98 protein-coding genes and 1 riboswitch (1 of these 99 cut by a window edge) are annotated in these 115343 nt (G+C 53.6%); of the genes, 69 read left to right on the top strand and 29 right to left on the bottom strand.

Features of this window, described 5'->3' with window-relative positions; translation table 11 throughout:
- The 14 genes from MKY59_RS02325 to sdaAA form a co-directional block, all read left to right on the top strand.
- Positions 1–663 carry the 3' portion of an EAL domain-containing protein gene (locus MKY59_RS02325; protein ID WP_236417619.1) on the top strand. It extends 381 nt beyond the left edge of the window, so only the last 663 of its 1044 coding nucleotides appear in the window; the start codon falls outside the window, past its left edge; the stop codon is at positions 661–663.
- A gap of 235 nt (positions 664–898) precedes the next feature.
- A complete protein-coding gene (locus tag MKY59_RS02330; protein ID WP_236417617.1) occupies positions 899–2992 on the top strand; it encodes a methyl-accepting chemotaxis protein in 2094 nt (697 codons plus the stop codon).
- A 90-nt stretch (positions 2993–3082) separates the two neighbouring features.
- Positions 3083–4375, top strand: a complete 1293-nt coding sequence (locus MKY59_RS02335; protein WP_339275774.1) for an arsenic transporter — start codon at positions 3083–3085, stop codon at positions 4373–4375.
- Between the two features lie 585 nt (positions 4376–4960).
- Entirely contained in the window at positions 4961–5899 is a 939-nt protein-coding gene (locus MKY59_RS02340) for a phosphate ABC transporter substrate-binding protein PstS family protein (protein WP_236417615.1), read from the top strand.
- Between the two features lie 117 nt (positions 5900–6016).
- Positions 6017–6949 carry a phosphate ABC transporter permease subunit PstC gene (gene pstC, locus MKY59_RS02345; RefSeq protein ID WP_236417614.1) on the top strand — a complete coding sequence of 311 codons (933 nt, stop codon included), beginning with the start codon at positions 6017–6019 and terminating at the stop codon, positions 6947–6949.
- 2 nt (positions 6950–6951) lie between these two features.
- Complete coding sequence (gene pstA, locus MKY59_RS02350) at positions 6952–7839, top strand: phosphate ABC transporter permease PstA (RefSeq protein WP_236417774.1); 888 nt, start codon at positions 6952–6954, stop codon at positions 7837–7839.
- A 12-nt stretch (positions 7840–7851) separates the two neighbouring features.
- On the top strand, positions 7852–8607 hold the full coding sequence (gene pstB / locus MKY59_RS02355) for a phosphate ABC transporter ATP-binding protein PstB (RefSeq protein ID WP_236417613.1): 756 nt from the start codon (positions 7852–7854) through the stop codon (positions 8605–8607).
- Between the two features lie 339 nt (positions 8608–8946).
- Positions 8947–9657, top strand: a complete 711-nt coding sequence (locus MKY59_RS02360) for a response regulator transcription factor (RefSeq protein ID WP_339275777.1) — start codon at positions 8947–8949, stop codon at positions 9655–9657.
- A complete protein-coding gene (locus tag MKY59_RS02365; RefSeq protein ID WP_339275778.1) occupies positions 9654–11117 on the top strand; it encodes a HAMP domain-containing sensor histidine kinase in 1464 nt (487 codons plus the stop codon). The genes MKY59_RS02360 and MKY59_RS02365 overlap by 4 nt, the downstream gene beginning before the upstream one ends.
- Positions 11118–11152: 35 nt before the next feature.
- The gene (locus MKY59_RS02370; protein ID WP_339275779.1) at positions 11153–12244 is read left to right on the top strand and encodes a hypothetical protein; all 1092 of its coding nucleotides are present in this window, start codon (positions 11153–11155) and stop codon (positions 12242–12244) included.
- A 17-nt stretch (positions 12245–12261) separates the two neighbouring features.
- Positions 12262–12768 carry a PH domain-containing protein gene (locus MKY59_RS02375; RefSeq protein ID WP_339275780.1) on the top strand — a complete coding sequence of 169 codons (507 nt, stop codon included), beginning with the start codon at positions 12262–12264 and terminating at the stop codon, positions 12766–12768.
- Positions 12758–14269: a PH domain-containing protein gene (locus MKY59_RS02380; RefSeq protein ID WP_339275782.1), complete on the top strand. Its 1512-nt coding sequence runs from the start codon at positions 12758–12760 to the stop codon at positions 14267–14269. The genes MKY59_RS02375 and MKY59_RS02380 overlap by 11 nt, the downstream gene beginning before the upstream one ends.
- Positions 14270–14561: 292 nt before the next feature.
- A riboswitch (glycine riboswitch) is annotated at positions 14562–14690 on the top strand.
- A 226-nt stretch (positions 14691–14916) separates the two neighbouring features.
- Positions 14917–15606: an L-serine ammonia-lyase, iron-sulfur-dependent subunit beta gene (sdaAB, locus tag MKY59_RS02385; RefSeq protein ID WP_236417606.1), complete on the top strand. Its 690-nt coding sequence runs from the start codon at positions 14917–14919 to the stop codon at positions 15604–15606.
- Positions 15596–16528: an L-serine ammonia-lyase, iron-sulfur-dependent, subunit alpha gene (gene sdaAA / locus MKY59_RS02390; RefSeq protein ID WP_339275785.1), complete on the top strand. Its 933-nt coding sequence runs from the start codon at positions 15596–15598 to the stop codon at positions 16526–16528. The genes sdaAB and sdaAA overlap by 11 nt, the downstream gene beginning before the upstream one ends.
- A gap of 99 nt (positions 16529–16627) precedes the next feature.
- On the opposite strand, the gene MKY59_RS02395 is transcribed toward sdaAA, so the two are convergent.
- Positions 16628–18391 carry an alpha-glycosidase gene (locus MKY59_RS02395; RefSeq protein ID WP_339275787.1) on the bottom strand — a complete coding sequence of 588 codons (1764 nt, stop codon included), beginning with the start codon at positions 18389–18391 and terminating at the stop codon, positions 16628–16630.
- A 108-nt stretch (positions 18392–18499) separates the two neighbouring features.
- Here MKY59_RS02395 and MKY59_RS02400 point away from each other — a divergent pair, with 108 nt between their 5' ends.
- From MKY59_RS02400 to MKY59_RS02425, 6 genes are all read left to right on the top strand, one after another.
- Positions 18500–19183: a response regulator transcription factor gene (locus MKY59_RS02400; RefSeq protein ID WP_236417603.1), complete on the top strand. Its 684-nt coding sequence runs from the start codon at positions 18500–18502 to the stop codon at positions 19181–19183.
- A complete protein-coding gene (locus tag MKY59_RS02405) occupies positions 19180–20712 on the top strand; it encodes a HAMP domain-containing sensor histidine kinase (RefSeq protein ID WP_339275788.1) in 1533 nt (510 codons plus the stop codon). The genes MKY59_RS02400 and MKY59_RS02405 overlap by 4 nt, the downstream gene beginning before the upstream one ends.
- Before the next feature lie 99 nt (positions 20713–20811).
- Positions 20812–21726: an ABC transporter ATP-binding protein gene (locus tag MKY59_RS02410; RefSeq protein WP_236417601.1), complete on the top strand. Its 915-nt coding sequence runs from the start codon at positions 20812–20814 to the stop codon at positions 21724–21726.
- Positions 21723–22439: an ABC transporter permease gene (locus MKY59_RS02415; RefSeq protein WP_339275790.1), complete on the top strand. Its 717-nt coding sequence runs from the start codon at positions 21723–21725 to the stop codon at positions 22437–22439. Before MKY59_RS02410 ends, MKY59_RS02415 begins: the two co-directional genes overlap by 4 nt.
- A 1-nt stretch (position 22440) precedes the next feature.
- Positions 22441–23175, top strand: a complete 735-nt coding sequence (locus MKY59_RS02420; RefSeq protein WP_339275792.1) for an ABC transporter permease — start codon at positions 22441–22443, stop codon at positions 23173–23175.
- Positions 23176–23326: 151 nt separating this feature from the next.
- On the top strand, positions 23327–24181 hold the full coding sequence (locus MKY59_RS02425; RefSeq protein WP_339275794.1) for an alpha/beta hydrolase: 855 nt from the start codon (positions 23327–23329) through the stop codon (positions 24179–24181).
- 90 nt (positions 24182–24271) lie between these two features.
- On the opposite strand, the gene MKY59_RS02430 is transcribed toward MKY59_RS02425, so the two are convergent.
- The gene (locus MKY59_RS02430) at positions 24272–25225 is read right to left on the bottom strand and encodes an L-lactate dehydrogenase (RefSeq protein ID WP_339275796.1); all 954 of its coding nucleotides are present in this window, start codon (positions 25223–25225) and stop codon (positions 24272–24274) included.
- A gap of 563 nt (positions 25226–25788) precedes the next feature.
- Here MKY59_RS02430 and MKY59_RS02435 point away from each other — a divergent pair.
- Together MKY59_RS02435 and MKY59_RS02440 are read left to right on the top strand one after the other, a co-directional pair.
- Positions 25789–26523 (top strand): hypothetical protein, encoded by a 735-nt coding sequence (locus MKY59_RS02435; protein WP_236417588.1) that lies wholly within the window; start codon positions 25789–25791, stop codon positions 26521–26523.
- Positions 26524–26667: 144 nt separating this feature from the next.
- Positions 26668–27489, top strand: coding sequence for a protein kinase (locus tag MKY59_RS02440; RefSeq protein WP_339275798.1), 822 nt, complete (start codon positions 26668–26670; stop codon positions 27487–27489).
- A 201-nt stretch (positions 27490–27690) separates the two neighbouring features.
- Here MKY59_RS02440 and MKY59_RS02445 read toward each other — a convergent pair whose 3' ends face one another.
- On the bottom strand, positions 27691–27903 hold the full coding sequence (locus MKY59_RS02445; RefSeq protein WP_236417585.1) for a hypothetical protein: 213 nt from the start codon (positions 27901–27903) through the stop codon (positions 27691–27693).
- Between the two features lie 255 nt (positions 27904–28158).
- Between MKY59_RS02445 and map the strand changes: the two genes are divergently transcribed.
- Both map and MKY59_RS02455 read left to right on the top strand, forming a co-directional pair.
- Positions 28159–28905, top strand: coding sequence for a type I methionyl aminopeptidase (map, locus tag MKY59_RS02450; RefSeq protein WP_236417584.1), 747 nt, complete (start codon positions 28159–28161; stop codon positions 28903–28905).
- A 170-nt stretch (positions 28906–29075) separates the two neighbouring features.
- Positions 29076–30089: an NADP-dependent oxidoreductase gene (locus MKY59_RS02455; protein WP_339275801.1), complete on the top strand. Its 1014-nt coding sequence runs from the start codon at positions 29076–29078 to the stop codon at positions 30087–30089.
- 89 nt (positions 30090–30178) lie between these two features.
- Here the strand turns inward: MKY59_RS02455 and MKY59_RS02460 are convergent, their stop codons facing one another.
- Complete coding sequence (locus MKY59_RS02460) at positions 30179–30673, bottom strand: cytochrome c biogenesis protein CcdC (protein WP_236417582.1); 495 nt, start codon at positions 30671–30673, stop codon at positions 30179–30181.
- Between the two features lie 311 nt (positions 30674–30984).
- Here MKY59_RS02460 and MKY59_RS02465 point away from each other — a divergent pair, with 311 nt between their 5' ends.
- Positions 30985–32106 (top strand): hypothetical protein, encoded by a 1122-nt coding sequence (locus MKY59_RS02465; protein WP_339275803.1) that lies wholly within the window; start codon positions 30985–30987, stop codon positions 32104–32106.
- A gap of 180 nt (positions 32107–32286) precedes the next feature.
- Here the strand turns inward: MKY59_RS02465 and MKY59_RS02470 are convergent, their stop codons facing one another.
- Positions 32287–32862 (bottom strand): WHG domain-containing protein, encoded by a 576-nt coding sequence (locus MKY59_RS02470; RefSeq protein WP_339275805.1) that lies wholly within the window; start codon positions 32860–32862, stop codon positions 32287–32289.
- A complete protein-coding gene (locus tag MKY59_RS02475) occupies positions 32859–33584 on the bottom strand; it encodes an MBL fold metallo-hydrolase (RefSeq protein ID WP_339275806.1) in 726 nt (241 codons plus the stop codon). Before MKY59_RS02475 ends, MKY59_RS02470 begins: the two co-directional genes overlap by 4 nt.
- Positions 33585–33925: 341 nt before the next feature.
- On the opposite strand from MKY59_RS02475, the gene MKY59_RS02480 reads away from it, so the two are divergent.
- Positions 33926–34360, top strand: coding sequence for an Rrf2 family transcriptional regulator (locus MKY59_RS02480; protein WP_236417578.1), 435 nt, complete (start codon positions 33926–33928; stop codon positions 34358–34360).
- A 188-nt stretch (positions 34361–34548) separates the two neighbouring features.
- Positions 34549–35175: a nitroreductase family protein gene (locus MKY59_RS02485; RefSeq protein ID WP_236417577.1), complete on the top strand. Its 627-nt coding sequence runs from the start codon at positions 34549–34551 to the stop codon at positions 35173–35175.
- Positions 35176–35329: 154 nt separating this feature from the next.
- Here the strand turns inward: MKY59_RS02485 and MKY59_RS02490 are convergent, their stop codons facing one another.
- Both MKY59_RS02490 and MKY59_RS02495 read right to left on the bottom strand, forming a co-directional pair.
- Complete coding sequence (locus tag MKY59_RS02490) at positions 35330–36013, bottom strand: S-layer homology domain-containing protein (RefSeq protein WP_339275810.1); 684 nt, start codon at positions 36011–36013, stop codon at positions 35330–35332.
- 92 nt (positions 36014–36105) lie between these two features.
- Positions 36106–37008: an AraC family transcriptional regulator gene (locus tag MKY59_RS02495; RefSeq protein ID WP_339275812.1), complete on the bottom strand. Its 903-nt coding sequence runs from the start codon at positions 37006–37008 to the stop codon at positions 36106–36108.
- Between the two features lie 237 nt (positions 37009–37245).
- Here MKY59_RS02495 and MKY59_RS02500 point away from each other — a divergent pair, with 237 nt between their 5' ends.
- The gene (locus tag MKY59_RS02500; protein WP_339275814.1) at positions 37246–38304 is read left to right on the top strand and encodes a lactonase family protein; all 1059 of its coding nucleotides are present in this window, start codon (positions 37246–37248) and stop codon (positions 38302–38304) included.
- 214 nt (positions 38305–38518) lie between these two features.
- On the opposite strand, the gene MKY59_RS02505 is transcribed toward MKY59_RS02500, so the two are convergent.
- The 6 genes from MKY59_RS02505 to MKY59_RS02530 all read right to left on the bottom strand — a co-directional run bounded on the left by MKY59_RS02505 (position 38519) and on the right by MKY59_RS02530 (position 45607).
- On the bottom strand, positions 38519–39484 hold the full coding sequence (locus MKY59_RS02505) for an ABC transporter ATP-binding protein (RefSeq protein WP_339275816.1): 966 nt from the start codon (positions 39482–39484) through the stop codon (positions 38519–38521).
- Positions 39477–40460 carry an ABC transporter ATP-binding protein gene (locus tag MKY59_RS02510; RefSeq protein WP_236417572.1) on the bottom strand — a complete coding sequence of 328 codons (984 nt, stop codon included), beginning with the start codon at positions 40458–40460 and terminating at the stop codon, positions 39477–39479. The genes MKY59_RS02505 and MKY59_RS02510 overlap by 8 nt, the downstream gene beginning before the upstream one ends.
- A gap of 12 nt (positions 40461–40472) precedes the next feature.
- On the bottom strand, positions 40473–41504 hold the full coding sequence (gene opp4C, locus MKY59_RS02515; protein ID WP_339275817.1) for an oligopeptide ABC transporter permease: 1032 nt from the start codon (positions 41502–41504) through the stop codon (positions 40473–40475).
- 12 nt (positions 41505–41516) lie between these two features.
- Positions 41517–42473 carry an ABC transporter permease gene (locus MKY59_RS02520; protein WP_236417570.1) on the bottom strand — a complete coding sequence of 319 codons (957 nt, stop codon included), beginning with the start codon at positions 42471–42473 and terminating at the stop codon, positions 41517–41519.
- A gap of 122 nt (positions 42474–42595) precedes the next feature.
- The gene (locus tag MKY59_RS02525) at positions 42596–44332 is read right to left on the bottom strand and encodes an ABC transporter substrate-binding protein (protein WP_339275820.1); all 1737 of its coding nucleotides are present in this window, start codon (positions 44330–44332) and stop codon (positions 42596–42598) included.
- Positions 44333–44659: 327 nt separating this feature from the next.
- A complete protein-coding gene (locus MKY59_RS02530; protein WP_339275822.1) occupies positions 44660–45607 on the bottom strand; it encodes a winged helix-turn-helix domain-containing protein in 948 nt (315 codons plus the stop codon).
- Positions 45608–45992: 385 nt separating this feature from the next.
- Here MKY59_RS02530 and MKY59_RS02535 point away from each other — a divergent pair, with 385 nt between their 5' ends.
- The 5 genes from MKY59_RS02535 (at position 45993) to MKY59_RS02555 (ending at position 51553) form a co-directional block, all read left to right on the top strand.
- On the top strand, positions 45993–47738 hold the full coding sequence (locus MKY59_RS02535; RefSeq protein WP_339278310.1) for a rhamnogalacturonan lyase: 1746 nt from the start codon (positions 45993–45995) through the stop codon (positions 47736–47738).
- Between the two features lie 383 nt (positions 47739–48121).
- Entirely contained in the window at positions 48122–49207 is a 1086-nt protein-coding gene (locus MKY59_RS02540; RefSeq protein WP_236417567.1) for a sulfate ABC transporter substrate-binding protein, read from the top strand.
- 106 nt (positions 49208–49313) lie between these two features.
- Positions 49314–50150 carry a sulfate ABC transporter permease subunit CysT gene (gene cysT / locus MKY59_RS02545; protein WP_339275824.1) on the top strand — a complete coding sequence of 279 codons (837 nt, stop codon included), beginning with the start codon at positions 49314–49316 and terminating at the stop codon, positions 50148–50150.
- Between the two features lie 58 nt (positions 50151–50208).
- Positions 50209–51084 (top strand): sulfate ABC transporter permease subunit CysW, encoded by an 876-nt coding sequence (gene cysW, locus MKY59_RS02550; RefSeq protein WP_236417565.1) that lies wholly within the window; start codon positions 50209–50211, stop codon positions 51082–51084.
- Positions 51085–51313: 229 nt separating this feature from the next.
- Positions 51314–51553, top strand: a complete 240-nt coding sequence (locus MKY59_RS02555; protein WP_236417564.1) for a YezD family protein — start codon at positions 51314–51316, stop codon at positions 51551–51553.
- 105 nt (positions 51554–51658) lie between these two features.
- Here the strand turns inward: MKY59_RS02555 and MKY59_RS02560 are convergent, their stop codons facing one another.
- Positions 51659–52531 (bottom strand): hypothetical protein, encoded by an 873-nt coding sequence (locus tag MKY59_RS02560; RefSeq protein WP_339275827.1) that lies wholly within the window; start codon positions 52529–52531, stop codon positions 51659–51661.
- A gap of 138 nt (positions 52532–52669) precedes the next feature.
- Here MKY59_RS02560 and MKY59_RS02565 point away from each other — a divergent pair, with 138 nt between their 5' ends.
- From MKY59_RS02565 to MKY59_RS02575, 3 genes are all read left to right on the top strand, one after another.
- A complete protein-coding gene (locus tag MKY59_RS02565) occupies positions 52670–53083 on the top strand; it encodes a GNAT family N-acetyltransferase (protein ID WP_339275828.1) in 414 nt (137 codons plus the stop codon).
- A 199-nt stretch (positions 53084–53282) separates the two neighbouring features.
- A complete protein-coding gene (locus MKY59_RS02570) occupies positions 53283–53915 on the top strand; it encodes an NAD(P)H-binding protein (RefSeq protein ID WP_236417561.1) in 633 nt (210 codons plus the stop codon).
- A gap of 220 nt (positions 53916–54135) precedes the next feature.
- Complete coding sequence (locus MKY59_RS02575; RefSeq protein ID WP_339275830.1) at positions 54136–55800, top strand: NAD(P)H-hydrate dehydratase; 1665 nt, start codon at positions 54136–54138, stop codon at positions 55798–55800.
- A gap of 305 nt (positions 55801–56105) precedes the next feature.
- Here MKY59_RS02575 and MKY59_RS02580 read toward each other — a convergent pair whose 3' ends face one another.
- The 4 genes from MKY59_RS02580 to MKY59_RS02595 all read right to left on the bottom strand — a co-directional run bounded on the left by MKY59_RS02580 (position 56106) and on the right by MKY59_RS02595 (position 61726).
- Entirely contained in the window at positions 56106–57758 is a 1653-nt protein-coding gene (locus MKY59_RS02580) for a methyl-accepting chemotaxis protein (protein WP_339275832.1), read from the bottom strand.
- A gap of 65 nt (positions 57759–57823) precedes the next feature.
- The gene (locus MKY59_RS02585) at positions 57824–58840 is read right to left on the bottom strand and encodes a BMP family ABC transporter substrate-binding protein (RefSeq protein WP_236417558.1); all 1017 of its coding nucleotides are present in this window, start codon (positions 58838–58840) and stop codon (positions 57824–57826) included.
- 257 nt (positions 58841–59097) lie between these two features.
- The gene (locus tag MKY59_RS02590) at positions 59098–60708 is read right to left on the bottom strand and encodes a gamma-glutamyltransferase family protein (RefSeq protein WP_339275834.1); all 1611 of its coding nucleotides are present in this window, start codon (positions 60706–60708) and stop codon (positions 59098–59100) included.
- A 118-nt stretch (positions 60709–60826) separates the two neighbouring features.
- The gene (locus MKY59_RS02595) at positions 60827–61726 is read right to left on the bottom strand and encodes a glucose 1-dehydrogenase (RefSeq protein WP_236417556.1); all 900 of its coding nucleotides are present in this window, start codon (positions 61724–61726) and stop codon (positions 60827–60829) included.
- Positions 61727–61875: 149 nt separating this feature from the next.
- Here MKY59_RS02595 and fosB point away from each other — a divergent pair, with 149 nt between their 5' ends.
- On the top strand, positions 61876–62301 hold the full coding sequence (fosB, locus tag MKY59_RS02600) for a metallothiol transferase FosB (RefSeq protein ID WP_236417555.1): 426 nt from the start codon (positions 61876–61878) through the stop codon (positions 62299–62301).
- Between the two features lie 196 nt (positions 62302–62497).
- A complete protein-coding gene (locus MKY59_RS02605; protein ID WP_339275838.1) occupies positions 62498–64312 on the top strand; it encodes a S9 family peptidase in 1815 nt (604 codons plus the stop codon).
- Between the two features lie 187 nt (positions 64313–64499).
- Here MKY59_RS02605 and MKY59_RS02610 read toward each other — a convergent pair whose 3' ends face one another.
- The 3 genes from MKY59_RS02610 to MKY59_RS02620 form a co-directional block, all read right to left on the bottom strand.
- Complete coding sequence (locus tag MKY59_RS02610) at positions 64500–65474, bottom strand: SMI1/KNR4 family protein (RefSeq protein WP_339275840.1); 975 nt, start codon at positions 65472–65474, stop codon at positions 64500–64502.
- A 232-nt stretch (positions 65475–65706) separates the two neighbouring features.
- The gene (locus MKY59_RS02615) at positions 65707–66738 is read right to left on the bottom strand and encodes a ribonucleotide-diphosphate reductase subunit beta (protein WP_236417551.1); all 1032 of its coding nucleotides are present in this window, start codon (positions 66736–66738) and stop codon (positions 65707–65709) included.
- Positions 66739–66886: 148 nt separating this feature from the next.
- On the bottom strand, positions 66887–69220 hold the full coding sequence (locus MKY59_RS02620) for a ribonucleoside-diphosphate reductase subunit alpha (protein ID WP_339275842.1): 2334 nt from the start codon (positions 69218–69220) through the stop codon (positions 66887–66889).
- Between the two features lie 765 nt (positions 69221–69985).
- Here MKY59_RS02620 and MKY59_RS02625 point away from each other — a divergent pair.
- Positions 69986–70321 (top strand): MTH1187 family thiamine-binding protein, encoded by a 336-nt coding sequence (locus MKY59_RS02625; RefSeq protein ID WP_236417549.1) that lies wholly within the window; start codon positions 69986–69988, stop codon positions 70319–70321.
- A 119-nt stretch (positions 70322–70440) separates the two neighbouring features.
- Here the strand turns inward: MKY59_RS02625 and MKY59_RS02630 are convergent, their stop codons facing one another.
- Positions 70441–70962 carry a stalk domain-containing protein gene (locus MKY59_RS02630; RefSeq protein WP_236417771.1) on the bottom strand — a complete coding sequence of 174 codons (522 nt, stop codon included), beginning with the start codon at positions 70960–70962 and terminating at the stop codon, positions 70441–70443.
- A 356-nt stretch (positions 70963–71318) separates the two neighbouring features.
- On the bottom strand, positions 71319–72455 hold the full coding sequence (locus tag MKY59_RS02635; RefSeq protein WP_339275844.1) for a PsbP-related protein: 1137 nt from the start codon (positions 72453–72455) through the stop codon (positions 71319–71321).
- Positions 72456–72812: 357 nt separating this feature from the next.
- On the opposite strand from MKY59_RS02635, the gene MKY59_RS02640 reads away from it, so the two are divergent.
- From MKY59_RS02640 to MKY59_RS02650, 3 genes are all read left to right on the top strand, one after another.
- Positions 72813–72917 carry a YjcZ family sporulation protein gene (locus MKY59_RS02640; RefSeq protein ID WP_236417547.1) on the top strand — a complete coding sequence of 35 codons (105 nt, stop codon included), beginning with the start codon at positions 72813–72815 and terminating at the stop codon, positions 72915–72917.
- A 411-nt stretch (positions 72918–73328) separates the two neighbouring features.
- Positions 73329–73451, top strand: coding sequence for a YjcZ family sporulation protein (locus MKY59_RS02645; protein ID WP_236417769.1), 123 nt, complete (start codon positions 73329–73331; stop codon positions 73449–73451).
- A gap of 484 nt (positions 73452–73935) precedes the next feature.
- Positions 73936–75459 carry an HD domain-containing phosphohydrolase gene (locus MKY59_RS02650; protein ID WP_339275846.1) on the top strand — a complete coding sequence of 508 codons (1524 nt, stop codon included), beginning with the start codon at positions 73936–73938 and terminating at the stop codon, positions 75457–75459.
- On the opposite strand, the gene MKY59_RS02655 is transcribed toward MKY59_RS02650, so the two are convergent.
- Entirely contained in the window at positions 75452–76105 is a 654-nt protein-coding gene (locus tag MKY59_RS02655; protein WP_236417545.1) for a phosphatase PAP2 family protein, read from the bottom strand. The two genes, MKY59_RS02650 and MKY59_RS02655, sit on opposite strands and share 8 nt — an antisense overlap.
- A 221-nt stretch (positions 76106–76326) precedes the next feature.
- On the opposite strand from MKY59_RS02655, the gene MKY59_RS02660 reads away from it, so the two are divergent.
- Both MKY59_RS02660 and MKY59_RS02665 read left to right on the top strand, forming a co-directional pair.
- On the top strand, positions 76327–77739 hold the full coding sequence (locus MKY59_RS02660) for an ATP-binding protein (RefSeq protein ID WP_339275848.1): 1413 nt from the start codon (positions 76327–76329) through the stop codon (positions 77737–77739).
- Positions 77740–77896: 157 nt separating this feature from the next.
- On the top strand, positions 77897–78271 hold the full coding sequence (locus MKY59_RS02665) for a RidA family protein (RefSeq protein ID WP_236417543.1): 375 nt from the start codon (positions 77897–77899) through the stop codon (positions 78269–78271).
- 115 nt (positions 78272–78386) lie between these two features.
- Here MKY59_RS02665 and MKY59_RS02670 read toward each other — a convergent pair whose 3' ends face one another.
- Positions 78387–79145, bottom strand: a complete 759-nt coding sequence (locus MKY59_RS02670) for a tryptophan-rich sensory protein (RefSeq protein WP_339275849.1) — start codon at positions 79143–79145, stop codon at positions 78387–78389.
- Positions 79146–79368: 223 nt separating this feature from the next.
- Here MKY59_RS02670 and MKY59_RS02675 point away from each other — a divergent pair, with 223 nt between their 5' ends.
- Positions 79369–80337, top strand: coding sequence for a bile acid:sodium symporter (locus MKY59_RS02675; protein WP_339275850.1), 969 nt, complete (start codon positions 79369–79371; stop codon positions 80335–80337).
- A 235-nt stretch (positions 80338–80572) separates the two neighbouring features.
- Here the strand turns inward: MKY59_RS02675 and MKY59_RS02680 are convergent, their stop codons facing one another.
- Complete coding sequence (locus tag MKY59_RS02680) at positions 80573–82201, bottom strand: response regulator (protein WP_339275852.1); 1629 nt, start codon at positions 82199–82201, stop codon at positions 80573–80575.
- The gene (locus MKY59_RS02685) at positions 82198–84036 is read right to left on the bottom strand and encodes a sensor histidine kinase (RefSeq protein ID WP_236417539.1); all 1839 of its coding nucleotides are present in this window, start codon (positions 84034–84036) and stop codon (positions 82198–82200) included. The genes MKY59_RS02680 and MKY59_RS02685 overlap by 4 nt, the downstream gene beginning before the upstream one ends.
- A gap of 143 nt (positions 84037–84179) precedes the next feature.
- Between MKY59_RS02685 and MKY59_RS02690 the strand changes: the two genes are divergently transcribed.
- The 23 genes from MKY59_RS02690 (at position 84180) to MKY59_RS02800 (ending at position 113169) form a co-directional block, all read left to right on the top strand.
- Complete coding sequence (locus MKY59_RS02690; protein WP_236417538.1) at positions 84180–85061, top strand: sugar ABC transporter permease; 882 nt, start codon at positions 84180–84182, stop codon at positions 85059–85061.
- Positions 85061–85897 carry a carbohydrate ABC transporter permease gene (locus MKY59_RS02695; protein ID WP_236417537.1) on the top strand — a complete coding sequence of 279 codons (837 nt, stop codon included), beginning with the start codon at positions 85061–85063 and terminating at the stop codon, positions 85895–85897. Before MKY59_RS02690 ends, MKY59_RS02695 begins: the two co-directional genes overlap by 1 nt.
- Before the next feature lie 873 nt (positions 85898–86770).
- On the top strand, positions 86771–88069 hold the full coding sequence (locus MKY59_RS02700) for an ABC transporter substrate-binding protein (RefSeq protein WP_339275853.1): 1299 nt from the start codon (positions 86771–86773) through the stop codon (positions 88067–88069).
- Positions 88070–88236: 167 nt separating this feature from the next.
- Positions 88237–88779 (top strand): TetR/AcrR family transcriptional regulator, encoded by a 543-nt coding sequence (locus MKY59_RS02705; protein ID WP_339275855.1) that lies wholly within the window; start codon positions 88237–88239, stop codon positions 88777–88779.
- 76 nt (positions 88780–88855) lie between these two features.
- A complete protein-coding gene (locus MKY59_RS02710; RefSeq protein ID WP_339275856.1) occupies positions 88856–90823 on the top strand; it encodes an alpha/beta fold hydrolase in 1968 nt (655 codons plus the stop codon).
- Between the two features lie 208 nt (positions 90824–91031).
- Positions 91032–91982: a DUF1177 domain-containing protein gene (locus MKY59_RS02715; RefSeq protein WP_339275857.1), complete on the top strand. Its 951-nt coding sequence runs from the start codon at positions 91032–91034 to the stop codon at positions 91980–91982.
- A gap of 65 nt (positions 91983–92047) precedes the next feature.
- Positions 92048–92716, top strand: coding sequence for an AroM family protein (locus MKY59_RS02720; RefSeq protein ID WP_236417532.1), 669 nt, complete (start codon positions 92048–92050; stop codon positions 92714–92716).
- Positions 92717–92748: 32 nt separating this feature from the next.
- A complete protein-coding gene (locus tag MKY59_RS02725) occupies positions 92749–93696 on the top strand; it encodes an aminopeptidase (RefSeq protein ID WP_339275859.1) in 948 nt (315 codons plus the stop codon).
- 232 nt (positions 93697–93928) lie between these two features.
- Positions 93929–94579 carry an aspartate/glutamate racemase family protein gene (locus MKY59_RS02730; protein ID WP_339275861.1) on the top strand — a complete coding sequence of 217 codons (651 nt, stop codon included), beginning with the start codon at positions 93929–93931 and terminating at the stop codon, positions 94577–94579.
- A 371-nt stretch (positions 94580–94950) separates the two neighbouring features.
- Entirely contained in the window at positions 94951–96492 is a 1542-nt protein-coding gene (locus MKY59_RS02735) for a PucR family transcriptional regulator (RefSeq protein ID WP_236417529.1), read from the top strand.
- A 309-nt stretch (positions 96493–96801) separates the two neighbouring features.
- Positions 96802–97812 (top strand): ABC transporter permease, encoded by a 1011-nt coding sequence (locus MKY59_RS02740; protein WP_236417527.1) that lies wholly within the window; start codon positions 96802–96804, stop codon positions 97810–97812.
- Positions 97813–97839: 27 nt separating this feature from the next.
- Positions 97840–98742 (top strand): ABC transporter permease, encoded by a 903-nt coding sequence (locus MKY59_RS02745; RefSeq protein ID WP_339275863.1) that lies wholly within the window; start codon positions 97840–97842, stop codon positions 98740–98742.
- 363 nt (positions 98743–99105) lie between these two features.
- Positions 99106–100689 (top strand): ABC transporter substrate-binding protein, encoded by a 1584-nt coding sequence (locus MKY59_RS02750; protein ID WP_236417523.1) that lies wholly within the window; start codon positions 99106–99108, stop codon positions 100687–100689.
- 108 nt (positions 100690–100797) lie between these two features.
- Positions 100798–102120, top strand: a complete 1323-nt coding sequence (locus MKY59_RS02755; protein WP_339275864.1) for an ArgE/DapE family deacylase — start codon at positions 100798–100800, stop codon at positions 102118–102120.
- 54 nt (positions 102121–102174) lie between these two features.
- Complete coding sequence (locus MKY59_RS02760; protein WP_236417519.1) at positions 102175–103155, top strand: ABC transporter ATP-binding protein; 981 nt, start codon at positions 102175–102177, stop codon at positions 103153–103155.
- Entirely contained in the window at positions 103152–104114 is a 963-nt protein-coding gene (locus MKY59_RS02765; RefSeq protein ID WP_339275865.1) for a dipeptide ABC transporter ATP-binding protein, read from the top strand. The genes MKY59_RS02760 and MKY59_RS02765 overlap by 4 nt, the downstream gene beginning before the upstream one ends.
- Positions 104115–104632: 518 nt before the next feature.
- Entirely contained in the window at positions 104633–105334 is a 702-nt protein-coding gene (locus MKY59_RS02770) for a dihydroorotate dehydrogenase electron transfer subunit (RefSeq protein WP_339275868.1), read from the top strand.
- Positions 105315–106247 carry a dihydroorotate dehydrogenase gene (locus MKY59_RS02775; RefSeq protein WP_339275869.1) on the top strand — a complete coding sequence of 311 codons (933 nt, stop codon included), beginning with the start codon at positions 105315–105317 and terminating at the stop codon, positions 106245–106247. The genes MKY59_RS02770 and MKY59_RS02775 overlap by 20 nt, the downstream gene beginning before the upstream one ends.
- Positions 106248–106534: 287 nt before the next feature.
- A complete protein-coding gene (locus MKY59_RS02780) occupies positions 106535–106966 on the top strand; it encodes a chemotaxis protein CheW (protein WP_236417511.1) in 432 nt (143 codons plus the stop codon).
- Positions 106967–107219: 253 nt separating this feature from the next.
- Positions 107220–110426 (top strand): DEAD/DEAH box helicase, encoded by a 3207-nt coding sequence (locus MKY59_RS02785; RefSeq protein WP_339275870.1) that lies wholly within the window; start codon positions 107220–107222, stop codon positions 110424–110426.
- 52 nt (positions 110427–110478) lie between these two features.
- Positions 110479–111264, top strand: coding sequence for a hypothetical protein (locus MKY59_RS02790; RefSeq protein WP_339275872.1), 786 nt, complete (start codon positions 110479–110481; stop codon positions 111262–111264).
- 349 nt (positions 111265–111613) lie between these two features.
- Positions 111614–112582 carry a M15 family metallopeptidase gene (locus MKY59_RS02795; protein WP_339275874.1) on the top strand — a complete coding sequence of 323 codons (969 nt, stop codon included), beginning with the start codon at positions 111614–111616 and terminating at the stop codon, positions 112580–112582.
- A 194-nt stretch (positions 112583–112776) separates the two neighbouring features.
- Positions 112777–113169 carry a RidA family protein gene (locus MKY59_RS02800; RefSeq protein WP_236417506.1) on the top strand — a complete coding sequence of 131 codons (393 nt, stop codon included), beginning with the start codon at positions 112777–112779 and terminating at the stop codon, positions 113167–113169.
- A 194-nt stretch (positions 113170–113363) separates the two neighbouring features.
- On the opposite strand, the gene MKY59_RS02805 is transcribed toward MKY59_RS02800, so the two are convergent.
- A complete protein-coding gene (locus MKY59_RS02805) occupies positions 113364–114509 on the bottom strand; it encodes a copper amine oxidase N-terminal domain-containing protein (RefSeq protein WP_339275876.1) in 1146 nt (381 codons plus the stop codon).
- 339 nt (positions 114510–114848) lie between these two features.
- On the opposite strand from MKY59_RS02805, the gene MKY59_RS02810 reads away from it, so the two are divergent.
- Positions 114849–115325, top strand: coding sequence for a GNAT family N-acetyltransferase (locus MKY59_RS02810; RefSeq protein WP_236417504.1), 477 nt, complete (start codon positions 114849–114851; stop codon positions 115323–115325).
- Positions 115326–115343 lie beyond the last annotated feature (18 nt).

A 115343-nucleotide genomic window follows, 5' to 3' on the forward strand; every position in this document is an offset into this window, starting at 1 on the left:
ATCGGATTTGAGTTTTTGCTTCGTCCCGCCGAGAATGGTAAGCCATTTAATCCTTACGAATTATTCGAGGTGGCCCGGTATACTGGTTTGCAATCGTATCTTGACCGCAAGGCACGTACTACGGCCATAGAGACAAGCGCTGCATGTTTGCCGCACGGCGTTAAACGCTTTGTCAACTTCCTGCCCTCGTCGATATACCACCCTGCTTCCTGCCTGACCCACACGTTCAATGCGATTGAACGTCTTGAACTTGATCCGAGGGACTTTGTGTTTGAAATGGTGGAGACGGAACAGGTTCAGCATGTTTCCATGCTTCAATACATTTTTGATACCTATCGTTCCCACGGAATTTCGGTAGCTCTGGATGATGTGGGGGCGGGATTTTCGACGCTCGAACTGATGAATCGACTGGAACCGGATTTTGTCAAGATTGACCGCAGCTTGATCGACCATTGCGACATGGACAAGACCAGACAGCGGAAAATCGTCGATATTGTCGAGATGTCGCGGCGGTTTGGCGGCCGGGTGCTGGCCGAAGGCATTGAACGAATCGAAGAATTCGAGTATTGCCGATCTGTCGGAATTGAGCTTGCTCAAGGATACTATTTCGGCAAACCTTCATCGTGTCCTCCGGAAGGGCCATACCGACGAACAACGGCTTGAAATGGCAACTTTTTGGCTAAAAATAACCGGTCACTTCATTATTGCGAAGTGGCTTTTTCGCGTTGATGTATATCATGAATGTGCCCAAAGAATTAAGGGGATTTAACCGATATAATAGGTAGACCTATACATATATCGATCTTAATGGCTTCTAGCCATGGTCTGATATCGCAGGTCGATGGAGAGGGACTTACATAAATAGAGAAAAGTCATATTTAAGAGGGGGAGAGGCTTCATGGGTAATTCTCTTGGAAATGGACAGCAGCAAACTGCTGCAGTCGGAGCATCCAAACAGAAAAAGAAAACAAACAAAAAGAAAAAAGGCTCGTTCTGGAACATACGTACCAAGGTATTGCTTTCGTTCCTGATCGTACTGATTCTTCCCAGTCAGGCCGTTGGATTCATGACCTTGACGATTGCAGACCGCACTGTGGAAACGCAATTGATGGATAGTGCCAGGCAAAACGTGATTACCACCAATTCGATGATCGACGACCAGGTGAGCGCTAAGAAAAACGACATCAACTATTTTGCCGACACCGTTGGGGTTGAAATGGTCAAGGGCCAAGACGAGAGTCCTGAACTGACGGCCAGGCTGGAGCAATATTTGAAATTGCATCCGGAAACGCTGAATATTTTCGTGGGCACGAAAGATGGCGTCATGGTTCGCGGGAAAGAGACGACAGGCAGCGCGCAAGGGTCGGCATACGACCCGCGTGAGAGAGAATGGTACAAGCTTGCCATGGAAAAACAGGGGACAACAGTGATTTCACCCGTATCCAAAAATACGGATGGGGTTGCGGTGGTTTTCGTTTCAAGAACGCTTAAGGATCAATCCGGCGTCGTCGGTCTGTCTCTGAACTTGACGAACCTGCAGGAATTGGCATCGATGAAGATTGGAAAAGAAGGTTATATCATCATTCTGGATGGCGAGAAAAACTACATCGTATCTCCGGATGTGGAGGCGGGTTCCAAAGTGGAAGGGACGGAGCTGGACCCGCTGTATGCATCGGCAGACGGCAGCTTTGACTACACGCACAATGGTGACGATAAACATCTGGTCTTTTCGACAAACCCGGAAACCGGCTGGAAAATTGGCGGGACGATGTATAAAAGCGAAATCAATGATGCTAGCAAGGATATTCGCCTGGCAACACTCATTGTAGTTCTTGCGGCCACAGTGCTTGCATTGATCTTCATTATTTTGTTCACGCGTGCGCTGCTGCGGCCAATTAAACGCCTGCAGGAAACCGCGAGAGCGGTTAGCAAGGGTGATTTGACGGTGAAAATGGACACCGCGCGCAAAGACGAAATCGGTGATCTCGCAAAGTACTTCGAACGAATGGTGGATAACTTGCGCATGATGATATTGGGCGTACAGGAGACGGCTGAACAGGTATCGGCTTCTTCCCAGGAATTGTCGGCAAGCGCAGAACAAACCACTAAAGCGATCGAGCATTCCACGCTTGCCATCCAGGAGCTTGCGGAGGGTGCTGAGCAGCAGGTCAGACGAGTGGCAGACGGAACAACACAGATGGGCAGCATGGCCGAAGAAGTGCGGATCATGTCCGAGCATGTTCAATCCATCACGGAAAACATGAAAAACACGTCCGGAGCGGCTGCGGAGGGCAATGCGGCCGCAAGCCAGGCGATGCAGCAGATGAACAGCATTCAGGAAACGGTGGAGCAGCTGGCAGAGGTCGTTCAATCCTTGAATACCCGCTCCATCGAAATCGGCAGCATGGTCGATGTCATTGCGACCATCTCCAAACAAACGAACCTGCTGGCGCTGAATGCTTCCATCGAAGCAGCCAGAGCAGGAGATGCCGGGCGTGGGTTCGCCGTTGTGGCGGGCGAAGTAAGGAAGCTGGCGGAGGAATCCGGAAGCTCTGCAGCCCAGATCGGTGAGCTCGTAAACAACATCCGTCTCGATATGGACGCAGCTCTCAAGGCGATGGAGGCAGCGCAGAATCGGGTCGGAGATGGCATTGAGGCAGTGAATGCTTCCGGTCAGTCCTTTGCGCAAATTCGCGAAGCCGTGGTGGAAGCAGCCCATACGCTGGATGGCTTATCCGGGCAAACGCAGCAGCTGGAGGCAGGAGCGGCTGACGTCGCCAAAGCTATGAAGGATATATCGGGCATTACGCAAGAAGCGGCTGCAAATACGGAATCCGTATCGGCTTCCTCCGAGGAACAGCTTGCTTCGGTGGAGGAGATTGCGTCATCCTCGGCTCATTTGAACAGTATGGCGGAACAACTGCAAGGTCTGCTCGGCATGTTCAAGATGGTAGAAGATGCACCGAAGAGCGAGAATCCTACGAAAAAATAATGGACATCTGCCCCTGTCGCCCTGTATAAATAGATCGTTGGGCAATGCTTACCTAACTAGGATACGGCTATTTGTGGCGTGGGGGACATTATGACGATGATTGCAATACTTATTTTTGTGCTTACCATCGCCTTGGTCATTTGGCAGCCGCGAGGGCTTGGCATCGGTTGGTCTGCCTCGGGAGGAGCGCTGCTCGCCCTTCTCTGCGGAGTGGTAAGTCTGAGTGATGCCGTGGATGTGGCATCCATTGTATGGAATGCAACGCTTGCCTTTATCGGCATTATTATCATTTCGCTCATTCTGGATGAGACCGGATTTTTCGAATGGGCTGCCCTTCATATGGCAAAGCTTGCGAGGGGAAACGGGAGAAAGTTATTCATTTATTCCATTATGCTGGGGGCCGTGGTATCGGCACTGTTCGCCAATGACGGGGCCGCTCTCATTCTAACGCCGATTGTGCTTGCGATGGTAAGGGCGCTGAAATTGGATGAACGGATGGTTTTGGCCTTTGTCATGGCCAGCGGCTTCATTGCGGATACGACTTCGCTGCCGTTAATCGTCAGCAATTTGGTCAATATCGTATCGGCCGATTATTTTGGCATTACGTTTGTCGATTATGCTGCGCGCATGATGGTGCCCAATTTCATTTCGCTTGGGGCCAGTACCGGCATGTTGTATTGGTTCTATCGCAAAAGCATACCGGCTCGCTATGATTATGCGTCAGCGCGTGATCCAAGGGAAGCGATCCGGGATCCGCGGATGTTCCGCATATCCTGGTACATGCTCGGATTGCTGCTCGCTGCGTATGCGTCCAGCGAAGTGCTGCCCATCCCGGTATCGGCCATCGTTGGGGCGGTTGCTCTGGTTTTCGCTTTGCTGGCTCGCCGAAGTGATGCGGTTAACCTGAAACGGGTCGTGCGGGAAGCGCCGTGGTCGATCGTCATTTTTTCCATCGGCATGTACATCGTCGTGTATGGATTGCGTAACGCCGGGCTGACGGACCATTTGAGCGAATGGCTTGATGCCATTGCCAAACACGGCGTGTTGGCCGCCTCGCTCGGCATGGGTATGATTGCAGCGGTGCTCTCTTCCGTAATGAACAATTTGCCGACGGTGTTGATCAATGCGTTGGCCATTCACGGGACGCAGGCCGAGGGTATCGTACGTGAGGCTATGATTTACGCCAATGTGATCGGTTCGGATCTCGGACCGAAAATGACGCCGATCGGATCGCTCGCCACGCTGTTGTGGCTGCATGTCTTATCTCGCAAGGGTGTCAAAATTACTTGGGGATATTATTTCAAAGCAGGCATCATTTTAACCGTTCCTACATTACTTGCTACGTTGGCAGGGTTGGCGTTATGGCTGTGGTTGATTGGTTAGCCGGCGGGGCTCGAATGGAACTGCCGTTTATGTAAACATGTTTACGAAAAGCCGTACTCATGCACGGGTCTTGAACTCGACATGAGACGGCTTTTTTCGATATGTTAAAGCAATGTGTCGCAATCTGCTGCATTTCCCATATAGCTTACTTCTATTAATAGAAGTATTCCATTCCATAGATCTGCATCATTCATGATTAGGCCAGTCCAAATACGACTGGCCTTTTTTTTGCATCCCCAGGCGTGGGGAGATTTTTAGTGAAAAACTAAGCAGCTAAGTAGTGTAGAGGATGAATGAATGCGGAGAGCGAGAGCGTTCGCCTTTGCGGCCGTATTTTAACCATTGATCATATAATCAAAAAATTCGGAAGCAACAGCGATTGGAGCAACGTTCGTTTCCGGAGCGACTGCTCCGAGAAGGGAATTCATTTACGATGTTTCGAAACCACCGCCCATATTTTTAACACTGCGTTTACAAAACATTGATTTAGAGATGACATAGCGAAACTACAATAAGAACAGAGTTGATGGTGAACAAAAAAAATCGCAAATCGCCATCACTACATTGGGGGAGGAAAACAAAACTATGTTTAAAAAGTTGCCGTTTATTCTGATGACCTTAACGTTCGTACTGGTGCTTGCTGCATGCGGATCGAACAAAAATGCTGCGACAGATGATACTGCAAGCAATGGTTCCGGATCGACAGGAGAACCCGCTACGGAGCAAGTGAGCGGAAACATCCTTGCTGTCGGATCGACTGCTTTGCAACCACTGGTAGAGCAAGCTGGACAGAAGTTTATGGCAGTTGACGAATATAAAAACGTAACGGTTCAAGTGCAAGGCGGCGGCAGCGGTACTGGTTTGACTCAAGTTTCCGAAGGCCAAGCCACAATCGGGAACTCCGACGTATTTGCCGAAGAGAAACTCGAAGACGAAGCAAAAGCCAAAGAATTGATCGACCATCAAGTGGCTGTTGTGGCCATCGCACCAGTAAGCAACAAAGACGCTGGCGTGACCGACCTGACAAAGCAGCAGCTGATCGACATTTTCTCCGGCAAAATCACGAACTGGAAAGATGTTGGCGGTGCGGATCAAGCGATCGTGATCGTTAACCGTCCAAGCAGCTCGGGTACACGCGCAACATTCGAAAACTTTGCGCTGGGTACCAAAGTGGAAGACATCCAAGGTTCGATCCAAGAAGATTCCTCCGGTACGGTTAAAAAGCTCGTAGCCGAAACACCAGGCGCAATTGGTTACTTGGCTCTGTCTTACCTGGATGACAGCCTGCAAGTCCTGAAATACGAAGGCGTTGAGCCGACGGTTGAAAACGTGGAAGCAGGAACTTATCCAGTGTGGGCTTACCAGCACATGTACACTAAAGGCGAGCCTGATGCAGCAACGAAAGCGTTCCTGGACTACATGTTGAGCGACGAAATTCAACAAAACGACGTTAAGGAGCTGGGTTACATTCCGGTATCCGGCATGAAAGTTAAACGCGATGCAGCAGGCAACGTCACTCAATAATCTTTGAACCTACGCATACAGCGAGAGAGGCGGACTATGGTCCTGCCTCTTTGCGCGGTTTGCTCCGATGTTTTCCCAATATTTGTACCCAAACCAATTATAGAAGGATGGTAGTTTATGGAACAGACCGAAAGGGGAACGGCAGTGAAAAGCATTAAACCGGGTCGGCCCTTGAGAGAGAAACATTACTGGGAAGAATGGACGGGACGCATATATACGTCGATCTGTGTCGTTTTTCTGATCGTTGTCATGTTTTCTATCGTATATTTTGTCGCATCCAAAGGTCTGATGACTTTCTTCAAGGATGGCGTAAGTCTGAGCGAGTTTTTATTCGGCAAAACATGGAGCCCGACCACTGAACCTGCATCCTACGGGGCACTGCCGTTCATTACCGGGTCGTTTACAACGACGCTGCTTGCGGCACTGATTGCAAGTCCGCTCAGCCTTTGTGCGGCTTTGTTCATGACGGAAATCGTGCCGGGCAAAGGGAAAAAGATATTGCAGCCGGCCATCGAGCTGTTGTCTGGCATTCCTTCCGTTGTATACGGCTTTATCGGTCTTACGGTCATCGTTCCTGCGTTGCGAAGCATCTTCGGCGGGGCCGGCATCGGAATCGCGGCAGGGTGTCTTGTGCTTTCCGTTATGATTCTGCCAACGGTAACCAGCATCATGGCGGATGCGTTATCCGCACTGCCAAAAGGATTACGCGAATCGTCCTATGCCCTTGGGGCAACGCGCTGGCAAACGATCTATCGCGTGATTATCCCAACGGTTCTGCCTGCGCTTCTGACGGGTGTCGTTTTGGGCATGGCCCGCGCTTTCGGTGAAGCTCTTGCGGTTCAGATGGTAATCGGTAATGCGCCGCACGTTCCGTCATCCTTGCTAGAGTCTGCTTCTACGCTGACCAGTGTAATTACCTTGAGCATGGGTAACACAACGATGGGTTCGGTTCACAACAATGCTCTGTGGAGCATGGCGCTCGTGCTGCTGGTGATGACGTTTGTCTTCGTCCTGCTGGTTCGTTTGCTTGAAAGGAGAAACCGCGTATGAAGATGAAAGCTAAAACGGTAGACAAAGTGGCCACAGCCGTTATTGTGGCATTGGCGCTATTTATCGTCGTTCTGCTGCTCGGACTGCTCGCCTTCATTCTGGTGCGCGGAATCGGCCAAATCGATTGGCATTTCCTGACGAGCGCGCCTCAGCTGCTGAAGGGCGGCGGCGGGATTGGCCCGCAATTGTTCAACTCGGTATTTTTGCTTGTTTTGACATTGATTATCACCATTCCGCTCGGTTGGGGCGGGGGTATTTATATGGCGGAATATGCCAAACCGGGTCGAATCACCAACTTCATTCGACTCGTTGTGGAAGTATTGTCTTCTTTTCCGTCGATCGTGATCGGTTTGTTCGGTCTCTTGCTGATCGTTAACACGTTCGGCCTGGGCTTTTCCCTGATTTCGGGAGCCATGGCACTGGCCATCTTTAACCTGCCGCTGATGGTGCGGACGACGGAACAAGCTTTCCGGGCCGTGCCGAAGGAACAAAAAGAAGCCGGGCTTGCGCTGGGTCTGTCCAAATGGAAGATCATCACGTCCATTTTGCTGCCTGTGGCATTGCCGAGTTTGATTACGGGTACAATTCTGGCTTCGGGCCGAATTTTCGGCGAAGCGGCAGCGCTGATGTTTACGGCAGGCATGAGCAGCCCGCCCCTGGACTTCACGGACTGGAATCCTGCGAGTCCAAGATCGCCGCTCAATCCATTCCGTCCGGCTGAAACGCTCGCCGTGCACATCTGGAAAGTTAACAGTGAAGGCATCGCGCCGGATTCCAAGGAAGTGGCGGCAGGAGCATCGGCCGTGCTTGTCCTTCTCGTACTGGCGTTCAATCTGAGTGCTCGTTGGATCGGCCGGGTCGTTTACCGCCGCATGACAGCTTCGAAATAAGGAGGAACCGACATGGCCATACCTTTTGGTACGGAACAGTTAAGCATATATTACGGGCATTTTCAGGCGGTCAAACAGATCAGCCTGGCATTTCCCGAATCGAGCGTAACGGCGCTCATCGGACCTTCCGGCTGCGGCAAATCGACGTTCTTGCGGTCTTTGAACCGAATGAACGACGAAATTGCCGGCTCCCGTACGGAAGGGCATATCTGGATGGATGGGAAAGACCTGAACGAACCGGGAACAGACGTGATCAAGCTCCGCCAGAAAATCGGCATGGTATGGCAGAAGCCCAATCCTTTCCATAAATCCATCTATAACAACATCGCGTTTGGGCCGCGTTACCGCGGCATGAAAAAGAAGAAGGATCTGGATGAGGTTGTAGAGAAAAGCCTTCGCCGCGCGGCGCTGTGGGATGAGGTCAAAGATCGCCTGAACGATTCGGCACTGGCTCTTTCCGGCGGACAGCAGCAGCGTCTGTGCATTGCACGCGCATTGTCCGTGGACCCGCAAATTTTGCTGCTCGACGAGCCGGCCTCCGCGCTGGATCCGGTGTCCACCGGCAAAGTGGAGGAGTTGATTTCGGAGCTGAAGAAAGATCTGCGCATCGTCATCGTTACCCACAACATGCAGCAGGCAGCCCGGATTTCGGATTTTACGGCATACTTCTACCTGGGCAGCCTGGTTGAGCACGGAGATACGGAGCATATTTTCACGAATCCGGACAACCGCTTGACGCAAGAATACATCATGGGTCGTTTCGGTTAATCGAAGCACACTCGCATGGAATGCAATTTAGTTCAATAAAAAGAAATGGAAGCATAACTCCCGAACGATGAGTTTCGGAGTTATGCTTTTTTTGTGGTAGCGTTTGCCACGACAAAAACAGTCATGCTACGATAATCAGGGCCAAGGCGCTGTCCTTGGAGAGCGAATTATAACGATAACATGCGTCAACCACAAAAGAGGGGGCGTCCTGACATCAGGGGGCTCTTTTTGCGTACCCTTTGCTCTTATATTCAAGAACGCATTTATGAAGAAAGTATAAACTCTGCGGAGGGATGAACGTTCTTCGCTACAATACAGTCATGGGAGGATGAAACAGCGATGAGAGACCACGTGAATATTTTGCTGGTGGAGGATGATCCGGAAATTGCCCGCATTTTGACGGACCATCTTCGGCGTGAGGGATATGGGGTGACTTGGGCTTCGAGCGGCCTGGAGAGCTGGGAGGATTTCAGGGAAGGGACCTACCAATTGGTTTTGCTGGATCTGATGCTGCCGGAGATGGACGGGTTCGCGGTATGCAAAAATATCCGGCTGATCAGCGACGTTCCGCTGCTCATGATGAGTGCGCGCATCGAAGAAGAGAGCAAGGTCAGAGGTCTTGGCCTGGGCGCTGACGATTACATTACCAAGCCGTTCAGCCTGGCCGAACTTACGGCCCGCATCGAATCCCACCTTAACAGATATCGCAGATATCAGGGCATCAAGCCGGATTCGACCCATCAACAGTACAACGACGGGTTGTCGATCGACCTGTTGAATCAACGGGTGCAGCTTCATGGGGAAGATATCGTACTGACCAATAAGGAATGGGCTTTGCTCACGCTGCTTGCCTCTCATCCGGGCCGGGCATTCACCAAGGCGGAGCTGTATGAACATGTGTGGAATCAGCCGGTTGCGGGAAGTTCGGGTACGGTCACCGTCCATGTGAAGAGCCTGCGCGCCAAGCTGGGGGATGAGCCTCATCAACCACGCTGGATCCAGACCGTATGGGGCAGCGGATACCGATTTGTAGGAGATTTGGCGGAATGAAGCTGAAATACTGGCTGATGATTGTTTTTCTCATCGTGATGCTGCTGCCTGTCGGTGCAGGCTGGGCGCTATTCTCCCTGTACGACTACTATAACGATCAGCGCTCCGTAGCGGAATATGTAGAGTTGTCCGGACGGCTGGGTCCCATCGAGCAGGCATTGTCCGACCCGGGGCTGTACCGCCTGCAATCTGCTGATGCCTATGCTTCGCTCTCCGGGCTCGCCAGTGATCAAGTGAACTTTGACCTCTATCTGCCGTCAGGGATCAGGGTGTATACATCCGGTGGGGATCCCTGGTCTGCCGGGGCTTATACCGTCAGGGGTTCGGAACTATATCGCGATCTGTACGACATGCAGATTCGTCATCGCACGTTTACGCTGAAAAAGCCGGTATGGGAAAAGGGTGAACTGGTTGGCATTTACGAGATCGTCATGCTTCGCGGAGAGTGGCTTGAAGGCATCTCGGTCCGGACGACATGGGTCGTCGGCTCCGCTGTTATATTCTTTATCCTGTTATATGGCACCGTGCTCTGGCTGCTATCCAGAAAGCTTTTTCGACCGATGAGACAGCTGATGGACAGAATGCATGCTTTTGCGCGGGGAGAGGTTCCCATGGATGACGCACCGGTACGTCGCGATGAAATGGGCACGCTGCTCAAGCAATTTGATGCAATGCAGGAAAAAGTGAGGCAGACGCAGGCAGAAGTGGAGAAGGAGCAAAAAGAGAAAGAGCTCATGGTCGCTTCGCTGTCTCACGATCTGAAGACACCGTTAATGTCCATCAGTGCCTATGCGGAGGCGATTCGTATGGATACGCAATTGGAACCGCCCGAGAGACGGGAGTACTGGGACGTGCTGTTCGGAAATGTGGAGCGGATGAAACGGATGATTGGCGAACTCGAAATGTATACGGCGCTGGGTTCCGGTGAATTGGAGATGGCCATGGTCGAGGTGGAAGGAGAAGAGTTCTTCGATATGCTGCTTGGTAGTTATGGAGGACTTGCCGAGCGTGAACAGATTGACGTAAAAACGGTCGTCCGCACAGATCACCTCTACCGGCTTCATCCCGAACAACTGATGCGCCTGACAGACAATTTGATGAACAATGCACTGCGTCACACAAGAGCGAACGGGGCAATAGGTCTGGGCGTCATTGCTTCAGATCAGCCGCTTCCGGAATGGATCATTCCTACGCTGGATTTGGAGCTGGATAAGTTCAGGACGGGATCAACCTTGATCCTGGTGCAAAATGAAGGGCCTGCTATTCCTGAAGAACAGCTGGATCGTATTTTCGAACCCTATGTTCAACATCAGAATCAGGAAGGGAAGGCGTATGCAGGAAGCTCAGGTCTGGGATTAAGCATAGCCAAACGGATTGCCATCAGGCACGGAGGTGAAATGCGCATGTGGTCGGCTGAAGGTTACGGTACGATCGCTGCATGCCGATTGCCTGAGATGTAATGCGCATTTGAATAAAATGAGAGAGGGCGAATGAGATGATGAAAAAAGGATGGATGATGCTCGGTACGGCTTTGCTTGCAGGTTCACTGCTCGGAGGTTGTGCAGAGAAGGAAATGCTTGGCCTGTCAGGAGATGAGATGATCGAGAAGGTGGTCGCTGCAGAAACGAAACCCGCATCATATTATGCTGAAGGTGAAATGAAAATATGGTCGGACGACAAGCTGAATCACACCATGCACATTAAGGAATGGGTCGACGGAGAGACGGGACGTAAGCGCACGGAAACAGAGGAGAATGGCCGCGTAAGCTATGCGGTCAATAACGGAACGGAAATTACAATTTACGAAAAAGAGACAGGCACGGCGTATTCGATGGACGTATCCGCCATGGGACAACAGCCCGAACAGACCCAGAAGCAGATGCTCGTGGATCAGCTGGAACGGTTGCGGGATTCCCATGATGTGGATATGATGGGACAGGAAAAGCTTCAAGGACAGGACGTCATTCACATTAAGCTGACGCCGAAGGAAGAAGGCACTTTATCCATTTCCTCCGAGTATTGGGTAGACCCCAAAACGTGGATGATTGTCAAAGTCATTAGCACCTATGGCGATGAAAAGTCAGAAATGGTCTATGACCCGATTCAATATGATCCCGAGTTTTCCGAGGATACGTTCGTGATTGATATCCCCAAGGAGGTTGATGTGAAGGATCTGAATGATCTAACGCAGAATTCGGAAGTGAGTTTGGAAGAAGCCGAACAAGCTTTGGGGCAACCCTTTTTGCAGGATATGAACGGGGAGTTGGAGCTGTCGCGGATTGAGATGACTTCACTCGGCGGAGAGCTCAGCAGGGACGAAGTGACATTGTATTATGTCAACAACGACAAGGTTGAAGTGAGTATGACCGTATTCAAGGCGCCGGATGAAGATGGTGATGACACGCTGCTGCCTGATGAGTCCGAGGTTGAGGTTCGTGACACAGAGGGTTCGTATATGAAGAGCATCCGGAACATATCCTGGACCGAGAATGGATTGCGCTACTCGATCATGGGTGAGAACGAAGAATGGACAAAGGAGAAGCTTCAAGCTTGGGCGAAGGATCTGAAGCTGCCCAATCAGCCTTAATTGAATTGGAGGAGAGTGTGAGTCACGCAATGGATTACGCAGAGCATAACAACGGAGAACGGCGGCGCCTCCACCCGAAAGCTAAACAAGCAACAGCCTTGACGGCCCTAATGGTCAATGGGCTGTTGATTTTACTGGCCGTCGGATATCTGATCGTAGCATGGTTTAGAGATTGGGTGGAGTGGCCGGGATGGATCGGGACAGGGATTTTTATGATTTCACTAATCTGGTATACCTGGATTTTGCCCGGATTACGTTACCGGCACTTCAGTTTTCGGGTCGCTGATGATGAAGTGGAGATCCATTCTGGCTGGTTGTGGCATACGGATACGATTGTGCCGATGACGCGTGTGCAGCAGGTGGAACTGGAAAGCGGTCCTCTGCTGCGAAAATATGGACTTGCCAAAGTCAGCATCGTTACGGCGGCAGCTACGCTCCACATTGCCGGGTTGGAACGGGCAGAGGCAGAGCAATTGAAGCGCAATATCGGTCATCTGGCGAAGGTGGAAGATCATGATGAATGAACCGAAGCGTTTACATAAGATGTATGTCCTCTTTCCTTTTTTTAGCGTAATGAAGTCCATCATTCCGATTATCGTTCTACTCATCATCAAAGGCGTGGACTGGAGCAAATTTCCGTGGTACAGCTATGCTGCGGCCGTTGTGTGCATCGCGCTTCCTTTTGTTCTGTATGGTTGGATCAAATGGCGTAAATTCAGTTATACGCTGCAGGACGATCGTATTGTGCTGCGCCAGGGCCTATTTGTCCGGGAGGAGAAATCGATCTATTTCAGCCGCATCCACTCCGTCCAGACGCAACAGCCCCTGATTCAGCGGATGCTCCGGCTGGCACAGCTCAAGATTGAGACGCCGGGGGGCAGCGTTGAGGCGGATGGCGTGCTTCCCGCTCTGGCAATTACAGAGGCCGAGCGGATCGAGCGGTGGTTATATCAGAAGCGAAGTGAAGCGGTGAAGAGAGAGGACGCGCCTGCGGCAGCACCATGGTCCGAAGAGCATGTTCGCCGCGAAGAGGGAGAAGCTCCCGGACAGAGTGTGGAGCTTATGGAGGGGGCAGCATTCCCGGTAAAGCGAGAGGTTCTGCTGCGCCTGTCAGCCGGCAGATTGTTTGTCGGAGCGCTGACAACGATGAATCTGCCGCTTGTCGTGGTTTTCGGTGCAGGGGTCTATTCATTCGCAGATGACCTGCTTCCGGATCACTTTTACAGCAACCTGGTTGAACAGGCCGGACGGCTGCCCGTAATTTGGTGGCTCGGACTTGTGCCCGTCATGTTTTTGCTGGCATGGATCTTGTCAGCCGTGCTGTTTACGATCAAGTATGCCGGGTTCACCGTGGAGCAGGAAGGCGGAAACATTGCCATCGTTTCCGGTCTGCTCGACCGGAGAAAGCATGTGTTTTCTCCCCGTAAGGTACAGGCTGTGGAGGTCAAAGAGGGGCTGCTGCGACAGCCATTTGGTTATGCCGAGGTGGAGATATATGTCTTGACTTCGGAGATGGAGAAAAAAATGATGCTGCATCCGCTGCTGCCGGTTCGCGATGTGAATGAACTGCTTGCCCGAATCGTTCCGCAATTCGAAATGCACACACCTGCCAGCCGCCCTCCGGATCGAGCCCGCTGGTTGTTCCTGCGCTGGAAACTGCTGGGTGCGGCCGTGCTGGGAACGGCGGGAACCGTATTTCTGGGCCAGGCCGGCGCGCTGCTGTTTCTCTTCGTGCCCTTATGTGCCGTTTGGGGATACGGATGCTTCAAGGATGAAGGGATGAGCATTCAAGGCAAGCAGCTGACGCTTCGTCACCGGACAATATCCCGCAGAACGGCATTAATGCGCAGGCCCCATGTCGTTACGGTGAACACCGCTGCCACGACCGGACAGCGAAGCAAGTCCTTGCTATCCGTTCGGGCCAAGCTTATGGTGAATCGAAGCGGCTTTAGAGCGGTTTTCCTGGAACATGACCAGGCTAATGCCGTGAAGGATTGGTTTCGACAGGCTTCGAACTTGATCTAGTTGGATAGGGAGACTGTCTAATCACTGAACAATACCATAAAAGGATGCATATAAATATATGGAGAATCTCAATGTGTATATGTACAACGTCTCCAAACATTATTGGCCTCTCAGCCGGGATTTGCGATATCATGCACCCGTTTATCTGGCACTCGTCCGAGTATGGTAATAATACGTTAATTTTATTGACATAAAGTGTGTTGAAGTTTAATCTGTTATATGAATGACCAAGATGAGTAAGTAATATGTGTGAACAAGAACATGACTTATCGATTATGACCTATATAGCGAATGATGACGAGTGGGAGAGACCCGGACAGGCTGAATAAACATTCATGCGGCCGCTTCGGGCACCGAAGGAGCAAGCGGCGTGCACCCGGCACGAACGTTAATCTCTCAGGTAAATGTACCATCGTTGGACGCAGCTCTGGAGAGTGTGCCATGACATGGCGCCGCCCAAGGGGTAAATGATGGGGTCGAACAATCGACCAACATCATGAAACTCTCAGGCATCGAGGACAGAGAGAGGGCTAAAGGCCCTTCTCTGTCCTTTTTTGGTGTGTTTATAAGGAAGCATAGTGAAAATATGGATGCCTTGGATTCGGACATGATGGAGTCGGCGGGGCAGTTACATGGAGGGGTGCAGGATGCGTTTCAAAGATGTGTTTTCAATTATTGGCCCGTCTATGACGGGGCCATCCAGTTCACATACGGCAGGAGCGGCAAGGCTCGGCCGAATTGCGCGCCAATGGCTCGGCTTTATGCCCGAGCGGGCGCGGTTAACGTTGTACGGCTCGTTTGCGGATACGTATCAGGGCCATGGCACCGATCTTGCGTTGATCGGCGGCCTTCTCGACTATGCAACCGACGATCCGCGCATTCCGGATGCGGAGCGATATGCGGAAGAAGCCGGAATGGATGTCGAATTCTATACGAGCGGCCTGCCTGCCCCGCATCCGAATACCGTCAAGATCGAACTGTGGCACGGCGAACGTCAATGCTCGCTGGTTGGTGCCTCCATCGGCGGCGGCAGCGTATCGGTGCACGCGCTGAACGATTTCCGCGTGCAGATCAGCGGCGAATTCCCTACATTGGTCCTGCGCCATTCCGACAAGGCCGGCGTCCTTGCCTCGGTGACGTCAACGGTCAGTTCCTCCGGCGTGAACATCGGTTACATGCAGGTAGACCGCAAAGCCCGCGACGGTGAAGCGTTGACGGCGATGGAGATGGACGGTCCGCCAAACGCGGAGATGCTGAACCGATTGCGTACCCTGGAACATATGCTGGACGTTCGGGTCATTGATTTGAAGAGAGGGGTGGGTCACGATGCGGTTTAAACATTTGCACGAGCTGAGCGCCATCTGCACGGCCGAATCCAAGTCGATTGCGCAGCTTATGGTCGAGGAGCAGGTAAAGGAAACCAATGTCCCGGAAACGGACGTTGTGCGGCAAATGTCGGAATATTATCAGGTGATGAAGGAGGCTGTGCGTAAAGGACTGACGGAGGACACCACTTCGCGCAGCGGATTGACGGGCGGAGACGGCAAAAAGATGGCCGCGTACATTCGCAGCGGAGAAACCTGCTCGGGTGATGCTTCTGCGCTTGCAATGACCTATGCGCTGTGCGTATCCGAGGTGAATGCCTCCATGGGACGCATCGTGGCGACGCCGACGGCGGGTTCCTGCGGCATTATCCCCGGCGTGTTCATTAGCGCCCAGGAGCGGTTTGGCTGGAATGACGAGCATTTGGTCAATGGTTTGTTCTGTGCCGGAGCCATCGGATACGTCATTGCCAACAATTCCTTCATCTCGGGAGCCGAAGGGGGCTGCCAGGCTGAAGTGGGCTCGGCGATCGGCATGGCAGCAGGCGCAATGGTGGAGCTGCGCGGAGGCACGCCGGAGCAGGTCGTGCATGCAGTCGGTCTTGCGCTCAAAAATACGCTGGGCCTGATCTGCGATCCGGTGGCCGGGCTAGTAGAGATCCCTTGCATCGTCCGCAATGGGCTGGGTGCCGTGACTGCACTGGCTGCCGCGGATATGGCCCTGGCTGGCGTGCGCAGCGCGATTCCTTCGGACGAGGTGATCGATGTGATGCTGGAGGTGGGCAGCGCCATGCCGAGCAGGCATCGCGAGACGGCCCAGGGAGGTTTGGCGCAGACGCCGACGGGGCGGAAAATGATGGAGAAGCTGGCAAAACCGAAAGCGAAGCGTGCGCCCGAGCCTGAACTGCAAACGGGAGAAGAACAACCTTCCGAGTAGACGGAAATGGTGTCATTGCCATGATTTCATCGATATTTAAAAGCCGATGCAAGTTCTTCCATAGGAAGAGCCGCATCGGCTTTTTTGAGCATGGGGCACTCACTCGGGTTTCAGCGGCGTGGTTCCCAGAACGGCATATCCATAGGCGGGAAGCTCCACGGCGAGCGTGCCTCCTTCCAGGGCGATCCGGTGATCGCTCTCCAACAAATCGGCCCATTCTCCTTCGCCTGCTTCAAGCTCGAACATGGCCGTTTCTTCGGAGCGGTTGAATAACACGAGAATGCGTTCCTCGTCGCTTTGCCGCTCCAGCACCAGCTGGCTGCCGCCTGGGCTTGCTTGCGGGAAGCGGATGCTGCCTTTCGCACGCAGGGCGGGATGGGCATGGCGAAGCGCAATGATTGTTTTGTAGAAGTCCAGCAGCTCTCGATCTTGCTTCGCTTCGTCCCATTCCATGCATCTGCGGCATTCGGGATCTCCCCCGCCCTCCAGACCGATTTCATCCCCGTAATAGATGCAGGGGGCTCCCATGTAGCTGAACTGGAACAAGGCTGCCAGCTTCATCTTGCGTTTATCCCCTTGAGCCAACGTGAGCAGCCTTGGCGTATCGTGGCTGTCCAGCAGGTTGAATGCAACCTCGCTGGCCTGGTGTACATATCTGGACAATTGTTTTGCCATGGCATGCACGAATTGATCCGCATGCATCTTGCCCATCACAAAAAAGCGGTTAACGGCTTCGGTGAACGGATAATTCATCGCGGCGTCGAATTGGTCGCCCTGCAGCCATGCCGAAGCTTCGTTCCACACTTCGCCCAAAATGTAGGCATCCGGGTTGGCTTGCTTGACCACGCGCCGGAAATCCTGCCAGAACGCATTGTCGACTTCGTCGGCCACGTCCAGCCGCCATCCGTCCGCTCCGACATCCTTGATCCAATACTCCGCGACCTTGAGCAGATATTCCTTGACCTCGGGATTTTCCGTGTTCAGCTTCGGCATATGCGGCTCAAAACCGAAAGTATCGTACGTGGGTACGCCGTCCTTCACGTCAAGTGGAAACTCGTGAACGTGAAACCAGTTCGCATAACGGGATTTCGACCCGTTCTGTTGTACGTCGACGAAGGGAGCGAACGTTTTGCCGGAATGGTTGAACACCGCATCGAGCAGCACCTTGATTCCGCGCTTATGGCACTGTTCCACCAGGCGTTTGATCGTTTCCGCATCTCCGAAATGGCGATCCACTTTCAGATAATCTTCCGTATCGTACTTGTGGTTTGTGGTTGCTTGGAAAATCGGAGTGAAATAGATGGCCGTGATGCCGAGCTCGCTCAAATAATCGAGATGGTCCATGACACCCTGCAAATCTCCGCCGAAAAAGTTGAAAGGCGTAGGATCGCTGCCCCATGGTTCAATGTCCTTCGGATTCCGGGAAGGATCGCCATTGGCGAATCGTTCGGGGAATATTTGATAGAATACGGCGTCTTTGACCCAATCCGGCGGTTCAAAAACGGCTCCGGGATGTATGTACGGGAACTGGAACATGCGGCCGGGATCGTCAGGCTCCTCCTCTTGAAAGTCGGTTTCGGTCATCCAGATCTGCTCTTGCCCGCTTTTGAGCAAAAAGGCGTACTTCAGCCGATGATAGGGCGGCTTGACCTCTCCTTCGAAGTAATCAAACATGGAATCGGAGGCATACTTGCTTAAAGGAATCAAGGCACTCGTTTCTTCCCAGGCATATTTGTCCCCGGTCAGCGCAAGGGCCTCGGTGAGATCGTCTTTTTTGGCGCGAAGCCGGAGACGAATCGTATCTTTGTCGTAGGCATAGGCCCAATTGCGTTTGGATTGGTGATAGATGGCTTCCAGCAGCATGTGATGCATTCCTCCAATCATAATGAACATGAACCGACGTGATATCGGCAGTTTAGGTATAATTGAGATATATTACCTCAAAGAAGCAGAAAGGAAACGATGATACGCATGAAACCAAAATTGTTATACATTGAGGACGACATCGAAATTTCCGCATGGGTCAGGGATGACCTTGAAGAACGAGGATATGACGTCGTTTGGCTCGCAAGCGGCGAAGGAGCCACGGAGGCGGCAAATGGATGCTCCTTGATTATTCTCGACGTGATGCTGCCCGGATTGGACGGATTCACGGTAGGGCAACGACTCAAAAAGGAACATCCCGCGGTCCCGATCGTCATGCTTTCGGCCCGGACGTCGATTGACGACAAGCTGCACGGGCTTGAATTCGCGGACGACTACGTTACCAAACCGTTTCATCCGGATGAGTTGGCCGCCCGAATCGAGGTCCAGTTGCGCAAGTCGGGTACCGCAGTGGCTTCCGGTCAAACGATCAGGCTGGAGCACCTCTCCATCCATGAGCAGGATCATCGGATCGTCAATGAAGAAACGGGAGAAGAGATTATTTTATCGGGAAAACAGTATCACATCTTCGCCTACCTGCTCCGGCACATGGGCATGATCCGAACCAAGGAGCAGATCTACGAAGCGGTATGGAACGAACCTTACCTTGACGGCGACAAGACGTTAATGGTGCATATTCGCCATCTGCGGGAGAAGCTGGAGCGCGATCCGGCGAATCCGACGATTTTACAAACGGTGCGCGGCGTTGGATATCGCGTGAAAAAACCATGATTCGCCGTTGGCGGAAACGGACTACAGTAGAAGCGCCCCGCCAGACTCGAAAGGGCAAATCGGAGAACGTGCGCAAGCTCCGGTGGACGCGTTCCTTGATGTCCCGTTATATTCTGCTCATTTTATGTGCGGTATTATTTGTTCCGGTCGTCCTCCCAATCATTTCTGTAACATATGTCGTCATTGCCAACTACACAAACCATCATGTGGACCAGACTCCGTATGGCGATGCAACGGGATTCGGGAAAATGTGGATCGGCGAAGGTCGGAGGCTGGACGGGGTTCCCCCGAAGGAAGTGGATGCACGGCTAAGGAAGCTGCATGACGATTATCCCGAGTCTTCGATATACCGGGTTAACGGCAAAGGGGAGACCGAGCTAATTCTGCCAGGAACCGGCGTGGAAGTGGCTGCAACGAAAAATGCAGCTAAAGCGGAGACTCGATTAAAGTGGATGCTTGGCGAACAGCGAACGGAAGTTACCCTTATTCCCGCTGTCTGGGAAGCGTCCGACATGCTGCAGTTCATGAAGGATGCTTCCTACCGCGACCCGTTGACGGCGGTCGCTTTTGTGGGCGGTGGGAATGTAGACAAAGGGCAGGGGTTTATGGTCATCGAGATGCCGCGACATATGTTGGAGATGCAGCGCAGCGAACCTTGGGAGTTTTTGTATTTGCTCACGTTTATGGGCATCGTGTTCCTGTTCTTTATCTTGATGTCGGTCCTGTTCTTTGCCCGCATTCGCAAGCGGCTGATCCGGCTGCAAACGGCGATGGTGGATCCGGGCAAAGAAGGCATTCCGCTGCCTGTCAACGTCCGTGCATCAGATGAAATCGGCCAGCTGGAGGAATCGTTTAATCAGATGGTGCACCAACTAACGGATAGCCGGCACCGGGAGCGGGAAGAGGAACAGCTGCGCAAGCGGCTTGTGGCTGGGCTTTCCCATGATTTGCGCACGCCGCTTACCGTCATCCGGGGCCATATGCATGCTTTGCACAAGGAAGCGCTCAGCGAAAACGGGCTCCGTGCGTTGATGCGAATGGAAGCTAAAATGGACGACCTGGGCGGACTCATTGACAACATGCTCTCTTACAATTTGTTGGCGAGCGGAAAATATACGCTGAAGCTGGAGGATAAGGACGTTTTGCGTATCGTGAGGGAAATGGCGGCATCCTGGTATCCGGTATGGGAGAGGGAACAATTCGAGATCGACATTGATCTGCCGGACGAATCTTTGATTTGGCGCGTGGATGAACAGGGATTCAGGCGCGTGCTGGACAATCTGTTTCAAAATGCGGTGCGGCATGCAGCCGCAGGCCGGTACATCGGCATCGCCACGGAAGAAATCAAGGGTCAACGGGTCATCGTCGTGCGTGATGCCGGCCCAGGCATGCAGAAGGAGTCCGAGACCAGAGGAACGGGGCTTGGTTTATCCATCGTCGATCTGCTCATTCGCGAAATGGGGCTGCGCAAGCGCGTGGAAAGTTCGGCGCAAGGTGTTGCGATTTATATCTACAGCGGCGTTAACTAGTGACATCCCCGGGAACACGTTTTTTAAACTAAACTTAAACTTCGGGCACCCCGGCTTTTAACCTTGAGCCTTTAATATGGGTTTCGAGGTGATTAAACCATGAGCGAAAACATTATTCAAACCGCCAACCTGTGGAAAACATATCGCGACCGCGCAGCGGTCCGGGAACTTGATTTGACGATTAAAAAAGGAGACATCTACGGTTTCCTCGGCCCGAACGGCGCCGGCAAAACAACGACGATCCGCATGCTGCTCGGCCTGATCAAGCCGACGAAGGGCGTCATTCGCATCTTTGATAAAGACATCCGCAAGGATCGCATGGACATTTTGCGGCGTGTGGGCTCGCTCGTCGAATATCCGTCCTATTACGGGCATCTGAATGCGGTCGAAAATTTGGAAGCCCTGCGCCGGATTTTGGGCGCACCCAAATCGCGGATTAGCGAAGTGCTCTCGATTGTTGACCTGACTCGGGACGCCAAACGGTCAGTCAAAGGGTATTCGCTGGGCATGAAGCAGCGTCTCGGCATTGCCAGCGCGCTGCTGTGCCAGCCGGAGCTGCTCATTTTGGACGAGCCGACGAACGGTCTGGACCCGGCAGGCATTCAAGAGATCCGCGAACTGATCAAACGCATGCCCTTGGAACACGGCATCACGGTCCTCGTGTCCAGTCACTTGCTCAGCGAAGTGGAGCAGATGGCCAGCCGGGTCGGCATTATCCGTGACGGGAAAATGGTCTTGCAGGACACTATCGCGAACTTGCATAACCAGACAGGCAGTTCCATCTGCCTGACGGTATCGGAGCCGGAAGAAGCGATGAAGCTGGCGCGGGAGCAAGGACAGTTCGGCCAACGCCAGGGGTCAATGCTGACGTTCCCTTACATGGACGATAGCGCCATCGCCTTGCTCGTTCGCCGCCTGGTGGAACGGGATCATGCGGTGTATCGCGTGGAGGAGCATCGCCAATCCTTGGAGGACCTCTTCATGCGCGTGATCGGCGAGGGGGCTTCCATATGACAGGGCGGGCGCTATTTTCCGATTGGCTGAAGATACGCGGCAAGGGCATTTGGTTTCTCGTTTTTCTGGCACCGATCGGACTGACCGCGATGCAGGCGCTGAACTTCGGTTTGAGGCTCGATTACTTGAAGGAACAATACGCAGCCGATCTGTGGGGAGGGCTGCTCGAAAACGTGGTGATGTTCGTGCCGCTCGCCCTGATGTTGGGCGCAACGGTGCTCAGTTCGATGATCGCGGGCGTTGAGCATGAACAGGGTTCATGGAAGCAGCTTTTGGCCATGCCGATCTCCAGAACGGCCGTATACACGGGCAAATTTTTGCTTGCTTGCGTGCTGCTGATCATTTCGTGTTTGTTGCTGACCGCTGGCATCGTCGTCCTTGGATTGGTGCTTGGATTCGATGCGGGAAGTATTCCGTGGGGACAGGCGATCACGCTCGGATTGATGCCGCTTGCTGGGGCGCTGCCGGTATTGTCGCTTGAATTTTGGTTGACCACGGTCAGCAAAAACCAGGCGCTGCCGGTAACCCTTGGCATTGTTTTGGCCATCGTAGGCTTGTTTTCGTTGTCCCTTTCCCCATATTTCCCGCTCGCTTGGTCTCTGATGGCTTGGAGCGGTCCGAACCCCTTGATGTTTGCGGGTATGGGCATTGGTGCGGGATTGCTGATCCTGCTGCTTGGCATGGTCCACTTCAGTCGAAAGGATGTGGCCTAGGATGAACTTTGCGACGACATATTTTCGAATCCTCTCGTCCGAGCGGCTGAAAATGGGGAAATCGCCGATATGGCTCCTGATTCTCGTCAGCCCGCTGCTTGCGCTGCTGCTTGGGATCACCGCCACGCCGGGCGGAAACTGGGCCGTGTTGATGAACGCGATGCTTTCCTTGCACGGCTTGCTGTTATTTCCTATGTTAACGGGCGTGTTTGCCTCGTTCGTCTGCCGCTTCGAACATGCCGGCGGCGGATGGAAACAAATGCTTGTCCTCCCGCTGACGCGCACAGGCGTATACTCAGCCAAATTGACCGTCGTGATGGTACTGCTTGCACTCACGCAGTGTTTGATGCTCGGGTCCATCGTGCTTGGAGGCATGTTCCATGGCTTTACGCAGCCTGTCCCGTGGGGACTCCTTGCAGGCCATCTGCTGCTGGGACTGTTCGCCGCTCTGCCGTTAGCTGCTTTGCAAATGTTCGTATCGTTGGTGTGGAGCAGCTTCGCCGCACCGCTCGCGTTGAATTTCGGCCTGACCGTGCCGAATATTCTGATCATCAATTCGGCGACTTATGGTCCGTATTATCCATGGGTGCAGCCGATGCTGTTGATGATGCCGACAGGAAGCGGCGGCTTTGGCGCGTATAATGTGCCGCTCGGCACGTTGATTGCCGTGGTTGGCGGAAGCGCGGTATTTTTCCTGCTGATCGGGCTGCTGTATTTCCGGCGTAAAGAAATTTGAACGCAGGTACAGGTCGATGAAAATGAATACAACTATAAAACGTTTGCGGGCCGTGGTCTTGAAAATCATATTGCTCCTTGTCTCATTCATTGTTCTGTGGGTGGTTATTCACCAAGTGCTTACAGCTTATGAGAAAGGAAAGTATCCTCCCATGGGGACATTCATCGAAGTAAACGGTGAAAAGATGCATGTCTACGCGAAAGGCGCCGGGAAGCAAACGATCGTGTTGTTGAGCGGACTCGGTACGCCGGCCCCCGTGCTGGATTTTGAACCGTTGATCAACGAGCTGGCTGAGAGGAACAAAGTGGTTATCGTGGAGGGCTTTGGTTACGGCTGGAGCGATGTGACCCACAAGGAGCGGACCGTGGAGAACATCGTGGAGGAGCTGCGAACGGCTTTGAAAAAGTCAGGGATCGAAGGTCCTTATATTTTGATGCCCCATTCCATGTCTGGTATCTACAGCATGTACTACGCCAACCGTTATCCGGATGAGGTCAGGGCGGTCATTGGCATCGATCCAACATTGCCCCAGGCGTTGGCATACTTTGGCGAGAGCGCGCCTACCGCACCTTCGTACATGGGCCTGGCAGCTCCGACCGGCGTGATCAGGCTGGCTATGCTCATCAATCCGGCAGACTTTTTGCCAAGGGCGGAAGAGGGGCTGTACTCGGTTGCGAATCTTGATAAGATGAGGGCAATTACGGCATGGAAGGGAACCAACCGAAACATCATCGATGAAACGAACGAAATTGGCAGTAACGTGGCCAAGACCGCCGACATGGCATTTCCCCCGGATGTTCCCGTCCTGATTTTTACAACAAAAGAAAACAGGGAGGCAAAGGATGGAAAGACCAACGTGACGTTCTATCAGACTCAATTGCCGGACGATTCTGTCAGCCGAATCATCGTCATGGAAGGCGGCCATTACCTTCACTGGACGAAATACAAGGAAATAAGCCTGGCAGTCGAGCAGTTTACGTCGGACATTTCCGAGAAAGGGAACTGAAAAGCGACGGTTGGGCGCAAAAAAACAATAAGCCAGGGCCCCGTACAGCGAGGGGTGTCCTGGCTTATTGTTTTATGTTATGAAAAATCGTTATGCCAACGTTAATCGACGGATGCTCCCGGACAAAATGCTGCACGAACGTTCGAATTTCTCACATTCCGTTTCATGGAGATGCAGCTCGATGATTTCCTGGATGCCATTGCCACTAATAATGGCTGGTACCCCAACGCAAACGTCTTTCTGTCCGTATTCCCCGTCCAGAATGGCGGATACGGCAATGATTTTGTGCTCGTCGTTCAGGATGGAACGCGTAATATGGGCGAGGGCGTTGCCGATACCAAACTGCGTGGAGCCTTTGCGCGTGAAAATTTCCCATCCCGCATCCTTCGTTTTGCGGGCGATATCATCGAGATCGAGATGTTTGAAACGCTCCTTGTGCTGCTCCAAAATGTGCATGATCGGCTTGCCGCCGATCGTCACATGGGACCAGGCGACGAACTGGGACTCGCCATGTTCCCCGAGGGCATATCCGTGCACGCTGCGCGGATCAATGGAGAACACTTCGGACAGCAAGGTTTTGAGCCTGGATGAGTCGATGGAAGTTCCCGTGCCGATGACGCGTTCGCGCGGCAAGCCCGACAGCTTCCAAACCATATAAGTGACGACGTCAACCGGGTTAGCTGCAACGACAAAAATACCCTGGAACCCGCTGTCCATGATCGGAAGCACGATATCTTTGGTGATGGCCTCGGCCTCTTCCAGAAGGTCAAGGCGTGTCTGCCCCGGCTTGGGGTTGGCTCCGGCCGTAAGCACAATAACGTCCATGCTGGTGCAATCGGCATACGTTCCCGCGTACACCTTGGTGCGATTGTGCGTAAAGTCCATGCAATGGGAAAAATCGAGCGCTTGCGCAACTGCGCGGTCGTATGTCCGGTCAACCATCATGATTTCCCTGCATATGGACTGATTAATCATTGAATAAGCACAACTTGAACCAACCAAACCCGCCCCGATCACCGCTACTTTACCTGATCTGCCTAACACCTCGTTCAACCTCCGTTTTCGAATATAATCCGTTCATAACATGCATTATGTTAAGTAAGGTCTTATAAAATATGTCGGATTCCAAATATACGTTACATAAGATAACACATGAAAATGCTTTACAGCAATGATTTCCGTTATCGCGGGAGCGTAGTGGGGTAATGAGGTTAACAAAATTGACACGAATTGCGATGGAAATAGGTAACCTCCCCTTTTTTCGAGGCATGTACCCCTGAAAATGTCTGATTTCAGCACGGGTGTCGAAGCAAAATGACAGCATTTGCATTTGCAGCGTTCGACACGACGGCATATGTGGCTTAAGTCGAAACAGGCGGGAATTTTTCGAAAAAAGCGACTGACAAAAGTTCTTATGAATCCCCAGAAACAGAAGAAAACCGTCAAAGGGATTATTCCATGAATTCACGAATACATACGGCAAATGCTGAAAACAGCATGATTGAGCTTGTTTAACTGTTGCCCGATCCGATGAACGTTCCCCAAGAGGAACGCTGAAGCCATGTCCTTTGGTAGTCAAAGACTTCGATAACGGGAGGGAATTTCAAATGATTGAAGAAGCAGGAGCAACGACGGAAACAGCCAAGAGTCTGGGAATTGGGGCCAGCACTCTTCGTAAATATGCAGCGGCGCTGGAAGAACGGGGATACCGCTTTGAACGAGCCGCGAACAAATCGCGTCTGTTCAAAACAGAGGACGTGGAGTGCATTGAAAGACTGATGATGGAACTGCGAGAGCACAATATGCCGCTTGCCGATGCCGTAGTAACCGTCCTGGCCAATGATATGCGTGCCGATGACGGTCCCGAACCTGATGAGACAAATGATGAAATGGACGTTTCCAACAGTGGGCGGGAGGGAGCCGATCACGAGGTTGTGGGTGGCAGCGGGGAGCCTGCATTCGAGGCTGCCGCGCCATTGTCCATGCCATCGCTTTTTCCGGAAGTGGCGGCATCCTCCGTCCATTCCCGTATGGTGGAAGGGTTGGGGCAGCTGGTCAGCGAAGTGACGCATGGGGCCGTGGAACCGAAGGATGAGCAGACGCAGCTGCAGGAGCGGGTCAATGAACTTGAAGCAAAAATTGGGGAGCTTGCCGCCGTATATGAGGAATTGCTGGGGCAGATGGACAAGCAGCAGCAATGGATGAATGACAAATTGGAGGAAGAGCGGGATCGTGAGCTGGTTACCAATCTGCGCAGTTACCAGGGGAGACAACGCAAATCCAAGGGGGTGTCGTTGCGGATGTTGTTTGGGTTGTTGCCCAAAAAACATAAAGAGGCGTGACGAACATCGTTGTCCGCACGTGCTATTCCTCTGCTTACGCTGCCTGATATAATAGTCTCCATACGATACCAGAAGACGGGCCGGGTACGATTTTGCACGCCACTGATGACAAATTCGAATCCCGGCTGCGATGTAGGAGGACATGTGGGACTGCGGCGAAGCTGGCAACGATGGATCGGATTTTGGACAGACCGACCCCGGAGGAAGGGCACAACCATTGCTGAAAGGTACACCGTTACCCGACTCCTTGGCATGGGCAGTTACGGACTCACTTATTTATGCACGGATGAACATACGGGGCAGGAGGTCGCATTGAAGGAGTCGAAGCCCAGCAAAGGAACGCTTTCGGTGAGGCTGCTTGAGCGGGAAGCGGAAGTGATGGGCCGTCTGGAGCATCCTTTCATCCCCAAGCTGCTCGAATCGTTCAGTTACCTCGGCCGGAACTACCTGGCTGCGGAGTATGTACGCGGAGAAACGCTGGAGCAGTGCATCTTCGAGCAGGGGTGCGTCTATTCGGAACAGGAGTGTCTTGAACTGGTGGGTCGTCTGCTCGGACCGTTAAACCATGTGCATCAGCAGGGATACATTCATGGAGATGTACGCATCCCCAACGTCATCCTGCGTGACGGCCAGGTGCATTTGATTGATTTCGGCCTGGCGCGGCGCATGGGGGAACCGCTCCTGCCGGAATTGAAACGGCGAATGCGGGACGTTCCTTTACCGGAGGACGAGCCGGCGATTGCGGATCAGGATCTTCAGGATGTGGGGCATTTTCTGTTGTTCATGTTGTATTCCGCGTTTGAACCGGAAAAGGGGAAAGCTCCTGCAAGCTGGCAGGAAGAGCTTGATCTCTCGCCATCCATGCGAGTCATGCTGGAAAGGCTGTTAGGGCTTCGGCCCGGTTATGAAGGCGGCGTGCCCGAGCTTTTGGCCGATGTTCGGGATATGCTTGAGGAGACGAAGTGAATTATTTTTCTGGTAAAAAAGTAAAGGTGATCTGATGCAATGGCTGCCATGATCCGAATAAAAAGGGTGCTCTCCAACCGCGAAGCGGCTGGCAGGGCACCTCTTGTTTTGCACTCACCGGATAACAACCGCCGGGTGCGAGTTCCTTTCAGCAATTACGCCGCCGGATGCGTCGCATACATATCCGATGAACGCTGTATATTAACTGGAACTATATTTTCTGCTTTTGTAATAGCTGGAGCCGTGGCGGCTGTCCCGGTGCTTCATGTCCGACGAAGAATAACGCCGGTATGCATGCTTCCCGGAAGAACTGCTGTAGCGCCTGTAGACGCGTTTTCCCGAGGAGCTGCCATAATGTCTGCGGTGGGAAGAAGATTTGGAATCGAGAAGCTTGCCTAACATTTTTCTGAGCATCAGTTTCCCCTCCTTTCGTCTTCGGCCGTATATGCGAATATACGTTGCTTCGACGGGGGCGGTTTCGTTTTTTTTAGCACGATTCGTCTTTGCGGGATGCGGATGGATCCAATGTTTTCAGAAAAGTGTATTCATTGCATTGACGGGATATCGTATAATAGATTGTTGATGATGTTGCGGATTTTTTTGTTTTTGAGCGTTTCGAGAGTAGAATAGAGGAAAGAACAGATTAATTACGGACAAGGAGAAGTTATCATGATTACGTTGAAGACGAATGAACAGATCGGGAATATGAAAAAGGCCGGAGAGATTCTGGCTGCATGCCATAGAGAAATCGCCAAGATGATTCGTCCGGGAATCACGACCCAGGAAATCGATCAGTTTGCCGAAGCTTTTATGAAGAAAAATGGGGCAACGCCTGAGCAGAAAGGATACAACGGTTATCAATTTGCCACATGCGCGTCCGTCAATGATGTGATCTGTCACGGTTTTCCGGGAAAATACGTGCTGAAGGACGGAGATATCGTCACGATTGACATGGTTGTCAATCTGAACGGTTGGCTGGCCGACTCGGCTTGGTCTTATGCGGTTGGGCAGGTAAGCCCGGAAGCCCGGCATTTGCTGGACGTCACCAAGGAATCCCTGTACAAAGGCATTGAAATGGCCGTAGTCGGCAACCGCATCGGAGACATCTCCCATGCAATCCAGGTATATGCCGAAGGCGAAGGACTTTCCGTCGTGCGCGAATTCGTTGGGCATGGCATCGGCGAGAAAATGCATGAGGAACCGCAGGTGCCTCATTACGGACCACCGCATCGCGGGCCGCGTCTCAAAGAAGGCATGGTGATTACCATCGAGCCGATGTTGAACATCGGAACCTATCGCAGCAAGCTGGATTCCGACGGTTGGACAGCGCGCACGCAGGATGGAAGCCTTTCGGCGCAATACGAGCATACCATCGCCATTACGGCTGACGGTCCAATTATTCTGACGGCTCAATAATAGATTGCACATTCAAAACCACGATATTTGGCGAAAGTCGGGCGGACACGTTTGTGATCCGCCTGTTTCGGTTTAAACTGTTAAGGAGTCAGGAACATAATTTGCCAGGGCCAGGATAGCCCTGGCCACAAAGGCCGGTACGGTCTACTGACAGCAAGGAGGTCATTCAGTTGTCCGAAAATGAACAGATTGTGCTGGCATCGCGTCCAGAAGGTGAGCCGACCAGGGACAATTTTCGATTTATCCGGTCTCCCCTGCCGCAGCCTGAAGCCGGACAGGTGCTGGTTCGCACGTTATATTTGTCCGTTGATCCATATATGCGCGGCCGCATGAAGGATGCCAAGTCTTATGCGCCCCCTTACGCGCTGGATGAGGTCATCAAAGGTGGAGTCATCGGTCAGGTGGTTGATTCGTCGGAACCGAACCTGCGCAAGGGAGATCTTGTGACCGGGATGTGGGGATGGCAGCGATTCGCTGCGGTAAACACGGCCGATATTTCCCTGATCGAGCCGGGAGAGGCACCGATCACGGCGTATCTAGGCGTGCTGGGTCTGACCGGACTGACCGCGTATTTCGGGCTTGAAGATATCGGCAAGCCGCAAGACGGCGAAACGGTCGTCATTTCCGGCGCAGCCGGAGCGGTCGGCATGGTCGCAGGACAGATCGCAAAAATCAAAGGGGCGCGCGTCGTGGGGATCGCGGGTAAGGACGAAAAATGCGCGTATTTGAAGGAACAACTCGGATTCGACGAGGTGCTGAATTACAGACGGGAGCAGGATATGTCGGCAGCGGTCGAACGCGCTTGCCCGGAAGGTGTCGATGTTTATTTCGACAATGTGGGAGGCGACATTTCCGATGCGGTACTCCGCCATATCAACCGGAATGCGCGGATTCCGTTGTGCGGGCAAATTTCGGCCTATAATCTGAAGCAGCCCGACGTTGGCATGCGCCCGCAGACATTGCTTCTGACCAATACGGCTATGATGAAAGGTTTTTTGCTGGGCGATTATGCCAAATCCTTCAAGGAAGGAAGAGCCAAATTGGCCAAATGGCTTGCTGATGGGCTTATTCGGCATGAGGAAAACATTGTCGAAGGGTTTGAACGTACGCCGGAAGCGTTCATCGGATTGTTTACGGGCGACAATCTCGGCAAACAGCTCGTTAAGGTCGCGGATCCCGAATAGCGATGAAGTCGGGAAGAGCCGAAATCGTGACCTATGACAAAAGACACGTCATTCGCCAATGCAGCGCGAAAGACGTGTCTTTTGTCGGTTTACCGGGTTGCCGCATCCGAGGCAATGACTTCCTGATAATGTTTATACATATATACGCGCCAGCGCACGATCATGCCGAAAGCCAGCAGGAAAAAAAGTCCGCCCGTCTGCGGTATGGTGACGTAACGCTGGATGACTTCATGAAGAATAAGACGCACGGCGAGCAGGCCGAGCAAAATAAAAACAAAGCTGCGCGAACGAGTGGCGAAAATCTCGCCGTTAATCCGTTCGAACTTGGTGCTCCGTATGAGCGGGTATGAAAAGATGAACCAGCCGACGAGCAAGGCGATCAATGCCCACAACCACGGAACATGCGTCTCGGGCACGACAAACATAAGGAACCCGGTGCTCATGCCGAGCGGGGGAATCAAAATTTTACGAATGGTTACCGGCCTGTGGCTTGCCTTCATGCGAATGAAGATAGCGAGCAGTGCCATGACAAGCATACCGACGGTTGCGCCGATTTGAAGATATAACGGACTGATCTGAGCCACGGAAATATCCCTCTTTCCGGAAGAATAGTTGGACCCGCCCAGCGGATCTGCAAAAAAGTTGCTTGAATCTATGATTTCTATTATATCACAAAGAGATAAAGCCGATAGAATGCTAAGTGTGTCATTTATCGAATACTTCAAATCGAGGAATTACAAAATTTGCATTTATTTTCAACCAAAGCGGTACCGTTTATTCGGCGATGGAGGAATAACTTTCGTTCCGGGCACAGCAGCAAGAGAGCAAACGCGCAGATCATGAAAACGTGCAGACCTTGGTGAGACTTTGACACGAATATGGAGGAAGACGCAGCATGAAAAGAACTCACAGGTCATCCGTATGGATGATGGCTTCTTTGACAACCTTCTCGATCGTACTGGCCATCCCCTGGATTTGGTGGCAATCCGAGGCATCAACTCCGCTTGAAGTCCTGATTATCGACAAAGGGGCATCAGAGTCTCCCAATCCGGAACATAAAGGTTTGATCTGGTTGCTCAATCAGCAAAAAATCGTCCGAAAGAACGGGGAACGATATATGTACGACGAAAATGATGCGGACCGGGCAACGACCTATTCACCGTCCGTGAGCCGGCGGTTGCCCGAAGACATCATGACCGATACGGATATCATTTATGTAACATCTTCTTTGAACCGACAAGGGAGTACGGGTTTAAACGAATCGAGTACACGGGAAGGAATCACGGAGCAGGATATCGGCAAAATCCGTGAGGCGGCGTCCAGAGGAGTTCTGGTCGTTGCCGAGTATGGAACTTTGTCAAATACGTTATCCCCGGCGGCCCAAAAGCAGTTTTACGAGCTGATGCATGTAAGGAGCAGCGGTTGGCGGGGGAAATACATATCGCATTTGCAAAGCTCGGATGAAGTGCCGGAGCAAGTGATGAAACGTTACGAAGCCGAGACGCGGGCGAAATGGCCGTATTCCGGATCGGGTCTGCTGCTTATGCACGAGGACGGATCGATCGTTGTATTGTGCCACGGAACAGATATGCGAACCGAGGATAGCGGGCTTGCTTTTACCCAGGAGGGAACGAATTGGAGCGGCATTGATGAACGGATTCACTACGACAACTGGTTCGATATTGTAGAGCCGGATTCGAAAGACGCGGTGAAGGCCTGGTTCAGGACGGGATTGACGGATGCCGGGCGCCAAAAGCTGCAGGATGCCCGCATTCCTTTGGAATTCCCGGCCGTGATCCGGCATGACGACAACGTACGGACATACTATATGGCCGGTTCGTTTGACGAGCTGAACAACTATTCGTTTTGGCGCAGAATCAAAGGCTGGGACGTCATCAGGAACTGGCTGACTCCGAACCGGAAGGGCGTGCCTGACGTCATGTATTGGAAGGCATACGTGCCCATGATGAAAACGATCTTGCGGGAAGCGGAACGCGCGGTCGGGTCGCAGCCTTAGTATGAGGATAACGAAGAGTGAATCCTTAGAAGAAGGGTATGAATGTGGAAAACGTGATAGACCGGGAAAAGCCGATTTCGGTCCAAAGGGACAAAAAGAACGGCCCGCTTAGGCTATTGATTGCCGGAAGCGGGCCGTTCGGATGTTTCCGATCATGCATCATGGACTGCGTGCTTGAAGCTATTGCATCTTACCCATGTGCTGCAGCCCGTGCAGGAATGCTGCCACGGTGAGGCGAAGGCTCTCGCCAGGATCGAAATCCATGGCAAATCCGCCTTGGGCGCCGATGGAGGCAAAGCCATGGCACAGGCTGCGCAAGCCGCGCACGGCATGCAAGGCCTCGGCCTTGGTCAATGGATAAGGCTGCAGGGTTCGCAGCAGCAGATCCAGGGTGGCACTGCTCGCGGCAGCAAGCTGCGGTTCGTCCCGGTCCGGCGCATGGAAGGAGGCTTCATACAGCCCCGGGTGCTCACGGACAAAGGCAGTGTAGGCTGCAGCGATGGCCTGGATGGCCTCGCCGCCGGAACGGCCAGCGGCAGCGAGCGTTAGGGCGTGGCCGAGCTGCTGCACGGACATCAGCGCCAATTCCTGGCGAAGCCCCGGAAGACCGCTGATGTGATTGTACAGCGACGGGGAGCGCACGCCCAGCCGCTGGGCCAGGGCGGCCAGCGTCAGCGCCTGGAAGCCGTCGCTGTCGGCGAGCTGGATCGCGGCGTTCAGCAATGCGCCGCGATCCAGTCCTTGCCGGGGGCTCATACGCGCCCCCCGGCAGGGCGCAGCCGCTGCTCGGCGTCAGCCGCGGCTGCCCGCATCGCCGCCGCGGGCTGGCGCAGCATCCGTCCGTGGCCTACGGCGAGCACGGACGGTTCCAGCTCGGCCAGCCGCTTCGCGCTGGCCAGGGCCAGTTCCCCGTTCCAGGTCGCAAGCGCGGGGAACGGGAAGAGCGGGCGCAGGCGGCCGGACACGGCCAGGCCGCCGCGCGACTGGTACGCGTCGCCGGCGATCAGCACGCGGCTGCGCGTATCCATGAAGGCCATATGCCCCGGCGTATGGCCTGGTGTGGCGATGGCGACCAGGGAGCCGATGCGGTCGCCATCTTCCAGCACCCGGTCCGGACGGGTGCGGATGCCTTTCGGCACGCTGCCGCGGACAGGGGTCTGGGGCTCGTGAGGCAGCAGGGAGGCGTCGCCCTTCAGCAGCAAGGCATCGCGAGAAGAGATGCACACTTCGGCATCCGGCAGGGCCTCGTGCAGGCGATCGAGTGCGCCTACATGGTCGCCATGGGCGTGGGTCAGAATGATGCGGGTAATCGGTTTGCCTAATGATCCGGCCGCCTTCAGAATCCCTTTGTAACTGAAGGGCATGCCTGCATCAATTAATGTTAAGCCGTCCTCTTCTTCCACAAGATATACGTTGACGGGAAAGAGACGGGGCAGAAACGAAACCTGGATGACATGATGTTCACGGGTCATGCGCATGGAGCATTCCTCCTCGAAAATTAATGATATTAGTAATATAACTAATGTGATTAGTTTTTGCAACGGGAACTTTCGACAAAAATAAAAGGAAGGATTATTTTGCGAAAAAAGCGTTTTCAAAATATGGATTACCGATTATAATAGTCTCGTAAGCCCTTTCATATGTCTATCTTATTGGAGCCCTTCGCGAAGCGATCGGCTCGCTTTTTTTGTTTTCGGACCCGATCGGGGACAGAAATGGCCAAAGTTGACAACCTTAACTGTCATTCCTATAATGACAGTTGTACTTGCCTTGGGGCTGAAGTTCACCGGAGTTTGCTGCCGGGAGAGGAGTAAAAAAAATGAACAGTGAGTTTACGATTGCTGTCCACTGTCTCGTCTTTCTGTCCATGAAGGCTGAGTGCATGGCCAATAGCGAAGACTTGTCGCAGAGCGTCGGCACTCATCCGGCGAGAGTGCGCAAGGTGTTAAGCGTGCTGCGCAAGCATGGCTATCTGACAACGAAGGAAGGCGCACATGGGGGGTATATCCTTAGCCGGGCCAGCAAGGAGATCAAGCTTGGCGAGTTGTACAGGCTGGTTGCGGGCGGTTCGCTCGGTCCAAGCTGGTGCTCGGGAGAGCTGGATTCGCCATGTATCGTATCCTCCAATATGCGGGAAGTCATGGGTTCCATCTATGATGGCGGGGAGAATGCGCTAAGCATTTATTTTGACGGCATTTCGATTGAGGACGTTAAGCGGCGCATCGGCGAATCAGAACGGATTACCCGCTTATGATATGATCCGGCCGGGACTCTGGTACTACGAAACCCGGGCATTCCGGGCATAACGTGAACACAGATGGAGATCGTCTGCGCTGATGTTATTTTCGGAGGGCGGGTAAACTATCCGGGTGCATTCCCGGTGCCTTGCGAACTTAAAAAAGAAGCAAACCTAAATAACAATTTATGGGGAGTGGAAACTGCATGTCCAGCATTGAAAACAACGAAACACTTCGCGTGATCAGCGAGCGTCACGCCGTTAAAAAGTATGAAAAAGGCTTCGTTATGCCGGAAGCCGACCTGAATGCCATTCTGACGGCAGCGAGCGAAGCGCCGTCCTCCTGGAACCTTCAGCATTGGAAGTTCCTGGTGATCGAATCCGAGGCCGATAAAGAAAAATTGCTGCCTATCGCTTATGGCCAGTCGCAAATTACGGACAGCTCCGTGACGATTGCCGTATTGGGAGATTTGGAAGCTAACCGCAATGCCGTCATTTACGATCAAGCGGTAGAGGCGGGAGCCCTTTCTTCCGAGGTTCGCGACGCGCTTGTCGGGCAAATCAACAGAGCCTATGAAAACCCCCAAACCGCTCGCGAAGAAGCGATCCGCAACGCTTCCCTCGCTTCCCAGAACATCATGCTGGCAGCGCGAGCACTTGGATACGATTCCTGCCCGATGGGGGGATACAACCCGAAACAACTGATTGAAACGTTCAACATCCCTGCGCGTTATGTGCCGAACATGCTGATCACGATCGGCAAGGCTGCGCAGCCTGCGCGTCCTTCGGGTCGTCTGCCGTTGTCCGAGGTTGTTGTCAAAGGATCGTTCTAATTCAAGAGACGTATATAACCCTTGATACGCAAACAAACCGCAAGTCCGTTAATGGAATTGCGGTTGTTTGCGTTTTGTTTGCGTTTTTTTGATTGCTTTTGTCGGGACGCGTTGTCCACGTATCATGGATCGATTAAAGCATCGCTTTGCCTCGTTATTTTTCCGGCATTTCCGGAATTTGAGGCGCATGGAAGCTCTCCATGTGTTTGATCGAGTTGTACATCATGACCGCGGCTTCGGCGCGGGTGACCGTTTGTTTGGGATTGAACTTGCCGTTCTCGTCAAGGGTATTGATTTTGAATACGAGGGAACGCTGGATGGCTCCCTGATAACTTGGCGTAATCTCATCTTCGTCAGCAACGTCGAGCGGATTGATTTTGATCATGGGGAGAGCACCTTTGCTCTCGATGCCTTGCATCAGGAACATGGTGAACTGCTCGCGCGTCAGCGGCTGGGACGGATCGATGTCGGCTTCAAGCTGGATTCCATTATATTGGGCGCGGATAAAAGCGTCGCTATACCATACCCCGTCGAGCACCTTCGAGAACCTGTCGCTTGGCAGCGGCTGTTTGACGAAACGGATGGCATCGAGATTGAGGTCCAGTCCATCCGCAATAAGTTGTATGCCTTGAGCGGTGGTGAGCTGCTGCCCTGGTTTGAACAGGGAATCGGTGATGCCCTTGATCCGGCCGTCCTGATGCAGCGATTCGATCTTGTCCGCTCCGGCGAGACCCTGAATATCGGTGAATTTGGCCTGATCGGCATGAATCGGACCGGCGCCCAGCGAAATGGTAAGCAGTGCTCCAGCGGCAACTGTGGCTAAAATGTTCTTTTTCATTGAGGTTCGCCTCTCTTTTCCAGGGGATATCCCTTTAACTAAAAGCTATTTGCCCCTTTAGACGAACCTTGGATTCAAAAGGTTGCTGCCATTTATCCTTTCGATTTGTTGCGATATTCGGTAGGCGAACGGCCCATCATTTTGCTGAATAGACGGGAAAAGTAGTAGGGGTCCTTGAACCCGAGCTCCGAGCTGATCTGTTTGACCGTCCAATCGGTAAAATCAAGGTAGCGGCAGGAATGCTGGATTTTGAGCCGCAAATAATAGTCGATGGGCGAGTAACCGGTCGCCTGCTTGAACAATTGCGAATAATGAGGGACGGACAGGCGGGCTTGAGCCGCTAGTTCCTTGAGACTGACCGCGCCTTCGAGATGCTGGAGCATGTATTGCACCGATTTCTCGGCTGCCCGTTTGCTGCTCATTGACTCATGATCTGTCCCGGAGCCGTATGCGAGCATGCCGAGCATGTATCCGGCGATCTGGGAGGCATACATCATCGTTTGCATCGAGTAACCGGTCTCCAATGTACCGTAACATTCGTGAAAAAGTTCAAGCCATTTTTGCGTTTTGGCGGGAGCCATGGCGGTCACGCCTTCGTTCAACAACGGCTCGATGTAATTGTTCGACAGGGTGCCGCGCAAGTGAACCCAGTAGATGCTCCAAGGTTCGGACGCATGCGCCCCGTACACGTGAGCCATGTTGGCAGGGAGAACAACCAGATTGCCTGCATTCACCTCATGCCGCTCGCTCCCACCGACGGAATACCATCCTGTGCCCTCGGCACAATACATGATGATATGGGAAGGGCAACCGGCAGGACGATTGCGGTAATGGTGCTCTGCCTTGTGGAAATACCCGATATCGGTCACGTGCAGTCCGGCGGTAATGGGATGGCCGGAGGCTTCTTGCAGCAGCGGGTCAGGCAGAACGATCAGCTTTTGCAGGTGAAATCCGTCCGATTTGCGCATGGCGAGAAGTTTGTCATATGGTTTCATACTTGTATTATGGTAATGGCGCGGCGGCGGAGTCAATCCCCAAACCGATCGCGTTATCATGGGCATGAAGCGGGGATGAAAATCGATCAGGATGAAGCATATGGACCTGGGATGGGTAAATACATAACAGCCATGATTGCCGGTGGACTTTTAATGGACAGACATAAGTTATGGGATTCGTCGGGGGATAGAGATCAGATGTTTTTAGATAAAAGACAGACAAGGAGAGGGTACGCGATGGAACAGTCAATCCACAATGAGACGTTATTTTATGTAGGGACGTATGCTTCTGCCGATCAGCCGGGAATCTACCTGTGCGCCTTGAATAATGACACGGGCGAAATGAGAGTGGTCAACTGGATGCAAGGCGTGGACAACCCTTCGTATCTGGCGCTCTGCCCGAAGGCCGATTGCCTGTATGCGGCGAGTGAAACGGAGGAGGGCGAATTGTTCGTGTACCGCCGCGACCCGGCGACGAGCGAGCTTCATTTGATGGATCGCAAACGTACGGAAGGATCGTCCCCTTGTTACGTGTCGGTCACTCGCGATGGTCGATGGGTCCTGACCTCCAATTACGGAAGCGGCAGCGTCAACGTGTTTCCGGTCGGGGATCAAGGTACGCTGGATGAAATGAGCGCAATGGTGCAGCATGTCGGCAGCGGGGAGAGCAAAGAGCGTCAGGAAGGCCCGCATGCGCATTCCATCCAGCCTGACCCGTCTGGCCAATACGCCGTGGTGTGCGATCTGGGATTGGATCAAATGATCGTCTATCGGCTGGATGAGGAGGGACGCCTTGTTACCCACCGCGAGCTCAAGCAGCCGCCTGGTTCAGGTCCAAGGCATCTTGTGTTCCATCCGAGCGAAAAGTGGGCATATGCCGTCAATGAACTGAACAACACGGTTTCCGCGTATTTGTACGACCTTCGCAGGGGAGAATTTACGGTCATCCAACATGTCTCCACACTGCCTGAAGGGCATGACGGCACGGGAACGGCAGCCGATATTCGCGTATCGGCATGCGGACGATTCCTGTACGCGTCCAATCGCGGCGACGACAGCATCGTGCTCTATCACATCGACCAGGAAACCGGAAAGCTGGAAGCAGCGCAATGGACATCCACGATCGGCCGGACGCCGCGAAACTTCAACCTTTTGCCCGGAGGCATTCTGCTCGTGGCCAATCAGGATACCGACAGCATTGTAGGCTTCCGAATGGATGAGGAGGACGGAAGGTTGACCCATAACGGGTTCAAGCTGGAGATACCGCGCCCGGTGTGCATCGTGCCCGTCGTTTGACGTGAACCTTGACATGAACAGAACAGGCGCGAATGGAATGGATTGCAGAACATGTTATGCTGTTCGGGTGCATTTGGATTGAAGAAAGGCCGCTTAATCATGCATAGAGCATGATTAAGCGGCCTTTTTCGGAATCTGCGCTGCGGTGGGAGTTCAATGGATCGGACCCTCGAAGCGCCCTTGACCATCGCACGAAACAAGTCGATGAGGAGGCCTATACCAAATGGCAGGCTACCCAGTGATCGCTGCCGGCTTTTCGGTACTCGGGCACTTGCTGCGAGCAAACTTCCTGTGCCCACGGGCAGCGGGTATGGAATTTGCAGCCAGCCGGCGGGTTGACCGGACTGGGGATGTCTCCTTGCAGCACGATGCGTTCCCTTTTGAGCTTGGGAATCGGCAGGGGCACTGCCGACAGCAAGGCTTTGGTATATGGATGAAGCGGGTTGCGAAACAGCTCGTCCCGGCTCGCCGTTTCCACCATGGAACCCAGGTACATCACGCCGATGCGGTTGCAGAGATGTTCGACGACGCTCAAGTCATGGGAGATGAACAGGTAGGAAAGGCCCCGTTGTTGCTGCTGCCGTTTGAACAAATTGATGATTTGCGCCTGGATCGAAACGTCCAGCGCGGATACCGGCTCGTCGGCAATGATCAGGTCGGGATTCAGTACCAAAGCTCTCGCAATGCCGATCCGCTGTCGTTGACCGCCCGAAAATTCATGCGGAAAGCGGTCGATGTGGGCGACGGAAAGGCCGCATGCCTCCAATATTTCCTTAACCTGGTCGCGTACATTGCCGGCATCGCTCAGTCCGTGGTCGAGCAGCGCTTCTCCGATAGCGTCCCCAATGCGTATTCGGGGATTCAAGGAGCTGTATGGATCTTGAAATATCAATTGCAGCCGGGGCCGAATCCGCCGGATGTCTTGAGGAGACAAGGCGTGAAGGTCTGCCCCCTTGAACAGAACCTGTCCGTCGGTTTTATCCGTCAGCCGAACGATCGTGCGTCCAACCGTGCTTTTGCCGCTGCCGGATTCGCCAACCAGGCCGAAGGTTTCGCCCGATCGGATCGTAATGCTGACGTCGTCCACCGCTTTGACGTATCCGGTCGTGCGGTTCAGCAGCCCTTTTTTGATCGGAAAATACGTCTTCAGGCGTTTTACTTCCAACAGAGGCTCACTCATGGGCATTTACCTCCTCATAGAGCCAGCAGGATGCTTTTTGTCCTTGGCCCACGTCCCGCAGCCGCGGCGGGCGCTCCCGGCAGATGGGCATGCACTGCCCGCAACGATCATGGAAATGACAGGAGTCCGTTAGGGAAAGCGGGTCCGGAACTTGACCAGGAATCGAGTACAGTTCCTCGTGCCGCTGATTCAGAATGGGCTTCGAACGGAGCAGTCCCTGAGTATAAGGATGCTTGGGATTTTCGAACAGCTGTACGACTTCTCCCTCTTCCACCACCTGGCCTGCATACATGACGACCACGTAATCCGCCATCTCGGCAACGACTCCAAGATCGTGGGTGATCATCAGGATGGACATGCCCGTTTCGGATTTGATGGTACGGAGCATATCAAGAATTTGTGCCTGGATAGTTACGTCCAGCGCCGTCGTAGGCTCATCCGCAATCAATAGCTTGGGACCGCAGGAGACCGCCATGGCGATCATGATTCGCTGAAGCATGCCGCCGCTAAGCTCATGGGGATAGCTGTCGGCAATCTGTTCGGGCCGCGAGATCCCTACCTGCCGGATTAACTCGATGGCACGTGCACGGGCCTCCGCCCGCGTCAGCTTCAGATGGACCCTGAGTGGTTCCATAAGCTGCTGCCCGATTTTCAGCACAGGATTCAACGAAGACATCGGTTCCTGAAAAATCATGGAGATGTCATTTCCGCGGATATGACGAAGGGATGCCTTGCTCTCACGCAGCAAATCTTTGCCGCAGAAACGAATCTCGCCATGCGTAACGCGCCCTGTCTGCTCGTCGACCAGCCCCATGACGGACATGGCGGTGACGCTTTTCCCACATCCCGATTCTCCGACGATGCATACCGTTTCGCCTTCGCGTACGCTAAGGCTTACACCGTTGACGGCGGTAATAAGACCTTCTTCCGTCTGGAATTTCGTTTCCAGGCGGTCAATTTCCAAAATGCCGGCCATCGCAGCAATCACCTACCTTTTCTGTTTTGGATCCAGGACGTCGCGCAGGCCGTCGCCGAAAATGTTGATGGCAATGACCGTGAGGAAGATGGATAACCCGGGAGGAATCCATAACCAAGGGTGCGTCTGGAAATCGATCATGTTGTTGGCTGCATCGATCATGTTCCCCCACGTTGGTGTCGGAGGCATAACGCCCAAGCCGAAAAAGCTGAGGACCGATTCGCTAAGAATCGAGCCGCCGATGCTAAGCGTAGCCATAACGATCAGCAGTGGAACGATATTTGGCAGCAAATGATGGAACAGCTTGCGTCGGTCGCGCAGCCCAAGCACTACCGCTGCCTGCATGAATTCTCTCTCCCGCAGGCTCAGCATCTGTCCGCGAATCATGCGGGCCATGCCGGGCCAGTTGACGAAACTGAGCATAAGCATCACGATGTACATTCGCGATTCCGGGGGCACCTTCCATTCGGAGAGCAGTGCTCCGAAGATGAAGAGCAGCGGCAGGCCCGGAATGGTCAGCAGCAGGTCGGCTACGCGCATGATGACTTGATCGACGATGCCGCGGTAATAACCTGCGATGGCACCGAGCAAGGCACCGATGAATACAGACAATACCATGGAGGCGAGTCCCACGGTCAAGGAGATGCGCCCGGCCATGAGCACGCGTGTAAGCACGTCCCTGCCCAGCGCGTCTGTGCCGAGCCAGTGACGCAAGCTAGGCGCCTGTTTCATGGCCGCCATGTTGATTTTGTTATCGGTGTAGGGAGAGAACAGCGGCCCAAGGAAGCAGGCGAGAAACATCAGAACAACGACGATCAAGCCGGCCATGGCCAATTTGTTTTTGGACAATCGCCGGATCGCGATCCGCCACAGGGAAGACTTGCGTGACTGCGGCGGCAAATTCGGCTGAGATTGCGGCCCGGGCTCGATGCCATAACCGGGTGCTTTCCGTCCAGGCTCTGCTTGGGGGGCTTCGACATGTGCCAGCGTTTGGCGGAGCTGCCCGCTTTTCGCACGGGAACCGCTAATAGGGGGGAATGACATGGCGTGTACCTCCTATTGCAGCCGGACGCGCGGGTCGGCAACATGGTAGAGCACGTCCGACAAAAGCGTCCCGATCACGGTCAGAATGGCGATGAACATGGTGAAACCCATCAGCAACGGATAGTCCCGCAGCGTAAACGACTGCATGTAGAGCTGGCCGATGCCCGGCCAATTGAAGATTCGTTCGATGATCAGTGATCCGCCGAACAGCGATGGCAGCTCGAAGCCTACCAGCGTGATGGCCGGAAGGAGCGCATTCCTTAGGGCATGGGTATACAGCACCTTGTTTTCCTTCAGTCCTTTGGCCCGCGCGGTGCGTATGTAGTCCTGCCGGATAACTTCGATCATGTTGCTGCGGAAGTACCTGGTTAACGACCCTACACCCAGCAAAGTCATGACAATGACGGGGAGTGTCATATGTTCAATGACCTCCCGCACGTAAGCCATACCCGTCGCATTGCTTCCGGTAGTCATCATGCCCCCTGGCGGCAGCCATTTCAGATCGACGGCCAGCATTTTGATCAGAAACAGGCCGATAAAAAAGGACGGTACCGACATGGCTGCGAATATGGCGACCATCACCAGCGTATCGAACCATGAATACTGTTTGTAGGCCGCGATGACCCCGACAATGACGGCTATGATCCAGGTGAAGAAGGTAGACACTGCGGCGAGCAGGAACGAGTTCCAGATATATTCGTTGAACAGCGTAAGCACGGGCTTCTGCTGTGCCAGCGAATAACCGAATTCGCCCCGCATCGCATTGCCCATCCAGGTCAAGTACCTGTCCAGAACGGGTTTGTCCAGACCGTAAATTTCCCGAAGCTCCGCCTTTCGCTCCGGGCTGAGCTTGATGTTGCTGGAGATGAAATCCCCCGGCGTCAGTGCGTACAGGCTGAAGATCAGTACCGACGCTGCCAGAAGAATGAGAATCATATAGGACAATCGCTTGGTGACGTATGTGCTCATGGCAATATCAGCTCCTTATCGGCACGTCCCCTCCAGTCTTGATGATACGGCTGAAGGGGACGCGGATTTGGCGTTGCATATGGTCGGTTAACGTTAGAAGGACATTTTTTCACGCGACCCGCTTATTTCAAGCTCCATTCCGGCAGGCTGGTCGCGATCCCGCGGAACGGGCTGACGGATAACCCTTCGATGCGCCCGTTATAGGCATATACCGTTTTGCGATAGCTGGTGAAAATAACGGGGAGTTCATCGTTCAGAAGCTGGTAGAGCTCTTTGTAGACTTGTTTGCGTTCCTCGATGTCTGTCGTGGCGAGCCCTTTTTGGTACAATTCCTTGACTTTGGGATTGTCATATCCCTTGATTTCGCCATCCACGAATTGATAAACCCCTTCGGAAGGGTCAGTCAGCATGGGAGTCGAGAAGGAGGCCATGTCATAATCTCCGCCCTCCACTTTGGAGACGAGCGCGTTGAAGTCGGCGAATACTTCCGGCTGGAACTGGATGCCGATCGCTTCGAAGTTTTCCTTGGCTACGGCAATGAAAACATCGGTTGCCGGGCTTTTGGTGCCGAGGAAGTGCAAGGACAGCTTGGTGCCGTTCTTTTCGCGTATGCCGTCCGCGCCGCGAACCCAGCCCGCTTCATCCAGCAGCTGGTTGGCTTTGTCCGGATCATAGGCATACGGATTGATGCCGTCTTCCGTATAGGACCACGAAATCGGGGAGGCCGGGATGTTCGCTACTGCACCGGCTCCATGGTTGGCATCGACATAGATCGATTGCCGATCAAGCCCGTAGGTAATCGCTTGGCGGACCTCTTTTTCTTTCAGCTGTTCATGTTCCAGATTCAACTGCAAATACCCGTATGTACTTGGCGTGTAAGGCAGCAGATTCAGGTATGGCAGCGATTTGAGTTTATCGATGTTCTCCTGGGTGGCCGTGAACGCGGCAAAGTCGATCTCGCCTGTTTCGATGAATTGCCAGGTATCCCCTTCGGACGTTTTGTAAATAAAACGCTCGGCTTTCGGTTTACCTTTGTAGTAATACTCGTTGGCAATGAAGCGCACTTCCTGCCCGGGCAGGAACTTATCCAACTTGTACGGCCCGTTGCCGACTGGAGCGGCATGCAGCTGCTTGATGTAGTCGAGTTGGCCGAATTTGTACTCTTTGCCGTAGTAGGCTTTGGACAACACTTCCGAGCCAAGTGTCAACAAAGCGGTTGCGTTGGGCTGCTCAAGCGTAACGGAGATCGTTAGCGGATCAATGATTTTGATGCCCTCGATATGATCCGCTTTCCCGTCCGTATAGGCCTGCCCGCCTTTGACGTGAGTCGAGAAGATATCAAATCCGCCGTCATAAGCTTTATCGTGCAGAATGGTCCAGGTAAAGGCTACGTCTTCCGAGGTTAGGGGCGAACCGTCGCTGAATTTGGAGTCAGGGCGAAGATGAAACGTATAGGTCAGCTGATCGTCCGACACGTCCCAGCTTTCAGCCAGATCAGCCACGGGCAAGCCTTGTTGATCGACGGTGACGAGCGAAGCAAACAGCAGTGAGGCAACATTGCCGTCATAACCGCTCTGGTGGAAATAAGGAGTGAATGCGCCGCTCGGATCCGTCAATGCCACAATGATCGTGTCCGTACGTTCCTTGGCAGACGCCGGCAATTTGCTCAAATCGGTGGCTTGATAAGGTCCATCCAAGCCGACGGCGGCAGTGGATTGGGTCTGGGCAGCCGAACCTTCGGCACTCCCGGAAGAGCCGGCTGTTTCGGATCCGGAGCTGCTGCCTGCCGAGCAAGCGGACAACAACAACACTCCGCTAAGAAACATGGTGGACAACATCGAAGCTTTCTTCGTTTTCATAGTATCCTCCCTTGATTGCAATCTTCGATTTTTCCTCTCTCCTGAACCTTGTCTGAGGATGTTTAAATTTTTATAATTCCTATGAACTTAGTCAGGTATGAGAGCGATAAGCCCTATTATAGAAATGCGGATTGGTTCTGTAAATAGAGAACCGGAATATTTTTTTTATAGATTAACCATAATTAACCACTTTAACGTGCTAAAATGCCGCATGATCAGGGCCGAAAATCATTGAACAGTCAAGTTCTTCGGCAGTCCTGCCATGCGGCATGTTGTACAGTGCGAAGGAGAATATTTTTGTGCAAATCCGAAATCCGGGGGGACAATTCAATCGCGTTCGATGTATTCGTGAACACTGGGAATCAGCTTGTCCAGCGCGCGTCGACGAATGGAATACTCGATCAGGTTCTCTCCCTCGAAGTGGGAGTAAATCAGCCCTGCTCCGCGAAGCTTGGAGATATGGTCATGCGTAATTCCTTTGGAAAGACCCAAATGGCGAACGATCTCGATGAAACTTCGAGGCCCCTGATGCAGGAAACGTAAAATTCTGAGACGATTTTTCTCGCCGAGGCTTCGGATGACGCGAAGTTCGTGGGTGGACATATATTCTTCGTTGCCGAAATACAGGCGTGCAGCATAATGGCATACCAAGGTATCGTCCAACTGCAGAATGATGTTCAAAGGCTGAAAGTGAAACTGTGGCACCAGTACGATGCGTCTCAATCCTTCCCGTGGACGGAACATGATGCCATTGGTTGCATCGTCGAGCACTTCATCGGGGGGGAGAAAATTCAGCTGTTCCCGACGTGCGGTCATTTCCTTCAGCAAGGCCGGATGGATCCGCGAATCGGTAGAGGCGAAATAATGTTCGTTCCAGCCTTGCAACACTTGGGTCATCGCGGAGTGAAAGGCTTGCACATCTTCCGGGTAGGGGTAGCTGTAGCGCAGGAACAGCTCCGTTAACCTGTCGGTTCCTATCATGTCGAACCACCGAATAAACGATTCAGGGTCATTCTGATGACGTGGATCGGAAATTGATCCGTTCTCTGAAGCGTCCACGTACAGAAAGGCAAGCAGCAGCATCCAGTTCCAATCGTCGTCTACCTTAAGCTCGTTCAGAGCGGATGCCAGTCCTGTCGGCAGTCGTTCCTGAACGTCTTTGGCCCATGATGCGGACAGATCGATTTTTTTATGTGATTTTCGGCAGATATACGTATGCAAGCTGGCGATAAATTCCAAAGCCGGTGCGTATAATATCTCGATTTGAGGGTTCAATTCGGAAGCCACCTTTCTGGAAAACAAGGGTCACTCCATTATACCTTTATCGAGGTGATCGACGCCATGTTGGCTCAGACGTTATACGTTGAACGACCGCGTCGTCAACAGTGTAAATGAAATGAGTAAAAATGTTATTTTAGTCCTATATATGGAATTAAATGTTTAATGTAATATAAGTTATAATTAAAGCGCTTACATAAATATGCGCTATCGGGCATCGGGCTTACCAAATTCATGGGGGAGGCTGTTGAATATGGTGAATCGTCGGTCTTGGAAGCGAACATGGCAAAACGCGGGTTTGTTAATGTTGAGCTCGGCCTTGCTGGTGGCGACGCTTGGACTGGGCAGCCAGCAGGCGGCCCATGCGGCGGAGGCGCGCCAGATGGAGCTGCTGGATCGCGGCGTCGTGGCCGTTAAAACGGGCCAAGGCGTCTTTGTCAGCTGGAGGCTTTTCGGCAATGAAGGTTCTAATGTGTCGTTCAACGTGTACCGGGACGGGAAGAAGGTGAACACATCCCCGATTACGAACAGCACCAATCTCCAGGATGCAAACGGGACAAGCAGTTCCACATACACGGTCCGGGCCGTCGTTGGAGGTGCAGAGCAGGCGGCATCGGCCCCTGTGGGTGTATGGGGGAACAATTATTTGTCCGTCCCGCTCAATGTGCCGGCAGGAGGCACGACGCCGGACGGGGTTGCTTATACGTACAGCGCCAACGATGCAAGCGCGGGCGATCTGGATGGGGACGGCGAGTACGAACTGATCGTCAAGTGGGACCCGTCCAATTCGAAGGACAACTCCCAGAGCGGATACACCGGAGAGGTGTTCATCGATGCGTACAAGCTGAACGGAACGCATTTGTGGCGCATCAGCCTGGGCAAAAACATTCGTGCAGGCGCCCATTATACCCAATTCATGGTCTATGATCTGGACGGAGACGGCAAGGCCGAGGTGGCGATGAAAACCGCCGATGGCACGAAAGACGGGGCCGGCAGGGTCATCGGCGATGCGGGCAAGGATTATCGCAATTCGAATGGCTACGTGCTGTCCGGACCGGAGTACCTGACCGTGTTCAACGGGGAGACGGGCGCGGCCCTGTCCACCGTGAATTATGATCCTCCGCGCGGGAACGTTTCCGACTGGGGAGACAATTACGGCAACCGGGTGGATCGTTTCCTGGCGGCGATCGCGTATTTGGACGGAGAGCGGCCAAGCCTGGTCATGGCACGCGGATATTACACCCGTACGGTACTTGTCGCGTACAATTGGCGGGATGGACGATTGACCAAACAATGGACCTTCGATTCCAAAGCTTCAGGCAACTCGGGTTATGCGGGACAAGGCAACCATAATTTGAGCGTCGCCGACGTGGATGGAGACGGCAAGGACGAGATCGTTTACGGCGCCATGGCGGTCGATCATAACGGAGCCGGGTTGTATACGACAGGGCTGAAACACGGGGATGCGATGCATTTGAGCGATCTTGACCCGGATCGGCCGGGACTGGAGGTATTCCAGGTGCACGAAACCCCGTCCAACGCGGGTGTGGAGTTCCGTGACGCAGGGACAGGGCAGTTGATCTGGGGGGTTCCCACAACGAGGGATGTTGGCAGGGGGATGGCTGCAGATATTGACCCGAGATATCGCGGGGTGGAAGTATGGGCAGACGGCGCGCTTTATACGGCTCAAGGCCAGAAGATCGGGACAAAGCTGCCTTCATCCACGAATTTCGGAATTTGGTGGGACGGCGACTTACTGCGGGAGCTGCTGGATAGCAACCGGATTGACAAATGGGACTATGCCAACAGCCAAACGGTTAATTTGTTGACTGCGTCGGGGGTTTCCTCCAACAATGGCACGAAGTCCACGCCGAACCTGCAGGCGGACCTGCTGGGGGATTGGAGGGAGGAAGTGGTCTGGCGCACGAATGACAGCTCGGCGCTGCGCATCTATACGACAACGGATGTTACGGACAAGCGCATTTATACGCTGATGCACGATCCGGTCTACCGGCTGGGCGTGGCCTGGCAAAACGTCGCCTACAACCAGCCGCCGCATACCGGATTTTATCTGGGAGATGGCATGAGTGCCCCTCCGATGCCTTATATCCGGTTTGCCGGGCAGTGAAGGTCGATCACGAGGCATGACCCGGAAGGTTTGAAGCGGTTAGGGGTACGGATATGTTCCGTACCCCGCTTGTTTTTTTACGCATGAAAAATATTGGAATTTTGCGTAAAAAACGTTTGACAGACCTGGGGACTGCCCTTATTATAGGCATATAACTTACTAAACAGGTAGGAATAATTGTTTAGAACAGCATACGTTCTCACCGTACAGACGGAGGAACTCCACAGCACGTCATCCTGGATGAAGCTTGCACGCGTATTCGGCGGCAGGACTTCATAGGAGGATCGGGCATGGGGTTCCTGCGTCTATTTTTCGTTGAACGTCATACGCTGTTCAGCCTGCCGATGCAGTCACGCAGATTCATTCAGGGGGAGTGTTGAGCGATGAAAAAGGGAGTTCGGAGAAGCATTTTGGTTGGTCTTGCTTTGGTGTTGACGGGGGTGCTGGCTGCATGCGGATCAGGCAGCGGAAGCGGCGGATCAAGTGCTGCGGAAAGTTCGGGAGAACAGGGGAGCGGTTCCGGGAAAGCCAAGGCAGTGGAGCTGCTGAACGTATCCTATGATCCGACCAGGGAACTGTACGAACAGTTCAACAAGGCATTTGCGGCGCATTGGCTGCAAGAGAAAGGTCAGGAAGTGACCATCAAGCAGTCCCACGGAGGTTCGGGCAAACAGAGCCGCTCCGTCATCGACGGGCTTGATGCAGACGTGGTGACGCTCGCGCTCGGTTACGATATTGATGCGATCGAGGACAAAGGGCTGATCAATGCGGGCTGGCAGGACAAATACGAGCACAACAGCTCTCCATATACGTCCACCATCGTGTTTCTGGTGCGCAAAGGCAACCCGAAAGGGATCAAGGATTGGGATGACCTGATCAAGGATGGCGTCGAGGTCATTACGCCGAATCCGAAGACGTCCGGCGGAGCGCGCTGGAACTACCTTGCAGCTTGGGGTTATGCGCTGAAGCAGAACAACAATGATGAGGAAAAGGCGAAAGCGTTCGTGGCAGAGTTGTTCAAACACGCACCGGTGCTCGATTCCGGAGCGCGCGGGGCAACGACGACATTTGTGGAGCGCGGCATTGGCGACGTGCTTCTGGCTTGGGAGAATGAAGCCTTCCTCTCCGTCAAGGAACTGGGACCGGACAAATTCGATATCGTGGTGCCTTCAATCAGTATCCTGGCTGAACCGCCGGTCGCGATCGTTGACAAAAATGCGGACAAAAAAGGGACTCGCGAAGTCGCGGACGCCTATTTGAAATACCTCTATAGCGAAGAGGGGCAGACGATCGCGGCCGAAAACTATTACCGTCCGACGCTGGACAGCGTAAAAGAAAAGTTCAAGGATCAATTTCCGGAGCTGGAACTGTTCACATTGAAGGATGTATTCGGCACATGGCGGGATACGCAGGCCAAACATTTCAACGATGGGGGCATCTTCGACCAGATCTACGTTCCGGGGAGCTAATGGACGCAGCCAAGGCAAGGCGGAGGACGGCCATGAACGGCCGTCTGTCCTAAAGTGTACGCAGCCAACCGGTCCTACCGACCGAAGGCAGAGAGGATGATGGTTCATGAGCAAGGTAATGGCAGCCCGGCGACGCACGTTGCCGGGGTTTGGGCTGACGATGGGGTATAGCGTGTTCTATCTGAGCCTGGTTGTTCTCATTCCGCTGGCGGCCTTGCTGTTCAATTCGACCGGATTGACCTGGTCAACGCTTGTGGAGAACGCGACCAATCCCCGGGTGCTCGCTTCGTTCAAAGTCAGCTTTCTGACGGCCGGCGCGGCAGCCTTGATCGATCTGTTCCTGGGGTTGCTGCTGGCCTGGGTGTTGGTTCGTTACGAGTTTCCCGGCAAGCGGCTGTTCGATGCCGTGATTGATCTGCCGTTCGCCCTGCCGACGGCAGTGGCCGGCGTTGCGCTTACGGCGCTGTATGCGGGGAATGGCTGGATAGGCCAGTTCTTCGAGCCGCTCGGCATCAAACTGGCCTATTCCCAGGCCGGTATTACGCTGGCCTTGATGTTTATCGGCATCCCGTTCGTGGTGCGCACGGTCCAGCCGGTGCTGGAGGAACTGGAGGCCGAGGTGGAGGAAGCCGCAGCGACGCTCGGTGCGGGACGCTGGCGCATATTTCGGGCCATCTTGCTGCCGGACCTCGTGCCGCCGCTGCTGACCGGCTTTGCGTTAGCGTTTGCCCGGGGAATCGGGGAATACGGGTCGGTCGTATTCATTTCGGGCAACATGCCGATGAAGACGGAAATTGCGCCGCTCTTGATCATGGCAAAGCTGGAACAGTTCGACTATGCGGGAGCGACGGCGGTTGCGCTGTTATTGTTGCTCGTTTCCTTCGTCCTGCTGCTCGTCATCAATTCGCTGCAGCGCTGGAGCCGCAAGGCGGGCAGGGCTTAGCTCCTGTCGTTCAAGGATGGAAACGATCAAAAATACCGTTGGAAGGGGGCGAAGGCATATGGCTGGTTCCGTACCATTAACTCCGCTGCGGCCGGCGGGAAAGCAATCCGGGACGAACAGGGCGACGTCCGAAGCGCCCTGGGTGAAATGGCTGCTCATCGGACTGGCAACGCTTGTGCTGCTGTGGCTGCTAGTGCTGCCGCTCGTCATCGTGCTGATGGAGGCTTTGAAGCAAGGCTGGGGGGTCTACATTGCCGCGCTTACGGAGCCGGATGCCTTGTCCGCCTTGAAGCTTACCCTGCTCGTGGCGGCCATTACGGTGCCGCTTAACACGATTTTCGGGGTAGCGGCGGCATGGGTGATCACCAAATTTCAATTTCGGGGAAAAGGGCTGCTGATCACCTTGATCGACCTGCCGTTTTCGATATCTCCCGTTGTGGGCGGTTTGATCTTTGTGCTCGTCTTCGGCTCGAACGGCTGGTTCGGCCCGTGGCTGGAGCAGCATGACATCAAAATCATATTCGCCCTGCCCGGCATCGTGATCGCTACGCTGTTCATCACGTTTCCGTTTGTGGCGAGAGAGCTGATTCCCTTAATGGAAGATCAGGGCACGCGGGAGGAAGAGGCTGCAGTTACGCTGGGTGCATCCGGCTGGCGCATTTTTTGGAGCGTGACCTTGCCCAACATCAAGTGGGGTTTGCTGTACGGCATCATACTGTGCAATGCCAGGGCGATGGGCGAATTTGGCGCGGTATCGGTCGTGTCGGGACATATTCGCGGTCAGACGAACACGCTGCCGCTGCATGTCGAGATTCTGTACAACGAGTATCAGTTCTCGGCTTCGTTCGCGGTTGCTTCTTTGCTGCTGATATTGGCGCTGGCCACGCTGCTGCTCAAAAGCTGGTTAGGGCACAAGGCTGCACATGCCAAGTAATCCGGATATGCCATAATGCTCTTAAACCGGATTTGATGGGGATAATCAAGCAGTGGATAATTTCATTCTGACTTTAAGTCCAAAACCAATTGACAGTAAAATACAGCCCTGATAATGTATAATCCAAGTATATAGGTTGGATAAGAATGAATTATAGACGGGTACATGGAAGCGAAGCATTCGATGCAAGAAATATGGCGGGCACGGCCCGGGAAGAGGAGGCGGCTCTATGGCTAAGCCGTTAAAAGTGGATGAGGTATGGCTGGACCGCATTGCCGGACAATTGAACGACATGGAGTTTGGCTCGCTGCATATCGTTGTGCATGAAGGCCAGATCGTGCAGATGGAACGGACGGAACGCAAGCGTTTTGAAAATGTGTCTTCAGGCAGCGCCTCCAAATCCGGGAGCACTGCGAGAAGCAGCTCTGCCCGTGCTCTTCGGAGCCCCAAGGCAGGCACGAAGGGATAATAATTCAGGATCGAAACGCAAAAGGAGAAGCACGTTAAGACGGCTTCTCCTTTTGCGTTTGTTGTTTTGAGAAAGTGCCATTTTAGGATAAAGTCCGCCGTATCGTCAGCTCTGGCCGTCTGCTCCGTCCGCTCCATCCGTGTGGGCAGCTTGAGCCGTTTCCATCCCGTCATGCCCGGCATAGGGGCGATTGCTGCGGGAACTGGTCCTGGTAAGGCCGAAGCCGGAAACGATGAGGAGGAGCTGAAGGCCAAGGGCATAAGGTGCAGCTGCGGAACCGATCAAATGCAGCAGGGCAGCCAGCACGATCGAAAGCGACAACAGCTTGCTCAGAGGAGCAGACGTGCTCCCGCGCGGTCCGGACCAGAGCAGGTATCCATACAATATCGTGATCAACAGCGAAACGAATTGCATCCATGGCAAGGCATTGTCCCAAGCTGCCCAAAAGGGCAGGTGCAACCCTGACTGCCGGAAGACGAAATCCGCGCACAGCGCTGCCGTGGCAGCAAAGGCGATTGGTTCTGCGGCAGGACGAAACACGTTCCAGACACCCTGTCCCCAACCTGCCGGGAGTTCATTGCGTCCGAGTTCGTCGGACAAGGCCCCGGTTTCCCTCTCCAGCGCTTTGTGCACGAGAGACAGGCGTGCAGGTTCGGGATGTCGGGTACAGTCCCGAATCTGCTCCTGCAATGGCATGGACAAGCAGGCTGCCGCTTTGCATGACAGCATCGCTTGCAAAAGATTGGGAGAAGAGTGCTCGTCGAACATGTACCCATGGGTTTCTTTTGCCGCAAGTTGTCCCAACAAGGGTGTGCTTATGTATAATGTATCTCGTATACTCCGCATTCGCCGTTCGCGGTTGCGTCTGACTTCGGTTGCCGACCATAAATAGATGCCTGTTAGCAGCGCGGTCATTGCAAGCAGCAGCCCCCAAAATCCGGGATAGCTGAGCATGTTATGCAGCCAAAATGAAAACAAGGGTAACCCTCCTTTACTTAGGAATCGTTGCAAGTAAACGCACGTATCGTGAAACACGGTTCACGCAAGCTTTTCTCTCACTATTACACAGGAATTGCCTGAATTCAAGCATGAAGCGAAACGAAAGGGGATTGGATTATGGACGCCATTCATATTGTACATACGCCTCCGAAGGCAGAAGAGTATCTTGCGTTACGCAAACGGGCAGGCCTTAGCGCCATGAGCAGAGAAGGAGCCGAAGCAGGTTTGCCAAACTCGCTGTTTGCCGTATGCTTGCGCCGTGGCGAGGAGCTTGTCGGCATGGGCCGGGTGATCGGCGATGGAGGGTGCTTTTTTCAGGTGGTGGACATCGCGGTACATCCGGATTCGCAGGGGCAAGGATACGGCAAACGGATCATGAGCGAGATTATGGACTATTTGCGGCGTCATGTTCCGCCTCGCGGCCTTGTCAGTCTGCTGGCCGATGTTCCGGCCGATCGGCTGTATGCCCAGTTTGGCTTCACGTATACCAGTCCGAAATCCGAAGGTATGTGGTGGAGACAAGAAGAGTAGTCGGGGGAACGAAGTCCTTTGATCTGGAAAAACGATCTTGGATCGAAAACAAACTGCATTTTTTTAGGCGTTGCGATTGACTTCATCGGATCATGAGGTTTAAGATGGCGTGTGCCGTTTAAGATTTATAACAACAGGAGTAAATTGGGACAATAATGATGCATTGAGCTTAGGACTTTGATGAAATGAGGGATTATATATGAAAGTTGCGCTGTTTGGAGCTACGGGAACGATTGGGAAAACGATATTATGGGAGTTGATGGACCGCGGGCATGAAGTGACGGCCATCGTGCGCGACCCATCCAAAGTGGAAATGGTGCATGAACGTTTACGCGTGGAGCAGGGCGATCTGCTTAATCCGGATCAGATTGCCGATTATACGGCAGGTCAGGATGCTGTTGTGAGCGCCTACGGGCCTAAGTTTGGCGAAGAGGAAGAACTGCTCGAAGTCACACGTTCGCTGCTGGAAGGCGTTCGCCGGGGCAAAGCGGGCCGTTTGGTCATCGTTGGCGGCGCAGGAAGCCTGCTGACGGATTCCGGTGAAATGCTGATGGACACGCCCGGATTTCCGGAGGAAGTCAGAACGCTTGCCAAAGCTCATCTGGACGCCTACGGATTAATCGAAGAGTCGGACATTGCCTGGACTTATCTGAGTCCTGCGGCAACGATTACTTCGGGCAGACGTACGGGTCAATTCAGGATTGGCCTGAATCGCATGATTACGGATGATCTGGGCGAGAGTACGATTTCCGTTGGAGATTTTGCGGCAGCGCTGGTGGATGAACTGGACGATCCGAATTTTATCCAGACGCGGTTTACGGTTGCTTATTAATGAGGGAACGGCATAAGGCCGGGTTTCGGGGTCGCACCGGGACGTTTGAATTCGCGAACGGCATCGGTGCGTGCGTAATCTCCAGTGGGCAGAAACCTGTTGCAAAGGTCTGCATAGCATATCGCTGTATCGGTCGGTGTTTCGCGTAAAGGATGATGGAACCTAGGATATGCCGGTTCGCATGAAGTCTGGATGTTAATCTTCCGGGAGGGGAATTGCGTTGTATATCGTAACGTCTGAACAGATGAGGGCGGTGGACGAACATACCATCCGCGAGCTCGGCATTCCGGCTCTCAGTCTTATGGAGAATGCGGGACGTGCCATTGCCGAGGAAGTAATCCGGCTATGCCGGCAGCAGGAGGCGGGCGTAGGCGAATGCCCGGAGCCGCCGCGTGGGGCGGATCGCCAGGCAGGCCGCGTGCATGGCGGTCCGCCGGGGCTTCCCGGCTTCATCGCCGCCGACCCGGCGCTCGTGATGAAGCGGCCCCGCGATCAGCATTGGTACATGCTGATCGGCAAGGGCAACAATGGCGGCGACGGGCTTGTGGCGGCGCGCCATTTGGTGGAGGCGGGGCTCGGCGTCACGCTGGTGTACGCCGATGCCCCGGAGGCACTGCGGGGCGAAGCCGCAGTGCAGCGGGATGCCGCCGCGAAGCTCGGAATCCCTGCTTTGGTCCACGGGCGCGAAGCCGTGGACTTCAGCCGGTGCACGGGCATCGTGGATGCGCTGCTCGGCACCGGCTCGCGGGGAGCGCCGCGAGGGTCTTACGCGGCGCTGATCGAGGCAGCGAATGGCAGCGGCAAGCCCGTTGTGGCGGCAGATATTCCGAGCGGGCTGGATGCGGACACGGGTGAGGTGCATACGCCATGCATTCAAGCCAGGGTCACGGTATGCCTTGCGCTCTTGAAACGCGGGCTGGCGCAGTATCCGGGTGCTTCTGCCGCCGGGCGCATCGTGGTGCGTTCCATCGGTATTCCCGCGCGGCTGGCCCCGGAACACGGAGCCTCTGTACGCTTGTTGACGGAAGAGATGCTGCGCGATGATCTCGGCGTGGATACTGGCCGTGTGCGCGTTCCCGACGGGCACAAGGGCACCTACGGCCACGTGCTGCTGGCTGCAGGCAGCCTGCCGATGAGCGGCGCGGGCCTGCTCGCGGCAAAGGCCGCGCTGCGCGCCGGCTGCGGCCTCGCCACGTGGGCGCTGCCCGCGGCACTGCTGCCGCACGTCGTCGGCAGCGTGCCCGAGGTCATGCTCGCCGCCGCAGCCGAAGGCCCCGGCGGCGAATGGAACGCGGCTTCCGCGGACGCCGTGCTGCGTCTCGCGGAGAGCCGCGACGTGCTCGCGACCGGCCCCGGCCTCGGTCGCTTCGCGGGGGACACAGGCTGGCTGCGCAGCCTGTGGCAGGGCACGGATCGTCCGCTCGTCATCGACGCGGACGGCCTCAACATGCTGGCAGACGCCGGCCCGGACGGGCCCCGCGTCTGGGGCAAGCGCCGTGCGGCGGTCGTGCTGACGCCGCACCCGGGCGAGATGGCGCGGCTGCTGCGCCTGCCGACCGCCGAGGTGCAGCGTGACCGCATCGGATACGCTGCGAGGTACGCCCGCGAGCAGGGCGTGACCCTGGTGCTCAAGGGAGCACGCACGGTCATTGCCATGCCTACCGGCGAGGCGTACGTCAACACCACCGGACATGCCGGCATGGCAACCGCCGGCGCCGGAGACGTCCTGACCGGCATCATCGCCGGTCTGCTGGCTCAAGGGCTGGGCGCGGAGCAAGCCGCTGCCTGGGGCGTGTATTTGCACGGCCTTGCCGGGGAACGCGCCGCGCAGCACCGGGGCGATCCGTCTGCCGTGCTCGCAGGCGACATCGTCGAGGCCCTGTGACGCCTGTAAAGTCGGGCCGAACAGGGTTGGTGGATCGTGCCAATGCATTTCGTGCGTTTAATTTAAAGAGAAGAGGAAACTTCTATAACCGATGATAACGGGTTTCGAGCCCGTTGCCTCTGAATACACATCAAAGAGACGCTTCCATCACCACACCTGTCGTGGTGGCGAAAGCGTCTCTTCTTATTGGTTCCGGACCGACTCCTTCGTTGTGATCCTGATCGTTAGGTAACCGTCCTTTCGGTACGCCTGCTCCCCGTGCCGAAGATTTCCCAAACCCGGTCGTTCCGGCACCGATTACCCGGTTACATTTTGAACCTTGCCAGTTCCCGGTGCATCTCCGCGCTGATGTCGCGGAGCGTTTTGACCTTGTCTGCCGCCTCTTCGAACGAGCGCTGCTGCTCGGCAGCGGAGGCGGTAATTTCTTCGCTGCTGGCTGCGGATTGCTGCGTGATGGCGCTGATGTTTTCGATGGCCTGGTGCACGCGGGAACTCCATTCATGGGATTGCTGCATCTCCGCGGCCAACTGCTTGATCTGGGCGCTGATCCGCTCCGCGCTGCCTTCGATTGTTGAGAAGGATTGGCCGGTTTGTCTGGCAGCTTGTTCCTGCTGCGCAACAAGGCCGATGCTGTTCAAGACGGATCGTTTCACGTTGTCCATGGCGGTTGAAATCTCTGTCACGGCCGCATAAATATGCTGCACGGACTGTTCTGATTGCTCCGCCAATTTTTTGACTTCGCTCGCCACCACGGCGAATCCTCGGCCGGCTTCGCCCGCCCGCGCCGCCTCAATGGAAGCGTTCAGCGACAACAGCGTGGTCTGGGAAGCGATGTCGGACACGTAGCCTGTCATCGTTTCGATCCGTGCGGCGCTGTCCTCCAGCTCCCGGAAGGTCTGCTCGACTTCCGCCATCGCTTTTTGGTTGACCTCGCTGAGTTTGAGCTGTTCCTGCATGAATGCTCGGCCGTCCGAAACCGTGCTTAACACTTCATTCCCGTATTCCGCCGATTGCGAGGTGGATTGCAGGCTGTTGTCGAACGTGTGCTGCATCTGTTCAACGATCATGACGGTTTCGGCCAGATCCTCGGCGATTTTCTGGCTGCCGATGGACAGTTCCTCCGTCGTACGGGTCACCTGCTGCACGATGGCCAGCATCGTGTCATTGCCGCGGTCAATGTCCTGCGCCATCGCATCCACCCGATTGCCAGCGGCGCCGATCGATTCGACCATGCTCCGAATGCTGTCGATCATGACCCGGAAGGAGGCGCTAAGCTCATCCAGCTCATCTTTTCCGCGGGTCGCCGCCAATTGGACGCTCAGATCGCCTTGGGCGATCCGTCCGGCAGCATCTTTAAGCACACGCATGCGTCCTGCCAATCGGCGGGAGGTGAAGAAGTTGAACAGGGTGACGGTGATGATCAGGAAAATTCCCCCTGCCAGCGCGATTTTCCATGTATCATCGATATCCTTGTCCAGTTGGGCAGTAAACTGCTCATAACGCTCGCGCGTGAACTCATCCAGCATATAAATGTCATTCTGGATGCCTTTCACCCTTGAGCTGTAACGTTTGGCTTCCGTGCTGTCCTGGGCATTCATGGCTTGAGTTGCGCCCTCGCCCAGCGCGGTCAGCTTCTCCTGAATGGTTCCGATCAGGCGCATCTGCTCCTCCGTTTGCAGCAGCTCTGCCGCGAGCTGGTCCGCCAGCTGTTTTCCTTCGTCCAGCAAACGCAGCACAGCGTCCTGATTGGCTGCCGACATGGAGGTGGAGTAAACGTCCAGCGCCTGCGCCGTCTGCAGCTGGTTGGCATCCAGCTCGGAAACTTTAAGCATGGCAGGCACCAGATTTTGATTGCCGGCATTCATGCCGAGCAGTTGGAATATGATGTAGGCCACCAATACGAGGGATGCCAGCATTGAAAATAACGCATAACCGATCAGCTTGCCTTGAAGCTTCATAACATATGCCCCCATTGTTGAGTATTCACGTGCTTTGTCCTTATTTGTTACGACTGCTGCCTTGTTCAAGGGCTAAGCGTAATTTTGGTCTCGCCTGAAGCAATCTTTGCTTTCTGGTCTTCAAATTGTTTCTGCTGCTCGTCGCTCAAGGTAATATTGTGAAGCGCCGTGATGCCGATGCCGTTTTCAGCCAAGCCGTATACCATGACCTTTTGCGGGAAAGTGTTGTTGTTCTCTTTATATGTAGCGATGGCATTGCGGATGGAGACGTCCACGTTTTTGAGCATGGAGGTCAAAATCGCTTTTTCAGCCAAAAAGAATTGATCCGTATCTACGCCGATGGCATGTTTTCCCGCCTGCTGAATTTCGGTAAGAGCGCCCACGCCGGTCAAGCCTGCGGCAACGTAGATCACATCTGTGCCTTGGTCCTGCATCATTTGGGAAGCGATCTGTGCTCCCAGCTCGGGTTTGCCAAAATCGCCGGCATACACAGCATGAACGCTGGCATCCGGGTTGACGGCATGTACGCCTTGTTCGAAGCCTTCCTGAAAATCATGCAGCACCGGGATGTCCATTCCGCCCAAAAAGCCAACGTGGTTATCCTTGGTGGCAAAGCCGGCAATCATGCCTGCCAGATAACTGCCTTCCTCCGCTTTGAACTTAATGGAATTGATGTTGGGGAGTTCGGACTCGCCGTCTATCATCAGGAAGGTCTGATCGGGATATTTTTCCGCCACCTTTTCCAAATCGGCTTTGACCGTATCGGTCAAGGCGATGATCAGGTCCATTTTTTCTTGTGCAAATTGCTCGAAAGCCTGCTCTGGCGTCAGGCCGTTGGCAGGTTCCTTATAGTCAAAAATGATGTTGCCTTCATTCCGTTCCTGAATCAGTCCGTCAAAGGCAGAGTCGTTAAATGAGCGATCGCCAAGCCCGACTTCGGTCAGGACAACGCCAACCTTAATCCGGTTTTCCTGCGTGCTTCCGTTCGTCGAGCCATCGGGTGCGGAGCATGCCGTCAAAAGCAGCATAACGGCAAATATGTTCAGTACCAACACAGGAGAAATCCATTTTTGTTTTTTCATGGCCGGGTCCTCGTTTCTTTTCAAAATGTCTTGGGTGATGAATGAGTATACTTCTAGAACTATATCGGTAAAGTCCGGAAGGATTTTCATTGTTTTATTGAAAAATTACGCAAATAGTTCAATTTTCATGGAAATAGTCATTGGATTTTACAGAGGGGCGGTATTTCAAATGTTGAATTTGGTCAAAAATAAAAAAAGATCCCGAACCGTTTTCTCAAACGGGGGATCTTTTGATTTACAAGACGAGTACCGGAGCGTCACCAGGCCGCAATGGTACCATCGGCTCGGCTCTCGGTGCCGCCGCATAAAACGCCGTTGTCCGGATTGCGCCAGATGATCTGGCCGCGTCCGAAGGTGGAGGAATCGAGCGCGACCTGAATGTCATGGCCCTTTCGGGCAAGCGCCTGGGCAATGTGCTGCGGGAAGCCGGGCTCCACCATGACCGTCCTGCCCTTGGTCCATTGCCAGCGCGGCGAGTCCAGCGCAGCTTGCGGATTCAGGTGAAAGTCCAGCGTATTCATAATGACCTGCACATGGCCCTGGGGCTGCATGAAACCGCCCATGACCCCGAACGGGCCGACAGCCTTGCTGCCGCGGGTGAGAAAACCGGGAATGATGGTGTGGTAAGTGCGTTTGCCGGGTTCCAGCCGGTTGGCGTGAGAAGGATCTAGGGAAAAGTTGTGCCCCCGGTTTTGCAGCGCGATGCCTGTGCCCGGCACGACGATGCCGGAGCCGAAGCCCATGTAATTGCTTTGGATAAAGGAGACCATGTTGCCTTCGCCATCCGCGACGGCCAGATATACGGTGCCGCTTGCCTGCGGGTCGCCGGCTTCAGGAAGGCGGACCGTATCGTCGATCAGCTTCCGGCGCCCATCCGCATAGGTTTCGGATAACAGCTCCTGAATGCTTACTCCCATTTTTCCGTGATCGGTAATATATTTCTCTCCATCGGCAAAGGCAAGCTTCATCGCTTCCAACTGACGGTGGTACGTCAGCACCGATTCCTTCTCTTCGAACGCGAAGCCCTTCAGCAAGTTCAGCGCCGACAGCGCGATGAGTCCTTGCCCGTTCGGCGGAATCTCCCAAACGTCATACCCGCGGTACGAGACGGAGATGGGCTCGACCCACTCCGGTTTGAACGAAGCCAGGTCGTCTCTTGTCATATAGCCGCCATGCTCTGCCATGAATGCATGCATGCGTTCCGCCAGCCCGCCTTCGTAGAAATCGCATGCATCGCTTTCGCCAATCTGTCGCAAGGTGGTCGCATGATCCGGCGAACGCCAGATTTCGCCGGAAGCAGGTGTACGCCCGCCCGGTGCGAAGGTTTCGAACCATGCGCTGCCTTTGAGCACCTCTCCTTGCGAAGCATAGATCCCGGCTGCCCTTGCCCAGTTGCGCGCCAGACCTGGTGGCAGGGGGTAACCCTCTTCCGCATAGCGTGCTGCAGGCTCGAGTGCTTCCGCCAGCGTCAGCCGCCCGAAACGCCGGCTGAGCTCGGCCCAGCCAGCAGGCGCGCCGGGAACGGTTACCGGGACGACGCCAAGTTTCGGCATTTCGGTGTAGCCGGCACTTGTGAGTGCTTGAATGGATAGGGTCCCGGGGGCCGGGCCGCTGGCATTCAGGCCGTACAGCTTGCCGCCCGTCCAGACCAGCGCAAAGGCATCGCCGCCGATGCCATTTGAAGCCGGCTCCAGCACGGTTAATGCGGCAGCCGTTGCCACAGCTGCATCCATGGCGTTGCCGCCCTGTTTCAGAACGTCCAGTCCGGCTTGTGCCGCCAAAGGCTGCGAAGTGGCGACCATGCCCTTATTGGCGTAAACGGGAACCCGATGTGACGCAAACGGCTGGTAAAGGGGATCAAAGTTCATCGAATGGTTCATCTCCTTGTCGCGAAATGTCAGCTTTCGGCCTGTCGAAGGCTTTGGTTCCTGAACCTTTTTCGCAGCCGGGGAACCGAACTCCTGCCTGAACTTCAAATCCGTTTGCTCAGGTAGTTACCATATCCCCGCCGTTGACGTGAATGCATTCGCCGGTGACATAGGAAGAGTCGCGAGATGCGAGATAGACATAAGCTGCCGCAAGCTCATAGGGTTGACCTGCCCTGCCCATCGGCGTTTCCGTGCCGAACACTTCGACATCCTCGGCGGAAAAGCTGGACGGAATGAGCGGTGTCCAGATCGGGCCGGGCGCGATGGCATTGACCCGGATGCCCTCGGCCGCGAGCGATCTCGCGAGCACGCGCGTCAGCGAGACGACGGCCCCTTTCGTGGAAGAGTAGTCAATAAGCCGGACGTCTCCCTTATAGGCCGTGATGGAAGCGGTATTGATGATGGAGGCTCCCCTTTTCATGTGGGGGTAAGCTGCCTGAATCAGGAAAAAGTAGGAAAATACATTGGTTTGAAACGTGTGATACAGCTGTTCCTCGGTAATATCGACGATACTTGGCTGCGTATACTGTACTCCATGATTATTCACGAGAACGTCGATGCTGCCGAATGCGTCCATCGTGGCACGGATGACCGCTTCACAGTTGACTTTCAGCCTCAGGTCGGTCTCGACCAGCAGGCAGCGCTGCCCCAATTCCTCGATGCGGTGTTTCGTCCATTCGGCATCCGTTCGTTCGTACAAATAAGCAATGACGATGTCGGCGCCTTCCTTGGCAAAGGCGATGGCCGCCGCCCTGCCGATGCCGCTGTCTCCTCCGGTGATGATCGCAACCTTGCCTTGCAGCTTGCAGCTTCCGATGTAAGCCGGATCTTCGCTGATGGGTTCGGGCACCATCAAGGTTTCGAGTCCGGGCTGAACGTTCTGATGTTGGGGCGGGAACGCCAGCTTTTGCTCTTTGCAGACCGTTCTTTCGCCGTGAAAAGGATAGACCGGGTTCATACGCGTTGCATCCTCCTCGCACTAAGGTTATATGCCTACACTATGCATTCGCCCATAGGATGGTGTGAGGACGAGAAAGAGGGGTTTGTTTTTTGACCAAAATATTCCATAATAAAGATAACCAAGACCATGGAGGTGTCAGGAGCCCAATGAACATTCAGGGAATCAATCATCTGTGCTTTTCCGTATCCGATTTGGAACGATCCATTGCTTTCTATGAGCAGGCCCTTGGAGCCAAGATCCTGGTAAAAGGCCGCAAGCTGGCCTATTTCGAACTTGCAGGCCTCTGGGTTGCCTTGAATCAGGAGGATGTGATCCGCAATTATACGGAACGAACCTATACACATATTGCATTTACGGTAAAAGAAGAAGAGTTCGAGGCATCGGTACAGGAACTGAAAGCCGCCGGCGCAAAGATTCTCCCTGGAAGAGAACGTGATCCGCGGGATGCGATGTCGGTGTACTTTACCGATCCGGACGGCCATCTGTTCGAATTGCATACCGGCACCATGGCCGAAAGGCTGGCCTATTATCGCGAAGAGAAGCCTCATATGACCTTTTATACGGAGTCATGAAGAATGCAGGCTGCCTATGCCATGCGGGGAATCGCAAATATACACGAATCTTCTATTTTGTTAGCATGGCGGCGGATTGATTTTAGCGGATAGCTTACACAGGTATTGTGGTAACAGGTAACTTCCATATATTATGACTAATAGATTCCTAATTTACCACTGTTCAACTGGTGAGCCATTATGGAGGAGGTTGGTCATGCTTACTTTCCCGAAACCCGATGTGGAGCAATTTTTTCAGACGTACCGCATTTCGCATTTTGCCGTATCTTCCGACGAGAAGCGTTTGTTTTTCGACAGCAATCTGAATGGAAATCCGAATTTGTGGGCGATGGACCTGCCTGGCGGGTTTCCATACCCACTGACGTACCTGAACCAGAGCAGCCAGTTTATCAAAGCCGATCCGCAAGGACGCTATTTGCTCACCGCCTTCGACAAGGATGGGGACGAGAGTTATCACCTTTATGCCTTGCAGCCGGAGGGCGGCGCTCCGTTACCTGTCGTACCCGCGGGGCCGGGGGACCGCTGTTATTATGTAGAGCTGTCCGAAGACGGGGAACGTCTCTATTACATCACAAGCGCCGGCAATCCGAATTTCCTGGATTCCAGGATCATGAACTTGCGGACGGGAGAAGACACGTTGCTGCACAAGGGTGAAGGAACGACCAGCATGCTGGCCGCCGTAAGCCCGGATGAGAACAGCCATGTGGTCATCAAAATATACTCCAATACGTACCAGACGGCCCATCTATACAGGAATGGGAAGGAACAAGCCGTTTTGCCTGCATCGGAACGCCAGAGCCAGGTTCCGTATGTTCTTTTTGCCGACAATGACCGTTTGCTGGTGATCACGAACGACAACGAATCGTATTCCTATGTTGCCGAATATCGGGGCGATACGGGAGAATTCCGCCAGTTATGCCGGGTGGAAGGCGAAGACGTGCAGAGCATTGCATGGCATAAGGCATCCAAGACGCTTTATTTCTGGACGCTCAAAGGAACCGAGAATCGGATGTATACGCTGGGCGAGGGGGAAGAACAACCGAAACAGGTGGATATGCCGCTGGACTTCGTGGAACAGTCGCTGGTTACGAAGGCAGGGAATGTATACGTCCTTGGACGCGGAGCCATCCAGCCGCATAACATTTATCGCCTGATGGCGGGGGAAGAGAAATGGCAGCAGCTTACGTCCAACCGGGTCACCGGACTGCATCCGGAAAATCTGGTGTATCCGGACGTCGTTCGTTATGAATCCTACGATGGATTGGAGATCGAAGCCTTGTTGTTCAAGGCCAAGCCGGAGAACGCCAACGGGCATACCGTGTTTTGGCCGCATGGCGGTCCCCAGGCGTCCGAGGCGAAGTTTTTTCGCCCGATGTTCCAATTCATGCTGGCCCAGGGCTATCATATTTTCGCGCCCAATTTCCGGGGCAGCACGGGATATGGCGCGGAGTTCGTGAAAATGGTCGAACGGGACTGGGGAGAAGGTCCGCGTCTGGATTGCGTGGCCGGGATGGAATGGTTGTTCAGCGAAGGAATATCCTCGCCAGACCGACTGTTCGTCGTGGGCGGCAGCTATGGCGGATACATGACTTTGCTGCTTGCAGGCCGCCATCCCGAGTATTTCCGGGCAGCCGTGGACATATTCGGGCCTTCCAACCTGTTCACGTTCATTGAATCCGTACCCGACGACTGGAAGCCGCTGATGGACAATTGGCTTGGCGATCCGGTTCGCGACCGCGAGCGATTGACCAAGGATTCCCCGATAACGTATCTCGATCAGATGAGAAACCCGATGCTGGTGATTCAGGGAGCCAACGACCCGAGAGTGGTCAAGGCTGAATCCGACCAGATCGTGGCTGCGCTGCAGGAGAAAGGCGTGAACGTGGAATATATCGTGCTGGATGACGAAGGACATGGTTTCTCCCGCAAAGAAAACGAAATTTTCGTATATCGGCGCATGCTGGAGTTCCTGCAGAGACATCAGGAGGCGGCGGTACCGCTTCAAAGCTAGGGACGAGGCAGAGAAAATGTCCTCATACCAATAAACGGCACCGGCTGGTCTGACAGATTCGTCAGCACCTTGCCGATGCTGTTTGCCGTTTCTATGGCCGAGGTTCAACAGGTCATTTCGCTAAGGGGGATGATGGGATCCTTCAATCCATGCTCCGAAACAGAAGATTTTTACTGCACTAATGGCCTTAATCCTCGATATCTTCGCCTTCGTCTCCCTCATCAAACACGCTGTCATCCACCAAGCCGCGAATGAAGGCTTCAAAATTCGGCGCAAGGTAGGTGATCTCGTAATCGTCTTCCTGGTCGACGTGTACGACCGAAGGCTCGCCTTCCGGCCCGCAGAGACGGTAATCCAGCATGACGACGTCATGGCCCGCGGACGGGCAATCGCAAATGACGATGCCAAGATCGGGATATCCCCATTCTTCGATCATGAAACGGCTGCCCAGGCCACCTCCAAAGGAATGGGACCTGTCTCGGCGGATGCCGTGAATGTCCGTTATGGCAATATGGTCTTCGGCCCAGGATGTCGCTTCTTGGGTGGGAAAAGAGGTGCGCGACGGCGTGCCGCCGTTTTGCGATTTCATGAGGGCGATGTAGGCCGCGGGAATTGTATATCCGAGTTCTTGCTCAATGGACCGAACCACGGCTTCGTCCACCGGTTCAGAAATTTCATTTGCTCGTGCATACTCGTTTCCTCTCCAGAATGAAGCAAGGTCGAACCCTTCGAACGGCAAGGCGCTCCCATGTTTCTGTTTCCAGATGGCCGCATCCAGTTTGCAACGCTGCTGATCCCGGATCATTTTCTCTGCTTTGGGACGAATATATTCGATGTAATCGAGCGTATCTTCGTCGCCCGGCTGCAGCCTGTTCGCTTCACGGAAAGCATGCAGTGCCTGGTCATACAGCCCCAGATGATGATAGGCGAAGCCCAGCCGGAAATGCCAAAGCGGATCCTGCTTACCTTCGTCGGCAACGGATAACAGCTGTTGGATCGCTTCCCGGTAGCGCTCGTCATTGTTATATGCCCGGGCAAGCTGGCTGATCAGCCCATAGCCGCGCTCTTGTACCGGGACTTGCTGAATTCGTTCGATAATCCGGCTGTATTCGTCATTGTCGTGCCAGTCGTGAAGCTGTGCAAGAAGCTCTTCATGATCCATGATGAGGCCCCATTTCGTTGAAAGATGTGAATCCCTTCCATTATACTGCAGCTTGTTCGCTTTACTCAAAATGAAGGGAGGGAAACGTGGCCGCGCCTACGATTGTATGTGATCGCTGTAACGATCCAATGAAAGTGGGATCGACAAAAAAACGGATGAAATCCTATTCCGGGATTTCATCCGTTTTCTATTCTGCCAAGTCAGGCATGGGCAAGCCGATGTTGACTGAGTTTTACAAATCGTCGAACCCGTTGTCGTCGCCGACTTTGCCGTAGTTGCGGGATTTGGCTTCGAAGAAGTCTGTTTTGGTTGCGTTCAGCGCTTCGTCGGAGAATGGTTTGATCCAAGGCATGCAGTTGACGTCAACGCCTTCGTACGCTTTTTCCATGCCCATCAGGCGCAGGCGTTTGTTGGCGATGTATTTGATGTAATCGGAAAGCTCGTTCAGGTCGATGCCGTTTACGTTGCTGAGCGTGTAATGGGCCCAGTTGGTTTCGAGCTGCACGGCACGGTCGATCGTTTTGTAGACGTAGTCCATGTTTTCCGCTGTGTTCAGTTCTGGGAAGTCTGCGAGCAATTGTTTGAACACTTCGGCGAAGAAGTAGCAGTGCTGGTTCTCGTCGCGTTGGATGTACGAAATCATTTGGCTTGTCGCCATCATTTTCTGGTCACGGGCCAGGTTGTAGAAGAAGGCAAACGTGCTGTAGAAGAAAATACCCTCCAGAATGAGGTCTGCAACCATCGCCTGGAAGAACGTCTGCGGAGACGGTTCGTCCCGGAAGCTTTGATAGATGTCGGAGATGAACTGGTTGCGTTCCAGCAATACCGGATCATGTTTCCAATACTCGAAAATTTCCTTTTGTTCTTGCTCGGATACGATGGAAGAAAGCACGTAGGAGTAGGATTGGTTATGAACCACTTCCTGCTGCCCGATAATCGCCGAGATCGCTTCGAGCGAGGAATCGGTGAAGTAGCGTTTCACGTCGCCCACAAACATCGTTTGCATGGAGTCCAGCACCGCAAGCAGGGAAATGTTGATCTTGAACGTACGCTGCTCCTCGGGGTCCAGCTGCGCGAACTGGGAAGCATCCTTGGACATCGGGATTTCATCCGCGATCCAGTGATTCAGGAGCAAAACCTTGTACAATTTGTACATGTGAGGCATCCGAATGTCATTCCAGTTCAGAATGCCGGAGCATTCGCCTTCGATAATGCGGGTCGATTGGTTGGGGGCTTCCGTATTGAAAATTTTCTGTAATTGCATGAAACGATTCACTCCTTAAAAAATCTATTTCAACATCCGGGTGGATGCAATGATCCGGTTTTGGGCAAAAAAACAACCAGGGCAGCGCCGGTTTGCAAAGAAAACAGGGTGCCCTGGAGGTTATCGTAACTCAGGGATAATTCATTAATCAGCTAGCGCAGGATTCGCATTCTTCGATGGTCAATGCGCGGCTGCGGACGTAATAGGTTGATTTCAGACCGGCTTTCCAGGCATGCAGATGCAGGTCCAGGAATTCGGTTGCTTTGATGTCCGGACGAACGTACAAGTTGAAGCTTTGGCCTTGGTCCACGTGGCGCTGGCGGGCCGAGGCCATGTTGATCGAAGCATGCTGATCCACCATGAACGCCGTTTTGTAGTACCAGATCGTTTTTTCGGACAGATCCGGTGCCGGGTTGGCGATTTTGTACGTCGTTTTCTCTTCGTAGGACAACAGCTCATAGAGCGGGTCGATGCTGGCCGTCGAGCCGGCAATGATGGACGTCGAGCCGTTCGGCGCGATCGCGAACATCCACGCATTGCGCACGCCGTTCCGCTGCACTTCGGCTTGCAGTTCTTTCCATTGCTCCGTCGTTACGAATTCGCCGACGCGGTTGCCTGTCGTGTAATCACGCTGCTCGAAATATTGCCCGCTTTCCCAGTCGGAGCCTTTGAATTTCGGATAATGTCCTTTTTCCTTGGCCAGCTCCATGCTGGATTTCACGAGCAGGTAGTTGATTTTTTCGTACAGGTTGTCGTTGTAGGTCACGGCTTCGTCGGACTCCCAACGGATGCCTTCCAGGGCAAGCAGATGGTGCAATCCGAATGTTCCAAGGCCCACGGCACGATATTGGCTGTTCGTGTATTGGGCTTGCAGCACTTCGATATTGTTGATGTCGATCACGTTGTCGAGCATGCGAACCTGGATCGGAATCAGGCGCTCCAACACGTTATGAGGCACGGCGCGTGCCAAGTGGATGGAGTTCAGGTTGCATACCACGAAATCGCCGGGAACTTTTGAAATGACGATGCGCGTTTGGCCGTCCTTCGTGACGAGTTCTTCTTTTTCCACGACGGTTGCCGATTGGTTCTGCATGATTTCCGTGCACAGGTTGGAAGAGTATACCATGCCGTGTGCGCGGTTCGGGTTCGCCCGGTTGACCGTATCGCGATAGAACATGTAAGGCGTGCCGGTTTCAAGCTGGGATTTCATGATACGTTTCATGATGTCGATCGCTTGTACCGTAATGCGGGACAGCAACGGATGGTTGACGGCTTCCTCGTACTTCTCGCGGAATGTACCTTGGCCAAACGTTTCATCGTAGAAGTCTTCCAACCCGAGTGCGCGTCCGTTTTCGTCTTTCCATCCCATCACTTTCTTCACTTCGTGCGGGCAGAACAGGCTCCACTCGCCACGCTGCTCGACACGTTCCATGAACAAGTCAGGCAGACATACGCCGTGGAATACGTCATGCGCACGCATACGCTCGTCCCCGTTGTTCAGCTTCAGGTCAAGGAAGGCGAGAATGTCTTTGTGGAATACGTCCAGATAAACGGCGATTGCGCCTTTCCGCGTACCGAGCTGATCCACGCTGACGGCTGTATTGTTCAACTGGCGAATCCATGGGATGACGCCGGAGCTTGTGTTTTTGTGTCCGCGAATGTCGGAGCCGCGCGCTCTGACTTTGCCGAGGTAGACGCCGATGCCGCCGCCCATTTTGCTGAGACGTGCCACGTCGGTATTGGAGTCGAAGATGCCTTCCAGCGAGTCATCCACGGTATCGATGAAGCAGCTGGAGAGCTGTCCGGCTACCTTTTTGCCGGCATTGGACATCGTTGGCGTCGCTGCCGTCATGTACATGTTGCTCATTGCCCAGTACGCTTCTTTGACCAGGTCCATGCGTTTCTCGGCTGGTTCCTGGTGCATCAGGTACATGGCGATGACCATGTAACGCTCTTGCGGAAGTTCCATGACTTTGCCGTCAAAATCATGGGCGAGGTAACGTTCTGCCAGCGTAAGCAGGCCAATATAGTCGAACAGCAGGTCATTGCGGTAGTCGATGCAGTCTGCGAGCTCGTCGATCTGCTCTTTGGTATAACATTCGAGCAATTCTTCGCGGTAGATGCCCTTTTTCACCAGATCTACGATCAACGGGTAGAAAGCACCGTACGGCTCGTCCGGATAGGATTTGTAGCGGCGGTTGTTGGCCGCTTTTTTGTACAGGGAAGTGAGCAGGGAACGCGCTGCGGCGAATTTCCAGTTGGGTTCCTCTTTGCTGACGAGCTCCAAGGCGCTCATCATAAACGCGGAACTGATTTCGTCCCCGGTGACCTCGTCGCGGCGAAGCTTGCTGTTCACCCCGCGTACCAGGCGCTCCTTGTCGAGCATCTCCAAATCTTGCAGAATGCGGTCGGCATAGACCGAAATGCGCATGTCGTCAAAGGCCAGCTGACGATTGTTCGGCTTGGTCACAACTTGTGGCATGGATATTCCTCTCTTTCATACGGTCAAAGTGTTTTGGAAAATTCTTATGTTAAGAATTGAGTTGTTACGATGTGGTGTAGCTGCTAATTCGTGCTGTTTCGTATGCGGACAAAATGGCTGCTGCAATGGCTATTCAAATGCTTAGGCAGCAAGTTGCGGGTAAGGCAGTGCACGGTGCATGTCCATACAAAAAGCATTCTCCCTGCCTCACGGCCGAAAATGCTTTCTGATGTCCGGCTGTCCTCTTCATGCCTCCAAAAAGCTGGTTAACACAGGGACACCGTATGTAAACAGTGCTGGTGCCAAAATATGATGGAAGCCGATGGACTTGCGCAGTCCAAACAGCCCCGGTGCCTCGAGGTCGACTCTGTTCGTGGAGAGCAATGCGCACCTGCCAAAGATGTCTTTGTAGGTAGTCCCATTTTTGTTTCTCGCGAACCTGCAGAAGTAGACTCATAGAAGCGGGGTTATAACATTTCACTACATTTTGTTGCTGCTATCCTAATGTAACCCAACATATAGTGTTTGTAAACAGGCCGATAAGCCAAAACGTAATTCCGAGTATATCATATGAAGCCTCAATACCGCAAAGGAAAAGGACTGGAAGATTTGCGGATTGCCCAAAAAAAATTTTCGTCAAAAGAGGGTGACGTTTTAACGTCAGTTTGAATTGGCGTTCATTCAACTGGTACAATAAAATAAGTCAAAAACGATCACAAAATGGGTGGCCGAGCGGATTTGCACGGTCAGAGGGAGGCTAGCGAAATGGCAATAGCGGAAGTAACTGTAATTCCGATCGGAACCGGAACCACCAGCTTGAGCGGTTATGTAGCGGATATGCAAAAAGTATTGGAAAGGCAGCGGGGAATTACATATCAGCTGACCTCGATGAGCACGATTATCGAAGGACCGCTGGACGAAGTGTTCACGGCGATTGCCGCGCTGCACGAGGCGCCGTTCCTGTCGGGAGCGCAGCGGGTATCCACGTCCGTAAAAATCGACGACAGGCGCGACAAACCGGGTGCATCCAGTGAACAAAAGCTGCAGTCGGTGCGCGACAAACTAACTGCGCTGCCGTCCCGTCCGCAAGAATTGAATTAAACCTGCATTTTCGTGAATTCTGTTGTGTTAAATTACGAATTCCTGGCATCTTGTTATGGCCTAAATTAATGCAAACAAAAAGCTTCGCGCTTACACAGCGGAAGCTTTTTGTGGCTTCATTAACGGATGAGGCCCGCTTCTTTTAGATCTGCCCGTTTAAGAACGAGGGAACCTTGAAGCTTTTTATAGCGAATGGTTTTTCCGGTAGGATCGGCAACAACCTTTTCCTCATTTTCTTTCAGGCCATTGGCATCCACGGTTAATAGCGTTTTTAGGTCTTTGGAAACGGTATATACATCTGCAGAATCACCCTTAAGCTTGACTTCATAACCATAAGAAGCGGACAGGTCGATTAGAGTGATCCACTCGGACTGGGACTGGCTTTTGGCCGAAAACTGAATGGACCGATTGGCACTTTGATAATTTACTTCGTAACCAAGCAGTTTCGCAGCTTCCCGCAATTGGACATATGTATTCCCTTTATAGAGCAATTGATCAGAGGAAACGGATCTCGATTGACCGTTGACCACGATTTTGAAGTTAGCAATAGTAGCCTGAATTTTTTGAGAAGTTGCGGCTACAGCCATGGAAGAAGACCCAATCAACATCCCCAGCGATAATGCCACAATCACCTTTTTCATTTTCACTTGAATCATCACTCCTAGAACAAGATATGGTGTTATCTGAGAATCATACCCGATTGTGACAAGATAGACACGGGTTGATATCATTATTTTTATAATGCTAATGGCTCAATTATCATTTTGATTTATGTTCTGAGGTTTTTATGAAAGAAGTACTATTGTCCTTCATTTTTGCGATAAATTCTTTGATGACTGTGTCCTTTTTTGACATGAGTCCGGTCTAGACGTGCACGAACGCCTATAGAGAGTCAAAGAGCGAGCCTCCCGTTGTTTTAACATCGGGGGCTCGCTCTTTGTGTTTTACGAATATTCTGGTGAATATGGCGTTAACGTTCTCTTTCTGTGGAAAGAAATTATTCTTGTTCCAGGAGTGCTGCACCAATCAGTGTGGCATTCGTATACCCGCCGCTGATGTTGGCGAAAGAGAAATTGGTGATTGGCGGCCCAATCACAGTGGCATAATCGCCTTCCAACAGATCACCGGTGCTGTTCGGATAGACTGCAACGATATTGTTCTCGTTATCATCCATGATGTGAATCACGGAGAAGGTTGCGCCCAAGGAATTATTTTCTTCGACGCTGACGACCTCGCCGCTAATTTGAATGAATGATTCGAAATAGTTGGCGATGTTTTTATTCAAATGTTTCGGCGTTACGGCAGGGTCTACCAGTTTTTTAACTTTTTTCTGAACATCAGGCGTCTCGGGAATGAACAAGTCACTATTTTGGGCAAAGAAATCGTAGGATGGCTGCTCCATGAACGCAGTTTGTTCAGTGATGATTGGCGTGATCTCGTTGAAGAAATCAGCCGCCGTTTCAAATGCGACGTCATCTGATCCGGCAGCATCGCTGGCCTTCGTGCCAGTGGTTTGTGCTGTTGCCGGCGAAATGGTCACGGAATTCAAAATATCCTCAACCTCTTTTTTACCGGCATCATCGTAGGAATCCTTGCCATAGGTCAGCGTAGCAGTATACAGTTCCGCATTCACGGGAATCATGTATTGGACCATGACCACCTCGACGCCGGCTGCGTTTTTATAAGTGCCTTGCAACACGCCGCCTTTAAAATCTTTATTTGGCTTATCGGTGTAACTGGTTTTTTGATATCCTTCAATACCTGCGTTTATGCCGTTGTTAACATAGTAATCAACAAGCGTAGCGGCCAACTGCTCGGGATCAGCAACCCCGCTTGCGTTGGCTTCAATCGTAAAATTGATATTATCCGCAAACTTGGTAGCAGCAGGGTCGGAGAAGGCCGCTTTGATGGCAGGCGAGTTCAGCTGGCTTGTATCAAATTCTTTCCAATCTTCTGGATATGAGAAGGAAAAGCCTTCTCCGCTGTATGTAGTATATTTTGCGCTTTCATTGGCCGTTGCTTCGGTAGTCGTTGTCGTTTGAGGCTGAGTTGTTTCCGATGTTGTCGATTTTTCTGCATTCCCGCAAGCGCTGAGTAGTGCGGCAAGGGCGAGAACGGTAATTATCTTTTTCATTGATATATTCTCCTAAGTGCTATTCCCATCGGCTGGGATATTTTTTCTGTGGTTATTGTTGACTTTGGATTGGTGAGGATATGCCAATGATGTGGATAGATTCGTCTTGTAGATAGGTTCCATCTCTTTCATAGAGAATCCATGTCCCGGTTGAACATAAACCGTTTCTTCTTTTTTGCTTCTGCCTCCTTTCCTCATTGGTGTGCACCCCTCAGGTAAATTATAACGCTTCTTGCTGAATAAGGTTTCAATTTGTTTTTGTTTCAGGCAGAAATCGCCCATTTTCGGCATGAGCCCGGTCTTGAAGGGGAGAAATGCATATAGTGAATCGTACCCCACGTTAAAGGAGGGTTTTACATGAGTGGAGTTGTAGGTGCTTACGGCAACCCGTGGACATCGACAGGCGCCATCTTGGTCCTGTTCATTCTCTTGGTCATCATCACCAAATCTTTCTGGGTATAGCTTGATCGACTCCGCCGGGCAACCGGCGGAGTTTTTCTTTTGCGGACAAGCTCGGGGAGGAAAAAAGGCCAGAAGTTTCACAGCGGCATGGATCAAAGACAGGGTACGAAAGCCCATTTTGTGCCAAGAGGGCCATAGCCCGGTCCGGGAAAGGGCTGGATACATAGCTTAGGGGTGTAGGCAAATGCTAAGGAGGAATGAACGATGAGCGAAGTGAATAAACCGAAAACACCGAACGGGAAAGGTCATGTTTACTCTAATAATATGGGAGGTTATGGAAATATGCAGGGAAATGCAGGTTATGATGCGAATGGGTACGGACATGGTTACCCTAACAGTTATGGTTACGGTTACGGCTATGGAATGCCAACGGGGTATGGCTATGGATATCAGCCGAACCAAGGTCCTGTTATGAAACAGGATTATCAGCAAAACTATGGATGCTACGGGTACGGCGGCGGCTGGAGTTCGGTGGGCACCATCCTCGTATTGTTCATCCTTCTGGTCATTATTTCCAAAACGTTTTTCATCTAATGGGCACATAACATGGAAAAACACCCGGAACCCAATTCCGGGTGTTTTGTGTATGTTTTCAGTCTTCTCTGGAATAAGTGATGTCCAAACAACAAAAGCCCTGCCTCTCTTTTGTCCTTGCGGCTCCGATGACCGCGCCAGTGTGAATGGAAAAATCTTGCGTACCCTGCAAATACCGGGTCAGTGCAATTCAGGTTCTTCAATCTCCATGGGTTAAGTGATACATATTCGCTGCGGATGCAGCATGAAGAAAATATTCAGGGGTTAAAAGAAGAGTGAAAATCATTTGAGGTTGTAAACCAACTTTATTATCATACCACATCATGTAATTTTTTGCAAATATATTGAATCCTTTTCATGATTGCGCACGGCCTAAATATTAATTCTTTCCGCCCAATTTGCCGATAACACATATACAAGCGTCATCAAGATCCGCCTTATTTACAGGGGAAGAAGTGATGCAAATGGAGAGTGAGGGATAAGGGTGGAAATTTACCGTTCGTTTGTAGTTCGTTTGTTGCGGAATTATGTGATGGGCTCCGTGGCGGCTTTGGTCATGATTGGAACCGTCATGATGGTTTCCACCTTGCAATTCCCAAAAGCCCAACTTATGCACCTGATCGTTATTGTAGCGATTTCCCTGCTGTCGATGACAGGGTTCGAATGGCTGACCCTCAAGCGTCAACTTCGCCCGATAAGGCGCTTTTTTGCTGCCAAGCGAACGGATCGGGCCGAATTGAACGGAATATATGAGCGAATTCACCGTTTGCCGGAACAGGCGGCTTATCGCATTCTAGGTCCCCATTTGTTTGGCTTTGCCCTGCCGGCAGCAGGTCTAACGTGGTGGATGTTCTTTAAGGGCTGGATCCAATTCTCGCCCGAATATGTAGCTATTGCAGCGGTCTGCGCGCTGTTGATTGCCGGGATGCATGCTTTGGCCGAGTATTATCTCACCGTGCTGGCCATCAGGCCGTTACTGCTGGAGGTAAGAAGGCTGGGAAAGATCCAGCATGGCTTCGAGCCGTCGCTTGGCGGTCGCATCATGGTATCCTTTCAACGCAAAATCCGGTTAAGCACAGCTATGATCAGTCTGTTTCCTCTGCTATTGTTCTTTTTTGCCACTTCGATTCGCTTGCAGTACGTGGACCATGAGTTTGCCCGGGAATATCTGATATGGGCCCTTCTGATCGTCATCCTGGGGGCAGGGGTTGCCATGGTCGGGAGCTGGCTGCTGATTCGCGATGTACGAGACCCCGTGAAGGAACTGACCGAGGAGATGAACCGCATTCAAGAGGGGGATTTCGGCCGAAGGATGCCGGATTTGTACGGCGATGAATTTTCCGCGCTGATCGCCGGATTCAACATGATGATTAACCGGCTCGAAATCAGGCAGGAGCGCAACCGGCAACTGACGCAGAGCTACTTTACGACGCTGGCAGCCGCCCTGGATGCAAGGGACAAGTACACGGCCGGACATTCGATGCGTGTCGCTGAATATTCCCTCATGATCGGCAAGCTGAGCGGAATGAGCGAGGAGCAGTCAGACCTTTTATACAAATCTGCCCTGCTGCACGACATCGGCAAAATTGGAATTCCGGATGAAGTTCTGCACAAAGACGGCAAGTTGACCGACGATGAGTTCGACATTATCAAAACGCACCCCGTGCTGGGGGAAAACCTGTTGCAGCAAATCGAGCCGGCTGAAGCGATGGCGGATTTTCTGCCGGGAGTGCGCTCGCACCATGAACGTTATGATGGAAAAGGGTATCCGGATGGGAAAGCGGGTCAGGATATTCCGGTATTCGGTCGCATTATCGCGGTAGCGGATGCATTTGATGCCATGACCTCGGACCGCCCGTACCGGAGCGGAATGAGCCATGAACGGGCATTGGCCATTTTAGAGGAAGGAAAGGGGACCCAATGGGACCCCCATTATGCGGGTTTGTTCATCAATGAATGGAGGCGCAGGCAGCATCTCCACGGTTCGCCGGACAAAAGGGTCAGTTGATTCTTTCTGTCCATTTGGATTCTTTTCTGCGCCGGCGGTGCAGGAATAGTCCGGTAACCAGTGTGAAAATGAGCTCGCCCAAGATGATAGCTCCGAGCGCATCGTAGATAACATGCTGCTTGATCAGCAGGGTCGAGAGCACGATGACTGCCGAACCGCTGGCGATGAGCAGTTTCACTTGCCGCTTTATTCCCTGGACGGAGAATGCCGCCCGCATGACCAGGTAGGAGTATAAGGCATGAATGCTGGGAAAGCAGTTGAACGGTTCGTCCCGGTCATAAAGCCAGCTTACGATGGAACTGCCGATGCCGCTTCCTGTAATCACGGGGCGGTGTACCGTCGTCTGAAAATTGAAATAAATGAGATAACAGATCCAAACACAGATGTTCATGGACAACAACACCCGGTAATAGACTTCTCGGTCTTTGGCACAGAGATAAGCGAGCACGCCGAAAACGAACGGATACCATCCCAGGTATGGAATGGACATCAAGGGAAGGAACGGAATCGCTTGATCGATGGGTGAGCGCAACACGACGAATCCGCGATCAGGTGAATTGAGGACATCATAGAACAGTCCCATAACGACAAGCGAGAGCATCAGGCTCAAAGACAGCCAGTAGGATTTGCTTTTTAGCGATTGCACGGCAGTGCTTCTCCTTTCGTCCACGTCTGCAAGGAAGTGGATGCAACGAATAAATAGACAATAATATATTTTACAATTTTAAGCGCACAAATTGAATCGGGATTTGTGTGTTTTTTTGTGTACATTTTCCAGGGCAGAATGTCGAAGATTGGCTGAGCGTGATATGATGAAGGTACAAAAGGGCCGTCCATTGCGATGGTTGGGACAACGGGAGTGAGTGAATGGAATTTTCAAAAATGTTCGTCATGAATATGGGGATGCTGATTACATTCGCCTATCTTGCTAGTCTGTTCTATAAATACGTTGTCATACGAACTTCTCCCAAATTTAAACAAATGATATCGGTGTTCCTGCTCATACTGGCCGGGTGGATCAGCATGGTTTTTGGCTTCCAACTGAACGATGAGGTCATTTTCGATCTTCGCTTCGTTCCGTTGATCGTTGCAGTGCTGACGTACAGGCAGCCTTATAGCGTTTTCCTGATCGGGTTGGGGATCGGACTGACTCGGTTAACCTTCGGCATTAACGAGGCCACGCTGGCCGGATTGATCAACTTGACTATACTTGGCGCAGTGTGCGCAGGATTGAATGTCTGGATGAGGCGAACGGACTATAGGCTGATTATCAAGGCCGTGCTTGTGATCCTGATCGTAAATATGGTTAATAGCCTCAACATTGCCGCGTTTGGCGTCATCCCGGCAACGTACTTTTTCTCGCATATCATGCCTTACACGCTGCCGGCCGGGGTCGTGCTCAGCTTTGTATTTACGGTTATTCTGCGGGATTTTCAGAATGAACAGAATCGGATTGTGCTCATACAGAGCACCAATCGCCTATTATCCTTGCAAAAGGAAGAACTGCAGCGCGCTCAGGCGGTGCTGGAGGAGCGTGCGAGGCAGCTTGCGCTGGCTTCGCAGTACAAATCGGAATTTCTGGCCAACATGTCCCATGAGCTGCGGACGCCGCTGAACAGCGTCATTAATTTTGCGCAAATGATCAGTGAAAACACGGACACGATGGACAAGGAGGAGATCGTCCGATTTGCGGAGATGATCGACCAGTCCGGTCAGGAGCTGCTCGCGTTGATCAACGATATTTTGGATTTGTCCAAGGTGGAGGCAGGACGGCTGGATATCGTGCTTGAGCAGATTGGCGTCAAGCAGCTGGCCGAGGATGCGATGAGCCACTTTCTGTTGGTTGCGGAGAAGAAGGGCATTCAACTGCTGATGGAACAGGAACCGGGCGTCCCCGAGACGTTGTGGTCCGATCCGCAGCGCATCCAGCAGATTTTGCGCAACCTGGTGTCCAATGCGGTTAAATTCACGCATCAGGGGACCGTAAAGCTGACGATCAGCAGCGAGGCCTGCAGCGAAGGCTTTTCGGGCCGGTGGATCGTCTTTTCCATTAAGGATACGGGAATCGGCATCCCGAAGGAACGGCACCAATCGATTTTCGAAGCATTTCAGCAGGCGGACGGTTCGATCAGCCGCAAATTCGGCGGCACAGGTCTGGGTCTGTCCATCAGCCGTGATTTGGCCGGATTGCTGGGTGGTTTTATTCAGCTTGAAAGCGCGGAGGGAGAGGGAAGCACCTTTCGTTTGTACCTGCCGTTGACTTGTGAAAAAATGAATTGACAACGCGTATGCCGCGAGTGGAAGTTGGAAAATTCCTGAAGGTCATCCTCTTTGGGCTATGCGCCGTCCTATGTAACGGACGTTAGTTGCCCGAGGACAGGATCGTGATATAATAATCATCAACCAAAACAGGATGAAAGCAAAGGAGATCATGTCCATGAAAAAACCAATCTCTACCGAGCAGGCGCCAGGCGCCATCGGACCATACAGCCAAGCGATCGAAGCCGGCGGCTTCGTTTACACTTCCGGCCAATTGGGACTCAATCCCCAAACGGGAGAATTTGGAGCAGATGTGCAGGAACAAGCGCGCCTGTCTTTGAGCAATGTAAAAGCCATTCTGGAAGCGGCGGGCACAAGCATGGATAAAGTGGTGAAAACGACGGTTTTCCTGAAAGACATGAACGATTTCGTGCCTGTAAACGAAGTATACAGCAGCTTCTTCGAACAGCCTTATCCGGCACGCAGTGCGGTGGAGGTAGCCCGTCTGCCGAAGGATGCACTCGTCGAGATCGAGGTTATTGCCCTGAAATAGTTCTTGGACAGGCCAGAACCATAAAAGCCAAGTTTGGTTGGATAACCGGACTCGGCTTTTTTTAAGTCAATCGTTATGATGAAATTTATTTTATATACGTCCCTAGATCAAAATGTCAGTCCCGGTCCTGATTGCTGGCCAGGAACAGCCACACCGCATAAATCGCCAGCACAATCGCTGCCGCGATTGCCGTATAATAGACGGAAATGACATCCTTTTGTTTGATCGCAATCGCGATGCAGGCCCAGGTGAAAACGAGTGGATAGAATCCGTCTCTGTATGGGAAGCTTACCAGCACCGCGAGTAACGTGCCCACGGCAAGCATGATGATTGCCCATGTTGAATCGCTGAGCCCGAATCCGTCCCAACCGATTTTGCGCAATAACACGGCGACGTTAATGATGGTTGCCACGCTTATCCAGCCCAGATAGATGCTGAAGGGCAGTTTAATGAACCATATCTCGGCCGTGGTAGGTATCGTAATGGCGCGTGTTCGTAAATACAATGCAATCAGGGACAGGAGCAGCATGACCATGATCAGCAGGGACAGCCCGATTTGCAGGTTCTGAAACGCAAAAATCCAAGCAATATTCAGAGCGCAGCTGACGGGGAACCAATAACCCAGGCTGGGGATGGAATCCCTTTTCCGGGAAGAAGGCAGGAAACCATAGATCACGAAACCGGCAAGCAACAAATAAATGAGTGCCCAGATCGAAAAGGCATATCCGGCTGGGGTGATCAAGACGGGATACATATCGGATACTTGTTTGTTGGTCCTGCCGCCGATCGGCAGGGCATTGGATAGATAGTTCACGACAACCATGGCGGCAAAGCTAATGGCATTGATCCATTTGTATGGAAGATTACGAGACATGGCATTTCCTCCTTGGTATGCAGCAGATGAATGAACAGCGGGTCATCCTACCTTGAATATACCCAATTCCGGAAAAGTTTAAATAAGCGCATCTGAAAATTGTGACAGATAGCGGAGCAGGGAACGAGATGCGGATTTGTTTGCAGCGTTCTGTCCAAGGTTACGCGGAGGCGGAACATAATATGTCCCTCAGGGGATGGAGAAGGAGCGGGGAGAGCATGGAATGAGACGTGAAACGATGGAGAAATACCAAAGCTGGTTTTACGTTGCGGCGCTGCTGGCAGGGGCGGCCATCGGACTGGGAAGTGAAAAGGGGGGAGCTGCGCTTGGAATGGCCGTATCCCCGGTACTCGCGGTGCTGTTATACAGCATGTTTGCGCAAATTCCTTTTTTGCAAGTCAGGGAGGCCTGGTCCAACCTTCGTTTCATGGGGGCGCTGTTAACGGCGAATTTCGTCGTGGTGCCCGTGGTTGTACTGGGACTTACGCTATTGTTCCCTCAATCGTCTCCTGTGCTGATCGGGGTTCTTTTGGTGCTGTTGACGCCTTGCATCGACTACGTCATCGTGTTCACCCAGTTAGGCAAAGGGAACGAGAAACTTGTGCTTGCCGCAACGCCATTGCTTTTTATTGCACAGATGGTGCTGCTGCCGCTGTATTTGTGGCTGTTTGTCGGTAGTGAGGCAGCCCGGGTGATGGAAGTGGGGCCGTTTGTCGAAGCCTTTCTGTTTTTGATCGTTATTCCGATGGTGTTGGCGCTTCTTACGCAGCTGTGGGGCAAACGCAGGAAAAAAGGAGAGGCCGTGCTTCAGGCAGCGGCCTGGCTGCCGGTCCCGCTGATGGCGCTGGCCCTGCTTGTGGTGGTAGCCTCCCAAGTCGGCAAAGTTCGCGAGGATATCGGGGTCATCGTTGGCGTCGTGCCAATCTATGTGGCTTTTGCTGTCGTCATGCCGATCGTTTCGCGGTTCATCGCGGCAATTTTTCGCTTGGACGTCGGTTCGGGACGAGCCGTGATCTTCAGTTCGGCCACGCGTAATTCGCTGGTAGTGATGCCACTGGCCCTGGCGCTGCCGCAGGAATGGGCGACGATGGCGGCGGCGGTCATCGTGACGCAAACGATGGTTGAGCTAGCTGCGGAACTGGTTTATATCAGGTTGGTCCCTGCGTGGATCATGAGAGATCGACTGACTTGAGAAAAAAACGTCCCATGGCCCTGTACTATGCGCAACGAACATTGCACACCTTATTCGGCAGAATATGACCTTTAATTTCGGCTAACGAACCTCAGACACGCTATTGCTGGCCGAATGGACTCAGCACACACCATTTTCTTGAAATAGCGTGTCTACGGTTCGTTAGCGCCTCAAAAGGTCATCTTTTCGGCGAATAAGACGTCTCAGGTTCCTTAGAGCTTAGAACATTCCGCTTCTAATTCACCCCGGATGACATTTTCCGGTATTCCCCAGGCGTCATGCCCTCCATTTTTTTAAAGACCTTGCTAAAGTACTTTTCATCCTGATACCCTACCATCTCCGCAACTTGGGCAAGCCGCAGGGAAGGGTTCTGCAGCAGCAGCTTGGCGCTGTTCATCCGCTGTCTTCCAAGGTATTCGGACCAATTCAGCCCGAATTGCTGCTTGAACTTGCGCGAAATGTATTCGCGGCTCAAATAAAATTTCGCTGCAATCTGCTGCAAGGAAAGGTCCTCCTTATAATGGGCTTCCGTATAACGCGCGATGTCGCTCATCGGGTCGGAGTTTGCAGGATGCGGCGCGATCAGCGCCTTGCCTGCAGCCAGCAATCGGTGCTCCAGTTGGGACTGGAACAAGCGGATTGATAATCGGCCGGCCCGGTCCAGGGGCAGTTCCGCAAAAGGAAAAGCCTGCTCTTCGATGGTATCCAGATCCATCGCCGTAGGCAGGTCTTCCTGGTCGTCCAGCCAACGGCCGATCATCCACTCGAATTCGTCCATCCACTGCTGCAGTTGTTCGCCCGTAATGACCTCAAGCTGAGAGATGGGTTCGATCCACTCGGCAACGGCTGCCGATATGCTCGCCGCATTGCCGCTCATGGCTGCGACGCGCCACGTTTCCTCCATCGATGACAGGCGCTTTGGTTTGTTTCCGGACTGGACAGGGGGCGAAAGGTGAAGGCATCCCGCGGATTGGCGTATATTTCTTCGCCACAAGCGAAGCCGAGCCTCCTGGTAAGCGGCCGATATCCCTCCGGGATACGCGTCGCAAGAAGAGATGCCAAAATGCAAATGGCGTTGGAGCGTCTGGTCCATACCTTGGTTGACTTTCTCCAGAAGGGACTGCAGACCGGCGCTGTCTCCCCAATAGAGCAGCACGACTTCATCAGGCTGCTCCAAATGCCGGAATGCGACGCCTTTGTCCGGGGTGTTGAACGACTCGGCCGCGATATTGATGACCGAGAAGGCGAGCAGTTCAGGCTGGCTCCGGTATTTGGCCAGTATACCTGCATCGAGATGGGACAGGCTTGTCACGGCTACGCTGCAACAGGGCAGTGCATCAGGAAAGCTCAACTCGTCCCGAAGCTGCTGCAGCCGGGCCGCGCCATTCGTCCGACCGGCGACGAGAGCGGTCAGCAGCCTGTCCTGATAATGCGGGCGCATCCGGTTCACAACGATGGATTGTGTGGCGGATTGCCTGCGCGCGGCCTCCGCCTCGCTCCAAGCTCGGATGGCTTTGCCCAGGGAAGCGTTCAGTTCGTCCGCTTCGACGGGTTTAAGCAAATAATCCATGCCGCCGTAACGGATGGCGTGCCGAACCAGCTCAAAGTCGTCATAACCGCTGATGACCACCACTTTACTATGCGGAGCGTGAGTCGAAATCCACTCCAGCAATGCCATGCCGTCTTTCCCCGGCATGCGCATGTCGCTGAGAATAAGTTCCGGAGATTCGGCGGTGATGACCGCCACGGCTTCATTTCCGTCTGCAGCTTCCAGCAATGTTTCGACCCCGAGCTCAGCCCAATGACCAAGCAGACGGATGGCGTCGCGAACGTGTTTTTCGTCATCGACGATCAGTGCTTTCATGGTGTCCACTCTCCTGCGTATAGTTTAATGGTAATGGTGACGCCGCCTTCCTCGCGATTACTGACCGACAGACTGGCTGGGGATTCGGGCGGCGAGTGCAATTGAAGCCTGCGGATGACATTACGCAGACCGATGGATTCGGAATCATCCGCCGCGGTGCCTGCGGTTTCCGCATTCTGTTCATGCTGTTGCATCCACCCTTGAATTTCCTTCAACCGTTGTTCGGATATATGCGGCCCATTGTTCTCCACTTCGATCTCGACCTGTTGCTCGTTAGTGCGGCGGCTGGACACGCGGATTACTGCTTGACCAGGCTGTACGTCTGCCCCGTGCTTGAAGCAGTTTTCAATGATGGGCTGCAGCGTCATTCTGGGGAGTCTGGTCTCCAACGTGTCCCCGGCAAAGCGCAGGTGCACCTCCAGACGTTCGCCGAAACGCTCCTGCTGCAATTGCAAATATAACCGGGCATGCTCCGCTTCCTCCTGCAAGGTGACAAGCGCTTGTTCCCGCATGCTGTAACGAAGCATTTTGGACAGGGAAGAGAGCAGCGTATATACCCGCTCTCCCTGCTGCTGCAGTGCAAGCGTGCCGATGGACTGCAGGGTGTTGTACAGAAAGTGCGGATGAATCTGGGCCTGCAATGCTTTGAGCTGATTGGTTTTATTGGCGATCTCCAACCGGTATTCCCGCAAAATCAGGTTGTTCACCGTATCCATCATATCCCGGAAGTGGCGGGCCAGCACGCCGAATTCATCCCGGCTTTTCAGTTGGATGTTGACATGAAGGCGACCGGCCTGGATTTGATTCATGTACCGCATCAATTGTTTGAGCGGCCCTGTGATGCGGATGGAAATAAACAACGTGGCCACGATGACGAGCAGCAGCGCCGCAATGGCAATGAGCGCATTATTCCAGGTCAGCGAGGTAGCTTGGGCATACAACGTTTCATTCGGAATCTGTTTGACGATGGTCCAATCGGCGAAGCGGCTGCCAAGCTGCTGATAGACATACATGGAACGTTCTTGCTCAAAATGTCCGGATGCGGGAAAGGCTTGTCCCGAGCCTGCTCGTACTAGATCCAACTGTTCCGTCGCCTTAGCGCTCAGAGCTTCCGTACCTTCGATGCTCGACGTGCCTTGATAAATGATGCGGTTCTGCCCGTCTACCACATAGATCTGTTCTTTGGCTGGGTCGTAAAGCCGGTTGCAGATGGCTGCGATCGTATCCATGTTGAGGTCGATGGCGAGCACCCCGAGCTGTTCCGTCGAAGGGATGTCCATAATGATCCGGCGCAGAGTCACGACCGTTCGAGGGGCGCCCCCTGCGGCGGAAGCCTTGAAGCCATAGGAATGGCTGACGTGTGCAGGCTCAAACCAAATGTCGGTTTGTCCCTGTGCGACATCGTCATGCGGGAAGCCGGCATAAGCCTGCTCCCGTTCCTCTCTTTTTGGAAATGGATCGGTAATCAAGGTCGACTGATTGGCCACATAAGAGTGCAGATATAGTTGAAACACGTCCGGAACGGAAGTGCGAATCGTTTGCAGCGTCGTGTAGATTTCGGCTACGGCACGGTAGTCCCCCGGAATTTTGATCAGGTTGCGCAAAAATTTCGGATCGTTGTACACGGCCAGTGAAGCCTTCGCCACGTTGTCGAGCACGTTGTTTAGATTGGTGGACGCCTGATAAATCAGGCGGATGTTCTCTTGCGTCGCCTGTTCGCGCAAGGCCGTTTTCGTCTGGGTAAAGGTCATGTACGTAGACGCCAGCAGCGGCAGCGTTGTAGCAATGAGCATAAAGGCAATCAGTTTGATGCGAATGCTATAGTATTTGGACATCGAAACACCCTTCCGGCTTAGGTATGGGAGAGGACAATATTTTACACCCAACTGTTCACAAGGGTCGGTGTTTCCTGCGGCAGCATTGGGGTTTAATAGAAAAAGAGACCGAATCCATCCAACCATAGAAGGGGGAGAACGACATGAAGCATCGCGGGTCATCACAGCTGTTGCAGCAGCTTGTGTTTGTGGGTCCCTCCATCGTCTTTTTTATTCTCATTATCGTCATTCCTTTCCTGCTCGGCATGGTGTATTCTTTTACCGACTGGAATGGCGTGTCCGCGACGATCAACTGGATTGGGCTCGACAACTTCCTGCATATTTTTGCAAACGATCCCAAGTTCCAGACCGCATTCTGGTTTACGGTGCGCTTTACGGTGGTTGGCGTGGTGCTGACCAACATCATCGGATTTTTCCTGGCGTATTTCCTGACTAAACCGCTGAAGTCGAGAAACATGCTGCGCACGATTTTTTTCATGCCCAACGTCATCGGCGGATTGCTGCTCGGCTTCATTTGGCAATTCATATTTGTGAAAGGGTTTTCAACAATAGGCGACCTGACCGGCTGGTCCTTCTTTAATCTCCCCTGGCTGGGGGACGAGGCGACGGCCTTCTGGGGAATCGTCATTGTGTTTGTATGGCAGACTGCAGGTTATCTGATGGTGATCTACATTTCTTCCTTGACCAACGTCTCCCCGGATCTGCTGGAGGCTGCCGAAATCGACGGAGCAAGCCGCTGGCAGATCTTGCGCAGCATCATCGTACCGCTCATCATGCCGGGCGTGACCATCTGTCTGTTTTTGGCCATCTCCTGGTCGTTCAAAATGTTCGATCTCAACCTGTCGCTCACGAAAGGCGGACCGTTCGGCTCAACCGAGTCGGTGGCGCTCAACATCTACAATGAGGCCTTCGTGAACAACCGATACGGGATCGGGACGGCCAAAGCATTTGTGTTCTTTGTCATCGTGGCCATCATTACGATCATTCAGGTACGGCTGACCAAGAGCAAGGAGGTGGAGGCATAATGGAAACAAGCAAAAATTATCGGTTCGGGACGCTGCTTACCGAGGTGATCATGGTACTGGTCGGGCTGCTGTTCCTGGTCCCGTTCTACTTCCTGTTCGTCAATTCGGTCAAAACGTTTGGTGACCTGCTCACCAATTCGGCCGCATGGCCCGAGTCGTTCCAGTGGGCGAATTATTCGAACGCATGGGAAAAAATAAACTTTCCTTCCGCGCTGGTCAATTCGCTGATCGTTACGATCGTCAGCAACCTGCTGCTGGTGCTCATCAGCTCGATGGCGGCTTATCGGATGGTTCGCAGCAACACCCGGTTCAACCGGATCTTGTTCGGCCTGTTCATCGCCGCAATGGTGATTCCGTTCCAGTCTATCATGATTCCGCTGGTGACGGTAACCAGCAATCTGGGTCTGATCGACAGTCTCCCCGGGCTGATCATTTGTTATCTCGGTTTTGGGGCCCCCATGTCGATATTTCTGTTCCACGGATTCGTTAAGTCCGTGCCGGTCGAGATTGAAGAGGCTGCACGAGTGGACGGAAGCTCCGTATACGGCGTGTTCTTCCGCATCGTGTTTCCGCTCATGAAGCCGATGTACGTTACGGTCATCATCCTGAACACGCTTTGGATCTGGAACGATTACCTGCTGCCATCCCTGATCCTGCAAAGCTCCAATCTGCGCACGATACCGATTGCGACCTTTGCGCTGTTCGGCCAATACACGAAACAGTGGGATTTGGCACTGCCTGCGCTGGTGCTCGGCATCATGCCGATTATCATATTCTTTTTGCTAATGCAAAAATACATTATTCAGGGGATCACGGCGGGATCAGTTAAAGGGTAGGTGTAGGTGTAGGTGTGCGAGTCCGGTCGCTCCGGGAGCAGCTGCACTTCCGATCGCTGTTGTTCCCCGGTGGCCTGAACGAGTAGGGCAAGGAAGCCACCGGGTATCAAAGGCGACCGCTGCGCTTCTCCAGTGCATTCAGCTCCCTCCGCTTTCGACTCGCACGGAAAGAAGCAAAGAGGGACCGTGCTGTGAGGAGAAGGAGCACGGTCCCGGAAAAAACAGATCAAGGTAGGTGCGAGTCCGGTCGCTCCGGGAGCAGTTGCACTTCCGATCGCTGTTGCTCCCCGGCGGCCTGAATGAGTAGGGCAAGGAAGCCACCGGGTATCAAAGGCGAACGCTGCGCTTCTCCAGTGCATTCAGCTCCCTCCGCTTTCGACTCGCACGGAAAGAAGCAAAGAGGGACCGTGCTGTGAGGAGAAGGAGCACGGTCCCGGAAAAAACAGATCAAGGTGGGTGCGAGTGTGGTCGCTCCGGGAGCAGCTGCACTTCCGATCGCTGTTGCTCCCCGGTGGCCTGAATGAGTAGGGCAAGGAAGCCACCGGGTATCAAAGGCGACCGCTGCGCTTCTCCAGTACATTCAGCTCCCTCCGCTTTCAACTCGCACGGAAAGAAGCAAAGAGGGACCGTGCTGTGAGGAGAAGGAGCACGGTCCCGGAAAAAACAGATCAAGGTAGGTGCGAGTTCGGTCGCTCCGGGAGCAGCTGCACTTCCGATCGCTGTTGCTCCCCGGTGGCCTGAATGAGTAGGGCAAGGAAGCCACCGGGTATCAAAGGCGACCGCTGCGCTTCTCCAGTGCATCCAGCTCCCTCCGCTTTCGACTCGCACGGAAAGAAGCTGCCCGTCCAAAATCATTCAAGGGAGAGAATGCTCATGAAAAAAATGACGAAGTTAGCGCTGCTCATGATGGTTGCTTTTGCGGTTGTACTCGCCGGTTGCGGCAATGGCGACAAAAGCGGAAGCCCTACAAGCAATCCGGGCGGCGGAGAAACGCCTGCTGCGCCCGGGGACAAGGTCATCAAAATCTTTCAATACAAGGTCGAAATTGCGGAAGCGCTCAACCGGCTCAAAGCGGAATACGAAGCTTCCCATCCAGGCATCAAGCTGGACATTCAAACCGTCGGCGGCGGCAGCGATTACGGCGCGGCACTGAAGGCGAAGTTCGCGGCTGGCGAACAGCCCGACATTTTCAACGTGGGCGGTTATCGTGAGCTGGATACGTGGCTTGAATATCTGGAGGACTTGTCCGGCGAGTCTTGGGCCAAGGATGCGCTTGAGGTAGCCAAGGAGCCGATGACCAAAGACGGCAAGCTGTATGGCCAGCCGCTGGCATTGGAAGGGTATGGTTTCATTTATAACAAGGACCTGTTCGCGAAAGCAGGCATCACTGAGATTCCAACGACGCTGGAAGCGCTGGAGCAAGCTGCACAGAAGCTGCAGGATGCAGGCATTACGCCGTTCTCTAACGGATATCAGGAGTGGTGGGTGCTGGGCAACCATAACGTCAATGTGGCTTTTGCCAATCAAACCGATCCGGTTAAATTCATTCAAGGTCTGAACGACGGCACCGAGAAAATCCCGGGCAACCAGGTGTTTGCCGATTGGATGAACATGCTCGATCTTACGCTCAAATACAGCAACAAAAACCCGCTGACCACCGACTACAATACTCAAGTAACCTTGTTCGCAACCGGAGAAGCGGCGATGATGCAGCAAGGGAACTGGACGCAGGTGCAGATTGACGGCATCAATCCCGACCTGAACCTTGGCATCCTGCCGATGCCGATCACCAATGAACCGAATGATAAACTGTTCGTCGGCGTGCCAAACTTCTGGGTTGTGAACAAGAACTCCCAAGTGAAGGCGGAAGCGAAAGAGTTTCTGGAATGGCTCGTTACGTCGGATGTCGGTAAAAAATATATGACGGAGGAATTCAAATTCATCCCGGCCTTCAGCTCCATCCAGGCGTCCGAAGAGGAGCTGGGCGATCTGGCAGCCGAGATCATGAAATACAGCCAGGAAAACAAAACGCTGAGCTGGAACTTCAACCGCTTCCCTGAAGGCGTACCGCAGGAATTCGGAAGCACGATTCAGGCCTACGTTGCGGGCAAATCGGATAAAAGCGCCTTGCTCGAAGCACTGCAGCAGAACTGGGACAGCCTTAAAAAGTAACTTGTGATACGTCATGAAACGTCCATCTGAATCAGCCGGGAGTCATATCCCGGTTGATTTTCTATTTATAGTACTGTATAGTTCTAAATATGAAAAATGATAACACAACCACTCGGTCGAAAAAAGGGGCCGGCTCCAACCCGAACAATCGGGCGAAGGCCATCGAGGTGGCCTCACAACTTTTTCTGAGCCAGGGATACAGCTATGTCAGCATGGATGAAGTCGTAAAGGCCAGCGGCGTATCGAAGTCCAACATTTATTATCATTTCAAAAACAAGGAGGAGCTGCTGCTCGCCGTCGTGCAATTTTGGATTGCGCGTTACGAAACGGACGTGTACTTGCTGCTCAGCCAACGTGAGCGTTCCGTGGAGGAACGCGTAACTATGTTTATTGCATCCCTGTCCTCCGGCATGGAGCAGCGGGATTACGCATGGGGTTGTCCGTTCGTCACGCTGTATATGCAGACGCCGCCGGACGCGCCGGAAGTGAAAGAGACGATATCGCGTTTTTTGCGCGAGCTTCAGCCGTTGGTGGAAAAGCTGTTGCGACAAGGAATTGAGCAAGGGGAGTTCCGGGCCAATATCGATCCGCAATCTGCGGCTTCCTTGTTCGTGACGGCACTGGAGGGCTCGCTTGTGCTGGCAGAAACTTCGCGGGACGTTTCCATCCTGGAACGGTCTGCACGCACATTTTGCCAAATGCTTCGGTAATCGAAGCACTTTTTTTTACACATGATTAGTACTATTTAGTACTAATCGAACACTATGCATTGATGGAGGTACAATAATGATTACTGCAAATATAGATAAGGAAAGTGCGGGTAATACAACCATTTTCATGACAGGCAGCACGGGATTCATCGGCAAAGAAGTGGTAAAACAGTTCATGAACGGCACGGCGAATCTGTTACTGTTGGTTCGTTCCGAATCGAGAGCAAGAAAAGCGATGCGGAATCACGGGATCGGAGTGGACGAGAGAATCCGATTCGTTGAGGGTGACCTGTCCCGGCCGGGTCTTGGGCTTAATGGCGAAGACAGGAAGCGGGTTATGGAAGCCGACGTCATTATTCACTCGGGCGGCACGATGGACGTTACCTTGGAACGGAAGGAGGCTGAACGTATTTTCATGAACGGGGCCAAGGAGATCGCGGTGCTGGCGGAGGATATTCATAAGGCGCGGGGACTGCGGCATTTTATTCATGTTGTAGGTTACATGAGTCCCTACGGAGATGACGATAATTCATCGTTACCGACTAATCGAAAGAAGCGGGCAGCGGACAATCCGGGGAAATGGAAAAGATGGCTCAATACCATGCTTCACACCGAGAGTGCCTACGAGCATATGAAATTTGAAGCGGACCGCTACATTCGCGAGCATGCGAAGCGATGTTCCTATCCTCTATCGGTGGTCAACCCGAGCACGGTCGTGGGGCCTTTTCCGACAGGAATTACAGAGCAGCTCGGGGGATTCGGCCTGCTCGTCCAAGCCACGAGAAACCGGAAAATGCCCGTTGTCCCTGGAGGTTCGCATCATTGGCTGCCGCTGGTATCCAATGATGTGGTGGCTGCAGCGATTGTTTTTCTTGCTGGCGAGTCGGATCCGACGGGAGGAACATTTCCGTTGTTGTCGCGTAAGGAGGTCGGTCCGGACATGAAAGATCTGATCGGCATGTTAGCGTCTGAACTGGACGTGTCCACCCCTCGCGGAGTCGTCCCGCTGCCGTTCATCCACGTTCTGATGAAAGCGGGCGGAAGTCGAATTAGCGGCATACCACCGGAATCTCTAGCGTTCATCACGACGCGTGAGTTCGAGGTTGAGCAGACGGAACGGCTTTTTGCATGCATGGGCCGAACAATGCCTGATATTTCGGCACTGCTTCCCGATGTCGTGGCTGATTTGGATTATCGGATAAGCTATCCCTCGAAAGAAACAAACCTGCCCACAGGCTGGACGCGAACGCGGAAAGGGGAATTGGCGGTGTTGTCTCATGAGGGGGAAGGGGACCCGTGGATTATCGTTCATGGCTTGATGAGCGATGCAGATGATATGCTGCCCTTGGGGCAGGAGATTTGGAGCCGAACGGGAAACCCGGTGTGGCTGATCGATCTGGCAGGGTTCGGCCGATCTGCGAGACGAAGGCAAGTGTCGGAAACAAGCAATGCGTTCAGCAGACAGGTGGCGGCTCTCCGCCGCGTGCTAGCCGAAGTGAACAGGCCGATGACGCTGGTCGGCCATTCGGTTGGTGCGGCCATCGCCGCAGAAGCAATGCGGGAGAGCGGGCGCATGGATATCAACCTGGCCTTGCTGCAGCCGGTCTGGGGAGCCCCGAAGGACAAGCTTCAGCGTTTTGCATCTAGATTGCCGCGCAGAATGTTACATCGTGAACTTTCCAGGATGAGCGCGCAGCGCATGATTCGTCAGTTGCAGCGGACGAATTCGGCAGATGCAGAACAGGCTGTGCTTGAAAGTTATGCCGCAAGAGCCGCGGCAGGGCTGAAATCTCCGCGGATTGCGGGAGCGAATGCGGACTTGCTGCAATGGATTTCAAGGCCTGATCGTGAAGTGGCGATCACGGCGGAGAAGGCGTCCACAACGTTACTTGTCTGGGGATTAGAGGATACTGGATACGAGCCGCCTTCAGGCATTCATACCGATGTACAACGTGCCGCTGTTCCTCATGGTCATCAGTTTCCCGTATTTCATGCAGCTAAAACGGCTACCTTACTGGTGGAATGGCAGGATGGGCGTCGATGAATTGAAACGTGTCGCCATTGAACCGAGTGTGAGTATTTGTGACACAATAGGGTAGAACTAATTTAGGTTAAGCGCTATATTTTTGTTTTTTTATTCTTATCGCACAATAAACCAACGATCATTTTGGCAAAGCGGCACATTGTGACCGGCTTCTCGGCTGCGTTAGACTTGATCACAAGATATAACAGCTTAGAGAGGATGGGTAGCGATGCCACTTCAAAAAACATTGTTGGCACTTGAAGCGCTCGACAGCGCTTACGTTAACGGGGAGTCGGTGAAACAGCTGTTTGGCGCTTATCCACGCGTAACGGTCGACGTTATGACGGTGCAGGGAGAAAAGGGAAGCACCGACTTTGTGAAAGTGGTTGTGCCTGGTAGCGAAGGTAAACGATCTGGCGGACAAGCTCCGACGATGGGCATTGTGGGCCGTCTCGGCGGAATCGGTGCGCGCCCAAGCCGCATCGGTCTTGTTTCCGACGCCGACGGAGCAGTAGCTGCTATTGCAGCGGCATTAAAGCTGGCGGATATGCAAACGAAGGGAGATACGCTGAAAGGCGACGTGATCGTCACGACGCACATTTGCCCGGATGCCCCGACATTGCCGCATGAGCCGGTTGATTTCATGGATTCCCCTGTGGATATCTTGCAAATGAACGAACACGAGGTTTTGCCGGAAATGGAAGCGATCCTGTCCATCGACACAACGAAGGGCAACCGCGTTATCAACCACAAAGGCATCGCCATTTCGCCGACGGTGAAAGAAGGGTACATTTTGCGCGTCAGCGAGGACTTGCTGCGCATTATGGAAATGACAACAGGACAACTTCCCGTGACATTCCCGGTGACGATGCAGGACATTACGCCTTATGGCAATGATCTGTACCATATCAACTCCATTTTGCAGCCGGCAGTAGCTACTCATGCTCCGGTTGTGGGCGTGGCTGTAACAGCCCAGTCGGCTGTGCCAGGTTGTGGAACCGGTGCGAGCCATGAGGTGGATATTGCCAGCGCCGTACGTTTTGCAGTTGAAACGGCCAAGGAGTTTACTGCTGGTATCTGTTCGTTTTATAACGAGTCGGAGTATGATCGTATCCTCGGATTGTACGGGTCGATGAGAGTGCTTCAAACCGCAGGTGCGCAGACCACTCCGGCCGTTTGATAACATGAATTGTCCGGTCTGCGAATTTGGGAGAAGGGTGAATTGTTTTCGAAGGAGTTGATGACATGAAGCAATTGGGCATGATCACCATTGGCCAAGCTCCGCGGACGGACGTCGCGCCCTTGATCGAAAAATATTTGGAAGGCAGAGCGGAGCTCGTGCAATGCGGCGTGCTGGACGGTCTGACCGCGAAGCAAATTGCCGAGCTCGCCCCTGAACCCGGGGATTACGTGCTGACGTCCCGGTTAAAGGACGGCAGCGCTGCCGTGGTGGCTAGAGAGAAAATCCGGCCGCTTCTCGATGGAAAAATACGCGAACTGGAGACGCTCGGCATTCGAACAATCCTGTTGCTGTGCACAGGCTCCTTCCCTGGGTTGCACGCCAACCGCTCCCATCTGATCGAGCCGGACCGGATCATTCCCCCAGCGGTGCAGGCGCTGGCAGATGGCCGCAGGCTGGGATTGATTGGCCCGCTGCCCGAACAGGCGGGACAGCTGGATTTGAAGTTTTCCACCCTTGTTCAACCTGCCTTTGCTGCCGCTTCGCCGTACACGTCGGGCGAAGCGGAATTTCGCCAAGCTGTGGAAACGCTGAAGGGGAGAGTGGAACTGATCTTGCTTGACTGCATGGGATATGACGAACGCCATCGCGAATGGGTAAGTAAGGCAGCCGCAGGAATCCCGGTCATTTTGTCGAATGCTCTAATGGGCAAACTCGTCTCGGAGACCGTCTGAGCCGGTAGTTTGACATAGGAGGAGGCAATACAATGAATCAACAACAGATCGAAGTGAGTAAAAATGTACTGGTCCAGTGCCTGGGACTCCGTCCCGGAGAGACGCTGGCCGTTGTGGCTGATGACGCAAAGCGGGAGCTTGCGGAATCCATCTATGAAGCAGGCAAGGAACTCGGAGCAGAAGCGATGCTCCTGGTTATGAAGGAGCGCAGCAGATCCGGCGAGGAACCTCCGGCACCGATCGCCGAGGCGATGGCGCGTGCCGATGTGGCCGTGTGTGTAACGCGCCATTCGGTAACGCACACTCAGGCACGCAAAAATGCGGCGGCTGCCGGCACGCGGGTTGCAACCATGCCAGGTATGACGGAAGACATGTTCCTGAACGGGGCGATTACGGCGGAATATACCCAGGTCAAAGCGCTGACTGAAAGGGTAACGGACATGCTGACAGCGGGCAAAGAAGTCCGGATCGAGAAGGAGGGCAGATCCTTGTCGTTCTCGATTCATGGTCGGAATGGCGTGCCGAGCACAGGGATGTACCTGAATCCTGGAGAATCGGGCAATTTACCTTCGGGCGAAGCTTACATCGCGCCAGTTGAAGGCCAGGGAGAGGGACGGATCATTGTGGACGGTTCGATCGCGGGTATCGGAGCATTACCTGAACCGATTGAGTTGACCATCGAGGGAGGACGCTTGATCGCGGCAACAGGCGAGAACGGCAAAAAGCTGCTTTCCGTTTTGGGAGATGGCTACGGCCGTTATCTTGGTGAATTCGGAATTGGAACCAACAATAAAGCGAGAATTACCGGTGTTGTGCTGGAGGACGAAAAAGTATATAGCACCATTCATATTGCATTTGGCAGCAACAATACGTTTGGTGGAACCGTAGCTGCCGGCGTTCATATTGATGCCGTTGTGCAGAAGCCTGATGTATATATTGATGATGTCCTAATTATGCGTCAAGGGGAGTTGCAGTCTTAGGCTCGTGCTGGTGCTGGTGCAAGTTGGCGCATCAATTCGATCCAGCAAATCCAGGGATATCCACAACATGTCCAGGGATGTTGACAGCAATCGCGATTTACGTCAGCTTTACAAACAAGTACACAATATATACACAGGATATCCACAGTTATACACAGGCTGGTATAGGTTTATAAACAAGATACCGCTACTATATCCACAAGTTATGCACAAATTGGGGAGGAATATGTGAATGCTGGGTATCATTCGAGTAATTACGCTGCAAAATGATGAAGATATTCACAAACATGGGTCTTTGATCGAAGCGAGATATGGCCTTCCCGTGCTTAGCCGCTGTATTCCGGAGCAGTCTCTTGGCGTGTATGATGAGGAAACCGAAGCTGAGTCTGTTCCCAAGATCCTCAGTCTGGCGATCGAGCTCGAAAGGCTGGGGTGTTCGGCTATTGGCATTAGTTGCGCGGCTGACCCGGCACTTGCCGAGACTAGGAAAGTGGTTCGTATTCCTGTGTATGGTGCAGGGTCCTGCGCTGCACATCTTGCATTAACGTCTTCCAACCGGGTAGGTGTTCTGACCATTCTGGAAGAAGTACCAACACGTATCCGTTCTATTTTGGGAGATGCATACATTGGCATGGATCGCCCGGAAGGCGTCGTGACTACCGTGGATCTGAATACGCCTTCGGGAAAGCGTGCAGCTCTTGATGCAGGAATGCGCCTGCGCGAACGCGGGGCTGATTCGATCGTACTGGCATGCACAGGGTTCGCCACCATGGGCTTTGCCTCGATTGCTGAACAGGAATTGGGCATCAGGGTGCTTGATCCGATTCTGTCGCTGGGGGCGGCAGTTTCCGCATCGTGTTCGGATGCATCGGTACAGACATGAAGAGGTTTGGATGGAGATATCCACAATGGAACAAATATAGATCTAGGCTGATTTGGTTATGAGACAGCGTTGACCTACGGGGACTGATCCTCGTCCGTCAACGCTGTTTTTTAATGCTCTAAAGTGAGATGGCCTATTATTATTCCGAGTAAAAGTGTCGCACGGGAAAAATTATTTTCAATGTTTGATAATGCGTATAACAACGTGAAAATCATTATGATTTTCATTGAAACTGTGTTCTTATATTTCATATAACATATATTCCCTTTTTGTTTGCATCATGAGTCTGGTACACTTACATGAAAATTTGAGGTATAAGTAATAAAAGTTAACATCAAAAGGTGTCCATTCCGGATCAGGGGGCGATTGACTTGAGAACAACAGGGGTTACTTTGCGGGAATTACTCCACATATCGATTCTGGGGAAAGCAAAAATCATCAGCGGCAGTCAAGGATTGGATCGGGTTGTAAGGTTTGTGGACATTATGGAGGTGCCTGATTTAAAGGGATGGCTGAGAGAGGGTGTTCTGTTGCTGACGACGGCTTATTCCATCCGGCATGATCCAGCTATCTTGGGCGAATTGGTTCATACGATGAACGAGGCAGGTGCCGCAGCGCTAGCCATCAAACCGGCCCGATTTCTTAAAGAAATCCCGGCAGAGGCCATAGAGGCAAGCAATGCGTGTGGCCTGCCCATCATCGAAATTCCGCCGGAAATTCCCTATATGGACATTACTCAACCTGTGATGGAGCTGGTTCTCGATCGGCAAGCGGCGCTGCTCCGGCGCTCGGAAGAAGTATACCGGACGCTGACCACAATGGTGCTGGAGAACAGCGGCATTCAAGCGGTTGGTGACAATATTGCTGACCTGCTGCAGGCCCCTGTTGAGGTGTTGGACAATGCCGGGCGGACGATCGTATCATCTCCTCCGGATCATGATTGGCAGAAATCGGACGAATCGCTGCTTGCTTGGGAAATTAACGTGGATCGGCGCCGAGTTGCTCGGTTGCTGGTGGACAAGCAGGCGCTGGATGACATGGAACAAGTGGTGATCGAACAGGCGAGGCTTGTCCTGTCTCTGGAGTTGATGCGGAATAAGGTTGCCGAAGACACCGAACTGCGTCTCAGGGGTAATTTTATCGACGAGCTGATGACTCCGCCTATGCTGTCGAGGCATGAAGCGGAAACGAGAGGGCGCAAGTTGGGTATGAATCCCGGGCATATCTGGGAAGTGGCTGTCATCGAAGGAGAAGCGGAACCGGACGAGGAGTTGTTGGCCACCCTGTTGGATCGCGAAGCGCGGCGACGGGGTGTTGCGCCGCATATCGAGTTTCGCTCGAACCGTGCCGTGTTGTTTCTGCCGACGCCTGAGTATATGCAGCATGGGCGCGATGAAGAGGGAGATGCGACCTGGAGCGAGACGATTACAAGCTGGATGGAAGACACGTCCCACCGGCTCGGGACTTTCCGGGCAGGGATCGGCAGCAGGGTGTATCTATGGAACATGCATCAAAGTTATGGCGAAGCACGAAATGCATTAAGGGTCTCGGAGAAACTATGCACGTCCACTACAACGCGGTTTGAAGACGTCGAGGCGTATCATCTGCTTGGCGAAACGACGGCATCGGCCCCCGGTTATGAGGCGTTATTCGAGCGAAAGTTGGGCAAGTTGCGTCAATATGATGAGGAACATGGCGGCGACATGCTCCGCACCTTGTTCTACTATTTGGAGAGTCGCGGCAGTCTGATGGAGACGGCAAGCAGGCTCTACATCCATCGGAATTCGGTCAAATATCGGTTGGAACGCATCAGGGACATTGTCGGATTTGACCTGAATCACCCTCGTGAGCAATTCGTGTGCCACCTGTGTCTCGTATACCACTATCTCCGGCAAGGACAGGAGGAACTGTGAACAACCTGTAACTGGATGATATGGAAAATGTATATGTAGAGCGAGGCTACCTGTGAAAAGGGTGCAAGATGGTCATTAGATTCATTGGTGTTATTAAATATGACATAAAGCGATGATATTAGTGCACAGCCGACAAACGGTTGTGCATTTTTTTAGCTGAATTGGACGTAGTTCGACCCTCTGAATCTATGTAAAATAAGCACAATTACTAAAGAAGAGACGATAATGGCGGGAATCTTGACATGACATTGTCTGCTCGACACAACATGACAGCAAAGTGAGGACAACAGAGGTAAAGGGGTTGATCGATTGTTAGCTTATACGGTCCGAAGGTTGCTGCAGATGATCCCGGCACTGCTGGGCATCGTAGTCATTACGTTTATTCTGTCCAGGGTGCTGCCCGGGGACCCCGCGCTCGTGATGGCCGGGGAACAAGCGACCGATGACGTCATTAACCGGATTCGGCAAGACATGGGGCTGGACCAACCGTTATTCGTACAGTTTTTTACGTATGTATGGCAGCTGCTTCAGGGCGATCTGGGCTTCGCCTATCACACGGGCCATACGGTAGCGAGCGATTTCGCCTCGCGCTTCCCGGCAACGATTGAGCTGACGCTGGCCAGCATCGTAATCGCCATTTGCGTCGCCATTCCGGTGGGCATTATAGCGGCTACGAAAAAGGAATCCTTCATCGATCACATTTCCAGAGTATTTTCGTTGATTGGTGCTTGTGTACCGATTTTTTGGCTGGGTCTGCTGTTCATCTACATTTTCTACTCGATTCTCGGTTGGGCACCTGCACCGATGGGCCGCATCAGCGGCGACCTGAATCCGCCGACCCATATTACCGGGATGTACGTACTGGATAGCCTGCTCAGTGGTGACATCGTTGCATTGAAAAGCAGCTTGGCCCATTTGTTGCTTCCGGCGATTTGCCTGAGCACGGGCACGATGGCCATCGTGGCCCGCATGACCCGTTCAAGCATGCTGGAAGTCGTCGGGCAGGATTACGTACGGACTGCGAGAGCAAAGGGGCTCAGCGAGGCTTCCGTCGTGGGCAGGCACTCCTTGATCAATGCCCTGATTCCGACGTTGACGGTGCTTGGCCTTCAATTTGGCGGATTGATGGGCGGAGCGGTCATTACAGAAACGATTTTTTCCTGGCCCGGGCTAGGCGGTTACGTCACAGACTCGATTCTGGCTGCGGATTACGCGCCGATTCAAGCTTTTACACTCGTCAGTGCGATCCTGTTCTGTTGCATCAATCTGATCGTTGATCTGGTCTACGGCCTGATTGATCCGCGAATTCGTTATGAATAAAGATGCCGTGAAAGGAGGATACCCGCTGTGAATACTGCTGCGCCAACAACACTGGGAAGTTCAAAGCCGGTACAAGAAGCCGCTGCCAAACCCAAAACCTTTCTGCGGCTGCTGCTGCGCAATCGGCTTGCGGTCGTAGGCCTGACCTTTATCGTCATGTGGACGGTGATTGCGGCTGTCGCCCCTTGGATCGCGCCATATGATCCTTACGCAACAAACACTGCGGTTAAGCTGCAGGCCCCTTCCGGCGAGCATTGGTTCGGAACGGACAATTACGGCCGCGATATTCTGAGCCGCGTGCTCCATGGAGCACGCATCAGCATATGGACGGGCCTGATCGCCGTCGGCATTTCGTTTCTGATCGGCGTTCCGCTCGGCGGAATCGCTGCCTACTATGGCGGTCGGATGGGGAACATCATTATGCGGCTGATGGATGTACTGCTGGCGTTCCCCTCCTTGGTCCTGTCGATGGCGATTGCGGCATCCATGGGCAACGGTTTGACCAGCGCAATGATCGCCGTCGGCGTTGTCGGCATTCCCGAGTTCGCCAGACTGATGTATGGGCAGACGGTATCGCTGCGCGAGAAGGAATACGTCGAAGCCAGCCGGGCCATCGGGGTGAAGGATCGTACGATCCTGTTCCGCCACATTTTGCCCAACGCGCTTGCGCCCTTGCTTGTGCAGGCCACACTCGGGATGGGTTTCGCGATTTTGACCGCATCAAGCCTCAGTTTCCTGGGGCTCGGCGTCAAGCCGCCAACGGCCGAGTGGGGCGCGATGATCTCGGAAGGCCGCGAATACATTATTTCCGGTCAATGGTGGCTGGTGACTTTCCCGGGTCTCTCCATTGCAACTTCGATTTTAGGCTTCAATTTGCTGGGAGACGGATTTAGGGATGTATTGGACCCAAGGTTGCGTTCGGGCAGATAGAGGGGAATTATCGCGGGTTCGCAACATGCTGCTTGCTTGGACCTGCTTGAAGTCCCTGAACCTTGCTCGTTGAATATGAATTTCAAGACGTGGATTGTACCGGTTGATATGCATGTTGGAGACTTGCGTCTTCGAGGCATACATCCGGAACCACGGCTGGGGCTCTGCGAGGATGGAGCGGGGAGGTGTATAACCTCTTACTCTATTTAAGCACCGCAACAACGCTTCACAGTTTTAAATATAAAGGCGTAGAGAGAATTCAACCTGCTGTAATGCAGCCAGGATTGGGATGCGGGCGTGACCCGCGAATCCGACCTGGCTGCAGTCCAATCAAGAGATGGTCCAAATGGGGAGGAAACAGACATGAACAAACGCAAATGGTTTTCTGCAATGATTGCCCTTACCGTCGTGCTCAGCGGCTGTGCCAGCAATGCGAACCAGCAACCGGCAGCAACGGGCACGGGAGAGACAACAAAACCCGCACCAACCTTGACAGTGGCTTATTCAGAGGGCGGAACAACGATGGATCCGGCAGAAGCCAACGATTTAACCTCGGATACGCTGGTACTCGCTACTTATGATCAGTTGGTCACTTACGGGGTGAAAACGGTCGATGGCGGAGAAGTGGCCGATACCGAGAACATCCAGCCGATGTTGGCGGAGAGCTGGGACGTGTCTGACGACAACGCGACGTACACATTCAAGCTCAAAAGCGGCGTGACGTTCCAAAGCGGAAATCCGGTGAACGCGGATGCGGTCGTATATTCATTTGAACGGGTGAAAAATTCAAGCTCGGGCAGCTTTCTGTACGGCATGGCCGATATCAAAAGCGTGACCAAGATCGACGATTCGACCGTCGAAATCGCGCTGAACAAGCCAAACCACATGTTTACCCAAATCATTGCCATGTACACCTTCTCCATCGTGGACCAAAAGCTGGTCGAGGAGAAAGGTGATGAATATCTCAAGACCAATGCGGCCGGTTCCGGACCATTCTCCCTTGAAAAGTGGGATCCGGCGAGCGAGGCCGTATTCCAAGCCAACAACGATTACTGGCAGGGAGCGCCTCAGCTGGGCAAAGTCACGCTGAAATTCACGAAAGAAGCGTCCAACCGGGTACTGCTGCTGAACAAGGGCGACGTGGATATGGCGATTGAAATTCCTCCCAAAGACGTAACGGCCTTGCAGGAAAACAGCGATCTAACGATTGCCTCCAATGCGAGTAACCGAATTCTGTTCTTTGCAATGAATAACAATGTAAAGCCGTTCGACAACGAAAAGGTGCGGCAGGCCATCTCATACGCCATTCCTTATGACCAACTGATCAATGACGTCATGTATGGACAAGCCAAAACGATGAAGAGTGCGGTGGCGAGCAATACGCCGGGATACACGGATGCGGGTTACGTCTACGAATACAATCTCGACAAAGCCAAACAATTGCTGGCCGAAGCCGGATATGCAGACGGATTCAGTTTTGACTTCACGCTGGGCTCGGGCTTTGACGATTGGGAATACGACGCCGTATTGATTCAGGCCGAGCTTGCCAAAATCGGCGTCACGATGAACATCAACAAGGTGGCGCGTGCGCAGTTCCTTGAACAGCAAAAAGAAGGCAACCTGGTATCTTATATTTCCAAATGGACCTCCTTTGTCAATGATCCTGGTTACCATCTCGGCTTCCTGCTCTATGGCGAAGGTTCCTCCAACTATATTCACTACAACAATGCGGAAGTGAACAAGCTGTGGGAGGAAGCCGGTGCCGAGCCGGATGCGGATAAACGTAACGAACTGTACGGAAAGGCGCAGGAAATCATTACAACGGAAGCGCCTTGGGCGTACTTGTACGAGTACAATCGCGTCGTGGGCATGAACAACAAGATCAGCGGATACGTGTATTACCCGGATGAAGTGCTGCGCTTCTATCCGCTTAGCAAAGGCGAATAAGAAGGCAGCGAAAGCGGACGGGAGACAGGCGGACAGCCTGTCTTCCGACCATTTGCCGCATGTCCTTGCTTGCATAACCATATCGGAAATACGGAGAGGAGCCTGACCATGATGGATTGGAAAAAGAAAGTGCTGGATGCGATCGAGGAAAATCAGGACGAGTTGCTTGAGCTGTGCTCCAAGCTCATTCAGTTCCCGACCGAAAACCCGCCGGGAGATTCCCGGGAAATTAGCGCGTTTATCATCGAATACCTGCATCAGGCCGGGATCGGCACCAAGGTGCACGCAGCAACGGAAACGATGCTGAACCTGGTCTCCACGCTGAAGGGCACAGGCGAAGGGGACGAAGGAAAACATCTGATCTTCTGTGGTCACACGGACGTTGTTCCTGCGGGCGATTTATCCCGTTGGGATTTCGATCCGTTCGGCGGCGAAATTCGGGACGGGTACATGCTTGGACGCGGAGCTTCTGACATGAAAGGCGGGCTGGCCGGCCTGATATTCGCCACAGCAGTCCTGGCCAAGCTGGGCGTACCGCTTCGCGGTGATCTGTCGCTCATGATCGTGCCGGACGAGGAGACCGGCGGGGATCTGGGGGTGCCTTGGGTACTGGAACGCGGGCTTGCCACCGGAACGGCGGCTGTCATTGCCGAACCGTCCAGTCCACAGCATCCGACGATCGGACAGAAGGGCAGCTGCTGGTTCGAATTTACGGTGGAAGGCACGCCAGGCCATGGCAGCTTGTCTCCGGTCGTGGGAGAGAACGCCATCGTAAAGGCGGCGAAAGGCATCGAGGCGCTGCAGCGGTTGTGGGATATCAAACCAAACATCCCTGAAGAAGTGAAAGAGATCATCGGCATTTCGCAGCACTATGCGAAGGAACGAGAGCAGGCGGGGCTGGCTTATCAGGTATTCGATCACGTGACGGTGAACATCGGAACCATTACGGGCGGTACCAAGGTCAACGTGGTGGCTGATCGCTGCACGGTGCAAGTGGATTCGCGGGTACCGTTCGGCGTTGATTACCGTGACGTTCTGGACCGGGCTCGCTCCCTGCTGCTCGAAGCAGGCATCGAATCGGAGCTGAAGCCGTTCGGTTTTCAAGGAAACGCCAACTGGACTCCACCGCATGAACCGATCGTAAGCCAACTGGTCGAGAGCATTGAAGAGGTGAGTGGCGAAGAAGCATACGGCGTGCTGCAATGGGCTTCGAGCGATGCGCGTCATTTCCGCAACCACAACATTCCTGTACTGCAATACGGCCCTGCCGAGTTGTCGACCATCCATAATTTCAACGAAAAGGCGCCGGTATGGCAAATTATCCAGTGTGCCAAGGTGTACGCGCTTAGTGCGCTCAAATATCTCGGCGTCGAAGGCATGCAAGATTCAGATCGGTCCGTATCTGCAGCCTCGAAAGTTTCTTCGTCATAAATCGTATCTTCGTCATCATTAAGCATTTCATCATCGAATTGGGAGGGGAATAACATGACTGCACTGCTCGAAGTGGCGGATCTGCGAACGGAATTCATCACGGACCGAGGAGTTATTCGCGCCGTGGACGGGGTGAGCTTGTCTGTGCGTCAGGGAGAGACGCTGGGCATTGTCGGCGAATCAGGTTGCGGCAAAAGCATTACCTCGTTGTCGATCATGCAGCTTCTGCCCAAACGCATCGGCCGCGTCGCTTCCGGCGAGGTTCGCTTTCAGGGCAAGGACATGCTTAAACTGTCCGGTCGGGAAATCCGGAAGATCCGGGGTAACCGGATGGCGATGATTTTTCAGGAACCGATGACCTCGCTGAATCCAGTGTTCAAGATTGGCAAGCAAATATCGGAGTCGGCGCGGTATCACCTGAAACTGGGCAAAAGAGAAGCCTGGGAACGTTCGGTCGACATGCTGCGCAAAGTGGGGATTCCCCGTCCCGAGAAAATCGCGGACCAATATCCGCATCAGTTGTCTGGCGGCATGCGCCAGCGGGTCATGATTGCCATGGCCATGGTGTGCAATCCGCAATTGCTGATCGCCGACGAACCGACCACGGCACTCGACGTGACGATTCAGGCACAGATCCTCGACCTGATGCGCGAACTGCAACAGACCGAGAACATGGCGATTGTAATGATCACCCATGACCTTGGTGTCGTAGCCGAAATGTGCGACCGAGTCATGGTGATGTATGCGGGACAAGTGGTCGAAGAGACCGATGTCAAGACGTTGTTCTCCGATCCGAAGCATCCGTACACCCGCGGGCTTCTGGCTTCGTTGCCGCAGCTCGCCGGCGATCAGGACAGGCTTTCTTCTATCCCGGGGCAGGTTCCGAATCCGGCACAGATGCCTGCAGGCTGCCGTTTCGCTCCGCGTTGCCCGGTGAGGGAAGAGCGGTGTGAACGGGTACAGCCCGAATTGCTGGAAACCGTACCCGGACACCGCTGCCGTTGTTTGCTTCAACAGGAAGGGGGATTGCAATGAGCGCCATTTTGGAAGTTCGCGATCTGAAAAAGCATTATCCGATCCGTAAAGGTTTGTTATCGAAACAGGTCGGCGCGGTAAAAGCCGTGGACGGCGTAACCTTGACGGTGGAACGTGGCGAGACGCTTGCTGTGGTGGGTGAATCGGGCTGCGGCAAATCAACGACGGGACGTGCCATTCTGCGTTTGATCGAACCGACGGACGGCGAGGTGTTCTTCGAAGGAAAGGACGTGCGCAAGCTGGCACCGGAGCAATTGCGGCGTTTCCGCACCGATATGCAGATGGTGTTCCAGGACCCGTATGCATCGCTTGATCCGCGTTGGACCGTGCAGCGTACGCTGGAGGAGCCATTGCTGACCCATCACAAGCTGGGAAAAAACGAACTGAAAACCCGGATCGAAGAGCTGATGGAAGTCGTCGGGTTATCCCCATATCAAGCCCATCGGTTTCCGCACGAATTCTCGGGCGGGCAAAGGCAGCGGATTGGCATTGCGCGCGCGCTGGCGCTCAATCCGAAGTTCATCGTATGCGACGAGCCTGTTTCGGCGCTGGACGTATCCATACAGGCCCAGGTATTGAACCTCATGCAAGACCTGCAGGAACAGTTCGGCCTGACCTATATGTTCATCTCGCATGACTTGTCCGTCGTTAAATTCATCAGCGACCGCGTGGCGGTCATGTACCTTGGCAAAGTCGTTGAGCTTGCGCCTACGGCAGAGCTGTTCTCCGAGGCACTCCATCCCTATACCAAAGCGTTGATGTCTGCCGTCCCTGTTCCTGATCCCGAAGCAAAAAAAGACCGCATCGTACTGGGCGGCGACGTGCCCAACCCTGAGAATCCGCCAACTGGCTGCACGTTTCATCCCCGTTGTCCTTATGTCAAAGAAGAATGCCGCTCTGCGATTCCGGAGCTGCGGGAGATTTCCCCGGGCCGTCAGGTGGCGTGCCATTTGTATTAGCAAGGAAAACCGTTCGCGTTATGCGCTGGACGGTTTTTTGGTTATTGATCGTATCGGTTTTTTTATGTTCTGGAGGCTGAGACGATGTAAAAGAAGAAGAAGGGGCTTTTAGCCTAGTTTCTTATAATATATGTCGATGATAACTTAGAGAACAAATACACAGGTTATGCACATGATTTAAATACATATGCACATATATCAACAGGTTTATTCACAGGTTGTGGGTAATTGTGCACAAGTTATTCACAATCCGGGGTTATTGATACAAAAATATAGTGTTTTTCCGAGTGATATGGGGACAAGCAGAGTGAAATTGAGTGTTATCCACAGAAAAATGGGAAGTTGCCGTTGTCCCATGAGAGAAAAATAACGGACCCGCCTTTGGAACTGGTTGTAGCAAGAGATGTCGAATGATGTAAGGAACATATTGGATCGGTGAACGGTGTTCACTTATGAGGAACGTCACGTAAACTTGGCCGGTTATGCGATATAGTGGGTGGTTAATGGGGAGGGATGGTATGGCGAAGTTGATTTCCAATGAGGCGATTGTTCCGGATGTTCATGTTATGAAGGTAGAAGGGAGCTTCGAGGGCAGGATGGGGCAGTTTTATATGCTGCGCGGCCGGCACGGTTTCCCGCTGCTTGCGAGGCCGATCAGCATATATGATATCGCGAAGGAGCACATTTCCTTTTTGTATCGGGTGGTTGGCGAAGGGACGCGCATATTTGCCCGGATGCAGCCAGGGGAGGAATTGGACCTGGAGGGACCGTTCGGCAACGGTTTTCCGCAAGTGGACGGAAGCTTGGCGCTGATCGGCGGGGGAATGGGAACAGCTCCGCTGCTGCTTGCCGCCAAACGATATCCGGATGCCCACGTGTATCTGGGATTCGCGGAGCAAGCTTTCGGCGTTGAAGCATTCGAGGCAGCATCGTTGTCCGTAGCCGTTCAAATCGGGGGAAGTATCATCGAACGGGTTGATCCGGCACATTATGCGAACATGTTTGCCTGTGGACCGGCCCCGATGCTAGGGGCGCTTGCCCGCAAAACGGCGAATACGCCGGCAAGGCTGTATATTTCCGTTGAACAGCATATGGCATGCGGGATCGGTGCCTGTCTCGGATGCACGATCCATACTGCCGCGGGCAGCCGCAGAGTATGCAAGGAAGGTCCGGTTTTTCCAATCGGGGAGGTGGGACTGCATGAGTTCTTTGGCATGTAACATTGCAGGGGTAGCTATGAAAAACCCGGTGGTGATGGCATCGGGAACGTTTGGCTTTGGAAGAGAGTATGAGAGGTTCTACCCTCTGGACGTTTTGGGAGGCATCGTCGGCAAAGGGCTGACCTTGCATCCCAAGCCGGGCAATACAGGCCTGCGGATTCATGAGACGGCTTCCGGCATGCTCAACAGCGTAGGGTTGGAGAATCCCGGCGTATCCGCATTTTTGGAGCATGAATTGGATGAGATGATCCGCTGGAACACGGCGGTGATTGCCAATGTGGGTGGTTCCGATCCGGAGGAGTACGTTCGGGCCGTCACGATGATATCGGAAAACACGAAGGAGCGCGGCGCGACAGGACGCAGAGGCGTGGACATGCTGGAGCTGAACATCTCTTGCCCCAACGTCAAAGAGGGAGGCATGCAGTTCGGCATTCAGACCGAGACGGCCCGGGATGTCGTCCGCCAAGTCCGGAATGCGACGTCCCTTCCGCTGATGGTCAAGCTGTCGCCCCAAGCCGAAAATATCGCGCGGATGGCAGCCATGTGCGAGGAAGAGGGCGCCGATGCGGTTTCGTTGATCAATACGTTTTCGGCGATGAAAATCGATGTGCGCAGACGCCGAAGCGTCTTTGCGAATACTTATGCAGGGCTATCGGGGCCGGCCATTAAACCGATTGCCCTCCGCATGGTTCATCAGGTGGCGCGGGCCGTATCGATTCCCGTGATCGGCATGGGAGGCATCCGGTCCGCCGAGGATATCATCGAATTCGTCATGGCAGGCGCAAACGCGGTCCAGGTGGGAACGCATAATTTTGTTCGTTTGCGTGCAGGGGCGGAACTGGTGCGGGAGCTTGAGCAGTGGATGCTGCAGGAAAAGGTGTGCGATTTGGAGGAAATCCGGGGGATTGTCTAAATTATGGAATGCCAGAGGCGGATTCTGCCGAATGTTGACGAGGGCATGCGATTTGCAATTGGTTTAGAAGCATGCTGACTCGTGAGGGACTTGACCATAGGCCCTTGTACAAAACGGCGCCAAAAACCGACAATTCAGTCTTGATTTTGAGAACGGGTATGGTAGACTTCACCTTAACAGTAACTGCTTTATACTATAGAAAGCGTCCAGGGTTTTGGAAGCAAAGCCGTTAAGGCCAGAAGTATTACGCTACATAATTACGAAATCCGAAAGGGTATGGACAACTTATGAATGACGAAATTCAGTATATCCATTTCTCCGTGGGAGAACAGGTCTGCGCGCTGCCGATTCACCAAGTGCATGAGGTCATTAAAATGGTCCCGATCACCTCAAGCCCGTTCAACACCGGCGCGGTAAAAGGGTTTGCAACGCTGTACGGCAAAGTGGTCTCCGTGGTCAGCTTGCGTGCATTGCTGGGCATTCCCGAAGATGAAACCACGTCTTCGAACCGCATCATCGTTGTCCCTTATCAAGGAGCAAACGTGCCGCTTATCGTGGATTCCGTGGATTCCATCGTTTCCTACAAAGAGATTGTGGAGCCGTCGGAGAAGTACAATCGCTACATGAAGGGAGCGTTTAAGGGAATCGCGCACGCGGAGGATCATGAAGCGGGCATTCTCGATTTAGACGTTATTCTGGGCGACCTGCCGAACGCATAACCTGCCGAACGCATAGAGAGAATTTTCAAAAATCAGACCGCATACCACATATGAACCTAGCGATGCTCCTCTCCCGACCGGGAAGGGGCATTTATTTTTTGGGGTAAGTGGGGCGGCAACAAAATGCTGCCGATATGGTTGTAAGCCATGGAGAGGGGCCAAATCTGTTTTTTTTGTTTGTAGAGGTTTTTAAATCCAGGCATTTTCGTATATGATGGAGAGTAACAATGCAAAGGAATGACGGGAGACTGTAATGATGCAATCGTTGTATGGAGTATGGCTTGGTGACGTATTTTTTTGTTTTTCCGGAGAAACATCGGAGCCGCGCGTGGACGCGTGGAGTCATGTGGTGAGAAGGCTGAGCTTCGGCGACGGGGGTCGTCTGCTTCAGCCTGCCGCCCTGCGCCTGGCAGAGCTGCGCTGGCCGAATCCGATGAGGAATGCGTCGGAAGCAAAGGGAACGAGGCGTCGACAGCTGCTCGGCCGCACGTTGGAAGGTTTGGCTGTTTCGCCGAGGGATACATTCAAGCTGTTGCTTCATTATGACGAAAGCATTCTGAACGCAGCGGGCATCCAACCCGGGCAAGAGCTTGCCTATTGGGTCAAGGCCGCGAGGTTTGCGCAGGAGCTCCTGCTGCGCGGGGAAATTGCGCCGTCTGCCGAATTTGCAGCCAAAACGGGAGCCAGACGCCGTTCCGGCCAGGAAACGCTGACGGGGATTTGGAGACCGCGTCTCGTGCAGAAGGCGGACGCGGAACGTTTCCGCGAATTGGCGGAAGCGATGCCGCCCATCGGTTTGTCGGCTCCGGGAGTATATGCCTCGATGGAGCCGGAAACGCGCCAGGAAGCGGCGGCGGCCGTACTGTATTCTTTTATGAGCGGAATGATTAACGCCTTCGTCACGAAAGAGCTTGAAGGCATGGATAGTGAAATGTCCCGCTACCGCACGCCGTTCCGGCGGGGAATTTCACCGGTGAGCGAGCTGTGGTGGAATAGCCTGATTTCCATGTTCCGTCCGGTAACGGTGCAGGGCTCGACGGAGGAAATGGCCGAGTTCATCGATACCGTTCAGGAGGCGGGCGGTACGATGATGCCAGTGGTGCGCAGCGAAGAGCCGGTTCAGAACGAGGGCGAGTTGAAGCTCGCTCTTCGTCTGGAGCCGCCGCTGGGCGACCAGGAATCGTCATGGGGCATTACGTTTTGGGCAGAGAGCGTGCAGGAGCCGGGAATCAGGCTGCCGGCAAAGGCCGTATGGGCGCATCCTGAGAAGGATCTTCATCGGGGCAGGATTACCTACCCGTCCGTCGCGGAGCAGTTTTTGATGGCGCTCGGGCGTGCGGGGGAGCTGGCCCACGAACTGGAGGCCGCTTTGCTGCGGCCGTATCCGGAAAAAATCGAGCTCGAGCCGTTCGTCTTTTTCGAATTTTTGACGCATGGCGTGCCGCGGCTGCAAAAAGCGGGCGTGACGGTGCTCATGCCTTCCCGTTGGACGCGTTCCGGCAAACGGCGGGCGGGCCTGCGCCTGCAGATGCTCGGTTCCGGGACTGAACGGGCGCCCGGCTCGCCTTCAGCGCTTGGCATGGAGCAGTTGGTGGCTTTCAAGGCGGAGCCGATGCTCGACGGCAAACCGGTAACGGCAGAGGAGCTGGCCGCGCTTGCGGAAGCGACCGTGCCTTATATCATGTTCCGCGGCGAATGGATCGAAGTGGATACCAAGGAAATTCGCCAGGTGCTGCGATACATGAAAAAAGAAGAAGAGCAGTACATGCCTCTTTCCGAATGGCTGCATCTGGTCGCCGGAGAAGGAGAAGACGCCGCATGGAAAGGATTGTCCGTATTCGGGGCGGAATCGGAAGGCCTGCTGTCCTTCCTGCTCGACGGGCAAGTGCTGCGCAGCATTGAACCCCGCACGGTGCCCGAAGAGCTGCACGGGGAGCTTCGTCCTTATCAGGAACGGGGGTATCAATGGCTGTCGGCCATGCGCGAGCTTGGCTTCGGCGTATGTCTCGCAGACGACATGGGGCTTGGAAAGACCATTCAGGTGATCACCTGCCTGCTCGATTTGAAACACGAAGAGAAACAGATGGCGGCTGAGGAAGCGAATGAGCAGGACAATCTTGGTATGGGTTACGATGGGCTGAGGGAACGTACGGATTCAGCCTTTTCCGGGCAGGAGGGTTCGCCTGCATTGATCGTTTGTCCGACATCCCTGCTGGGGAACTGGCAGCGCGAACTGAAACGCTTTGCCCCCGATTTGTCCCTTTACATTCATCATGGCGGACAGCGTCTGCATGGGGAAGCATTCCGGGCAGAGGCCGGCGGGCATGACATCGTGCTGACCACGTATCACCTGGCAGGCAGGGACGGCCCGGATTTGGCTTCCCTGCATTGGTCCACCGTTGTGCTGGACGAAGCGCAGTATATCAAAAATTACCGCACCAAACAGGCGCAGAGCGTCATGCGTTTGTCCGCGCCGCATCGGATCGCGATGACAGGCACGCCTGTTGAAAACCGGCTGAGCGAGTTATGGTCCATCTTCCAGTTTCTCAATCCGGGATATTTGGGCACGGCGACATCGTTCCGTCAGCGCTACTCCGGTGCGGGCACAGCGGAAGAGAACAGCGCGGCATTGCGCGAACTGCACCGTTTGGTGTCCCCGTTCATGCTGCGCAGGCTCAAAAGCGACCCGGATATCCGCAAGGATTTGCCGGAGAAGCTGGAACTGAAGTCATACTGCTCCCTGACGCCGGAACAGGCCGTGTTGTACCAGCGGGTAGTCGATGAGCTGATGGGCGGTTTGGACGGTCGGGGCGGCATAGCCCGCAAAGGGATCGTATTGTCTTCGCTCACGAAGCTGAAGCAAATTTGCGACCATCCGGTGCTGATCGATAGCCAGCGTAAAGACCATGCCAAGAACGAGGCGTCGGGCAAAATGGAACGCCTGCTGGAGCTGATCGATGCCATACGGGACAACGGAGAGTCCGCGTTGATCTTTACCCAGTACGTCGCTATGGGCGAGCTGCTCGTGTCGCGTTTGGCTCAAAGGTACGAGGAAGAGCCTTATTTCCTGCACGGCGGCGTTTCGAAGGCTCAGCGGGACGAAATGGTCGATACGTTCCAGAAGGGGGGAGGACCCTCCCTGTTTGTGCTCTCGCTTCGCGCAGGCGGCGTCGGCTTGAACTTGACCCGGGCAAGCCATGTTATCCATTATGATCGTTGGTGGAACCCGGCTGTGGAGAACCAGGCAACGGATCGCGTATTCCGGATCGGACAGAATCGCAACGTGCAGGTTCACAAGCTGATCTGCCAAGGAACGCTGGAGGAACGCATCGATGAGCTGATCGAGAGCAAAAAGGCGCTCTCCGAGCAGGTGGTCGGCTCCGGAGAGAACTGGCTGACCGAGATGTCGGACGAGGAACTGCGCGGCCTGATCTCGCTCCAGGGAGAGACTTGGCTGTAGAACAGGACCCGGGCAGTCGGCTCGGGATCAAAGAAGCGAAAGGGGGATGGATGTGAGCGATCAATGGAACGTGCAACTGCAGATGCAGCCGTCTTCCGCTCCCGGGGCGTGGACGGCGGAAGTAAGCCCCGCATCCGGGCATCATGCCGGGATGCAGGCAACTGGAGCGGAGCCGGACCTGGCGGATTCCGGCGCCGGCCCGTTCACGGTGACGGTCGTGCAGGCGCATCTGGACGCCGGCGCCCGCGCCGCCCTGCTGGCCGAGCTGCGTCGGCGCCCGCAGACGCTGTACGCGCTGCTGCGCGGCGGCCCGGCCCCGGCAGAGCTCGCCGGGCTGCTGCCGGCGGCGCCCGAGGCCGGCGCGTGCACCTGCGGCCGCGCAGGCTGCGCCCATGCGGCGGCCGCCGTGCGCGCCGCCGCGGCCCGCTGCGCGGCCGAGCCGCTGCAGCAGCTGGCGCAGGCCGGCCTGCCGCGCGAAGCGCTGCTCGCCGGCGTGTTTGGATCATGGGCCGAAGCTCTGGCCGATGATCCAAACGGCGCCAGCCGCGCCGCGGAGACGGCGGGCCGCCCGCAGGCGCGCGGCGGCGAAGGCGGCGCGGCCGTCGGCGAGTGGATCGCCGAGGCAGCCGCTGACGGCGCGCTGCACCAGCCCGGGCCGGGCTTCGGCGCCGTGCAGATGCAGCTGGCCGAGCCGGGCAAGCCCCCGGCACTGCCGCAGCTGGAAGCGCTGCTGCCGGGCAAGCCGGCGGCAGCAGGCCTGGCTCTGATCCGCGAGCGGGTCGCCGCGCGGCTCTGGCAGGCTGTCCGGCCGCAGAAGGACAGCAAGGCAAAGACGTGATATCGGGGTTAAACGAAGCGGGAGATGCGCAAGCATCCCCGCTTGTTCGCATTGGACCAGGGGATGCCCTAAAAGGCCGAAAACGGACCCATACGGCCGTCCGTACGCCATGATGAGAGGAGAAAACCTCTCAAGGATGGCATTGCCGGTGGAGGTTCGCGTTCTTTTAAGGTATACTGTCGCAGGGGAAGGCAGACCGCAAGGTGTTGCCGTTTCCCCGTGAACCGGCTTGGCTGAAAGCATGCCTTTTCCTTCGTTCGTCTAATTCAAAAGGGGAAAAGCTTGTCCGTCGACCGGGATTTGACATCATTCGAATTCATCAAATTGATTACAGGATAGGAGTTATAACATGAAAAACAGTAACAGCAGACAGCGCCGCATTGTGGTTATGCTGTCTTCCTTCATGATATGTGCGGCACTGCTGACTGCATGTCAGGACAGTTCCGGCACCGATGGCAAGGGGGGCCTGAACGCAGGCGGGGACACCGTGCAGGGAACCGACGGAACGACCGTTCATTTTACCGAGGATCACGGCGGTGATGGACAACCGTCCGCTGGCAACGGCGATGCTTCGGCTGAATCCGGCGGAAACGGCGAGGGGAATTCCTCTGCCGGCGAAGGACAGGCTGCCGAAGGCGGCAGCGGGGGCGGAGAAACCGCAGTCTCAGCTGCCCTGATGGAGAAACGCAGCGTCAGTGCCCTGCAGAATACGATCGACGGGCAATCCGTCGTGACCAATGCCGAAGCGATGACCGTCATCGTTAACAAACAGCGCAGCCTGCCGGAAGGCTATGAACCGAATGATCTGGTCGAACCGAACGTGCCGTTTTCCTTTGACGGACCGCATGAGAAGCGCCATATGCGCAAAGAAGCCGCTGAGGCGCTGGAGCAGCTGTTTGCAGGTGCAAAAGCGGACGACATTGAACTCCGCGCCGTTTCCGGCTATCGTTCGTACGAGCGCCAGGTTTCCATTTACAACAACAACGTCAAAACCAAAGGGGAAGAATATGCTTCCCGCGTCAGCGCCGTGCCTGGACGAAGCGAACATCAGACCGGTCTTGCCATTGACGTATCGAGTCCAAGCGTGGGCAATGTGCTGGAAGAGTCCTTCGGCAAATCGAAGGAAGGCCAGTGGCTGGCCGAACATGCAGCCGAATATGGTTACGTCATCCGTTATCCGGACGGCAAGGAGAGCATTACCGGTTATGTGTACGAGCCTTGGCATATCCGCTATGTCGGCACAGATTTGGCTCCGGATGTCGTCAAAAGCGGCCTGACGCTCGAAGAATACTTCGACGCAGCCAACATCAAGCTCTAATGAGGACTGCGGCCTCAGTGCCGCTACGGAAAAGCGGGCCTGTCCGCTTCTGAACAAAAGCCTTTCGCACAAACGCCATCAAGATGCACTCGGCGTGTGGGCAAGAGGCTTTTTACGTGCTGTTCGGCACATGGACATGCTGCTATAATTGAAACGACAATGGTGAAAAATGACAAATAAGCGAGGGTGACAATATGAGCAGGCAGCAGGTGTTTACGGGGTCCCCATGGGAACCGCTCGTGGGATATTGCAGGGCAATCCGTGTTGGCAACCGCATTGAAGTGGCGGGAACCACCGCCATGCAGGATGGCGTTGTTGTGGGCGCGGGTGATCCTTATGCGCAAACGCGTTTCATTTTGCAGACGATTGAAAAAGCCCTGAAGGAAATTGGTGCCGATCTGTCCCATGTTGTGCGGACCCGCATGTTCGTGACGGACATTTCCCGCTGGGAGGAAATCGGAAAAGCACACGGCGAGTTTTTTGGCCAAATCCAGCCTGTCGCTACGATGGTCGAGGTCAGTGCGCTGATCGATCCATTGCTGATGGTGGAGATTGAAGCGGAAGCCGTCATCGAAGAGAACGAGTAACCTGTCGCAATCCGCCGCAGCCAATATGAATTACGGCTCAAACGATCATTTCCGGCCTCAAGTACGGGGCAGGCGGGATGTACATATCTTTTGCTTCGTTGATTTGAAGCAGGGTGCAAATCAACGCCAAAAACCCTTATTCGTGCATGACGAACATGCTGAATAAGGGTTTTTGGCATCATTTAAACTATAGCTTACTTCGGTTGAATTTCCGCCCCATCGGCTCTATCTGCCGGAGACGGCAATCCGTCGGTCATGCTGGTGCCGTCAGCTTCCGTATCCACGACAAGTTTCCAAGCCGTTCCGATCGGCGGCAGGCTGCGAGTCAGAAGTGGGCTGTAAAATCCGATAATCGCGGCATCCTTGGTCAGCACGTCAGCTTTCAGCGTTTTTCCTTGAGGATCGACAATTTGGGTATCCTCATTGATGTTTAGAATGACGCGGTCCTGTGAGGTCTCAGACAGCCCGATGCCCGAAATTTCGATGCGCGTAACGGCATGGCCCTCACTCGTTACTTGTTCGATTTTGCCCGCGGTACCCAGAACTTCGGAGTTTTCCGATTTGGAATCCATTTGATCAAGTACGGTGATGCGGTAGGTAGGAGTTTGTGGCGGCAGGCTCATGGTCATGATGATTGCATGCTCTGCTTCAATAGTCATGCCGATGGACAGATCGCCCAGCTTCAGTGTTTTGCCATCAGCGGTTTGATACACGGTATCCTCGCCGACGTTGAGTACGATGCCTGACGTGCCAACGCCGCCGATATGAACGGAAGCGTATTTGTCTTTTTGGTTGATGCTTGTAATGACGCCGCGCTCAATGATGGTTTTGGCCTGCTCTTCCGACGTGATGGATACCTGGTTGCCCGTTGTGCTGACTTGCGCTTGCAGCACTTTCTCGGCGAAGGCTGCCGGTATGTACATCTTGCCGTTTGTGATTTCAGGGGCAGTTCCCAAGGTCAACAGCATTTTGTTGTACGAATATTGGTCTTTTCCTGTCGTAACGATCGTCCACATGTTGCCTTTGCTTAATTCGGCGGATTTGTTTTCCTTGTTCCATGTTAGTTCAATGCCGAGCGCATCCGCAAGGTCGCGCAGCGAGATCATGGGGGTTTTTCCGTCTTTCTTCCAGTATCCATCAGCGATGGCGGTATCGTTGACATGGACTTTTACCGGACTCAAGGCCTTGCCCTGACCCTGAACCGTATTCTGAACGATGTCCTGGCTGCTCACGGGGATCGCGTCTGATCCGCTGTTTAATTCAGCCGCATAGGCAGCCCCTCCACCGAGTGCCAGAGAGAGAACCATCAGGGCGCTAACTTTTTTCATGTTGTTGTTCATTGTTGATCATCCCTTTCATTCTTGTATGGACGTTGGCACATTTTATCAATGACCGGTCGTTCATTCTCTCTAGACGGGACTTCTTTGCCGAGTGTTGCACTTATTTATGAGTTTCCAGCGTTAAAGTATGAAGTCGTTACAAAATAGGAGCGATTTGACGTATTTTTGCTTAACATATACGTGAATCGATGGGATATTTTGTGTAAAATAGGAAGCAGTGAGCAGGGTTGATCCATTGACGGTTAGGTTGGGGATATCCGCCTGAACCAATGCAGCTGCCGAGGCTCCATGAATAGAGGTAACTCAATCGAGTTGGCGAAAACGGAGGAGAAGCGAACGATGAGCGATATGCTGGTTGCACTGTATCGATTGCCGGAACAGGACAAGGAGCTTGATGAGTTAAGACAAAAGGGCATCGTCATTCGCAAGCCGCTTGCACCGGAAAAGCAGGTCGTGTTGGATTGGGTGAAGTCGCATTTCAGCCAGGCTTGGGCCGACGAATGCGACGTTTCTTTTTCCCGCCAGCCTGTAGCCTGCTATATTGCGATAGAGCATGGCAAATTGATCGGGTTTGCCTGTTATGAGGCAACCTGCCGCAATTTTTTCGGCCCGACAGGGGTCGGCGAACAAGCGCGGGGACGTGGAGTAGGGAAGGCTTTATTGCTAGCTTGCATGCATGCCATGCGTGCAGAAGGGTATGCCTATGCCGTTATCGGGTCCGCAGGACCAGTGGATTTCTACGCCCGTACCCTTGGTGCCGTTCCGATTGAACATTCGACGCCGGGCATATATGAAGGCATGCTGCGGGCAGACTAGAACAACCTGATTACGGAT

This window comes from Paenibacillus sp. FSL W8-0426 (genome assembly GCF_037969725.1).
In the GTDB taxonomy this organism is placed as follows: Bacteria; Bacillota; Bacilli; order Paenibacillales; family Paenibacillaceae; genus Paenibacillus; species Paenibacillus hubeiensis.

What these genes read in the sequence shown, in the direction of transcription:
- MKY59_RS02555 (WP_236417564.1), top strand. Translation starts at nt 51,314, where the DNA reads ATGGCTAAGCCGTTAAAAGTGGATGAGGTATGGCTGGACCGCATTGCC.
- MKY59_RS02645 (WP_236417769.1), top strand. Translation starts at nt 73,329, where the DNA reads ATGAAACAGGATTATCAGCAAAACTATGGATGCTACGGGTACGGCGGC.
- MKY59_RS02715 (WP_339275857.1), top strand. Translation starts at nt 91,032, where the DNA reads ATGCCACTTCAAAAAACATTGTTGGCACTTGAAGCGCTCGACAGCGCT.
- MKY59_RS02365 (WP_339275778.1), top strand. Translation starts at nt 9,654, where the DNA reads ATGAAGCTGAAATACTGGCTGATGATTGTTTTTCTCATCGTGATGCTG.
- MKY59_RS02710 (WP_339275856.1), top strand. Translation starts at nt 88,856, where the DNA reads ATGATTACTGCAAATATAGATAAGGAAAGTGCGGGTAATACAACCATT.
- MKY59_RS02525 (WP_339275820.1), bottom strand. Translation starts at nt 44,332, where the DNA reads ATGAAAACGAAGAAAGCTTCGATGTTGTCCACCATGTTTCTTAGCGGA.
- MKY59_RS02780 (WP_236417511.1), top strand. Translation starts at nt 106,535, where the DNA reads ATGAATGACGAAATTCAGTATATCCATTTCTCCGTGGGAGAACAGGTC.
- MKY59_RS02435 (WP_236417588.1), top strand. Translation starts at nt 25,789, where the DNA reads ATGATTGAAGAAGCAGGAGCAACGACGGAAACAGCCAAGAGTCTGGGA.
- MKY59_RS02810 (WP_236417504.1), top strand. Translation starts at nt 114,849, where the DNA reads ATGAGCGATATGCTGGTTGCACTGTATCGATTGCCGGAACAGGACAAG.
- MKY59_RS02615 (WP_236417551.1), bottom strand. Translation starts at nt 66,738, where the DNA reads ATGCAATTACAGAAAATTTTCAATACGGAAGCCCCCAACCAATCGACC.
- MKY59_RS02595 (WP_236417556.1), bottom strand. Translation starts at nt 61,726, where the DNA reads ATGAACCCGGTCTATCCTTTTCACGGCGAAAGAACGGTCTGCAAAGAG.
- MKY59_RS02465 (WP_339275803.1), top strand. Translation starts at nt 30,985, where the DNA reads ATGAAAAGAACTCACAGGTCATCCGTATGGATGATGGCTTCTTTGACA.
- MKY59_RS02620 (WP_339275842.1), bottom strand. Translation starts at nt 69,220, where the DNA reads ATGCCACAAGTTGTGACCAAGCCGAACAATCGTCAGCTGGCCTTTGAC.
- MKY59_RS02665 (WP_236417543.1), top strand. Translation starts at nt 77,897, where the DNA reads ATGAAAAAACCAATCTCTACCGAGCAGGCGCCAGGCGCCATCGGACCA.
- MKY59_RS02765 (WP_339275865.1), top strand. Translation starts at nt 103,152, where the DNA reads ATGAGCGCCATTTTGGAAGTTCGCGATCTGAAAAAGCATTATCCGATC.
- MKY59_RS02565 (WP_339275828.1), top strand. Translation starts at nt 52,670, where the DNA reads ATGGACGCCATTCATATTGTACATACGCCTCCGAAGGCAGAAGAGTAT.
- pstA (WP_236417774.1), top strand. Translation starts at nt 6,952, where the DNA reads ATGAAAGCTAAAACGGTAGACAAAGTGGCCACAGCCGTTATTGTGGCA.
- MKY59_RS02695 (WP_236417537.1), top strand. Translation starts at nt 85,061, where the DNA reads ATGGAAACAAGCAAAAATTATCGGTTCGGGACGCTGCTTACCGAGGTG.
- MKY59_RS02605 (WP_339275838.1), top strand. Translation starts at nt 62,498, where the DNA reads ATGCTTACTTTCCCGAAACCCGATGTGGAGCAATTTTTTCAGACGTAC.
- MKY59_RS02690 (WP_236417538.1), top strand. Translation starts at nt 84,180, where the DNA reads ATGAAGCATCGCGGGTCATCACAGCTGTTGCAGCAGCTTGTGTTTGTG.
- map (WP_236417584.1), top strand. Translation starts at nt 28,159, where the DNA reads ATGATTACGTTGAAGACGAATGAACAGATCGGGAATATGAAAAAGGCC.
- MKY59_RS02775 (WP_339275869.1), top strand. Translation starts at nt 105,315, where the DNA reads ATGAGTTCTTTGGCATGTAACATTGCAGGGGTAGCTATGAAAAACCCG.
- sdaAB (WP_236417606.1), top strand. Translation starts at nt 14,917, where the DNA reads ATGCGTTTCAAAGATGTGTTTTCAATTATTGGCCCGTCTATGACGGGG.
- MKY59_RS02330 (WP_236417617.1), top strand. Translation starts at nt 899, where the DNA reads ATGGGTAATTCTCTTGGAAATGGACAGCAGCAAACTGCTGCAGTCGGA.
- MKY59_RS02590 (WP_339275834.1), bottom strand. Translation starts at nt 60,708, where the DNA reads ATGAACTTTGATCCCCTTTACCAGCCGTTTGCGTCACATCGGGTTCCC.
- MKY59_RS02420 (WP_339275792.1), top strand. Translation starts at nt 22,441, where the DNA reads ATGAACTTTGCGACGACATATTTTCGAATCCTCTCGTCCGAGCGGCTG.
- MKY59_RS02370 (WP_339275779.1), top strand. Translation starts at nt 11,153, where the DNA reads ATGATGAAAAAAGGATGGATGATGCTCGGTACGGCTTTGCTTGCAGGT.
- MKY59_RS02520 (WP_236417570.1), bottom strand. Translation starts at nt 42,473, where the DNA reads ATGAGCACATACGTCACCAAGCGATTGTCCTATATGATTCTCATTCTT.
- MKY59_RS02475 (WP_339275806.1), bottom strand. Translation starts at nt 33,584, where the DNA reads ATGCGCATGACCCGTGAACATCATGTCATCCAGGTTTCGTTTCTGCCC.
- MKY59_RS02700 (WP_339275853.1), top strand. Translation starts at nt 86,771, where the DNA reads ATGAAAAAAATGACGAAGTTAGCGCTGCTCATGATGGTTGCTTTTGCG.
- MKY59_RS02770 (WP_339275868.1), top strand. Translation starts at nt 104,633, where the DNA reads ATGGCGAAGTTGATTTCCAATGAGGCGATTGTTCCGGATGTTCATGTT.
- MKY59_RS02720 (WP_236417532.1), top strand. Translation starts at nt 92,048, where the DNA reads ATGAAGCAATTGGGCATGATCACCATTGGCCAAGCTCCGCGGACGGAC.
- MKY59_RS02405 (WP_339275788.1), top strand. Translation starts at nt 19,180, where the DNA reads ATGATTCGCCGTTGGCGGAAACGGACTACAGTAGAAGCGCCCCGCCAG.
- MKY59_RS02680 (WP_339275852.1), bottom strand. Translation starts at nt 82,201, where the DNA reads ATGAAAGCACTGATCGTCGATGACGAAAAACACGTTCGCGACGCCATC.
- MKY59_RS02760 (WP_236417519.1), top strand. Translation starts at nt 102,175, where the DNA reads ATGACTGCACTGCTCGAAGTGGCGGATCTGCGAACGGAATTCATCACG.
- MKY59_RS02495 (WP_339275812.1), bottom strand. Translation starts at nt 37,008, where the DNA reads ATGAAACCATATGACAAACTTCTCGCCATGCGCAAATCGGACGGATTT.
- MKY59_RS02445 (WP_236417585.1), bottom strand. Translation starts at nt 27,903, where the DNA reads ATGCTCAGAAAAATGTTAGGCAAGCTTCTCGATTCCAAATCTTCTTCC.
- MKY59_RS02480 (WP_236417578.1), top strand. Translation starts at nt 33,926, where the DNA reads ATGAACAGTGAGTTTACGATTGCTGTCCACTGTCTCGTCTTTCTGTCC.
- MKY59_RS02485 (WP_236417577.1), top strand. Translation starts at nt 34,549, where the DNA reads ATGTCCAGCATTGAAAACAACGAAACACTTCGCGTGATCAGCGAGCGT.
- MKY59_RS02400 (WP_236417603.1), top strand. Translation starts at nt 18,500, where the DNA reads ATGAAACCAAAATTGTTATACATTGAGGACGACATCGAAATTTCCGCA.
- MKY59_RS02750 (WP_236417523.1), top strand. Translation starts at nt 99,106, where the DNA reads ATGAACAAACGCAAATGGTTTTCTGCAATGATTGCCCTTACCGTCGTG.
- fosB (WP_236417555.1), top strand. Translation starts at nt 61,876, where the DNA reads ATGAACATTCAGGGAATCAATCATCTGTGCTTTTCCGTATCCGATTTG.
- MKY59_RS02410 (WP_236417601.1), top strand. Translation starts at nt 20,812, where the DNA reads ATGAGCGAAAACATTATTCAAACCGCCAACCTGTGGAAAACATATCGC.
- MKY59_RS02425 (WP_339275794.1), top strand. Translation starts at nt 23,327, where the DNA reads ATGGGGACATTCATCGAAGTAAACGGTGAAAAGATGCATGTCTACGCG.
- MKY59_RS02585 (WP_236417558.1), bottom strand. Translation starts at nt 58,840, where the DNA reads ATGAAAAAACAAAAATGGATTTCTCCTGTGTTGGTACTGAACATATTT.
- pstB (WP_236417613.1), top strand. Translation starts at nt 7,852, where the DNA reads ATGGCCATACCTTTTGGTACGGAACAGTTAAGCATATATTACGGGCAT.
- MKY59_RS02335 (WP_339275774.1), top strand. Translation starts at nt 3,083, where the DNA reads ATGACGATGATTGCAATACTTATTTTTGTGCTTACCATCGCCTTGGTC.
- MKY59_RS02540 (WP_236417567.1), top strand. Translation starts at nt 48,122, where the DNA reads ATGAAAAAGGGAGTTCGGAGAAGCATTTTGGTTGGTCTTGCTTTGGTG.
- MKY59_RS02625 (WP_236417549.1), top strand. Translation starts at nt 69,986, where the DNA reads ATGGCAATAGCGGAAGTAACTGTAATTCCGATCGGAACCGGAACCACC.
- MKY59_RS02730 (WP_339275861.1), top strand. Translation starts at nt 93,929, where the DNA reads ATGCTGGGTATCATTCGAGTAATTACGCTGCAAAATGATGAAGATATT.
- sdaAA (WP_339275785.1), top strand. Translation starts at nt 15,596, where the DNA reads ATGCGGTTTAAACATTTGCACGAGCTGAGCGCCATCTGCACGGCCGAA.
- MKY59_RS02340 (WP_236417615.1), top strand. Translation starts at nt 4,961, where the DNA reads ATGTTTAAAAAGTTGCCGTTTATTCTGATGACCTTAACGTTCGTACTG.
- MKY59_RS02500 (WP_339275814.1), top strand. Translation starts at nt 37,246, where the DNA reads ATGGAACAGTCAATCCACAATGAGACGTTATTTTATGTAGGGACGTAT.
- MKY59_RS02570 (WP_236417561.1), top strand. Translation starts at nt 53,283, where the DNA reads ATGAAAGTTGCGCTGTTTGGAGCTACGGGAACGATTGGGAAAACGATA.
- MKY59_RS02510 (WP_236417572.1), bottom strand. Translation starts at nt 40,460, where the DNA reads ATGGCCGGCATTTTGGAAATTGACCGCCTGGAAACGAAATTCCAGACG.
- MKY59_RS02610 (WP_339275840.1), bottom strand. Translation starts at nt 65,474, where the DNA reads ATGGATCATGAAGAGCTTCTTGCACAGCTTCACGACTGGCACGACAAT.
- cysW (WP_236417565.1), top strand. Translation starts at nt 50,209, where the DNA reads ATGGCTGGTTCCGTACCATTAACTCCGCTGCGGCCGGCGGGAAAGCAA.
- MKY59_RS02630 (WP_236417771.1), bottom strand. Translation starts at nt 70,962, where the DNA reads ATGAAAAAGGTGATTGTGGCATTATCGCTGGGGATGTTGATTGGGTCT.
- MKY59_RS02785 (WP_339275870.1), top strand. Translation starts at nt 107,220, where the DNA reads ATGATGCAATCGTTGTATGGAGTATGGCTTGGTGACGTATTTTTTTGT.
- MKY59_RS02640 (WP_236417547.1), top strand. Translation starts at nt 72,813, where the DNA reads ATGAGTGGAGTTGTAGGTGCTTACGGCAACCCGTGGACATCGACAGGC.
- MKY59_RS02470 (WP_339275805.1), bottom strand. Translation starts at nt 32,862, where the DNA reads ATGAGCCCCCGGCAAGGACTGGATCGCGGCGCATTGCTGAACGCCGCG.
- MKY59_RS02635 (WP_339275844.1), bottom strand. Translation starts at nt 72,455, where the DNA reads ATGAAAAAGATAATTACCGTTCTCGCCCTTGCCGCACTACTCAGCGCT.
- MKY59_RS02535 (WP_339278310.1), top strand. Translation starts at nt 45,993, where the DNA reads ATGGAGCTGCTGGATCGCGGCGTCGTGGCCGTTAAAACGGGCCAAGGC.
- MKY59_RS02675 (WP_339275850.1), top strand. Translation starts at nt 79,369, where the DNA reads ATGAGACGTGAAACGATGGAGAAATACCAAAGCTGGTTTTACGTTGCG.
- MKY59_RS02670 (WP_339275849.1), bottom strand. Translation starts at nt 79,145, where the DNA reads ATGTCTCGTAATCTTCCATACAAATGGATCAATGCCATTAGCTTTGCC.
- MKY59_RS02580 (WP_339275832.1), bottom strand. Translation starts at nt 57,758, where the DNA reads ATGAAGCTTCAAGGCAAGCTGATCGGTTATGCGTTATTTTCAATGCTG.
- MKY59_RS02490 (WP_339275810.1), bottom strand. Translation starts at nt 36,013, where the DNA reads ATGAAAAAGAACATTTTAGCCACAGTTGCCGCTGGAGCACTGCTTACC.
- MKY59_RS02360 (WP_339275777.1), top strand. Translation starts at nt 8,947, where the DNA reads ATGAGAGACCACGTGAATATTTTGCTGGTGGAGGATGATCCGGAAATT.
- MKY59_RS02755 (WP_339275864.1), top strand. Translation starts at nt 100,798, where the DNA reads ATGATGGATTGGAAAAAGAAAGTGCTGGATGCGATCGAGGAAAATCAG.
- MKY59_RS02660 (WP_339275848.1), top strand. Translation starts at nt 76,327, where the DNA reads ATGGAATTTTCAAAAATGTTCGTCATGAATATGGGGATGCTGATTACA.
- MKY59_RS02505 (WP_339275816.1), bottom strand. Translation starts at nt 39,484, where the DNA reads ATGAGTGAGCCTCTGTTGGAAGTAAAACGCCTGAAGACGTATTTTCCG.
- MKY59_RS02685 (WP_236417539.1), bottom strand. Translation starts at nt 84,036, where the DNA reads ATGTCCAAATACTATAGCATTCGCATCAAACTGATTGCCTTTATGCTC.
- opp4C (WP_339275817.1), bottom strand. Translation starts at nt 41,504, where the DNA reads ATGTCATTCCCCCCTATTAGCGGTTCCCGTGCGAAAAGCGGGCAGCTC.
- cysT (WP_339275824.1), top strand. Translation starts at nt 49,314, where the DNA reads ATGAGCAAGGTAATGGCAGCCCGGCGACGCACGTTGCCGGGGTTTGGG.
- MKY59_RS02415 (WP_339275790.1), top strand. Translation starts at nt 21,723, where the DNA reads ATGACAGGGCGGGCGCTATTTTCCGATTGGCTGAAGATACGCGGCAAG.
- MKY59_RS02800 (WP_236417506.1), top strand. Translation starts at nt 112,777, where the DNA reads ATGAGCAGGCAGCAGGTGTTTACGGGGTCCCCATGGGAACCGCTCGTG.
- pstC (WP_236417614.1), top strand. Translation starts at nt 6,017, where the DNA reads ATGGAACAGACCGAAAGGGGAACGGCAGTGAAAAGCATTAAACCGGGT.
- MKY59_RS02725 (WP_339275859.1), top strand. Translation starts at nt 92,749, where the DNA reads ATGAATCAACAACAGATCGAAGTGAGTAAAAATGTACTGGTCCAGTGC.
- MKY59_RS02395 (WP_339275787.1), bottom strand. Translation starts at nt 18,391, where the DNA reads ATGCTGCTGGAAGCCATCTATCACCAATCCAAACGCAATTGGGCCTAT.
- MKY59_RS02380 (WP_339275782.1), top strand. Translation starts at nt 12,758, where the DNA reads ATGATGAATGAACCGAAGCGTTTACATAAGATGTATGTCCTCTTTCCT.
- MKY59_RS02805 (WP_339275876.1), bottom strand. Translation starts at nt 114,509, where the DNA reads ATGAACAACAACATGAAAAAAGTTAGCGCCCTGATGGTTCTCTCTCTG.
- MKY59_RS02795 (WP_339275874.1), top strand. Translation starts at nt 111,614, where the DNA reads ATGAAAAACAGTAACAGCAGACAGCGCCGCATTGTGGTTATGCTGTCT.